Origin of the sequence: Caulobacter sp. DWR1-3-2b1 (assembly GCF_049895765.1) — a bacterium.
Taxonomy (GTDB): domain Bacteria; phylum Pseudomonadota; class Alphaproteobacteria; order Caulobacterales; family Caulobacteraceae; genus Caulobacter.
The window spans coordinates 1-86,813 of record NZ_JAFCSZ010000016.1; the positions used below are offsets into that span (position 1 = coordinate 1).

Here is an 86,813-nt window from a genome sequence, read left to right on the forward strand (position 1 = left end):
CTCGAATGCAGTGTCAAATCGTTTTTCGCAAAACCATCCGACTTTCTCAACTTGGCCAACCCGAAGGCAAACCCGGAAGAGCTGGCAGCTTCTAGAGAAGCTACCAAATCCAGTCAAGCTATTATTTTGAAGAACTCTTCCAAATAACGACCGGCTAGACTTTGGAAATACTTGGAAGTTCTCGCGAACATCTTTTGTATTTCTCAAGGAGGGCGGCTTCTAACGAAACCAAAACTCCCTGTCAACCGACCCTCCCAAACTTCTTCTCCAGTTCGGCAAGGCCGCTTCCGAAGACAAAGACGGAGCCGAAAGCACGCCCGAAGGCGCACTTGTCATTTCCGTGACGGTTCGATTGAAGCCGCGGAAACTATCGACCCGCCGAACAAAAAGCAAGACCCGAAAGCCATGATTTCGTCCCAGCGGCGCTGTTTCCGAAGCGAGGGGCGGCTTCTAGAGACCCCTCCCCGGAGTCGCAAGCGTTGAATCGGTGAAATATCCCCAGACGCGCCATTCCCCTGTGCACGGATGCTTGCGCCTCGCCTTCTCCTCCCCCAGAAGTCGGGATTAGAGGAGTACGACCATCCATGCTGTCCCAGAAGGCGCGCTACGCACTGCGCGCAATGATCGAACTGGCCCGCGAAGACGGGCAGGTCACGGCCGGCGAGCTTTCGGTTCGGGCCGACGCTCCGCGCAAGTTTCTGGAGGCCATCCTTCTCACCCTCGCGCGCGAGGGTCTGGTGGTCAGCCGTCGAGGCAAGTTTGGCGGCTATCTTCTGGGCCGTGTAGCGACCGAGATCAGCTTCGCCGAGATCATTCGCCTGGTTGACGGCCCCCTTGCTCTGGCCCCCTGCGTCAGCCGCACGGCCTTCCGGCGCTGCGAAGATTGCCGCGACCTGGCCACCTGCGCCCTGCGCGAGGCGCTCTTGAGGGCCCGCGACGCCACGGCCCAGGTGCTTGAAGGCTACAGCCTAGCCGACGCCGTCGCCGGCGAAGGCGCCGAACTGCTGGGGGGCTAGCGCCCTCCTATCCTTTATAAGGCTTGCACGGCCTGATGCACGCTCTTGAGCGTCGCCAGCAGACTCGCCGCGCTGTCGAGCGGCAAGCAACTTGGCCCATCGCAGAGCGCCCCGTCGGGATCGGGGTGGAATTCCAGGAACACGCCGTCCGCGCCCGCCGCCACCGCCGCCTTGGCGATGATCGGCACGCCATCTCGCCGGCCGCCGGTCGAGCCGCCGTTGGTGCGAGGGTCGGCTCCCGGCAATTGCACGGCATGGGTGGCGTCAATGGTAACCGGCGCGCCCAGTCGCTGCATCTCGGCTATGCCCAGCATGTCGACAACCAGATTATTGAAGCCGAACGAGCTGCCGCGCTCGCACAATACGATATCGACGCCCGGCGCGGCTTCGCGCGCTTTGTCGATGATGTTCCGGCAGTCCCATGGCGCGAGAAACTGCGCCTTCTTGATGTGCAGACAACCACCGGCGGCCAGGGTGGCTCGCGCCGTGGCGACAACGAGGTCTGTCTGGCGGCACAAGAAGGCGGGGATCTGCACCAGGTCGGCAACGGCGGCGACCGGCCCGGCCTGGTCGATCTCGTGCACATCGGTGGCGATGGGCACATTCAGCTGTCGCTTGACCTCGGCGAGCATTGCCAGGCCGTCCTTCAGGCCCGGCCCGCGATAGCTTCTAATCGACGAACGGTTGGCCTTGTCGAAGCTCGCTTTGAAAACGAACGGCAGGCCAAGGTCGGCGGTGATTGCCTTGAGCTCTCGACCGACCTTGAGCGCCAGTTCGAGATTCTCGAGCACATTGAGGCCGGCGATAACAACAAGAGGCTGACCAGCGCCGATCGACAGCTTCCAGCGTTGAAGATGAACGACGGCCATGGACGTACTCCGGGATCGAGGTCGAGCCGGTGCATCCGCCGACCACGCCTCTTAACTAAACGGCCGCGTCGCGGCGCGCTTAGCCCGCCGCTATATACGCCTTGAGCCCGTCGGCCTCGGCCTGGGCTTCGTTGATCTTGTACTTCACCAGGTCGCCGATGGAGATGATCCCGGCCAGACGTCCGTCGCGCACCACAGGAAGGTGACGGATGCGGCGATCGGTCATCCGCTCCAGCAGGATGTCGATAGACTCTTCGGGATGGGCGAAGATCACCTCGGCGCTCATGCAGGCGGTGATCGGCTTGTTCAGGGCGCTAGCGCCCTCCTTGGCGATCACCCGTACGATGTCGCGTTCCGACAGGATGCCGACGATGGCTTCGTCGCCGTCCACCACAACCATGGCGCCCACCTTGCGGGCATGAAGCAGGGCCGCAGCGGCGCCCACCGTCTCCTGAGGGGAGGCCGTGAACACCAGATCGCCCTTGTCCTTCAGGATCTGTGAAACCAGCACTGCGCATCTCCCTTGTTTCGGTCTTGTTACAACTAGGGTCTCGCAAAGCGGACCGGGGATCAATGGGTCTCGGAACGCGGGGTAAGCCAAGCGGCGGGAGAAATGAGCAACGCGCCGGCGGCGAAGCCGAACAGATGCGCTTCCCAGGCCACCGCTCCGGTCAGGCCGGGGAACCCGCCCAACGCCGCCATAACGAGATTGATGACCAGCCAGCCCAGCGCCAGCGACATGGCGCGGGGCGCGAACAGGCCGCTCAGCTGCCCGGGTCGATCCAGCAGACGCGCCGCGCCGCCCATCAAGCCCGCCACCGCGCCCGAGGCGCCGACGACCAAGCTGGTCGATTGCGGGTGAATGGCGGCGTAGCCCAGCCCCGCCAGCACGCCGCACACCATATAGAAGAGAACGAACAGGCTCCCGCCCCTCGCCCCGAGCCCCAGCAGGCGCGCGACCGGCGCGCCGAAGGCCAGGGCGAAGGCGGCGTTCATCAGGGTGTGGATCCACCCGCTATGGACAAAGAGCGAAGTGACCAGCCCCAGCGCGTCGCCGCTCCAAACCCGCACAGGCTCCAAGGCCAGTCGATAGATCGTCTCGTCACTGGCCCAGCCCAGCACAAGGTTCGAGATCACGATGCTGGCGGCCGCCAGCACGGCGGGCCACGGCGCATTGAACATCGGTTCGGGGCGGTCGTCGCGATGGTCTAGGGGGGGATCGGGGGTCATCACACTCTTACTTAGGTCGTCGGCGCGCGATTCAGAGTCGCACCCTCACCCGCTTAACCATTTTGCGAGACCTTGGCGCTAGACCAGAAACTGTACGAATTTGGCACGAGGGTTGCTTGCACCTTCGCGTCGGCAGTCGCGGAGGCTCTCATGGCCTGGCAGATCAAGAACAGCATCGGGTTCGGCGCGGGCTTCACCGCCGCCGTCGTTGGCCTTGGCGCGCTCGGCGCGGCCGGAGCCCAGACGATGTCCAGCAACTCGGCCGCCTTCAACGCCGGCTATGGCCGTCTCGCCGGCCAGGAAAGCCGCATGGTCGAATATTCGACCCGCGACGCCAACGGCAACCGTGTCGTCGTCGACGGTGTGATGCTGACCGGCGCTGACCAGAGCGTCTATTCGTCGAGCAACTCCTCGGGTTCGCTGGATTCCTATTCGGGTGTCGGCGGTCGCGGCTACAGCAGCTCGACGGCGATCGGCAACAATCTGACGGTCATCACCCAAGGCAACAACAATACGGTGATCGTCAACTCGACCCAGACCAACACCGGCAACATATCGGCGGGCTCGTCGGTCAAGGGCGGGCCCGATGCCAAGTAAGCGTTTCTCACTTATCGTTACGGCCCTGGCCTGCAGCGCCCTGACGGCCTGCGGAACCAGCATACCCAAGGTGTCGATGGAGGGTAACTACGCCAAGCCCATCGGCACGGCGCCGGTCACGGCCAACCCCACCGACTATTCGGCGGCCCTGGTCTGCCTGAACCAGTACGCCAAGCAAAACCGCATCGCCGCGCCGCGCGTCGCGATCGGCCGCATCGCCGACTATACCGGCAAGGAAGAGTCCGACGGCTCGGGCCGGAAGGTCACCCAGGGCGCTTCGCTTCTGGCCATGACGGCCTTCGCCAAGGCCGGCATGCCGATGGTCGAGCGCTTTGACACCTCGGTGTCGGAGTTCGAGCTCAAATATTCCAATAACAAGCTGATCAGTGATCGTCCCGCTGCGGGCGCCGATGTGCCCGCGGACTATCGCCGCATCCTGGCCGGCCAGGTGCCGGGCTCGGACTTCTATGTGGTCGGCGGCATCACCGAGCTTAACTACAACATCCGCTCGGCGGGCATCGACGCCTATGTCGGCGACAAGGACACCGACGGCCTGAAGGGCAACTTCAAGCGCCGGGTGTTCGTGATGAACATCGCCCTGGACCTGCGCCTGGTGAACACCCGCACGCTCGAGGTGGTCGACGTCGTCGCCTACCAGAAGCAGGTCGTTGGCCGCGAGATCAGCCTGGGCGTCTTCGACTTCCTCAATGGCAACCTGTTCGACATCTCGGGTGGCAAGGGCGCGCTTGAGCCGATCCAGCTGGCGGTCCGCGCGCTGATCGAGCGCTCGGTCGTCGAGTTCAGCGCCAATCTCTATGGCATGCCCGGCCCGCAAGGCTGCATGCGCTACGACCCGATGGGCGACTCCACCGTCGGACAGACGGGCGCCTTCGTGCCGGCCTACAACAATCTGGGAACCAACAATGCGCAGACCCGCGAAGACCCGTCTCGCTGGAACGCTCGCAGCGATCCCGATATGCGCGATGCTAAGCGGGGTCGCTACTAGCCAGACCGCGCCCAGCACGGTTCTGAACAACCAGATCAATCTTGGCGACATCTTCGCCGAGCAGACCCTGAACGTCGAGACCGTCACCGACGGTTTCAGCGCCAGCACCATCGCGCCGGCCAACAGCGCCCTGATCTCGGTGCAGAACACCGACGCCTCGATGACCTCGAACCAGGAAAACTCCGGCCAGGTCCTGGCGCACGGGGTGGTCAATGTCGGGACCAATGGCGGCAATAACAGCAACTTCACGACTACGGCGGTCGGCAATGCCGGCACGGCAGCGGCCGACAACGGCACGCTGACAGGCCGGACGACCCAGTTGAACACCGGACCGGTCACGGCCCGTAGCCAGTTGGAAGCTCACGAAGCCGAGTTGAACGACGTGTCGATGAGCACGCTGGCCCAGGGCAACAGCCAGGGCCTGACGATGATCAATGGCGCGATGGGCATGCGCGTCAGCCAGGGCAATACGGCCAATGTCCTGGCCGATGGTGGCTCGATTGCCGGCTCGATCACCGGCACGGCCTCGGTCGCCGGCACGGCGACCGGCAACAACATCAGCCTGTCGGGAACCGAGCAGTCGGCGGCCCGGGTTATCACCGAGCAATCCAATGCCGGCATCACCCAGGCCAGCAAGTTCACGGCCTATGGCTCCAGCTATCTGACCAGCACCGTGGCGTCGGCCAGCGGCAATAATCTGTCGGCGACCAATGAAGGCCCGCTCCTGGACGTGACGTCCAGCCAGTACAACACCGCCTATGTGCGCGGGCAGGCCGAGGCGACCTCATACCAGTTCAGCGCGGCTCAGGTCGGCGCCCACGGCGTCGGCAATTCCGCCCTGGTCGGCACCTATGGCCCAGAGGTCGTGCTCGACAACGTCCAGACCAATTCGGGTGGCGGCGTCGAGGCGTTGGCCAGCTTCGAGGGCAATGACGGCTATGACGCCGTGGTCTCGTCCACGGCCATGGGCAATGCGGTCACTGGATATGCCTGCTCGCAGTGCAGCGGCCAGATGACGATCAAGAACAACCAGGTCAACAGCGCCGAGGTCGGCGCTCGCACCACCACCATCGCCGGCTCAGCCCGCACGGTAAGCGGCATAACCACCGCCACGGGAAACAACGCCAGCTTCTATGTGAGCTCGCCCAGCGGCAACTGACAGGGTTCGTGGCGAGGCGGGCGGTCGGCCAGGGCCTTTGACAGGACCGTCTCCGGCCCTCGGCCGGATTTTGGCGTTCCTTCGCGGCTATCCCTGATATAGGCCGCATCCTTCGCTATATTCCGACGCCCCCAAGTACGAGCATCTTATGGCTTCCCCTGCCCGCGCGCCTATTCTCGCCCTCAAGGACGTCCGCCTGGCCGACGGCGCCAAGCCCTTGTTCGACGGTGTCGACCTGGCGCTGGAGCCGCGCGTCCGCGCCTGTCTGGTCGGTCGCAACGGCGCGGGCAAGAGCACCCTGCTGAAGATCCTGGCCGCCCAAGGCGCCGAGCCCGACAGCGGCGAGCGGGCCGTGCAACCGGGCGCCAAGATCGTGTTCGTCAGCCAGGAGCCTGAGGTCACCGGCGCCACTCTGCTGGACTACTGCACCGCTGGCGGCGCTCAGGACTACGAAGCCCAGGCCACCCTCGCCGATTTCGGCCTGGATCCGGAAAAAGGCACCGAAGGCCTTTCCGGCGGCGAAAAACGTCGCGCGGCCCTGGCCCGCGCCTTTGCCGAGCAGCCCGACGTGCTGCTGCTGGACGAGCCGACCAACCACCTGGACATCTTCGCTATCCAGACGCTGGAAGAGGAACTGGCCGGCTCCAAGTGCGCCGCCCTGATCGTCAGCCACGACCGCGCCTTCCTCAATCGCGTCACCCAGCGCACCTTCTGGCTCGAGCACCGCAAGGTGCGCCGCCTGGACAAGGGCTTTCTTGAGTTTGAAACCTGGAGCGAGGCGGTGATGGCCGCCGACGCAGACGAGGCCCGCCGCCTGAACAAGGCCCTTGAGCGCGAGAACGCCTGGCTGGCGCGCGGCGTCCAGGGACGCCGGGCCCGCAACGAGGGCCGCCGCCGCGCCCTGATGGATCTTCGCGCCGAGAAGAAGGACCGCCAGAGCGACATGCGCGGCAGCATCTATATGGCCGTCGAAGCCGCGGCGACCTCGGGCAAGAAGGTCGCCGAGGCCAAGAACGTCACCAAGAAGTTCGGCGACCGCGTGATCGTGCAGGACTTCTCGACCCGCATCCTGCGCGGCGATCGCGTGGCTTTGGTGGGTCCCAACGGCGCCGGCAAGACCACTTTGGTCAAGCTGCTGCTGGGCGAGTTGGCGGTCGATTCCGGCACGGTCACGCTCGGGACCAACCTGGAAATCTCCTATGTCGATCAGGCCCGCATGGCCCTGTCGGACAAGATCACCGTCTGGGACTTCCTGACCCCCGGCGGCGGCGACTCCATCCTGGTGCGCGGCCTGCCCAAGCACGTGGCCGGTTACGCCAAGGACTTCCTGTTCACGGAGGCCCAGCTGCGCCAACCGGTCACCAGCCTGTCGGGGGGAGAGCGCAATCGCCTGCTGCTGGCCCGGGCTCTCGCCACGCCCACCAATCTGATGGTGCTCGACGAGCCCACCAACGACCTGGACATGGACACGCTGGACCTGCTGGAGGACCTGCTGGCCGACTTCGAGGGCACGCTGATCCTGGTCAGCCACGATCGCGACTTCATCGACCGTCTGGCGACCTCGACCATCGCCATGAATGGCCATGGCCAGGTGATCGAAACCCCTGGCGGCTGGAGCGACCTGATCGACCAAAGCCCCGACTTCTTCAAGGGCGCGCGCGGCGCCGGCGGCGGCGACTTCGCCACGGGGGCGGCCAAGGCCGTTCCCGTCGCGCCAGCCGCGCCCAAGAAAACCGTCAAGCTGTCCTACAAGGATCAGCGGCGTCTTGAGGAGTGCGAAGCCCTGGTCGCGGCCAGCCCCAAGATCATCGGTGACCTGGAGGCCAAGCTGGCCGACCCCAACTTCTATGCGCGCGATCCAGCCGGTTTCGACACGATAATGAAGGCGACCAATAAGGCGCGCATCGACCTCGCCAAGGCCGAAGAGGACTGGATGGCCCTGGAAGAAAAGCGCGAGGGGCTCGCCAACTAAGGAAAAACGCGACGAAATGTCGCAGCTTATGGGCGTCGCGCTCGTCTTAACCTCTTGTCGGTGTTTTCGTCCAGCCTTAGGGAGCGGGTTCGGGCATTGGGATGATAGCAACGCGGGGAGCGACCCGATCGGTGGCGATCGATGATCGAAGACAGACCTGGCTGCTAGCCGGTCTGTGCGCGACCTATGTCGTCAGCTTCCTTTTCAGCGATCTTCTCACCCGCGGCGCCAATGGCATGCCGGCGCTTTGGCCCATGAACGCCATTGTCGCTGCAGGCCTGTTGCACCTGACGCCCGGCCGCCGCGCCGTGCTCTGGGCGGTCTGCCTGGTGACTGGTCTGACTATCCATCGCCTGGCCGGCGATCCCTGGGCGCTGATAGCAATCTACACAGGCTGCGACGCCGTCGAAACGATCATAGCCGCGCGCATTGCGCGCCGCGTGACGCGCGGTCGAGGCCAACTGCGCGGCGTGGGCCAGGCCCTGGTGCTGGTCGCGGCCGTGCTGCCGCTTACGACCTTGACAGCCGCCGTCGGGTCGCTGCTGTCGGCCGTGATCTTGGGGCGGGAGTTCTGGAGCTTCTTCGGCGATTGGTTCTTCTGCACTTCGCTGGGCATGGCCATCGCATTGCCCGCCACCTTGGTCATCCTTGATCCCGAGCGCTCATCGGCTCTTCGCCGGAAATCGGCGCTCGTGCAGACTGGCCTCTATGCGCTTATCGGAGCCCTGACGGCCGTCGCATTTTCCGGCGTGACCAGTCCCATGCCGTTCCTGATCTTTCCGGCGGCGATGCTTGCAGCCTTCCAGCTTGGGCCTAAAGGCGCGGCCTGGAGCGCCGTGATCGTCGCCGCCGTGGCCGCCCCGCTGACTGTGGCAGGCCTTGGCCCCACCACGATCAACCCGACCTGGAGCGAGCCTGATCGCATCCGCATGGTACAAGCCTTTGTAACCACGTTATTTTTTACCTGTCTGGCGGCGGCCTTGTCTCTGTACAAGGAAGACAGGCTCAAGCAATTGATGGCGCGTCGCCACGCCGTAGCCCGCGCAGCCCGCGCCCGGGCCCAGGAAGCCAATCAGGCCAAGACCGATTTTCTGGCCACCATGAGCCACGAGATCCGCACACCCCTCAACAGCATCCTGGGCTTTTCCAGCCTGCTGGCCGACACCGAGGCCCTCTCCGACGCCGGACGGCGCAAGCTGGACCTGATCGCCCAGGCCGGCGACTCACTGGTGACTATCGTCAATGACGTGCTGGACTTCTCGCGTATCGAGGCGGGCCAGATCGCCCTGGACGCCGGCCCCACCTCGCCTGCGACGTTGCTGCGCGACGCTGCGGCGATCATCGCGCCCGACGTCGCCGCCAAAGGCTTGACCTGCACTGTCGTGGTCGACCCACGGGTCGATGGCCCGTTATATGAGCTGGACGCCAGCCGGCTGCGTCAAGTGTTGCTCAACCTGCTCAACAATGCGGTGAAGTTCACGCCGTCGGGCAACATCGCCGCTTGCCTGAATGTCGAGATGCGCGGCGACGACGCCCAGCTCGTCTTCGAGATTTCCGATACCGGCATCGGCATAGCGCCGAACCTGCAGGACCGACTGTTTCAGCGCTTTTCCCAAGCCGACGGCTCGATCAGGCGCAGATTTGGCGGCGCCGGACTTGGTCTGGCGATCTGCAAGGCTTTGGTCTCCCTGATGGGCGGCGAGATCAACCTGCAAAGTGTGGCGGGCGAAGGCTCGACGTTCCGCGTGCGTCTGCCGGCCAAGCTGGCCGAGGCGCCGACCATGGAGCCAGAGACCGAAGTGGTTTCAAACGTCCCCGTCGCCCGAATTCTTCTGGTCGATGACCATCCAATGAACCGCGAACTTGGCAAGGCGCTTCTGGTGTTGGCGGGCTGCGCTGTCGAGACGGCCGAAGACGGCGACGAGGCGGTGCGCATCGCAGCCGACGGGGGCTTCGACCTGATCCTGATGGACATCCACATGCCGCGCATGGACGGCCTCGCCGCCAGTCGGGCCATACTCGCCTTGCCAGGACGCGCGGGATCGACGCCGATCATCGCTCTCAGCGCCGACGTCATGCCCGAGCAGATCGAGCGATGCCGCCGCGCCGGCATGGTCGACCACCTGGCCAAACCAATAGATCGCGAAGCGCTCTATGCCGTCGTCAATCGCTGGCTTGCGCCCGACCCGCTGGCGGCCTGATCGCGACGACGCCGCCAACCGAAAGGCGACACTCAAGAACGCGTCAACGCCCGGGCGGGCTGCATTCGGACGTCACGTTGCTTGAAGCGCCTCTCCATCTCAGGCATTGTCGCGCGCCCGCCACAGTACAGGTGCGACGGACCCAAGTTAGGCATCAGTTGAAAGCGCGCCGCTTCTGCGACAAAGCGCCACAGCAACAAAATTACGCGGCGCCCTCCCTCAGTCACGAGCGTATTGATCCTGGGGGACGAGCTGAAGAATGCGACATCATCTGGCACAGCACGAGCAACGGCGGCAGAACACTCTGCTTCTGAGCTTGGCTGTCGCCATCGTCGCCAGCTTCGCCTTCAGCGATTTCCTGACCCGCACTCCGCTTGGTATCGCCACCTTCTGGCCGGCCAACGCCCTGCTGGCCGTGGGCCTGATGGTCCTGAACCCGCCGCGACGCATCGCCCTGGTCGGGGTGAGCATCGTCTTTCACCTGATGATCGACTTCCTGGTCGGCGACCACGTCGGCAAGGCGCTGCTCTACACCAGTGTCGATATCCTTCAAGCCTTCGCCGTCTGGCTTGTGGCCAAGCGATTCTGGGGCGGAACCCCGCGCGTGCGCACCATGCGGCAGCTGGCGCTGCTGGCGGCTCTGGCCGTGCCGATCACCTTCGCGTCGGCCCTGATCTGCGCCAGTTTCCTGGCCCTCGGCTATGGCATGCCATTCTTGGACTCGCTCTGGGAGTGGTTCATGTGCGGCGCGCTCGGCATGGCCGTGGTGCTGCCTGCGGTTCTGGTGCTGATCGACGCCGAGCATCGCCGGTCCTTCCATCGCTCCCTGATCGAACGCATCACGTTGCTGGCCTCGGTGGCGCTGCTGACCGTCGCCTGTTTTCATCCGGAGGGCATCGGGACGCCGTTCATGATCTATCCGCTGGCCATGCTGGCCTCGTTCCGGCTGGGCGCGCGCGGCGCGGCGCAGGTCTCGTTGATCGTCGCCTGCGTGGCCGTGCCGTTCATGGTTCAGGGAACCCAATCGGCATTTCAGCTGGAGTGGGGCGCCGCAGACGAGACCCGGCTGATCCAGGTCTTCGTGACCCTGCTGTTCGGCACCAGCCTGGCCGCCGGGCTTGCCCTGGCGCAGCAGGAACGCCTGAAACGCCTGCTGTTGCGCCGCGAGCAACTGACTCGCGCCGCCCGGGGCCGCGCCATGGCCGCCACCGAGGCCAAGACCGAGTTCCTGGCCACGATGAGCCACGAGATCCGTACGCCGCTGAACAGCGTGCTGGGCTTTGCTCAACTGCTCGCCGCGCGCAACGATCTGCCGCCCGACGCTCGCCGGCAGGTGAACCTGATCGACTCGGCCGGCGGCGCCCTGCTGACGGTGGTCAACGACATCCTCGACTTCTCACGCGTCGAGGCCGGACAGGTCGAGTTGGCGCTCCAGCCGACCTCGGCGGCGACGTTGCTGCGCGACACAGCCGCCATCATGGCGCCCGAAGCACGGGCCAAGGGGCTAATACTCAATGTCGAGGTCATCGATCCGATCGAAGCCCTGCATGATCTGGATGAGGTCCGCCTGCGTCAGGTGCTGCTCAACCTGCTCAACAACGCCGTCAAATTCACCGAGGCCGGACGGATCGACACGCGGCTGATCGTCGAACCCGGCGACCACGAGGACCGGCTGAGGTTCGAGATCGCCGACACAGGCGCCGGCATCGCCGTAGACAGGCAGACCCTGCTGTTCCAGCGCTTCTCCCAGGTCGACAGCTCGGCCAGTCGCACCTATGGCGGCGCCGGCCTGGGCCTGGCGATCAGCCGTGCGCTGGTCGAATTGATGGGCGGTAAGATCGGCGTCGACAGCGTGCCCGGCCGCGGCTCGTGCTTCTGGATAGAGGTCGCCGCGCCGGTCGCCGAACCCTTGGCCGTCACCGAGCAGCGGGCTCCCGTCGCGCCCAGCGCCGCGCGCATCCTGCTGGTCGACGACCATCCGATGAACCGCGAGATCGGGGTCGCCCTGCTGGTCCTGGCCGGCTGCAAGGTCGATATCGCCGAGAACGGCCAGCAGGCCGTCGATGCGGCCGCAGTCGGCGAATACGACATGATCCTGATGGATATCCACATGCCGCTGATGGACGGCCTGGCCGCCACCCGCGCCATTCGCGCCCTGCCCTCGCCCGCCAGCAAGGTCCCGATCATCGCCATGAGCGCCGACGCCCTGCCCCAGCAGGTCGAGCGCTGCTACGCCGCTGGCATGGTCGATCATATCGCCAAGCCGATCCAGCGTGAGGTGCTCTACGCCAAGGTCGAGCGCTGGCTCACAGCGCCCACACGCATCGACTGAACGAACCCTGTTCGCTCTTGGAAGATACGCCCTCGCCGCCTAACCTAGCGCGACGTGTTCGGAGGGGATTCATGGGTTTCCATCGCTTGGCCGTGCTCGCCCTGTGCGCGCTCGTCGCCGCCTGTTCGCCTGCAGGGAAAGAACCCGCTGACGCCCCCGGCCGCACGGCGATGAAGCTGGCCACGGATTGGCGCGCCCAGGCCGAACTCGGCGGCTACTATCAGGCCCTGGCCACCGGCGAATACGCCAGACGCGGCCTGGACGTGATCTTGATCCAGGGCGGTCCCGGCGTAAACGTGCCGCAACTGCTGGCCACAGGCGCGGTGGATGTGGGGGTCGGCTCCAACAGCTTCATCGTCATGAACCTCGCCAAGGAAAAGGTCCCGGTGAAGGCCGTGGCCGCCTTCATGGACAAGGACCCGCAGGTCCTGATCGCCCACCCGGGCCAGGGGATCAATTCAATTGCCGACATGAAAGGCCGCCCGATCCTGCTGTCGGACGCCTCCATCACCGCCTTCTGGGTGTGGCTGAAGGCCAAGTACGGCTTCACCGACGACCAGGTGCGCAAGTACAATTACAGCGCCGCGCCCTTCCTGGCCGACAAGCGCATCGTCCAGCAGGGCTACGCCACCAGCGAGCCATACCTCATCGAGAAGGAAAGCAAGATAAAGCCGGCGGTCTTCCTGCTAGCCGACAGCGGTTATCCCGCCTACGCCTCCGTGGCCCTGGTTCCAGACAGCCTGATCGCCAGGAACCCGGCGGCCGTTCAGGCCTTCGTGGACGCCACGGCGGCGGGCTGGAAATCCTACCTCTATGGCGACGCCAAGCCGGGCGATGCGGCGATCCTCAAGGACAATCCGGAAATGACCCAGGACGTCCTCGATCAGGCTCGCGAAAAGATGCGCTCCTACAGCATCGTCCCCAAGGACGGCGTCGGCCAGATGACCGGGGCTCGCTGGGCCGAGTTCTTCAAGGTCGCCTCCGATCAGGGCGTCTATCCCAAGGAGATGGATTACAAGAGCGCCTATTCGCTGCAGTTCCTGCCCAAGGGCCAATGACCCCGACCATCGCCGCCCTCTCGGCTGTCGAAGTCGATTATCCCCGACGCGGGCGCGCCTTGGGGCCTGTCGATCTCGATCTGAAAGCCGGCGAGATCGTCGCCCTGGTCGGACCGTCCGGCTGCGGCAAGTCCACTGCCCTGCGCCTGCTGGCCGGGCTTGAACAACCCACCCGGGGAAGCGTGACCCGCGCTGCGGGCAAGGGCGAAACCGCCGTGGTCTTCCAGGCCCCGACCCTGGCCCCATGGCTCACAGCCCAGGCCAATGTCGCCCTGCCGCTGGTGTTGGCGGGCGAGCGCCGGGCCATCGCTCTGGCCAACGCAGCCCATGCCCTGGCCAAGGTGGGCCTTGACGACGCCCTGACCGCGCGGCCCGCCCAGCTATCGGGCGGCATGGCCATGCGCGTCTCGCTGGCCCGCGCGTTGGTCACCCGCCCGCGCCTGCTGCTGCTCGACGAGCCCTTCGCGGCGCTCGACGAGATCACCCGCCGCGCCCTGGCCGATGATGTCCTGACCTTGGCGGCGGAGCTTTCGCCCGCCATGATCTTCGTCACCCACAATGTCGAGGAGGCCGTCTACATGGCCGGCCGCGTCGTCGTCATGACTCCGGGGCCCGGTCGTATCGCGGGAGAGGTCGTTGTAGACGGCCCGTTGATCCGCCCCGCCGGCTTCCGCACCGCAGAGAGCTTCCGCCAGGCGGTCGAGACGGTGTCGGGCCTGCTGGCCCAAGCCGGAGCCCGCGCCGCGTGAGGACGCTTTCGGCATTCCTTTCGCCGCTGGTACTGATCGCCGTGCTGCTGGCCGGCTGGGAGTTCGCCTGCGCGCGCCTGGCCGTGCCGACCTACCTGCTGCCGCCGCCCAGTTCGATCTGGACGGCCCTGATCGAAGGCTGGCCGCTGTTGCTGGCCTCGGCCTGGGGCACGCTGTCGACGGCCTTGCTGGCCCTGGTCATCGCCAGCCTGCTGGCCTGCGCTCTGGCGCTGACCGTCAGCCTCAACACCCTGCTGGAGGATGCCGTTCGGCCCATCGCCGTTACCCTGCAGGTCACGCCCCTGGTCGCCATCGCGCCCCTCGTGACGATCTGGGCCGGCATCGATCATCCCGAGCGCGCCGTGATTGGCCTCGCCGCCCTGGTTGCGTTCTTCCCGATCTTCTCAGGCGCGCTGGCCGGCCTGAAGTCGGTGGACCCGGATCTGGCGCGCCTGTTTGACCTCTATGGCGCGACGCCGGCCCAGCGCCTGTGGCGGCTGCGCCTGCCCTCGGCCGTCCCCGCCCTGCTGGAAGGTCACAAGGTGGCATCGGGCCTGGCCGTGATTGGCGCCGTGGTGGCGGAGTTCGTGGCCGGATCTGGCGGCGCTCAAGGCCTCGCCTGGCGGATTCTCGAGGCCTATAATCGGCTCCAGACGGCTCGAGTATTTGCTGCCCTGCTGACCCTGGCGCTACTGGGTGTGGCGCTGCACGCCCTGATGGAACTGGCCGAACGTCGACTCCTCGCCATTTGGCGCGGGCGTTAGGTCAAGATTAAGCGGCGCGAGCTATGCTTGAAGCTCGGAGTCCTCCGGCAGGCCGCCTATGCGCACCATGGTTCTCATCGCCGCCCTCGTTTGCGTCGCGTCCGCCGCGCGCGCCGAAGAGGCGCGCGAGAACCGCTACGGCCCACGCCCCAGCCGCCAGACCGGAGCCCTGAGCCCCGCTTCGGTCTACGCCGGCCCGATCCTCGGATGGGCCGGCAAGCAGGAACCCGCCGCCGCGCCTCGCACCCAGACGCCTCAGCCGGTCTCTGAGCCGTGGCGTCAGCCTTATGTCGCGCCGCAAGCCCGTCAGCCCATGGCTCCCTCGCAGGCGCAGGCGCCGATGTCCGAACCCTGGCGCAATCTGGGAGCGCGGCCGCAGACCGCGACGCCCGCGCCCGTCGCCCAAGGCCAGCCGCCGATGTCGGAGCCCTGGCGAAACCTCGGCGCGAAACGGCAAGCTTCCGCCCCCATCCCGGCCGCAAGCCAAGAGATCGAGCCTCCGACACAAGTCGTTCGCCAACCGATCCCGCCCGCGCAAGCCCAGACCGCGCTCGCGACCATGGCCTCTTATGCGCCGCCGCCCCAGGCCATGGCCCCGAGCATGGCCCGCACCTACTCGGTGGGCCGCCAGTACGGCCTGCAACCCGACGCCCTGCCTCCGCTTCAGCCCAACGGCATGGTGTTCATCGCCCCCTCCGAGGAAGCTCCCCGCCTGAAGGACGACGAACCGCGCCACGGCTCGGCCGAGTGGCTGGCGGCCGGCGCGCGCGGCGACGAGGACGGCGACCGCGACGACGGCAAGGACAGTTCTCGCTGATGCAGTCCAAGCTTCACGACCTGATAGCCCTGGCCGACGAGCCGTCGAGCAGCAAGCGCCGCGAACTGCTGCGCGGCGTCACCGACATGTTCTTCACCGGCGACAATCACGACCCGGTCGAGATGGGTTTGTTCGACGACATCATGGGTCAGCTGGCCGGTGAGATGGAAGAGGCGGTCAAGGTCGAACTCGCCGAACGCATGAGCCAGGCGCCCACCGCGCCCCGCGGCCTCAGCCGGTCCCTTGCTCTGGACAGTATCACCATCGCCCAGCCGATCCTGCGAGGATCGAGCCTCTCGGACGAAGACCTGCTGGAAGTGGCCCGCACGCGCGGCCAGGATCATCTTCGCGCCATCTCGCAGCGCGCCAGCGTGCCCAGCGCCGTGTCGGACGCCATCATCCAGCGCGGCGACGACGACACCTTGGGTGTCCTGCTCCGCAACGAGGGCGCGGTGCTGTCGCGCGAAGCCCACGAAGCCGTCGTCGACCGGGCAGCCGCCAATCCGGCCCTGCACGAAGCGGTCGTCGACCGCCATAGCCTGCCTGTCGATCTGCTCAACGAAATGTACTTCATGGTCGAGGCCCGGCTTCGCGACCGGATCATGGAAAAAAACGCCAACGTCGATCCCGCCACGCTGGAAGCCGCATTGAACGCAGGCCGCAAGCGCGTGGCAGAGCAGGACGGCGCCCTCCCCGCCGACCTGACCCAGGCCGAGCACGAGTTCCACGCCATCAGGGCCAGGGGCGGCGCCACGCCCCAGGCCCTCGCGAGCATGCTGCGCTCTAAAAGAACCACCCTGTTCCTGGTCGCCTTGGCCGACATGGCCGACATCGACTTCCACACGGCCCGCAAGATCCTGGAGCGCCGCGAGCTGGACGCCCTGGCCTTGGTCTGCAAGGCGGCCGATTTCGATCGCGCCCTGTTCCTGACCTTCGCCCTGCTGATCCTGGATCCGTCTGATGACGTGATGGGCAAGGCCAAGGCCTATAGCGAGCTTTACGTCGCCTTGCCCCGAGACTCGGCGCTGCGGACCATCCGCTTCTGGCGTCTGCGCCGCCAGACCGGCGACGTCGCCGCCGCCTGATCGCGGCATTCGCTAGAGCGTGGCAGCCGAAAGTGTAAGCGGTTTCGGCGCTTGCCACGCTCTAACTGTTTGATTTGGAGCCTTTTAGACGCCTCAAATAAATTAATGTGAGGCTAAAGGCTCTACGCGCTGCCCGCCTTGCTTGCGCCTTCACGGGCGCTCAAGGTGCGGCTTCGAAAAGCTCACCCAACCCCAGGCTTTCTATGATTCGCGCTTCGCGCTTGATGCTCCTGGCCGCCGCGGGCCTGTCCCTCGCCGCCTGCTCGGCCCTGCCCAAGCTGTCCCTGCCGTCTATCCCTGGTAGCGAGTCTATCGCTGCTCCGGCCCAGCCTGCTGGCCCGACCCTGGCGTCGCTGAAGCCCGGCCAATGGGCGCACGAGGTTTCGGACGTCGCGCCAGACCCGCGTGTGCGTTTCGGCGTCCTGCCCAGCGGCATGCGCTACGCCCTGATGAAGAACGCCACGCCGCCCCAACAGGCCGCCCTGCGCCTGTGGTTCGACACCGGCTCGATGATGGAAGCCGACGATCAGCAGGGGTTGGCCCACTTCCTCGAGCACATGGCCTTCAATGGCAGCAAGAACGTGCCCGAAGGCGAGATGATCAAGATCCTGGAGCGCCATGGGCTGGCGTTCGGGGCCGACACCAACGCCTCCACCGGGCTGGACGAGACGATCTACCAGCTCGACCTGCCCAAGACCGACGACGCTACGGTCGACACCTCGCTGATGCTCCTGCGCGAGGCGGCCGGCGAACTGACCATCGCGGCCGAGGCCGTCGATCGGGAGCGCGGCGTGGTGTTGTCGGAGGAACGCACCCGCGACAGCCCCGGCTATCGCGTAGCCATCAAGTCGATGGACTTCCAGATGGAAGGCCAGCTGCCGCCCAAGCGCATTCCCATCGGCAAGACCGAGGTGCTGAAGACCGCGCCAGCCCAGCGCCTGCGTGACTATTACGAGGCCTATTATCGTCCCGAACGGGCGGTGCTGGTGGCAGTCGGCGACTTCGACCTCAACGCCATGGAGGCCAAGATCAAGGCCCGCTTCGGCGACTGGACCGCCAAGGGCGCGGCCGGCGCCAATCCCGATGTCGGCAAGCTGGCCCGGCGCGGCGAAACCGCCAAGGTAATCGTCGAGCCCGGCGCGGCCTTAGCGGTGCAGCTGTCCTGGGCCGGAACGCCCGATGGCCTGATCGAAACCAAGGCCACCGACCTTCGCGATACCCTGAAGAACCTGGGCTTCGCGGTGCTGAACCGGCGCATGCAGGCCCTGAGCCGCGCCGCCGATCCGCCCTTCATCGCCGGCGGCGCCTTCACCGGCGACCAGTATGGCGCGGTGCGCATGACCACGCTCGGCGCAACGGCCCAGCCCGGTCGCTGGCGCGAGGCCCTGGCGGCCCTGGATCAGGAACAACGGCGCGTCGTGCAGTTCGGCGTGCGTCAGGATGAGCTGGATCGCGAGATCGCTAGCATGCGCGCATCCCTGGTCGCGGCCGTCTCGGGCGAGGCCACCCAGCGCACCACCGCCCTGGCCGGCGGCATCGTCGGGACCCTGGGCGACGGCGAAACCGTCACCAGCCCCAGCCAAAACCTCGCGGGCTTCGACGAGATCGTGAAAGGCCTTACCGCCGACCGCGTCAGCGCAACGCTGAAGACGGCCTTCGCCGGCCAGGGTCCGCTGATCCTGATTCCGTCCCCGAGCAATATCGAGGGTGGCGAGAAAACGGTGCTGGCCGCCTATGCCGACGCCCGCAAGGTCGCGGTGCTGGTGCCGGCCGCGCCCGGCGTCACAGCCTGGCCCTATGCCAGCTTTGGACCCATCGGCAAGGTCGCCGAGCAGAAGGACGTCGCCGATCTCGACACGGTTTTCGTGCGCTTCGAGAACGGGGTGCGCCTGACGGTCAAGCCGACCAAGTTCCGCGACGATCAGGTGCTGATCAAAGCGCGCATCGGCCATGGCCTGCTGAACCTGCCCTCGGGCGCCCAGAGCCCCCTGTGGTCTAGCTCGGCCTTCATCGAAGGCGGCCTCAAGCAGATCAGCGCCCAGGACATGGAGCGGGTGCTGAACGGCAAGATCTGGAACGCCGCCCTCGGTGTCGAGGATGACGCCTTTACCCTGAGCGGCCGCACACGCCCGGAGGATGTCGGTACGGAGCTGCAGGTTCTGGCGGGCTTTGCGATGGAGCCCGGCTGGCGGCCGGAGGCCTTCTCGCGGATCAAGACCTATTACGGCACCATCCACGACCAGCTGGAAACCACCACAGGCGGTGTGATCGGACGCGACCTCAGCGGCCTGCTGCACAATGGCGACAAGCGCTGGACCTTCCCGTCCCGCGCGGACATCGCAGCCGCCTCGCTGGACAGCTTGAAGGCCGTGGTCACCGATCCGCTCGGCAAGGGTGAGATCGAGGTGGTCGTGGTCGGCGACATCACCGTCGACAAGGCCGTCGCGGCCGTGGCCGAAACCTTTGGAGCACTGCCGCCCCGCCCGGGTGTCGCCGCCCCGGTCGCCGCGCGTCAGGTTCCCTTCCCCGCGCCCTCCAGGACGCCGGTGGTGCTGACCCACAAGGGCCGCGCCGACCAGGCCCAGCTGTTCATGACCTGGCGAACCGACGACCTGTTCTCCGACCTGCAGCGTTCGCGCGACACCTCGGTCCTGGCCCAAGTGATGCAGTTGCGACTGACAGACGAACTGCGCGAAAAGCAGGGTGCCACCTATTCTCCCTCGGCCGGGGCCACCCACAGCGTGGTCTTCACCGACTGGGGCTATCTGTCGGTCAGCGTCGAGGTGCCGCCCGAGCAGTTGGACGCCGTCGCCGCCTCGATCCGCCAGATCGCCGCCGACCTGCGCGACAAGCCCGTCACGGCCGACGAGCTGGACCGCGCCAAGAAGCCGCGTATCGACCAGATCGAAAAGTCGCGGGTCACCAACGAGTACTGGCTGGGCAATCTGTCAGGCGCCCAGACCGATCCGCGCATCCTGGACTCCACCCGCTCGGTGATCGCCGGTCTGGAGCGGGTCAAGGCCGCCGACGTCCAGAAGGCCGCCCGCACCTTCCTGGGCGACGACAAGTCCTGGAGCGTGCTGGTCAAGCCGGAAGGCGAGTAGATACGAAAGGGCCCTCCCGTCGGCGACGGGAGGGCCCAATTCTTCGCCGAAGGAAACGGGTTTAGTAGACCACGCCGCCGACGCCGCCATCGAGACTGAAGCTCATCGACGATGCGCTGGTCTCGCGGACCTGTTCCTCACGATAGGCCGTGTAGGTCTCGCTGGTCAGGATGGTCAGGATCTTCACGCCGGCGCCGAAGCGACGCAGCAGCGAGCGCTCGTTGCAGTCGCGGGCCGGACGTTGCGGACGGCAGATCAGCGTACCCGCCTGGGCGCCCTGGCCGCCGCGCGGCGAGTGGTAGAGGGCTTCGTTCTTGGCGCAGATATAGGTCTGGGCGCCCTTGTTGCTGATGTCGGTCACGCCCTCATAGTCGCCGATCACGTACTGCATCCGCGAGCCGGCGATGCAGCGATAGAGCTCACCGTCATAGCGATCATCGATGTCGCGGTCGGGCGTGACCTGCGAGGCCGGGTGCGGCACGTCGCGATCGTCCAGGCAGACAGCCCGGATGACAACGCGGCGCAGCTTGGTGCGGGTGGCCTCATACGACGCGCGGCGACGCATCTCGCCGCCCTCGACATTCAGGCCTTGAATATAGCCGGTCGACATCGGGCCGGAATAGTAGCCGCCGTGGCTGCCGCCGCCGTAATAGACATTGGTGGTCGCGCCAGCCCCGGCGCCTGCTCCGGCCCCCGCGCTCGCTCCGGCCACGGCTCCCGCCGAGGCGCTGGCATTGGCATTGACGATCACCGTCGCGCCCACATTGATGTTCACGCCCGGAATATTGACGTTGTGACCCGGCGTGCAGCACGGGGTGCTGGGCGGCTTGGGAGGCTTCGGCGGAGCCGGCGGCGGCTTGCAGCAGACGGGCGGCGGAGGCGGGCAGCTGTTGCCGCACTGCGCATTGGCCGCGCCGCCCAGCATCAGGCTTCCCAGCAGGGCGCCAAAGCCCCACATCAACCTGCGCATCGATCGTTTCGGCGCCTTCATGGCGATCCCCTTCACACGACGTCGTCTAACCGTTCGGCCAGCAAGAATCGGGCCGTCACCCGCCCTCCCGGCAGGCTTGCGCCAAAACGGGACGATCGGGGCTCTGGCCCAAGTCTCCCAGCAAGCCTCGTGCGGCGAAAAACAGCCGTGGAATGGCCCGCCGAGGGGACGACGATGTTCCATCCAAGCACACAACGGTTGATAGACTATTGGCGTGATCGCAAAGGCGACGCGCCGGCGCCGGCGCGCGCCGACATCGATCCGGGCGATTTCACCGACCTTCTGCCGCAGGTTTTCATCGCCGGACGCGAGAAACTGGGCCGGATGCCCTTTCGTTTGACCGGCGGTTTTCTGACCGATCTGCACGCCCGCGACCTCCGGAACGAGGACCTGCTGAGCCTGTGGGCCCTGTCGCACCGGCTGGAGTTGAAATCTTCGCTGGAGATCGCCCGCCGCCGCTGCCAGCCCATAGTCGTCACCGCCGACATCCGGGCCCAAGGCGTGCCCTCCGTCGGCATGGAGGTGATGTTCGCCCCCCTGCGCGGTGTGAACGGCGAAACCGATCGATTCCTGGGCATTTATCAGCCGATCGCGATCATGGCGCGGCTGGAGGGGCGTCCGGCCTATGAGCTGGGTGTGCGCCAGATCCAGTCGCTGGGCCTGGCCGACCAGGAAGGCCCGCAGCTGCGCCTGGCCACCCTGGACGGTCGCCGCATCGCCTAGACTAGAGGGCCGCGTCCAGATCGGCGATCACCTCGGTCGGCAAGGTCAGCCGGGCTGCGCCCATCAGCTCTTCCAGTTGGGCGACGCTGGTGGCGCTGGCGAGCGGAGCGGTGATGGCTGGATGGGCCATGATCCAGGCTAGGGCGATCTGGGCGTGGCTGGCGCCGGTGGCCTCCACCGCCTTGTCCAGCGCCGCCAGCACCCGAAAGCCCTTCTCGTTCATGTATTCGCGCTTGATCGTGTGTCGACGCGCCCGGCCGTCCAGATCCGCCTCGGAACGGTACTTGCCGGTCAGGAAGCCGGCGCCCAGACCGTAAAAGGAAATTACGCCCACTCCTCCGGTCGCCGTCAGGGCGGCCATCTCGCCCTCAACCTGTTCGCGGTCGTAGAGATTGAACTTCGGCTGGACCGTCTCATAGCGTGGCAGGCCGTTCGCCGCCGAAGCCGCCAGGCTCTCCGCCAGCCGGGCGGGCGTAAAGTTGGACGCCCCGATGGCCCGCACCTTGCCGGCCTTCACCAGTCGGCCATAGGCCTCCAGCGTCTCCTCGACCGGGGTCTCGGCGTCGTCTTGGTGCGACTGGTACAGGTCGATATAGTCGGTCTGCAACCGCCGCAGCGAGCCCTCGACCGCGGCCTCGATATTGGCGGCCGACAGGCCCGGGTGCTTGGGCCACATGGCCACCTTGGTCAGGATCAGCACGTCGTCCCGCCTGCCCCGCGCCTTCAGCCAGCGGCCGATGACGGCCTCGGACTCGCCGCCCTCGTGCCCCGGAACCCAGGCCGAATAGACATCGGCCGTATCGACGGCGTTGAAGCCGCCGCCGACGAAGGCGTCGAGCAGGCGATGCGAGGTCGCCTCGTCAGCCGTCCAGCCAAAGACGTTGCCGCCAAACACCAGCGGGGCGGTCGAGAGGCCGGACCGGCCAAGGGGGCGACGTTGCATTCACTCAAACTCCGAAAGAGAGCTCAGGCCGCGACGGCGCGCCCGTCCTCGAACACCGGCACATCTATCGGCGGGAGCGCGGCCTTGCCAAGGATAAGGTCGGCCGCCCGCTCGGCCACCATGATGGTCGGCGCATTGGTGTTACCGCCCACCAGGGTCGGCATGACCGAGGCGTCCACCACCCGTAGTCCCGAGATGCCTTGCACTCGCAATTGGTCATCGACTACGGCCAGCGGATCGCCCGCCGCGCCCATCCGGCATGTGCCGACCGGGTGATAGATGGTCTCGGACTTGGCGCGGATCCAGGCGTCGATGTCGGCGTCGGCGCTCACATCGGCGCCCGGGGCGTACTCGGCGTCGCGATAGGGATCGAGCGCGGCCTGGGCCACCACCTCGCGCGCCATGCGGACGCCTTCGCGCAGGGCCCGGCGATCCTCGTCGGCGGCCAGATAGTTGGCCAGTATGGTCGGGTCGTCGAACGGATCGGCCGAGCGCAACCCAACCTCGCCCCGGCTTTCGGGCCGCAACTGGCAGACATGCAGGGTAAAGCCGTCCTTCTCGACCTGGGTCTTGCCGTGATCCTGCATGATGGCCAGCACGGCATGGATCTGCAGGTCGGGGCGGTCCAGATCCGGCCGCGACTTCAGGAACGCGCCGCTCTCCAGGAATTGCTGCCGGCCCAGGCCCTTGCCCATCAGCATATAGGAGAGGCCGGTGCCCAGTTTCTTGAGACCCTTATTGGCTGAATAGGCGGTCGTTAGGTTCTTGGTCGTCCAAGACAGGCTGACATCGAGGTGGTCCTGCAGGTTGGCGCCGACACCCTTCGATTCCTGGACCACGGCCACGCCGTGCTTCTTCAACAGATCGGGCGCGCCGATGCCCGACAACTGCAGGATCTGTGGCGACTGCGCCGCGCCGGCGCTCAGCAGCACCTCGGCGTCGGCATAGGCCGTGCGCTTCTCGCCGCCCTTGCCGACCACATAGTCGACACCGATGGCGCGGCCTTTCTCGATCAGGATCTTTGTCGTCCGGGCCTCGGTCACGCAGATCAGGTTTGGTCGCGACAAGGCCGCCGACAGATAGGCCGCCGCTGCACTCCAGCGCTTGCCGTCGCGGATCGTCAGATCGTAAGGCCCAAAGCCCTCCTGCTGATAGCCGTTGAAATCGCGAGTGGTCTTGTAGCCCGCCTGACGCCCCGCCTCGATCAGGGCCGGATAGAAGGGGCTGACAGACTCGCCCTTCGACACGTGCAGCGGACCGCTTTCGCCATGGTAGGCGTCGGCGCCGCCATGATGAGTTTCGGAGCGCTTGAAATAGGGCAGCACTTCCGAATAGGACCAGCCCGACAGGCCCATCTGCCGCCACTGGTCGTAGTCGCGCGCATGGCCACGGATATAGATCATGCCGTTGATCGCCGAGGAGCCGCCCAGGCCCCGGCCGCGCGGCCACCAGAGCTTGCGGCCATCCAGGTGTGGTTCGGCCTCGGTCCAGAAGCCCCAGTTCTGCTCGCCCTTAGCCTTGATCAGCTCGCCGACACCGGCCGGCATGCGCACCAGGATCGAGGTGTTCTTGCCGCCGGCTTCCAGCAGCAGGACCTTGATTTTGGGATCTTCCGTCAGCCGAGCGGCCAGCACGCAACCCGCCGAGCCGGCGCCGATGACGATATAATCGAAGCGTTCACTGGCCATGCCCCGACGCCCTCCCTGAATGTTATCGTTGTTAAGACAGAGAGTGACTCGGGTTTTCACCGGGCGCAAGGCTGCCGTAAATTGTCGGTACAGGCTGGAAGTGGCCTGCCGCAGATCAGCACCATCAATAATGCGAGCGGTTGCAACAAGTGGGTCATGGTCGCGCCACCAACCCGGCCAAGCTTGAACCAAATTGATCGCAAGTTTCGGGTCGCCGGAGGGCGGCGGCCGTGGGACGTGGGCCTTCTTTCAGGAGGGATCACCGTGCATCTACTCAAGGACAAGGTCGCCATCGTGACCGGCGCCAGCTCTGGCATCGGTCACGTCACCGCCCGGTTGTTTGCGCGGCTCGGCGCCAAGGTTGTAGTGTCGTCGCGGCGTGAAACCGAACTTGCAGACCTCGTCGCGACGATCAGGGCCGACGGCGGCGAGGCGGTCGCGGTGGCCGGCGATGTTCGCGAGGAAGAGACCGCCATTACCTTGGCGCAAACCGCCACCGATCAGTTCGGCGGACTGGATATCGCATTCAACAACGCCGGCGCCATTCCCGAAATGGGGCCAACCCCGGACATTTCGGCCTCCGATTGGCGCGAGACCAACGACATCGACCTGACCGGCGCCTTTTTTGGCGCCAAGCACCAGATTCCCGCCATGCTCGCACGCGGCGGCGGCTCGATAATCTTCACCTCCACCTTCGTCGGCCACACCGTGGGTTTTCCAGGCATGGCGGCCTATGCTTCGGCAAGGGCAGGGCTGGTCGGCCTGACTCAGGTCATCGCCGCCGAGTTCGGAGCCCAGAACGTGCGCGCCAATGCGCTGCTCTGCGGCGGTATCGACACGCCAATGGGCCGGATGGTGGCCAACACCCCCGAAGCGCTGGCTTTCGTCTCTGGACTGTACGCCCTGAAGCGGATCGCTCAACCCACAGAGATCGCCAACGCTGCTGCTTTTCTGGCGTCGGACGCATCGAGCCTCATGACCGGCACGGCGACCCTGGTGGATGGAGGCGTGTCGATCAACCGGACTTGACCGACCGCATGCCCGCCGGGCGCGTCGCCCTCCTGTCAGGTGAGCAGCTTCGCCCTGAGCAGGGCCAGATCTGCGGACGTCAGGCCCAGATCCTGTTCGACATAGCGTTTCCAGCCGCCCTCGCGCGCCTCGATGGCCGCGAAAGCCGCGTCGAGATATCGCGCGTCCACGCCCATAAGGGCCTGGACCACATCGGGCGGCAGGCGACGGAACATGGCGACGGCGGGATCCTCGGCGCCTGGCTTGGCGGCCGGCTTGTAATAGGTGTTCGACAGCAGATAGTCTTGGGTCACCGTCTCGCGCGGAACGCCGACCAGAGTCAGGATCAGGGCGGCGGCCACGCCGGTGCGGTCCTGGCCGGCCGAACAGTTGAAGACCACAGGCGCGCCGTCGTCCAGAACCTGTCGCACCAAAGTGGCCTACTGCGGCGCGAAGGTGAAGGGCACCTCACTGTAGAAGCCGGTCATCAGCGCCCGGGTTTCTTCGGTGGTCGCCGTTCCCTTGCTGAACAGAGCGATGAACGGGGCCATGTCCATCGGATAGTCGGTCTGATGAACCTTCACACCCATGTCGGCCGGCCACTTGATCGGCTCGGCCTTGCGCTCGTCGGTGGAGCGCAGGTCGATATTGGAGCGAACGCCCAGCGACTTAAGCTGTTCGAAGCCCTCCGGCGTAACGTTGCCGAGTTGGGCCGAGCGATAGACCAGGCCCGACTTGACTGTGCGGCCGTCGGCGGTGAGATAGCCGCCGAGATCGCGGAAGTTCATGCCGCCGTCGATCAGCAGAACATGGCCGTTCTCGGCCCGGACGATGGCCGGCGCGGTCTGGGCCAGGGCGGACGTCGCGGCCGGGAAAATCGCGGCGGCCAGCAGGGTCGAGAACGCGACGCTTTGCAGAAGCTTTTTCACGAATGGTCTCCGGGTCAGAAGTTGAAGCGCAAGGCCGGCCATGAACCGGCGACCGATCTGTTCCACTTCCGAGTGGGTGGTTGGTGTCGCCCTCGTAAGCAATGTAGGTTTCGTCGGTCAGGTTGGAGGCGTCGGCGAACAGGGTCAGGTTCGAGTTCAGCGCATAGCGCAGGGTCAGATTCAGATTGCCGCAGGCCTTGCGGAACTCGTCGCCACCGGAGCCGAGGCCCAGCCCGCCCAAGGTGTCGGCCCAGTCGTCGCGCCATTGGTAGGTGAGGCGGGCTGATACGCCGTATTTCTCGTAGGAGATCGCGGTGTTGACCGCGGTCTTGGACGTGCCCGGGAAAGGCGCGCCTTTGCGGGCGGGCGTATCGAACTGGCCATCCAGCAGGGCGAGGTTGCCGCTGACGCCTAGGCCGTCGAACGGCGCCGGCAGGCTGCGGAAGCTCTGCTGATAGTTCAGCTCGACGCCGTAAAGCTTGCCGTTGCTGCCGTTCAGCGTCGAAACGAAGTCGTAGCCCGTGCGATCGATGCCGCCGGCGTCATAGGTTTCGTCGGTCACCTTGGTGCGTGCGCCGTAGAGCACATTGTCTACGCCCCGATAGAAGCCGCCAATCGAGACCACGCTGTCGCTGGACAGGTAGTATTCGAACGAGACGTCCCCGCCCCAGGTGTATTCCGGTTTCAGGCGGGGATTACCGCCCGATACCGTGCGCGGCGACCTGGTGTCGTTGATCGAGGCTCCGGTGCGGATCGCGCCAAACGACGGCCGGGCGATGCCACGCTGTACGGCGCCGCGCAGCACCATATCGTCGCCGAGGTCGAACCTGGCATTCACGCTGGGGAAGATGTCGGTGTAGTCGTTTTCGACCACCAGCGGCGTCACCGTGGTTCCGGCTTGGGTAAAGCCGGAAATCTTCTGTTTCATGGTCTCGAAGCGGGCGCCGAAAACCACCTGCCCGCCGTCGAAACCCAGCTTGGCCATGCCGTAGCCGCCGTCAGCTTTTCGCTGATGTCATAGAGAGAAGTCGGCCCGCCGCCGATGGCGGCAGCCGGCGCATGGTTTGCCGGAATCATTCCGCCGAATCCGATCAAGGCCGCCGCCGGGACGAGCATGGCGCCGCTGGTGGTCTTCGCTCTGTTCTTCGGCTTCGCAGCGAGCCGGATCGAGGCCGATCTGCGCACGCCTCTGGTCCGGTTTTTCGAGGCCATCGTCGCCACCAGGCTGGTCATCGTGCGCTGGGTGTTGCTGGCGGGTCCCTTCGGGGTGGCGGCGCTTGGCTTTGACGTCGGCGCCGGGATGGGAGTCGGGGCGGCCGGCGCCCTGCTCCATTACGTCTGGATAGTCGTGTCCGCCTGCCTGGCCGCAACCGTCTTTGCGTACCTGCTGGTGGTGATCGTCGGCCGGATCTCTCCCGTAGCGTTCGGCAAGGCCGCCCTGCCTGTGCAGGTCATCGCCCTGGGAACGCAATCGTCGCTAGCCTGCCTGCCGGCCATAATCGGCGCCGCTGCGACCTTGCGCACTGGGCCGGGCGCAGCTGAGGTGGTGTTGCCCCTGTCAGTCTCGGTCTTTCGCGCCGCGAGCGCGGCGGCCAATATTGCCGTAGCGATCTACCTGGCCCACCTGCACGGCGTGGCCATAACGCCGGGCGTGGCGGTTGTGGGGATCATGGTTGCGGCGGCCGTGAGCCTGGCCGCCGTCGGCCTGCCGTCTCAGGTGTCGTTCTTCGCGACCATCGGGCCGGTCTGCCTTGCCATGGGCGTGCCGCTACAGGTCCTGCCCCTGCTGCTTGCCATCGAAACCATTCCCGACATTTTCCGAACGCTTGGCAATGTGGCCTCGAATCTCGCCGTCGCCAGGATCGTCGGCGCCGAGCCCAAGGATCGCCCTGCCCAAACTGCCGCCGCGGCGGCTGATGTCGGTCAGGCCAGAGGTCACAGGGCGGGCTGATCTGCGGACGCCTGCGCGCCTTAGGCGGCCGCAGCGGCGGCAGGCCACAACGATGCGCGATAGGCTTCGAAGCATCGGCGCCCCGCCCCCAGCCGCATCAGGGCGCCCTCGGCGATATATCTGGCGCAGTCGGGACGGTCGCGAACCAGCGGCATAAGCACCTCGGCGTTCCACGCTTCGGAATGGGCGATGTCGAGTGTGGCATGGAGTGCGAAATACTTGCGCTCCTTGCCGACGCCCAGCCGCTTAAGCCCCTGGGCGACCAGATCGGCGCGCCAAGGCGCGGTGAGCTCGACGACGCCCAGCGCGCCGATCGCATGATAGGCGTAGCGGCGGTTGGTGGCGAAGGCGACCAGCAAATTGCCCATGGCCAGGGAGGCTGGAACGGTCCCTTCTATGGTGGGCTCCAGCGCCAGGGCCTTGGCCAGTTGGTCCAGCATCGGACCATGCATGCCAGCTTGGGCGCCGCGCCCCATTTCGTCCCAATAGTTGCGCGCGAGCTCCAACTTTGCCTGGGTGGGCATGTTGACCTGGGTCAAGGCGACGAGGTCGTCGAAGCCCGCCTCGCCGGCCACTTCCTGAAGGAGGAACCAGCGCATCTCCTCGAGCGAGGCGCTGGTGGCGAGTCAGGGGAACAGCGGATCGTTCTGTCCTGGCCCGATCGCCTTCAAGCCTTCGAACCAATCGATGAAGCCAGCCACGTCGGTAGCCGCCTCGAGCGCCCGCGCCGCGACCGCTTCGCGCTGTCCCTCCACGAAGCGCCCTTCAATAAGACGCATCTCCGCGTCGGCGGTCAGTTCAGCTTCCCAAGTCTGGGAAGGAGCCGTTGGATCGAGCCGCTGATGGTTCCAGTGAGACAGCTTCTGCTGGACGGCGACGCCCAGGTCTTCGGAAGCCGTCGAACAGGCGCTGAGAACGTTCGGCGTGTGCATGGCATGCCTCTGCGTGGTTTGGGATTGTTTGAGCGCAAATTGGCCGCCCAGGTTCCCGGGCCGAACGACGCGGCGCATTGCAGAAAAACCCCGACGGCGCAGGGGTTGGCACAGGGGTTTCTGTCGACACCCCCCTTGGGAACCGGGTTGGCGGGGCTTCGTTTGTGCAGCCTTCTCACGCGAGGGCGGCAGTCATGAGCGACGTCTCGAATCCGGTACGCTTCTCAATCCATCCCCAGGCCGAAGGCTGGTGCTGGCAGACCACGGATGCCGACGATCGGCGGCGCGCGGGCGGTATCGTGCGCTCCAAGTCATTGGCCGCGGCGTTGATCATCCGCGATATCTGCGCCGCCCAGGCTCCGGCGCGCGAGCATCATTTGATCAGCGCCGAGGCGGCTTGAATGCGCGTCCTCGAAACATCGACCTATCGCGGGCCGCATCTCTACAGCCGTCGTCCGATGATGAGGGTTCAGCTTGACCTTGGCCCGCTCGAAGCGTGGCCGAGCCAGCGTCTACCCGGCTTCACCGATCGACTTTTGGTCGCCCTGCCCGGACTGGAGAGGCATGGCTGCTGCTTTCGCTCACCCGGCGGCTTTGTCCGGCGGCTTCGGGAAGGAACCTGGCTGGGGCATGTGATCGAGCACGTGGCGCTGGAGCTTCAGCGTCTTGCGGGAGCCGAGGTCAGCCGGGGCAAGACCCGGTCGGTCAAGGGCCAGCCGGGTGTCTACAACATCCTCTATGTCTACGAGACCGAAGGCCTTGGCCGCGTCGCCGGCCGCGTAGCGATCGAGACCGTCAACAGCCTGCTGCCGCGCATCCTGCAGGGCACGGCCAACCTCAACATGGTGGCTGCGCCTTTCGCTGGCGGCGTGGAAGCCCCCTTCGACCTGAACGCTGCGATCACGGCGCTGCGCGTTATTTGCAAGGGCGAGATTTTGGGTCCCACGACCCGATCACTGGTCGCCGAAGCGCGTCGACGCGGCATTCCGGTCGAACGGCTTGACGCCCAAAGCCTCGTGCAGCTTGGTCTCGGCGCGCGCCGAAAGCTCCTTCGCGCCAGCATTACTGGGGAGACTTCGCAGATCGCAGTGCAAACCGCCGGTGACAAAGGCCTTACCAAGGCGGTGCTTTCGGCGGTCGGCGTGCCGACCCCTCGCGGCGCCGTGGTGCGCAGCGCCGATCAGGCCGTCGCCGAAGCCGCCCGCCTTGGCGGATTGGTGGTGGTCAAGCCGCTGGACGGCAACCACGGTCGCGGCGTCAACATTGGATTGCGCACGCCCGAAGCGGTGCGTTGGGCCTTCGAGCAAGCCGCCAGGCACAGCCGCCGCGTAGTGGTCGAGGAGCAGTTCGAGGGCCGCGACCACCGCATCCTGGTGGTCGGAGGCAAGGTGGTGGCGGTCGCCCAGCGTGTCCCGGCCCAGGTTATTGGCGACGGCGCCTCGACGGTCGCCAAATTGATCGACCGAACCAATCAAGATCCTCGCCGAGGCGTTGGTCATGAGCAGGTGATGACCCGCATCGTCGTCGACGATCACCTCCGCGAGATGCTGAGTAGGGTCGATCTTGGCCTCGACGACATCCCCAAGGCGGGCCAACTGGTCGCCTTGCGCGCCACGGCCAACCTGTCGACGGGTGGAACGGCGATCGACCGCACAGATGTGATCCATCCCGACAACGCCGCCATCGCCCGCCGCGCCGCCCTGACCGTGGGCCTGGATATCGCTGGCATCGACTTCATCGCGCCTGACATCGCCCAGTCCGTTCGCGAGACCGGCGGCGGCATTGTCGAGGTCAACGCGGCGCCAGGCTTCCGCATGCATCTGGAGCCCTCCGAAGGGCAGCCTCGCGATGTGGCCCGCGCCGTCCTGGCCCATCTGTACCCGCCAGGCTCCCGCTCGCGAATCCCGATCGTCGCGATCACCGGGACCAACGGCAAATCGACTGTGGGCCGCATGGCGGCCAAGATCTTCCGCGAACAGGGAAAGGTCGTCGGACTGACCAGCACCAGCGGCGTCTATATCGACGACGAATGCCTGCTCACGGCCGACGCCAGCGGCCCGAAAAGCGCGCGGATGGTTCTGCGCGATCCTACGGTCGAGGTCGCCGTGCTGGAAACCGCGCGTGGCGGCATGTTGCGCGAGGGGCTCGGCTTCGACCGCTGCGATGTGGGCGTGGTGCTAAACGTCACCTCCGATCACCTCGGGCTCAAGGGCGTGGACACCTTGGAGGATCTGGCCGCGGTCAAGTCGATCGTCGCCGAAGCGGTCGGCAGGCGCGGCGTCAGCGTCCTGAACGGCGACGATCCCCTCACCCTCGGGATGGCGCGACACGCCGGCGGACGGATCGCCTATTTCTCCCTCAAGGGCGGCGATGATCTGTCGACGGAGATGCGACGTCATGCCGATGATGGCGGTCTCTTGATCGTCCGGGAGCCCTCGCCCCGGGGCGGCGAACTCGTCATTCATCACCGGGGGGAACGGCGCGGCGTCCTGCACACCGATGAGATCCCGGCGACCCTGGGCGGGCTGGCCGAATTCAACGTCGCCAACGCCCTGGCCGCAATTGCCATCGGCTATGCTCAGGGCGTCCCGGTGGACGTAATAGCAAGCGCTTTGCGCGGCTTTAACTCCTCCCGCAGCGACAATCCGGGGCGGTTCAATGTCCATGACGGCCACGGCTTCCGGGTCATCGTCGACTACGCCCACAACGCGGCCGCCATGCGCGCGGTCGGCGACCTGATCAAGCGCCTTCGCCCCTCGGTGGGGCGAGTGATCGGGGTCGTCAGCATCCCGGGCGACCGACGCGACGCGGACATCGTCGAGATGGGGGAGATCGCGGCGGACCTCTTCGACGACCTGATCTTCCGTGAACGGCCCGATGGTCGAGGCCGACCGGCTGGAACGGTGGTGTCGCTGTTGACCGAAGGCGCCCTTGCCGCCGGCTTCCCGTACGAGCACCTGCATCGGATCCTCAACGAGAGCGAGGCCATCGCCACGGCGCTGCGAATGGCGCGTCCCGGCGATCTGGTGCTCGTCTTCCCAACCGGCGTTGACGCGGCCTGGCGGCAGGTCGAGGCGTTCCGCCCCGCCGCCAACACCGATCGACCTACCGAGTGGGATCTTGGAGAGTTTGAAGGCGCCGTTGCCTGATCCCATGATCGAGCCTCAGGCGGAGCGTCCGTCCTGGGCCATCATCGTCCACGGCGGCGCCAAATCCATCGCTCCAGAACTGGAAGACGCCCACCGTAGCGGCTGCCTGCTCGCCCTCGTGGCGGGACAAGCCATACTGGAGGCAGGCGGCAGCGCCGTGGACGCCGTCGAGACCGCCATCCGCGTCTTGGAAGACGATCCCACCTTCAACGCCGGCTACGGCTCGGTCTTGAACGCGCAGGGCCAGGTCGAGTGCAACGCGGCGATCATGGACGGACGCACGCTGGACGTTGGCGCGGTCGCTGCGGTCGGCGGTCTGCGCCACCCGATCTCCGTCGCCGCCTCCATGCTTTCCGAGCGCCAAGTCCTGCTGGTGGGCCATGGGGCCGAATGCTTCGCGCGGGCCCATGACGGCGAGATGTGCGCGCCCGGCGACCTCGCCGTCGAGCGTCCAGACGGAGGGTGCGACACCGTTGGCTGCGTCGCCCTGGACATCCAGGGACACCTGGCGGCCGGAACATCGACGGGTGGGCTCGCGGGTTGTCCTCAGGGTCGCGTGGGGGATTCCCCTCTTCCGGGTTGCGGGCTCTACGCCGACGACGCCATCGGGGCCGTCTCGCTCTCTGGCGACGGCGAAAGCCTGATCCGAACGACCTTGGCGGCGCGCCTGATCCACAGCCTGGAAGCCGTGCCGCCAGGCCCCGCCATCGAGGCCGCCCTGACGCGGCTGGCCGGGGTGGGCGGAGAGGCCGGGCTGATCGTCATCGACGCCGACGGCCGTCTCGACTGGGGCCACAACAGCCCGCAGTTCGCGGTGGCCCATGCGCGAGCCGGCCAGGCGGCGCGTGCTTTCACCGAACGGGCGCAGGATGCCTCAGGAGAGCTTTCTTGACCCAAGCCAACACGACCGAAGGCCCTCTGGTCATCATCGGCGGTCATGAGGACAAGGAAGGCGATATGGCTATCCTCAGGGCGGTAGCAGAGCGGCTGAAGGGCGGACGGCTGGTGATCGCCACGATCGCCTCACACGCGCCGGAGGGCTATTTCGAGACCTATCAAAAGGCGTTCGACGCGTTGGGCGTAACCGATCTGGTCGAGCTGTATGTCAAGGACCGCGGCGAGACTCACTGGGAAGACAAGCTTGCGTTGCTGGAGGGCGCGGCAGGCGTCTTCTTCTCCGGCGGCGACCAATTGCGGATCAGCAGCCAGATCGGCGACACGCCGATCGAGGCCCGCATTCGTCAGATCTGGTGCGAGGGCGGCGTCGTGGCCGGGACGTCGGCCGGAGCTTCGGTCATGAGCGACACAATGATGGTGGGCGGCGCCAGCGCCGAAACTCACAGGATCGGCGACCTGCGCATGGCGCCGGGTCTGGGACTGGTGCGCGACGTGATCATCGATCAACACTTCGCCGAGCGCGGCCGGATCGGTCGCCTGCTCGGCGCCGTCGCCCAGAGCCCGCGCATCCTGGGCGTCGGCATCGACGAGGACACGGCCATCGTCGTCGAGGGGGAGGCCTTCCGGGTGATCGGCCACGGGGCGGTCTATGTCGTCGACGCCGAGGGGGTCACCGCCTCCAACATCGCCGAGGCGCGCACCGAGAACGCGCTGTCGATACATGATGTTCGGCTGCATGTGCTGGCCAGCGGCGACGGCTTGGACCTCAACACCCGGCGGCCTCTGGACCCGCTGGTCGAAGCGGCGTCCAGGGCTAGCTCGGTCGCGTGATCACGGCGGCGACAGCGGCGATACGCTCTGCGGCGGCATAGGCTTCGCCTCGTAGTTCGCGGGAAAAGATGTCTGGGTCCAGTTCGCGATATCCAAGCTGGTAGTCCGTCTTGGCGACGGCTTCTTCCAACGCTTCCCGGAGGGGGTCGCTCCCGCCATCCAGGATCGTACTGCCCGTGTAGAGGATGAACCGGCCACCGGGCGCCAGATGCGCCATGCCGGCTGTCGCCCAATCCAGCGATAGCCGGGCGCCGTGCATGTCGCCGCCATCCTTGTAGGTGCGTCCCGATTGGCCCGCGACATAGGGCGGATTGGCGACGATGAGATCCAGATCCATGAGCGCGCCTTCCAGCCCGCTCGCTTCGCGGACCTCGAAGTCGGCATGGGCGTGGCTGGCATTGACGCGCGCCAGGTCCAGGGCCGCTGGATTGACGTCGCTGAGCAAGACCTTGGCGCCGGGCGCATAACGCTCGGCGACAAGTCCGCCGACGCCCGCTCCTGTACCGATATCGAGGATAGACCGGACGTGCCCCCCTGTTGCCAGTCCAGCCGCGATCAGGTCGGCGAAACGATAGCTGTCAGGACCCAGAAAAATCGCGTCGGCTGTGTTGGCGGGAAAGGCCGAGTGCAGGAACAACCGCTCGTGGACGGTCGATACCCTGAAGCGGGATCGCCAGCCGCTGGCGTCCCAGGTCAGGGCTCCGGCCTGATCGAGCAGCGCCCAGAGCGCCGGGTCCAGATCGCATTGGGCGAAGGCGCGGCTCCAGCCAAAGATATCTCTCAGGTCGGGACGCCCGGTCAGCGCCTTGCCAGCCATCCGCCGACAGGTCGAAGGCGTCGGCGTGATGAAGCGGTAATTCCTGGCGGCGAGCGCTTTCAAGAGCTCCGCGAGCGGCTCGGTCGTCATGGCGTTTCCCCGGTTTGGCCATCGCTAACGGACGCAGATCAAGGGTGTTCCGGTTCCCGCCCGATGGAACGCTCGTACGGGCGACCCATTAGGCAGTCCCTCGCTTCTTCCCGCTATCGGGACCACCGCATGCCCCCGATTATCCTTGCCGGCCTCGTGTTGTCGCTCGCCTCCTGGGGTATGCTAGCCGCCGCGGCCTATCTTCTGTGGTCTTGGTATCAGGGCTCATGGGTCATGGACGCTTATGACGTCTCGCATCACGTCCGCGAACACTGGCGACTATGGACGGCTCTCGCCTTGCTTGCCTGGTCGTGTCTGGGCCGGCTGGTGCTGACGCCGCTCCTGACCAAGGCCGACGAAGACCCCACACGCGCCGAGCGCGGCGAGCATCAAATGATCGCCAGCCCAACGGGTTCGAACCTCTATGTGGAGGTGCATGGACCTGCGGACGCTCCGACGGTCATCCTCACCCACGGTTGGGGCCTGGACAGCACCATCTGGTACTATCTGCGCCGTCACCTCTCGCAACGCTTCCGGGTCATCGTGTGGGACCTGCCGGGGCTGGGGCGATCACGAGCCGCTAGCGGCTCGACCGTGGATCTGTCTCACTTCGCCACAGACCTAAAAGCGCTGCTGTCGCTCACCAACGGCAAGCCAGCCATCTTGGTTGGCCACAGCATCGGCGGCATGACCATCCTGACGCTCGTGCGCGACCACCCGGAGGTCCTGACCGACCAAGTCGCGGGACTGGTGCTGGTCAACACGACCTATATCAATCCGCTCAAGACCATGGTGCTGAGCCCCCTGGCCCTGGCTCTGCGCTGGCCAGTTCTGGAGCCGGTGTTCCGCCTGGCGATCTGGCTGCAGCCCCTCGCCTGGCTGGGCGCCTGGCAGAGCTATCTGAGCGGCTCAGCGCATATGGCCAACCGGATCGGTTTCGCCAGCCAGGTGACTCGCAGCCAACTGGAACAGACTACCTTGCTAGCCACACGCAATCCGCCCGCGGCCTCGGCGCGCGGCAATCTGGCGATGTTCCGCTGGGATGCGCACGACGCCATCGTGAAAGCTTCTGTCCCGTGCCTCATTCTGGCGGGCGACAAGGATATCGTCACCAAGCAGGAGGCCAGCGAGCACATTGCAGGCCAAGCCCCGTTCGCCAGCCTGCGGGTGATCGACGACGCCAATCACATGGGTTTCCTGGAACGGTCCGAAGCCTACAACGAGGAAATCGCTCGTTTCTGCGAGCTCAACCTGGTGACCCGCGCCGGTCGTGGCGTTCAGGAGCCTGTGCCGACCCTAGCCTGACGCAAATCCCGAAGTGTAGGGATTGCGTCTCGCTCAAACCCTGGATCGGCTCCCAGATCTCGCCACACCGCCCGCTTTGAGAGAGGCATGGCCAGTTCCGCAACCCGCCTTTGTCTGGCGTCCAACTTAGGAACGTCAGGCCCCGAGCCCCGTTAACACCTCATACGTGCGCCCTTATCGGCGTTTATATAGGGAGTCACCTGGTGTTTGGTGGTGATCGATTGTCTGGCCTGGGCGCCTTTAGTCCAGAGTTTCCCGATGCAGAAGCACTGCATAGCGGCTTGGCGCATTGGAACCGTCGTCGATTGGCGATGGCGACACCGTCGAGCGCCTGGCAGTCCGAACTTGACGACGACGCGAGAATGAAACGCGTGGAAGGCGCCTTCATCGAGGCGTTTCGCGCTCACATCGCGCCTCTTGTCGCCGACGTGCCCACCGAGGCGAATGCGTTTATTATCTGGTTCGAAAAGCTGAAGGACCACGGGCCCGGCCAGTGGGATCCACTCTTCGACTGGCTGGAAGGCTCGGCAGGCCTCGAGGACCTCAAGTGGTTTCTCGCCCAGGAAGCCGCAGGCGAGGCCGGTTTCGACGATCTCGTCGCTATGACCCAGGTCAAGGTGCCGGATCGCGCCAAGCTGGAGCTCGCCCGCAACTATTGGGACGAAATGGGACGCGGCAATGCCAGCGGTATGCACGGACCCATGCTCACGCGCACGACGGCGCAGCTGGGCCTGACGCCCGAGATTGAAAGAACCCTTTGGCAGTCGCTGTGTCTTGCCAACACCATGACCGCGTTCGCGACCACCCGCCGCTATGTCTACCACTCGATCGGGGCCTTGGGCGTCGTCGAACTTACCGCTCCGACGCGCGTGGCTTGCATCGACGCCGGCCTGAAGCGAGTGGGCGCGTCGCCCGAGGTCCGGAAGTATTTCGGCCTGCATGCGGTGCTGGATGTTGCACACTCCAAAGCCTGGAACGCGGAGGCCCTGCATCCCTTGGTCAGCGATGAGCCGTCCTGCGCCCGGTTCATTGCCGAGGGCGCGATGATGCGGTTGATTTGCGGCGAGCAGTGCTTCGACACCTATCGCGCCCACCTTTGGGCCCATGCCCACCCGCTGGTCTATGCTGCGGAGTAGCGCGCCCGGTCCTAGCGTCTTCGACGTTTCGCCATTCGATGGCGGCTGGAGCTTGAATGTCTTGGCTACCGGCGAGGTGTTGTTCTTCAAGAGCCGGCGCCAGGCGCGGTTGCGCGCTGCGGCCCTGGCTAGGGCGTGGGCGGGTCCGGCGAAGGTCGTCGTTCACGAGAGATCTCGGCCCGAGCATTGGCCTAACGCCTTTCCATATCCCCTTGGCGCGCCGCTGTAGGGCGGCCGACACGATGAACCGGATACCGCCCTTGTCGTTTGGCTTGAGCCCGAAAACACGCCGGATAGGTAGACCATGACATCTTACGACGTGATCATCGTCGGCGCCGGTCCCGCTGGCCTGACAGCGGCGACCTACCTTGGGCGCTTTCGCCGCAAGGTCCTGATCCTTGACGGCGGACTGTCGCGCGCCAGCTGGATCCCCGAGGGCCATAACACGCCCGGCTTTCCCGACGGCGTCGGCGGTGACGCCCTGCTGTCGAGACTGTCGGAGCAAGCGAGCCGCTATGGCGCGGAGCGCGTCACCGCCCGAGCCAAACCCTGGTCCGCGCGACGGACCACTTCGAGCTTTCAACCGAAGGGCCCGGGTCTGAATCCATGACGCTTCGAGGACGATTTGTCGTTCTGGCGACCGGCGTCATCGACCGCAAACCTGACCTTGAGAACATCGATATGGCCATTCGGGCGGCCCGCGTCCGTATATGTCCGATCTGCGACGCCTATGAAGCGATAGACCAGCAAATAGCCGTTCTTGGCGATGGCGACCTTGGCGCGCGCGAGGCCACCTTCCTCACCACCTACTCATCGCGCGTGACCCTGCTGCATCTTGGCCCGGCTTCGAGCCTGAGCGATCCGTGCGCCCTGCGGACGCGAGGCGTCGAGGTGCTGCCGGTCGATCTGTCGGACGTGTCCGTCGGGCTCGGGCCGGTGCAAGTGACGCCTCCGGGCCAGGAGGCGCGCAGCTTTGATTGTCTGTATCTGGCTCTGGGCTGCGAGATGCAAAGCCGGCTGGCCGTGGCGTGGGGCGCAGATCATGCCCCTAGGGCAACCTCGTCGTCGACAGTCACCAGCAAACCTCTATCGACGGACTCTATGCCGCCGGAGACGTCGTCCGAGGCATCAACCAGATCACCGTCGCCACTGCCGAAGCGGCCATCGCCGCGACCGACATTCACAAACGTCTTCGCGCTTCGGAGCATGCGCCCGCTCGGAAACGGAAGATTAGATTATCGACAAAATCGTTGTGCAGGAGTTGGATTCGCGGACACAAAAACGGCGGCGCACCGCGCCGCCGTTGAAGTCTTGGATTGCCGACGCACGAAGGCCGGTCTGCTGCGGACCTAGCGGTCGCGCAGATAGACGGTTCGGCTGCTAGGTCCGCGCAGGACTAGGCCGATGACAAGACCAATCGCCAGGGTGATAGCCAAGGCCGGGCCTGGCTTGTCGCGAACATAGGTTTCCGCCTGGGAGAAACGGTCCTTGGCTTGATCGCGCGCGAGGAGCGCTGCGTCGTGCACACGATGTTGCGCGTCGCCAAAGGCGTCGTTGGCGACGGACTTGAGTTGGCCCACGGCCTGTTTGGCTGCGCCCGCCGCTTCCTTGAGCTTGCCCTTGACCTGGGTCTTAACGTCGCCGGTGAGAGCGCCCTCGGCATTCTCCACGCGACCCACGCCGATATCCAGCGCGCCGTTGAATTGCTCGTCCATGTCCTGATCCCGATTGGGGCGCGCCAAGCGCGCCGGGTTGAGCTCCGCCGCGACTGCCCTGCGACGACCTGATCAGAACCCGCCCTGGCGCAAACCGTTCCAGCCAACCCGCTTATGGGTGCGTCGGGCTGGCCGGAAGCGACGCCGAAGGCTATGTCCGCGGTCATGGACCTGGCTGCGAAAGTTCACCATCTGGCGACCCTCGTTTGGGCGCGCTCGCGCGCGTCCGCCGAGCGGCTCCAGCGCATGACGCAGCCTGTGACGGCAAGGACGCTCCTGGGCGCACGCCGGACAGTCGCCTGGCTCGCCGGCGGTCCGGCGGGAGAGCCGCGACCGGCGCTCTGGAAGCGGCCTTGGCTGCTGATCGTCGCCACCGTCGTGATCGTTGCGACGGCGAGCCTGGTCCCGCTGCTATGGTCCCTACCGCTTGGCCGCGCTCTGGAACCTGTCGAAAGTCCTACCCTGGTGCTGCTGGCCGCCGATGGCGCGCCTATCGCCCGGCGCGGATCTTACAAGGAAAGGCCCATCGTCGCCTCGGCCCTTCCGCCCCACGTTCCCGCCGCCTTCATCGCTATCGAGGACCGCCGCTTCTACCGGCACCTGGGCGTGGACCCCAAGGCCATCGCCCGCGCGTTCGGGGCCAATGTGCAAGCCGGCGGCGTCTCCGAAGGCGGCTCGACCATCACCCAGCAACTGGCCAAGAACGCCTTCCTGACCAACGACCGCACCTTGAGGCGCAAAGTCCAGGAAGCGATGATCGCCCTCTATCTGGAAGCGCGGCTGTCGAAGGACGAGATCCTGTCGCGCTACCTGTCCTCGGTCTATTTCGGGCAGGGCGCCTTCGGATTGCGCGCCGCGGCGCGGCAGTATTTCGACAAGACCCCCGAGGCCCTGTCGATCGGCGAAGCGGCGATGCTTGCGGGTCTGGTGAAGGCCCCTTCCCGTCTGGCGCCCAGCGAAAACCTGGCAGGCGCGCGGAGCCGGATGCGCGCCGTGCTGGCGGCCATGGCCGAAACCGGAGCGATCACCGAGCGCCAGGCAAGGCTGGAAGCCCGACGCCGGATCGTCATCGCCCCGCGCACCAGGATCCCGACGGGCTCCTACTTTGCCGATTGGGTCATGCCGCAGGCCCGCGCCACCGCTCCACGCCGCTACGGCGAAACGGTCATCGCCACCACCCTCGACACGCGCCTGCAAGCCGGCGCCGAAAGAATACTGGCCCGGGTGCTGGCCCGGGAAGGCAAGGCGCTCAACATCTCTCAAGGCGCGCTGGTCGCCATGCGCGCCAACGGCGAGGTCGTGGCCATGGTTGGCGGCCGGGACTATGGCCAAAGTCAGTTCAATCGCAGCGACGCGGGGCGTCAGCCCGGCTCGGCTTTCAAGTTGTTCGTGTATCTCGCCGCCTTACGCGAAGGGGCGACGATCACCACCCCGATCCTGGACACCCCCGTGGAGGTTCAAGGCTGGAGCCCAAGAAATCACGAAGGCAAGTACGCTGGACGCACTGTGCCCCTGATCACCGCCTTCGCCGGCTCTTCCAATGTCGCCGCCGTGCGCCTGGCTCAGCAGGTGGGGCGAGACGACATCGTCCGGATGGTGCGCGCGCTGGGTGTCGACGAACCTGTACCTGAAGACCTGACGCTGGCCCTGGGCACGGGCCCCATGAGCCTGGTTCAACTGACCGGCGCCTATGCGGCGATCGCGGCCGGAAAAGCGCCGATCATCCCGCATGGCCTGGCCGATTGGCGGGCTCCGCGGGCGCCCAGGCCCTTGGGCAAGGCCGAGCTGGCCGGCATGCGCGACATGCTCCGCTCAGCCGTCCATCGCGGCACCGGCTTCGAGGCGGCGCTGCCGGGCGCCTTCGGCAAGACCGGCACGACCCAAGGGTACAGGGACGCCCTGTTCGTCGGTTACATTGGCGACCTCGTGGTGGGGGTATGGCTGGGTAACGACGACAACGCCCCGATGCGCGGCGTCGTTGGCGGTGGTGCGCCAGCCCGCATCTGGCGCGAATATATGAGTTTCGCGATCGGTGCGCCGACACCTGCGGAAAGTACCGAAGTCCTGACCGCACCCGTGATCGAGGCACTCCCCGACGACCTGCTCGCCCCGATCGAGACCGAGACCCTGGAAGAGCCCCCTGTCGAGCCCAGCGAGCCAACCGCGCCAGTACAACCCGCTCCCGCGCCGCCACAAGACTAGAGCCTTTTCCGACCTGATGGCTTCATCAGGGTCGGGCGAAAAGGGCTCTAAATCATAAGTTTAGGGCCTTTTTCGATCCGATAGCCGTTTCACACTTATCGGAAAATGCTCTAGCTTCAGAACGCAGTTGACCGCCCTCAACTATCCCGGCGCAAAGCTCGCTGGGCCGGCTGCGCTACGCGGTTCTGCTGGAGGTCGACGTTCTCGCCCCGTGACTTCAGGCTGGTCACCAGTTGGCGAACCGGGGCGCTCAGGCAGATCGACTCGATCTTGTGGCGCTCGGTCCGGGTGATCGGCCAGAAGCGCTTGCCGATGGGGATCACCGGCGTGGCGGCGCTCAGGACGGCGCCGATCATCGGTGGATGGGGCGTCTCGCCCACGAAATCCTGGGCCAGCGCGTCCTCATAGCCCTCGATCATCGCCTCCGGCATCTGGGCGGTGATCACGCCGGGTAGGTCGGAGCCGCGTGCGGCAGAGGCTAGAGCCCTTTCCGACCTGATGGCTTCATCAGGGTCGGGCGAAAAGGGCTCTAAATCAGAAGTTTAGAGCATTTTTCGATCCGATAACCGTTTCACACTCATCGGAAAATGCTCTAGCGACAAACCCAGACGGATCAGGTCGTGCGCGGGGTTGCCGATCACCGTCTGGTCCAGGTCGCGAATCTGGATGTCGATCCAGCCCTTGGCATTGGCCAAGGGACCCAGATTGCCGCGATGGCAGTCGCCGCAGATCCATATCGGCGGCCCGCTAGGCAAGGCGCCCTGGCGCGCCACCAGCGACTGGTAGAACGTCACGGTGCTGCCGCGCACATAGGCGTGGGCCGACCGCGCCATCTTCAGGTTTCGGGTGCGGGTCAGAACCTGAGCCCGCGCGCTGTGCCGCGGCGCGCTGGCCAATTTGGCTGCGCGCGACGCGGCCTTCACCTAGCCCGCGCTTCCGGTCTTGCCCATCAACCGATCTCCACGGAAGGGCGAACGGGCCAGATTTCGCCCCCGACCTCATCCAACTCCAACGCCGGGCACGACGCCGCCATGCTCTCCGATTGGCCAACAGGGCCAGGGACGAATGGACGCCTTGCGTACTGCCAAGGTCAACGACGCTGCAGCGGACCCGTTCCATCGTGAGCGACGCGCCGTGGAAAGTGGCGTCGGCCGCAGGCAGCGCCTGGCCACGAAAGCGAACGTCCGGCAAATCCCGGCCGGCCCCAAGGGCGAGGCCCTGACCCTCCACCAGCCAGCGCCAAGGCTTCGGAAACGGCGCTGTCGGCATGGGCGGTTGATGTGTCGCGAGCAGCGGCCAGATCGTCGTTGCTACAGCCACCGTTGACGCGCAGACCGCCGCGCCCTGGTCGAGCGAGTGGTGTCTCTTTCCAACTAGAGCCAAGTTTCCGGGTAGTCCGGCGACCGTCGGGGGAGGCGGACACCGGGCCATTCAAACATTCGACGGGCGCAATCGATTCCGTCGCATCAAGACTCAACCCCGCCCGCCGGTGTAAATTCCGGACGATCTTCTCAGCTAATCAAAGTGTATAGATTGAAAGCTGTACTATTCGCGATTCAGGGCGTCAGATCGCCTGCGCGCGACGGGCCGGAATAGTAACGGTGAATACCGTCCCTACCTGATCGACGCTCTCGACCTCGATTTCGCCGCCCATCAAGGCAACAAGGTTTTGACAGATGGCGAGGCCAAGCCCCGAACCATCGTGACGACGAGTCGTCGATCCGTCGCCCTGAACGAAGGATTCGAATATCGCCTCCAGCTTGGCGGCAGGTATCCCAATCCCGGTGTCCTGCACCCGCATGATCAAGCATCCATCCAAATAGTCCAGACGCAGGTCGATCTCGCCCCGCTCTGTAAATTTGACAGCATTGGATAGAAGGGTCCGGAGGACTTGCCGGACCGCGTTCTCATCACCTGTCCACCGCCCCAGTGCAGCTTCAGAGACACTAACGTTCACGACAATATTCTTGCCGTCCAGGAGCTCTCCGCAATAGATTCTAGCGTAGTCGGAGACTGAAATGGCGTCCAGGACACCATCCTCAAGCTGCACGGCGCCCGACTCGAGGCGGGACAACTCCAGCAGGTCGGTAAGCAGCCCCAGAAGTACGCGCCCCGATCTCTGAATGACATCAAGGCTACGCCGCTGCCCGGTCGGAAGCTCCCCTAACGCCATCACCTCCGCCATCCCCAGGACGCCGTTCAACGGTGTGCGCATCTCGTGGCTCATCATGCTCAGGAAGACCGATTTTGCGCGGCTAGCTTTTGCTGCCAAGGCGCGAGCGCCGAGTAGGTGCCCGTTCAATGCCCTCAGGCGCCGTTCAGCCTTTTTGATCTCCTGGACAGAGTGAATGATGACGATGTATCGGGCCGGCCCGTCACCCACCATGCGCGTGAAACTTTGTTTGAACCAATCGTCCTCACCCCGCGTGGGGACGGGATAAGCGCACGAAAATTCGTTGCGGCGGCCCTCGACCACAGCCAGATAACCGCGCTCGATGAGCCGAGCGTAACGACGGGGAACTGTTCCGGTAATCTCGTGGAGGTGGCTGCCGATCGGGTAGTTTCGAGGCATGCCCTGCGCCTGCGCCCGCTCTTTCCAGGCGCGGTTCACGGCGATGAAACAATCGTTTTCGTCCAAAACCCCAATGCGTGCGGCCAGAGAGTCGATGACGTCGGTTGCGAAAGACGCCGGTTGGGCCAACGGGCCGACGTTCGAGAACGAATCTCGCGCGCTGGCCACTGCCAGAACATCTTGGGTAAAGGACATGGCACACCTCTGACGAGGCAAAAGCGCTACAGCGTCTTCCGCCTGCCGGCGACCTCGTGGCCTTGACCAGCACTGTTCGAGGTGTAGCAGCAGGTGCGCTTCGCGTATCAAGCGATCTGCGATGGCGATGCGATCTATGGACACGCTCTCTCGCAGCCTATCGGGCGACGGGCGACCTATTTGCTGAAGCTCCAATCGCCTCGAGATCCTCAATACAGACGCGCGACCGCAAAGACGAGAATGGCGCCCGAGCTTTGCGGATCGAAATTGTCGTCCGCCATCAGCACCAGGCTGCGCCGACCATCCTTCAGAAACGGACCCCGGGCCACGGCTTCCGGATTGCCGACATCGACGCCGGTCAGTCGATCGAAATTGATGGGTAGGCGCTTGCTCAGTGGGCGGACGGTGGCATGCGCGAGAGCCGTCAGGCCTTGGACGTCCCGGGCGCCGTCGACATCCACAAGATACAGTCTGCAATGATAGAAAAAGCGCCCGGGCGCCGTCTCTACGCCCGACCGTTCCAGGACCAGCATCCGCCGCTCGTCGACGGCCAGTACCTCGCTGATCCCGTTGTCGCTACGCCCGGTCGTCGCCCCTTGGACCGGGTCGGGCGGATAGGCGTATTGCGTCGCCACGCCACCTTGGCGATCCAGGCGAGTGATGCGGGCCAGGCCGGTCGCCGACAGCGTGCTGGCGGGGCCATCCTGGATCAGGGGCGCTTCCATCGAAAGCCAAAGAAAGCGGCCCTTGCCAGAGAAGCTCAACCCTTCGACCGTCTTGTTCCGCCGCGCGCCCGATGCGCCCGCAGGCTCAAAGCCAAGCCCTCGCGGCTGCGGAATGCGGCCCCGGGGCGCGCCTTGCCTGTCCGTCCAGCGCAAGGCTGGATCGAAGGCCCGATCGGGATCACCCTCGGTCGCCCAGACGATCTGGCCATCCAGGGGGTCGAGCCGTAACGTCTCTGAGTCGACCCGCTCGCCCTGGCCGGCGCTGGAGGACGGAAAGGCAGAGCCGTCCTAGCGCGCTTCAGCGTGGTGACGGCCTGAAGCCTTAGCTCTCCAACGCGTCGTGCGTCGTAGTCGAGGCGAGCTGTAGAACCGTGCCGGAGCCTTGTCGGACCGATCGTCTGAAATCATCAGCCAGACGTCGGTGGCGGGGTCGTAATCGATCCCCGAAATTCCGCCGAACGGCGCGCCGCCGATGCTCAAGCCCTTGGGAACCTCGACGACGCCGATCAGCCTGAAGGCGTTTTCAGCGGCAGCAGCTCCCGGCGCGCTGGCCAGCAGACCCAGCAGCAGGCCTAGGGCGTGGAGGCGACGCATTCAGTCCAAGCGCCGCACGGAGTCTCGCGCGACCAACTCGACATTGAACATCACACGGCGGCGGGGTTCGGCCTTGTTGGCCATGCGGCGCACCAGGGTCTCGACGGCGGCGGCGGCCATCTCCGCAACGGGCATGTCTATCGTGGTCAGGGCCGGCGTATGCAGTTCGGCCCATGGAATATCGTCAAAGCCGACCACCGAGACGTCGTCGGGCACCGACAAACCCATCGACCGGATATGACGCATGGCTCCGATTGCGATCAGGTCGGCCCCCGCGATCACCGCCGTTGCGGTGCGAGCCTCGAGCGCGGCGGTCACCGAGGGCTCAAGGTCCATCGTGAAGGCGTTATGCACGTGCCAGGTCAGGTTGGCGCGCTCGCGCACCACGGCGATCGCCGCCTCGGCGCGTTGACGGGCGCTGGACGCCGCGTGCGGACCCGAGATCACTCCGATGTTCACATGGCCGGCCTCGATCAGGTGCTCGGCCGCCAGCCGACCGCCCTCGGCGTAGTCGGCCTGGATCACGTCATAGCCCGGCAGGTTGCGGTCGAGGACCACGGTTGGCGTGGAGCCGATCAGTTTGCCCACCGTGTCGGTGTCGGCAACGGGGAACCAGACCACCCCGTCCACGCCATGATCGATCAGCAGGCTGACCGAGCGCTGCTCGGCCTCCGGCGAGCCTTCGGTGTCGGTCAGGAAGACACTGTAACCGTGGGCCCTGGCCGTCTGGATCACGCCTTGGGCCAGACTGGGGAAAAAGGGATTGGTCAGGTCGGGCAGGATCAAGCCGATGGCGCCGGTGCGACCCGTCTTCATCGCCTTGGCGCTCTGGTTAGGCCGGTAACCCAGCTGGGCGGCGACCTTGAGAATGTGCTCGCGGGTCGCCTCGCCCACCGATCCGGTGCCATTGATCGCATAGGAGGCGCTGGCCAGCGACACGCCAGCGGTCTTGGCCACTTCCTTCAGCGTCGCGCGCCGCCCGGCATCGTTGTGCGGCCTATCGCTTTGCGGCGGATCGTTCCTGGCCATGCGTCGGTCCCGTTTGCTGCAAAGCACGTGAAAGGTTTCACGTTCCGCGTCAAGAAAGCGAGGCGGACCTTGTGGCCCGCCCCTACGAAAGCCTCCGACAGGGGTAACGAGGGCCCTCGTGTCTCGCCGTCAGAAGCGGGCCCGCACCGAAACCGTGTAGGTGCGCGGCGCGCCGGCGAAATAGCGATCGAGGTTGCGCCCGTTCGGGTTGGCGGCGCTGTAGCGCCCGCCCGGAAGCTGTGGCCCGGAAACAGGTCGTCGGCCTTCATCTCGCTGGTCACGCCATAGCGCTCGCGGTCGCGGTCGCGGTCGCGGTCGCGGGGAGTGACGCGCATGTCAGCCGGGCCGCCGACCGCGTTGCTATTGCGCTGGGTCGTCAAGGTTGGTCGGACCGCGCTGCCATTGGCGTTGTAGCTGGTGACGACGCGCGGATCGCCGCCGGTCAAGATGCGCTGCCGGTCCTGATAGCGGAAGGATTGCCCCTCAAGGGTCTGGTAGTAGGGATTGATGCTCAGGGTGATCTTCTCGCTCAGCTTGAAGGAGCCGTTGACATAGGCCAGCCAGTCCTTGCGCGTGCCGCCCAGGGCCCCGCCGAAATCGATGTCGCGGGCCGGAATGCCCGTCAGCGCGTCCAGCGCCCGGTCGCTGCGCGGCGTGGCGTGGCGTGGCGTGGCGTGGCGTGGCGCGGCCAGGAACTCGCCCTTGGTGACGATGTTGAAGTCATTGTCGGTCTGGTCGTTGTAGGACACCCGCGCCTGGATCGTGGAGCCGTTGTCGAACGCCTTGACCGCCTTGAACTCGTAATGCTCGCGCCTGGAATGGCGGTTGTCGCGACCGGCCCAGACGTCGTTCTTCTGCGTGGAGTAGGTGAAATAGCTGGTCAGGCCCGGCAGGATCTCTCCGGTGTCGATCCGGCCGTACAGGCGGGTGAAGTTGAACGACCCGGCGCCACCCTCGACCATCATCCCGAAATCCTTGCGCGGCGCGTCGGTGACGAAGTCGATGAAGCCGCCCAAGGCGAAGTGCGATGGCGCGCCGATGTCGCCCGCGCTCTGCGAGACGGTGATCTTGCCGACATTGCTCGACTCGATGAAGCGCGCAGGCGGCGAGCCGCCATTGAAGCGCGAGTCGCCGGTCGGGATTCCGTCCAGGGTCAGGCCGGTCTGCTCGTCGCTGAGGCCGCGCATATAGATTTCGAACGAGAAGCTGCCGCCCCGCGCGTCGCCGGTCGAGACCTACACGCCAGGCACCTTGACCAAGGCCTGGGTAATTTCAGCGCCCGGAGGCCGCTGCTGGATATCCTCGACCCTTAGGGTGAAGGTGGCGCGGGTCAGGCCTGAACCGAAGCGCTTGGCGGTGACCACCAGTTCCTCGATCGTCTCGCTCTGCGCCGGAATGGCCGCCTCTTGGGCGATGGCTGGGCTGGGCTGGACGCCAGGATCGAACACAGCGCGCTCGAAACCAGCCAAGTAGACGTCTTCATGCTCAAGCCCCTTTAAGCGTTCTGTGATCGCGGATGTTCATCACATTTAATGAAACGTTTCATATCCGAGTTCAATGACATTTTCATTAAGGTGATCGCGCCGCACGATGTGCTGGATAGCCGAGCAATCGCCGTATTTCCTGCAACACCGAGGCAGGAAACCCCTTCCCCCACTTGATATTGCACGGGCGGTCGCCGATGAAACAGCCTGACGTTTTTTGCCTCTTTCTTTGAAACGTTTCACTCTACACGGCTAAGATATCGTCGCCGGACCCCTTGCCATGATCGCCAGTGAAATCGCCCGCGGCCTGATGGGCATCGTCGCCTTCATCGGGATTGGCTGGCTGCTCTCGGAGAACAGGCGCGCCTTTCCGGTCAAACCGGTTCTGGTCGGCCTGGCCTGTCAGATCGGCCTGGCTGTCTTGTTAACGCGAGTTCCGGCGATTACCGCCGCCTTCGGAGCCGCCACCCATGGGATGGACGCGCTTCAGGCCGCATCGCGCTCGGGCTCCAGCTTCATGTTCGGCTATCTGGGCGGCGGGCGGGCTCCGTTCGACATTGGCGATCCCAGCGCCACTTTCATCTTCGCCTTCCAGGGAAGATCCTGATCTGGATCGTGCGCGGCGCGGCCTGGGTATTTGGAAAGCTGTTCGGCGTCAGCGGCCCTGTCGGCGTCTCGACCTCGGCCTGCGTCTTTCTGGGGATGGTCGAGGCGCCGCTGCTGATCAAGCCGTTCCTGCCCAAGCTGTCGCGCAGCGAGATGTTCATCATCATGGTCGACGGCCTGTCGGTGATCGGCGGCTCAATGATGATCGTGTTGGGCGCGCTGATCTGGGCCAAGATGCCCAACGCCTTCAGTCACCTGCTGATCGTCTTCGTCGGCCTGATCGGCCTGATCAATATGGGCCTGGCCGTCGTGCCCCATGCGGGCGAGCCCATCACCCTGGGCTTTCTGCTCGGCAAGTTGCTGACGCCCATCGTCTGGCTGACCGGGACACCCCTTGGCGACCTGCAGACCGTCGGCTCGCTGCTGGGCACCAAGGTCGCCGCCAACGAGGTCGTCGCCTATAGCGACATGATGGCTCTGCCGGAAGGCGCGTTGCAGCCAAAGAGCCTGCTCATCCTGACCTACGCCCTGGGAAGCTTCGGCAATGTCGGCAGCGTCGCCATACTGATCGGCAGTCTGTCGGCCATGACGCAGGAAAAGGTCGGCGAGGTCGTCGAACTGGGGTTCAAGGCCCTGGCGGCGGCGTTCCTAACCACCTGCCTTACCGCGACGATCTTGGGCCTGTTGAGCGCCCTGCCCTAGAGCCCTTTCCGACCTGATGGCTTCATCAGGGTGGGCGAAAAGGGCTCTAAATCAGAAGTTTAGAGCATTTTTCGATCCGATAACCGTTTCACACTTATCGGAAAATGCTCTAGCCGGCGCGCAGGGCCAGAAGGGCGGCCGCGGCCTCAACGCCCGCCAGCGCCGCCGATCGCGTCGAGCCGCCGCCTGCCAACACGCCCAGGACGGCGCCAGCAAAGGTGTCACCCGCGCCGGTGGCGTCGCTGACGCGCATATGAGTCACTGCTTGCTCAAAGCATTCCGATCCGGTTTCGACGAGAACGCCATCGGCGCCGCGAGTCTCGAACAGGACCTGAGCGTTCGGGCGCGGCGAGGACCTTCGCCCTTCCAGCCAGGCCCGCTCGCCGCCATTGCCGAAAACGACGTCGGCTCGCCCCGCAAGTCGCGCCGCCAGACTGGCCGGAAAGCAAGCAGGGTCGTCCTTGCCGATCCAGGCCACACGAGCGCCGGGCGACACGGCGTCCAGCAACTTTTCAGCGATTTCCGGCGGCCCGGCGCTTGGGGCGTCCTGATCGACCCCGATCAAAAGGAGAAGGTACTTTTCCCCGACGCCGCGCGACCATCCGCCGGCGCCACTCCGGTGCATTTTCTCTACCCGCCGACCCGCCAGCTTTCGCCGCGTCTGCGCGTTGTTATCGACTGGATGGTCGAGCAGTTCCGGGAGCGCACGAAAGCGAGCGACGGGACGACCACATAGGCTCACTCCACGCTGGGCCAACGCTCATAGCCCCTCTACGATACGCAGAAGCTTGGCTGGTCCAGCCCCGTCCTTTGGCTAGGGTCGATATTCCCTGGACGACTGCGGATCCTCCTTGGTTTCGCGACGGGATACCGGCGCGAGAGCCCTGAGCGTTGCTCGTCGTGCAGAGCGCGGCACTCGCGCCTATACTCCGAATATCCAGCCCGGGCTGAGCGCGGACATCTGCACACCTTGCAGCACCATCTGGCCGCCGCCAACAATGTCGATCACCACGTCCGCACCAGATTGGCTGACGGAATAGACTGATCCCGGCAGCAGGTTGACGCGGTCGCCCTCCGATATGTTGAAGTCGGTAACCCGGTCCAGGCCGGCTTCGCCGAACGTGTGGAAAATATCCGCTCCCGACCCTCCTGACAGGGTGTCGTCGCCGCGATCGCCCGAGAGCCAATCGGCGCCGCTCCAGCCGAACAGAAGATCGTTTCCTTGTCCGCCGCGAACAAGGTCGGCGCCAGCCCCGCCGTCGCAAGTGTCGTTGCCCAGGTTGCCATAGACGATGTCGTCGCCGTCCTCGCCAAAAAGTTGGTCATCACCTTGGCCGCCGACCACCCAGTCGCCGCCCGCGTTCCCTGCAAGTCTGTCGGAGCCTTGGTTGCCGTGCATGTCATCGGAGCCGTCGCCGCCGGACATCACGTCATTGCCCTCGCCGCCGCGCATGAAGTCGTTACCGGCGCCGCCGCCCATGCTGTCATTGGCCGATCCGCCGATCAGGGCGTCGGCGAACGCCGTGCCGTTCAAGGTGAGCCCTCCGCTCGAAGGCGGGGGGTCAGACGGCGCGACCCCGCGCCAGGCTTCGAAGAGCCGAAAGAAATTGCCCCCGATCATGTCATAGCCGGAAGCCGAATAGTGGATGCCATCGCTCTGCAGCGGGAAGCCCAGGGTGTCGAAGCTGTCGGTGTTTGAATCGCGCTGATCGGTAGACAGCTGTGCAGTGCGCACCTGACCAGCATGGGGCGTCGTGGCGCCAATCTGGAACAGGCCGACCTTGCCGTTGGCGTCGCCCATCCACTCCAGGCGCACAGCCGTCAGAAAGGCAGGAAGGTTCGCGCCGTAGGCCCCGGCGGATTGGGCGTTGCCCGCGTCCTCCTCACCTTGGCCAAAGAACACGGCGGTCGGCCGCTGGCCGTTCAGGGCTGCACTGGCTTTGGAGATCGTCGCAGCAGTGCGGTCGAACAGTTCGTTCTGGCTCTCGGGAGACCAGTCGTAGTGCCACGCCGCCGGGTCGTTCGCCAAGCCGGTTCCGCCATCGGCCGTCTTGACGATCCGGAGCTCTTCAGTCGGGAACCTGGCGCGGAAATCGAGGGCGAACTGCACTTCAGGGCCCCAGGCCGCCGGCTGTCCGCCGTATCCGGTGTTCACACCCGGCTGCATCTGGGCCCATCCATTGGCGGCGGTGTCCCAGACGAAGGCGAGGCTGTCGGGCGTCCACGGCCGGGTGAGGGTCGAGCTGTTCATGAAAGCGCCGCCGGTATTCGACTGGCCGGCAAAGACTACAAAGGCCATTTCAGAGTGCTTTCAATATAGCCCAAAAGGAATTCGCAGTGTCGACAGATCATTGGGCCGGGTCGGGTGAAGACGATTGGCTTTGCAAAAGTGAAGCTTCACCACGAGATTGAGGTCCAGGCATCCGGCGTGCGGGTCTTGTCCGCAAACGCGCCAAATCAGCACCCTTCCCCCTCCCCACTGCTCTCCGCGCAACCGCGCGGCGAGGCCGATCTTGTTGACGCGACTCTTGCGCGCCGATCGCGTTCCCGCTGCTGATGAAGATTGCTGACCGTCGGGTAGCCCGGTCGTCGAATGGCTTGTTGGGCGGAAAAGTACCTCGGCCATCAACGCCTGCACGCCAGGGCATTGACGCAGCTCAAGGCCGCTCTTGCCGGGGGTCACTTCGGTCGTGACGATGTTGTAGCCATGCTCGACCGCAGAGCCGGCAATCGCGCGCCGCGGTTGGATCGCTGACCCTGCCACGCCGGGCCCCGGCGACGTTCGATCTCGCCTAGACGAGCAGCGCTTGCTCGACGCGCAGCGCGACGGCCAGAGCGTCGACATTGGCGCCAGTGCTGAAGAGCCCTGGCGTAACGCGAATCACCGGCCCCTTGGCGATACCTGTCCGCCAGACGGTGTGGATGCGATAGCGCTCGAAGAGCACGCGCTGCACACGCTTGGCGTCCTCCTCCGTCACCATGCCCTTCAGCCGGAAACTGGTGATGGCGCAATAGCGCGCCGGATCGTCTGGCACGCAGATCTCGACATTGGGGAGGTCGCGCACGGCGTTAACCCAGCGATCGCGCAAGCCCCGCATGTGCTTTTCTTTGGCCGCGGCGCCAACGGCGAAGTGGAAGTCGACAGCCGTCGGGATCGTCTGCACCGCCGGAAAATTTATCGTGCCTGCCGGGACTCGCGCGTTGATATCAGTGTCGGGCAGGGTGTTGCCGAAGGCGACGTCGACGTCGGCCAGGCGGCTATGGCGAATATAGAGCGCGCCCGTGCTGAGTGGCGCGGAGGTCCACTTATGGACCGACCAGCCGACAAAATCCGCGCCAAGATCATCCAGATGGAAGTGGAGCAAGGCGACGCCGTGGGCGGCGTCGACGATGGTGTCGACACCCCTGGCCCGCGCCATGGCCACGATCTCGCGAACGGGCGTGACCAGACCAGTCCGGTTCGAGACCTGGGTGACCAGCAACAGCTTGGCCTCCGGCGTGCGCTACAGCACCTCCTCATAGGTGGCGAGGATGTTGGCGGTCGTCGCCGGTTCGGGCATGGCGAATTTGACGACGCGAGCGCCCCGGTGCGTGCCCCGCCAGCCCATGGCCGCGATCATCACGTCGTAGTCGAGGTCGCAGTGGATCACCGCGTCGCCGGGCTTGAGCGGCTTGTAGTTGGTGATCAGCATCTGCAGGGCGTCGGCGCCGCTGCGGGTGACCGCGATCTCTTTTGGCGAGCAGCCCATCTGACGCGCGATCGCCGCCTGCGGCCTTGTAGGTCGCTGTCCAGCCGACACCTCCCGGCAGCACGTTGCGCGCCTAAATGGCGTTGGCGGTGTTCACCGCTGCAGTGTGCCGGGCGTATTCCTCGGCGACGACCCGAGGCATCATGCTCCATTAGCCGGCCTCAAGATTGTGGAAGCCGGGCTCGACATCGAAGTTGCGCGAAAGATTCTCCACGGCGATCGACCCCGGGCGCAGGTCGGTCGCGACCATCGACGCCGCCGCCGACACGCCGGCGGCAAGCGCCGCGCCTGCCGCCGCGACGGTTTGAAAAAGAGAGCGGCGGCTTGTCGTCAGGGCCATAGATATCGACCTGTAGAGCTGCACTATAACAGACACTGTTACGGGGGCGCGCCACTTGGCAAGGGCAATTCAGGGGTTCGAATAGTCGGGCGCTCACCGGCTCACTCTTTGGGCAGCAGAGCTTCTCCCGGGCCGGGGAACCCAAGCGTCGCTAAGGTTGTTGCCCTCGGCAAAGACCTCGACCTTGTCGAGGCGGCCGGTGCGGGTGACGCGCGCCGAGAAGCCGTACTTTTCATTCGTCAGCGCGGCGTCAGCGCCGCCGGGCTAGGCCCGTGCACATCGAAGATGCGACTACAGGGGGACAACCATGATCCATCGCCGCCAACACCTCGCCGCCGCCAGCGCTCTGACGCTCGCCTTCGTCGCCGGCCAGACCTTGGCCCAGACCCACGCTGCGCCCACCGCCCCCTTGGCCATCAGCGTCGCCCCGCTCGGCGCGACCGTGCCGACGGCGCAAGGCGGCGCTAACGCGGCCGCCCTGCTCTACAACAGCGCCGACCCGAGCGAGAGCGTCATCGCCGCGACCGGCGAACTGGGCGGACTGGAGTTCTACGGCCTGGACGGCGCCCGCAAGGCCGCCCTGCCCGGCGGCGAAACCTATGGCGTCGATGTCCGTGAAGACCTTATCGCGGTCCTTGACCGCAAGGATGGTCGCATCCGCCTGTCGCGCTACGATTTCGGGACCGGCCAGGCTCGAGACGTCGAGGCTCGCCCGCTGATGCTGGGCTATGCCGGCGAGGGCCTGTGCCTGCACAAGAGCTCGCGCGACGGCTCGATGTACGCCTTCGCCCTCGGCGGCGACGGCCAGCTGGACCAGTGGCTGCTGTATCCCACCGCCGACGGAAAGCTGGACGGCCGCCTGGTGCGCCGCCTGCACCTGTCGTCGGAGGCCAAGTATTGCGTCGCTGACGACGCCAGCGGCGCCCTCTATGTCGCCCAGCAAGCGATCGGCATCTGGCGCTACGACGCCGATCCGGAAGCCGAGGCCGTGGCGACCGTGGTCGACATCAACCGCCTGGGCCGCATCAAGGGCGAGGTCGGCGGCCTGGCTATCCTGAACGGCGGCGCCCAGGGCGACTACCTTGTGGCCGCCAACGCCGACGCGGGCGACTACAACGTCTATGACCGCAATGCCGACGACCGGTTCCTGGGCGCCTTCCGCATCCAGGCCAACGGCGCTGACGCCATTGAGGGACCGGCCGGACTGTTTGGCCTGCGAGCGCCCATCGGCCAAGGCCTGCCGGCCGGCGCCCTGCTGATCACCGACGACCGCAAGGTTGGGGCCAACACCCGATTGCTGTCGTGGCGGGACGTAGCCGCCGCCCTGAAGGTCTCGCCCGGCCAGGCCGCGCCCCAGGCGGCGCCCGGCGCGCTGGCCCTGGTCCGGGCGACCATGGAGACCCGGCCGGTCGAGCATGGCGGCGACGCGGCAGACGATCCGGCGATCTTCGTCCACCCGACCGACCCGACGAAACACGCCATCATCGCCACCGACAAGAAGGGCGGACTTCTGGTCTATGACCTCTCGGGCAAGCCGCTGCAGTACCTGCCCGACGGCAAGATGAACAATGTCGACCTGCGCGGCGGTTTCAAGCTGGGCGGCAAGAGCGTGACCCTGATCGCCGCCAGCGACCGCACCAGAAAGGCCATCGCCCTCTACACCATCGATCCGGACACCCGGATGCTGACCAGCGTCGCCGACGGCCTGCAGGCGACCGGCCTTTCCGACCCCTACGGCCTCTGCATGTATCGCAACCGCAAGGGCGCGACCTTTGTCTTCATCAGCGATCCGGACGGTGGCGTGCGCCAGTGGAAGCTGGTCGCCACCCCGGCCGGCAAGGTCCGCGCTGAACAGGTTCGTGACCTGAAGTTCGCCACCCAGACCGAAGGCTGCGTCGCCGACGACCAGACGGGCGCGCTCTATATCGCCGAGGAAGACACCGCCCTATGGAAGCTGGGGGCGGAGCCCTCGACGGGTGCTGCCCGCAAGGCCATTGCCCGGGTGATCGACAACCCGGCCCTGAAGGACGACCTCGAGGGCGTAGGCCTCTACGCCCAGCCCGGCGGCAAGGGCTATCTGGTCCTCTCCAGCCAGGGCAATAACAGCTACGCCCTGTTCGAGCGCGAGGGCGACAACGCCTATGTCGGCAGCTTTGCTGTGATCGCCGACGGAGCGACCGGCATCGACGGCGTCTCGGAAACCGATGGCCTGGACGTGACCAGCGCCTCGCTCGGCGCGGGCCTCGAAGCCGGCGTCTTCATCGCCCAGGACGGCCGCAACGTCTCGCCGCCCGAGAACCAGAACTTCAAGCTCGTGCCGTGGTCGGCGATCGCCGCGAAGCTGGAACTACGTTGAGCCGGGGGAAACCGCGAGGCTCGCAGGGAGCTGAAGGGCGAGTTTCTGACAGGACCTGATCCCGCCCGGGCGAAATTTCCGACTCGCCCATGAAAAATCGCCGATGCGACAAAATGAGCTGCCCTCATTTTTCAGCCACGTCGGAAGGACTTCGCACACTGAGAATTAAGCTTAGCCCGCAACATACCCAAGAATATTTCTCAGAAATTCGATTAATATCGGAATCTTATCGATCTATAATAGATAAGGGTATTACTACCGTAATATCACATATATTAATTTCTGTTATATCAAAATATAATCCTTGATAAGCAAACATGTCGATGTTTGTCTAATAAGTATTCAGCTATATATAAAGGATATGAGCCGCAACCCTACCTGCCCATCCTCCCGACTTACCTATTGTTTATAAAGGCAGCCCGGATGGAGGGAGACACCCCGAAGAACGCGGGTGTGGGGAAAACAGAATGTCCAAAAATCGAAAATCAGGCGCTCCGGCGCTTTGCGCCCTGGCGCTCGCCGCCGCGCCGCTGAGCGCCCATGCCGACGCCGCCAAGGACCTGCAGGTCGCGGGCCGCGCACTGACCTTCCTTGAAAACGGCCCGACCGGAAAAGCCACGCTCGGCGTCGTCTTCGATCCGTCCAAGCCGGCCTCCGTCGCCGAGAAGAACGCCGTCATGGCCGCCATCGGCGGCGGCATGAGCGCCGGTTCGCTGACCATCGTCGGCAAGGCCGTGGAAGCTGGCGATGTCGCCGGCGTCTCGGGCGTGGCCGCCCTCTACATCACCACCGGCGTCAATGCCGGCCCGGTCGGCGCCGCCGCCAAGGGCAAGAAGATCGTAACCATCGGATCCGACGTCTCCTGCGCCACCAGCGGCGCCTGCGTGATGAGCGTCTCGGCTGATCCCAAGGTGGAAATCGTGGTCAGCCGCTCGGCGGCCGCTGCGGTCGGCGCGGTCTTCAAGGCCGCCTTCCGCATGATGATCCGCGAAGTCTGACCCCAGCGTTCGAAAGAGACAAACCCATGAAAACAACTCTCTTCGCCGGCGCTTCGGTCGGCTTCCTCATCCTCGCCTCGGCCACCGCCGCTTCCGCCCAGTCGATCGACTATGGCGCGATGCAGCAGCTGTTCAACGAGCCCGTCACCACCAGCGCCACCGGCTCGCCGCAACGCTCGACCGAGGTTCCGGTCGCGATGGAGATCATCTCCGCCGACGACATCAAGCGCTCGGGCGAGACCAGCATCCCAGGCATCCTGCAGCGCGTCGCCGGTGTCGATGTGCTGAATTTCTCGGCCGGCCAGTCGGACGTCAATGTTCGAGGCTAAAACCAGTCCAGCTCGCCGCGCCTGCTGGTGCTGGTCAATGGTCGTCAGGTCTATCTCGACCACTACGGCATGACGGTCTGATCGACCATCCCTGTGCAGCTTGACGAAATTCGCCAGATGGAAGTGGTCAAGGGCCCGGGCAGCGCCCTCTTCGGCTTCAACGCCGTGTCCGGCGTGGTCAACATCATCACCTTCAACCCGAAATATGACGCTCGCAACGTGGCGACCGTCCGCCTTGGCGACCATGGCCAGAAAATCGGCTCGCTGGTCGCAACCCACAAGTTCGGCTCGGCGATCTCCGCCCGCCTGTCGGTCGGCGCCGAGGAACGCGACGAGTGGGCTCGCACCGGCGCCCTGCCGCTGGCCTCGCCCCTGCATGATCCGCACCGCGTGACCACCGCCCTTGACGTCGTCGCCCAACTGACGCCGAAGACCGAGCTGCGGGTCGAGGGCTCTTGGGCCAATGTCCAGGAAAGCCTGGTCACCGGCTCCAGCTATGCCAACATCAAGATGGCGACCGCCTCCGCCAAGACGACCCTGACCTCGGACACCGGGATCGGCCAGATCCAGGCCCAAGCCCATCAGAACCAGCTGCGCTCAAAGTACAATCTCGGCGGCCGGCGGGTCCTCTGGAACAACACCATCACGGTGGTCAGCCTTCAGGATCTGTTCAAGATCTGCGCGGCCCACACGATCCGGCTCAGCGGCGAATATCGCCACAACACGCTCAACACCGCGCCGCTCGTCCGCGGCGACGTCAGCTATGATGTCTGGTCAGGATCGGCCATGTGGAACTGGGCGATCAGCGACACGCTGACGACCACGGCCGCCATTCGCGTCGACAAGCTGCTACTGGAACGCTCGGGGGTCTTCCCGGCCCGCATCCCGCTGGCCAACAACGCCTTCTGGGATCGCTCGTCCACCGAGCCCAGCGTCAACCTCACCGCCGCCTGGCGCCCCACCGCCAAGGACACGGTTCGGCTTTCCTATGCCCGGGGTGTTCAGGCGCCCAGCCTGATCCAGTTCGGCGGGCTGCAACTCGACTTTGGTCCGGTCTACATCATCGGCAATCCGAACCTGAAGCCGGCGACTGTCGACAATTATGAAGTGGCCTACGACCGCGATCCGGCGGGCGCCAAGCTCGGCGGCCGACTGTTCGCGCAGCCAGTGGTCGAGCATCAACGGCGGCACCAACCAGACGGCCCTGACCTATCTGCCGACGGCGACGACCAACCCCGCCTTGAACAACAACGTCGCCAGCGATTCCAAAATGAAGGGAGTCGAGCTGATCGGTTCCGGCAAGATCGCCGGCGGCTTTGGCTGGCGGGCCGACTACACCTATACCGACGTCAAGGACTCGCCGCTCCCGGGCGTGAACACCACGGCTGCCGCCGTAGCCTACCAATCGACCACTCCCGAAGGCCGCGGCAATGTCGGCGCGGACTGGGTCAAGGGTCCCTGGGAAGCCGACGTCAACCTGCACTATGTCAGCGATTTCCAGTGGTACGACATCACCAATGGCGCGCTGCAGCCGGTCAAGGCCTACGCCACCTTGTCCAGCCGCGCCGGCTAGAAGCTGGAAAGCGGCATCACCGTCGCGGTGAGCGGTCAGAACCTGCTCAAGGAACGTGAAAAGCAAACCCGCGGCCTCGAAGCCGAGCGTCAGGTGCTGATCACGGTCTCCAAGGCCTGGTGATCGGCGCGGCCTCGCCCCCTCGGCGAGGCCGGTTCGGATGACAACGGCGGGCGCGCGCTCCTCTGGGGCGCGCGCCCGATCCCGTTGAGCGGCGAGAACCCTCTCACGGTGCGTTAGAGCCGGGGGATCAGTTGCACCGCATACAAGAATGGCGACCGCGCACAAGGAAAGCGCCCATATCGCCCGCCAGAGCCTTTCCGCTAAAGGCGAGCGTACGAGGCGGCGCAACCAAATCCTTGCCGACGCTTTAGGCCAATGCGGACTTGGTTCCCCCATCAAGTTCGCCCCCCGGCCTCCGCCGCGGCAATCTTAACGCCCGCGTCGACGCCAGCCCTGCGCGTGACAGATCCGTGCAGGATCGGGAGCGCCGCTTCTGATCCCCCCCGATAGGAAGCGGCGCTCCCGCCAGCGGGCTCAGGCGGCGACGAGGTCGCGGTCGTAGCGCTTCCAGTTCTCGACGTAGTGCAGGGCCGAGGCCTGCAGGATCAGGGCGTGCTGCTCGCCGATCTCGCGCACCACCTTGCCCGGGGCGCCCATGACCATCGAGTTGTCCGGGATCTCCTTGCCCTCGGTAATCAGGGCGCCCGCGCCGATCAGACAGTTCCTGCCGATCTTCGCGCCATTGAGCACAATGGCCCCGATTCCGATCAGCGAGCCGTCGCCGATGGTGCATCCATGCAACATAACCATGTGACCGATAGTCACATTGGCCCCGATGGTCAGCGGCGCGCCATGGTCGGTATGAAGTACTGATCCGTCTTGCACATTGGTATTCTCGCCGATCGTGATGGGATCGTTGTCACCCCGAACAATCGCGCCCCACCAGATACTGGCGTTTGTCTTGAGTATTACATTGCCCATCACCGATGCGGTCGGCGCGATCCAGTATTCGCCTGGTGCGGGAAGGGTCGGGCTGACGGCGCCCAAGGAATAGACAGTCATCCGTACACCCCGTTTTCTTGAAATCGTTGCTTGATTAACTTCTGCGAAACCACGTTAGCATCATCTTAGTCGGGCGATTCGAGGGGAGAAATCCCATCGATTCCCACCGGGGCCGATGTTCGGTTCCGGCTCCTGACGACGGAGATCAGGGTGTCGCTCTTGGCGTTCAGGCGTTCCTCGGAACCACCGCCTTCTCGGTCCAGCGCCGAGCCGCCTCGTCGCGCACGCGTCTTCGTCTCATCTCCTCCCCGCTGCCCCAAGGACGACGCCATACGGCTTCGTCCTTTTTTCATGCCTGAATGGAGGCTTCCATGACCAAGCGAGCCCTGAAGCGTATGGCGCGCGAAGGCGCGACCGAGACCGGCCACTATGGTGACGACGCCAAGGTGCGTCGCCTGCCGGTCGATATTCGGGAGCGTGGCAACAGTTGGTCGCCGCTTGGGCCGGACGGCGCGGCGAAAGGCCCGGAGCGAGATCAAAGTTACCTCAAAACCATAAAACCCAAATCGCCGGGCCAAGCCGAGTTGATGGAAGCCATCGACAAGAAGAACCTGGTGATGGCCCTGGGTCCGGCAGGCACCGGCAAGACCTACATCGCCATCGCCAAGGCCGTCGAAGCCCTGGAAGCCGGAACCGTGGCGCGCATCGTGCTATCGCGTCCCGCAGTCGAGGCCGGCGAGTCGCTGGGCTATCTGCCCGGTGACATGGAAGAGAAGCTGGCTCCCTATCTGCGCCCCCTCTACGACGCACTGACCGACCGCCTCTCGACCCGGCGCATGCGCGCGCTGATGGCCGAGGGGGCCATCGAGATCGCCCCGGTCGGCTTCATGCGCGGGCGCACGCTGAACAACGCCTTCGTGGTCATCGACGAAGCGCAGAACTGCACCTACATGCAGCTGAAAATGCTGCTGACGCGCCTGGGCTGGAACTCGACGATGGTGGTTACCGGCGACCCCAACCAGTCAGACCTGCTGCCCGGCATCTCGGGCCTGGCCGACGTGGCCGCCAAGTTCGACGCGCTTGAGAACATCGGCGTGGTCCGACTGGCCGACCGCGACATCGTCCGCCACCCGCTAGTCGCGGAGATGCTGAGCGTTCTGTGAGGAACGGCGACAGCTGTAGGGGCGGGTCCGGCCTAACCGGACCCGCCCTTTTTACGTTACCGCCCCTGCCTCATGGCAAGAAGCTTGCGTGGAAGCTCTGAAGGGTTCAGTCTTCCAAAGGTTGAGGCCGCGCCCTTCGCACTCGGCGTCGAGCGGCGGCCCATCGGATGGTCTTGAACCTGAGGGGACCCTCATGTCGCTTGTCAGAACCACCATAATCGCCGTCGCTTTACTCGCCGCCGCCTCGCCTGCCCTCGCGGAGCAATTTGTCGTGCCACAGCCCAACGCGGGCCCAATGAGCCCGCTTCACATGTGGGGCCAACAGTTGACCGCCGTAGCAGGCGCGCGCGCCACCAGGGCGCAATGGAAACGCGCGGTGAAAGCCGCCGCGCTGATCAATTCCAACCGGTGCAAGGACGCCTATCTGCTGGCCGCCGGGGATCAGGACGAAAGACTCGCCAGGCGCGTCTATGAGGTATGCACCGCGCCCCGGTCCTAGACGGTCAGCAAACGCGCGGAATGCGGAACAAGGCTTGAGTTTGGGGCGGTCGGACGTGCAAGGTCCGGCCGCCTTTACTGTTTCAGGACCACTTCATGGCCGACGCCGCCGCCGTTCCACGTTCGGAATTTACCATCCGGGGCGTCCTGCTGGGGATCGCCATCACCCTGGTCTTCACGGCGGCCCAGGTCTATCTGGGCCTGAAGGTGGGCCTGACCTTCGCGACCTCGATCCCGGCGGCGGTGATCTCGATGGCGCTGCTGCGGGCCTTCAAGACCTCGACCATCCAGGAAAACAACATCGTCCAAACCATCGCCTCGGCGGCGGGCACCCTGGCCTCGGTGATCTTCGTGCTGCCTGGCCTGCTGATGATCGGCTGGTGGGCGCATGTGCCGTTCTTCACCACCTTCATGGCCTGCGCGGTCGGGGGCATCCTAGGCGTCATGTACACCATCCCCCTGCGCCGGGCCCTGGTGACCAATTCCAACCTGCCCTATCCCGAAGGTGTCGCCGCCGCCGAGGTCCTGAAGGTGGGCACCGGCTCGCGTGAAGGCGCCGCCGAGGGCAAGGCCGGCCTGATCGCCGTGGCCGCCGGCACCCTGGCCTCGGCCCTGTTCGCCGCCCTCGCCGCCGCCAAGATCTTTGCCGGAGAAGTGGCGGGCTACTTCAAGGCCGGAGCCGGCGCGACCGGCTTGGGCGCGTCCAGCTCGCTGGCCCTGATGGGCGCCGGCCACCTGATGGGCATCACCGTCGGCATCGCCATGTTCACCGGCCTGGCCATCGCCTGGGCCGTACTGGTGCCGATCATGACGCAGGTCTTCCCGATGCCAAGCGCCAGCGCCGCCGATCACGCCCTGACGGTATGGAGCACGAAGGTCCGCTTCCTGGGGGCCGGCGTCATCGGCGCCGCCGCCATCTGGACGCTGGGCAAGCTGATCGTGCCGATCTGGCAAGGCCTGGTCTCGGCCCTCGAAGCCGGCAAGACCCGCCGCGTGGATGGCGCGGTGATCCCCCGGGTCGAGCAGGACATCCCGATCCTGATCGTCGGCATCGTCGCCACCGCCTTGCTGGCCCCGGCCGGCTGGGTGATGGCTCACTTCCTGAGCGGCGGGCCCCTGTCGGCCATCGCCACGCCCCTGATCGTCGCCGCTGTCGCCTTTCTGGTATTTGCCGGCCTGCTGGCCGCCGCCGTCTGCGGCTACATGGCCGGCCTGATCGGATCGTCCAATAGCCCCGTCTCCGGCATCGCCATCCTCACCGTACTGGGCGCCTCGCTGATGGTCGGCGCGATCGGTCGCACGACGATCGGGCCGGACGTGACCACCGCCCTGGTTGCCTTCGCCCTGTTCGTCACCGCCATAGTCCTGGCCGTGGCCGTGGTCGCCAACGACAACCTGCAGGACCTGAAGACCGGTCAGCTGGTCGACGCCACCCCTTGGAAGCAGCAGGTCGCCCTGGTGATCGGCGTGCTGGCCGGCTCGCTGGTCATTCCGGTGATGCTGGAACTGCTCAACCGCTCCAACGGCTTCACCGGCGCGCCCAATCTCAGCACCGTCGTCGGGGCCGAGAACCTCGGCGCCCCGCAGGCCACCTTGATCTCGACCCTGGCCAAGGGCGTGATGGGCGGCGTCCTGCCCTGGAACCTGCTGGGCATCGGCGCAGCCATCGGCCTTGGCCTGGTGCTGGTCGACATCCTGGTGCGCCGCTTCAGCGCCCAACGCTTCAGCTTGCCGCCTCTGGGCGTAGGTCTGGCCATCTATCTGCCCAGCGCGGTAACCGCACCGGTGGTGGTCGGCGCCGTCATCGGATGGTTCTACGAGCGGATCGTCAGCAAGGATCGCACGGCCGCGCCGGCCAAACGGATGGGCGTGCTGGTGGCGTCCGGCTTCATCGTCGGGGAGAGCCTGTTCAACGTGGCCTTGGCCGGCCTGATCGTCGGGACCAACAAGCCGACGCCACTGGCCGTACCCTTCGCGCCGTCCGAGCATGTCGGCATGATCCTGGCCCTGATCGCCGCGGCCATCGTGGTGTTCAGCCTCTACAGCTGGGCGCGCAAGGCGGCGGCGAGGACGGAGCAGGCCTAGGAGACGACGCCGGCATGCGAATCTGGGGGCGGCGCCCCTTGTTTAACGTGCAGAAGGTGATGTGGCTGGTGCGCGAGCTTGGCCTCGACCACCAGCATGTCCAAGCCGGCGGCGATTTCGGCGGTCTCGACGATCCGGCGTTTCTGAACCTGAACCCGCATGGCCGCGTGCCGGTCGTCGAGGACGCGGAGGCGGTCGTCTGGGAATCCCATGCCATCCTGCGTTACCTGGCAGCTCGCCATGGCGGTGCTGACTGGTGGCCGGAAAATCCCGCCGCCCGCGCCGAGGCCGATGGCTGGATGGACTGGTCTCAGACCGCCCTGCAACGCACTTTCTGACCGGCGTGTTCTGGGGGTTCTACCGGACGCCCGACGATCAGCGGGACTGGCCCGCGATCCACGACGCGATGGCGGCCTGCGCCCAACACTTTCACCTGCTCGACAAGGTTCTTGCGGACCGCCCCTTCCTGGGTGGTCAGGCCCCGAGCCCCGCGGACATTCCAACCGGTACGTGCCTCTATCGCTACTTCGAACTCGACATCGACCGGCCTGATATTCCTCACGTCGAGGCCTGGTATCGGCGGCTGCAGGCGCGGCCGTCCTACCAGCAGCACGTCATGATTCCATTTTCGGAAATGCGCGGCCGGTTGGCCTACTGAACGGGCTTCAGCACCGTGAAGATCATTTCCCGCCGCAGCCTGAAGCCCAGCGACTCATAGAGCCGATTGGCCCCGACATTGTCGGCGTAGCTGTGCAGGAACGGCGCCTCGCCCCGATCGGCGATCCGCCTGGCGACATGGGCCATCAGGCCAGCGGCATAGCCCTCGCCGCGGTGGTCGGGGTGGGTGCAAACGCCGCTGACTTCGGTGAAACCCTCGGGCCTCAGGCGCTCGCCCGCCATGGCGGCGAGACGGTCGTCGATCTTCACGCCGACGAACGATCCCAGCTCGTGGGTTCGGGAGAAGAAGGGACCAGGCTTGGTGAGCGTCGCCAAGGCGAGCATTGCCGGCGCATCGGCGTCGGTCAGGGCCTCGATAGCGAAGGCGACAGCCCGTGCCGGCGGAAGGGTCTCGGCGACCATCTGCCAGCACACGGCCGCCGAAACACGCTCGGTCCCCGGCGGCGTCGGAACGGGCGCAAGCTCGACCAGCCCCGTCACGCCATGCTCTCGCACCAGATCGCCCAGGGCCAAGTTATCCACAGCCTCTCCCCGCACAGCCGCGAACAGGCCGAAGGCCGGGTCCATACGCAAGGCGCCGCCCTTGCAGAGCGCCAGATGGGATTGATGTCCGGTCAGCGCGGACCACACGGGTCGGTCAAGAAGGTGCTCGCTCATATAAACCTCAATCCGGGCAATAGGCCGCGATCAGCGCCTTCACTGCCCCGACCACGGCCCGAGCTGGCTTGTCGTCGCCGTCGAACATCTGGCTGGAGGTGAAGACGCCCTCGATCAGCAGCATCAGGGCGTCGCCCAGGGTGGCGGGGTCGGACGCGCCCATCTCTGCGGCCTTGGCGCGCAACCGGGCTCGCAACAGCGTCTTGTGCTCGTGCGAGACTTGGCGGCCGGGATTGTCGCGATCTGGATATTCTACCGCCGCGTTGCTGAGCGCGTAGCCGCGATAATCGGCGCCGCCCGACCGCGCCGACAGCCCCTCGAAATAGGCGGTGATCTGCACCTTGGGGGTCATCCGGGTGCAGAGCATCGGCCGCATCGAACCGGCCCCAGAACCCGACCTCGACGTCGCGCAGCACGGCGGCGACCAGGTCGTCCTTGGATTTGAAGCTGCGATACAGGCTGGGCTTGGTGACGCCCGCCCGATTGACGATCTCGTCCACGCCCACGGCGCGGATACCCTCGCGATAGAAGAGCTCGCGCGCGGTCTCGAAGATGCGCTCGGCCGCGCGCACTGTAGGGCTGTAGGGCTGGTCTACAGCAGAGGTTTTTTCGTCGCTTTTCGTCATGGCGCTCGACGATGTCACTTACCGGTACGTATCAGGCGAAACAAGCCCCGTACCGATCGACTACCTCATGATCAGACCCGCTCGTCCCTTCGCCCAGAACTACGCCTTCGTGGTGGCCGGCGCGATCTTCCTGGCCCTGATGGCCGCCGCCGGCCTGCGGGCCGCGCCCGGTGTCTTGATCCTGCCGCTGGAGAAAGCCTTCGGCTGGGACCGGGCCTCGATCTCGGCTGCGGCGGCGGTCGGCATCTTCCTTTACGGCCTGACCGGACCGTTCGCGGCCGCGCTGATGACGTCGTTCGGCGTGCGGCGGACGGTGACCCTGTCCCTGCTGCTGATGGCGGTCTCGACCGGCCTGTCGTCGCTGATGACCGCGCCCTGGCAATACATGGCCACCTGGGGCGTGCTTGCCGGATTCAGCAGCGGCGCAGTGGCGATGGTCCTGGGCGCGACAATCGTGAACCGCTGGTTCGTGGCGCGCCGCAGCCTGATGCTGGGCCTGCTGACCGCCAGCACCGCCACCGGATCGCTGATCTTCCTGCCGGGAATGGCCCTGATTGCCGAGCACTACAGCTGGAAGGGCGTGGTGCTCACGGTCGCCGCCGTCTGCGCCGTCCTGGCGCCTGTCGTCTGGCTGCTGGTGCCCGAGCGCCCCGCCGATATCGGCCACAAGCCTATGGCGCGCCCGACGACTACCAGCCACCCGCCCCGGGCTCGGCTGGCAACGCCCTGACCTACGCTTTCAGCGCGCTGGGTCGAGCCGCCAAGACCCGCACCTTCTGGCTGCTGTTCCTTGGGTTCTTCTTCTGCGGTCTGACCACCCACGGCCTGATCGGCGTGCACATGATCGCCTTCTGCGGCGACCGGGGCATGCCAGAAGTGCGCGCCGCCGGCCTCCTGGCGGTGATGGGACTGTTCGACCTGGTCGGCACCACCCCCTCGGGCTGACGTCCCGACCGCTACGACTCGCGCAAGCTGCTCTTCGTCTACTACGTGTTGCGCGGGCTCTCGCTGATCTACCTGCCCTTCTCGGACTTCTCGATCGTCAGCCTGTCGGCGTTCGCTGTGTTCTATGGACTGGACTGGATCGCCACGGTGCCGCCGACCGTGCGGCTGACCACCGAGGCCTTTGGCGAGCGTGACGGCCCCATCGTGTTTGACTGGATCGCCGCCGGCCACCCGCTGGGCGCGGCCACCGCCGCCATCGGCGCCGGCGTCATCCGCGCCAGCCAGGGCGAGTACATGCAGGCCTTCATCATCGCCGGCTTCGCCTCGCTGATGATCCGCCGCACCGTGGTGGCGGCGTCGACGCCGGCGGCCGCCTAGAAGCGGCCGCGCGGCGGAAGGGTTTAGTCCAGGTCTTCGGCCAAGATCGCCATTTCGAACATGAACGAGCCGTCCTCGTCTTCGTCCTGAAAGACGACGCCGATGAATTCGCCGGCCACTTCAACCTCGGCGGAGTCCTTCTGCTTCGGTCGGGCCTTCACGACGATGAGCGGGTTGCCGAAGGTGCGCTTCAGGTGCTTTTCGATCTTTTCGATGGATGTAGCGTCCACGGGGAGCTCCTGTTTTTCTGATTGAGCGCCGTGGCGCCCGTCGAGCCGAAACTAGCGCCCTACGGCGGAGTCGCAAGCTGCTTCCGGCGGAGTCGGTGTCGAACGCCCTTCGGCGACCAGCCAGTCGCGGAACAGCAGGGCGTGCTCGGTAGCGTCGGCCAGCGGCGTCAGGGCTACAATACTGGCCTCACCAACCACAAAACCCAGCGGCGCCGTGAGCCGTCCGCTGATCAGGTCGCGCTGCACGAAGGCCCACGGGCACATGGCCACGCCCAGACCCGCAACGGCGGCTTCGATCATGTAGAAGTAGTGGTCGAACTCTTGGTGGCTGGCCGGTTCCGGCAGTTCGACCGGGATCTTGCGCGCCCAGTCGGACCAGCTTTCCGGGAAGGTCCGGGTATGCAGCCGCGGCAAGGCGCAGATCGCCTCCAGCGTCGGCTTCACACTAGCCGCGACTTCAGGCGACATCACCGGGCCATGGAAATGCTCCATAAAAGGGGTGACGTTGGAATCCTGCGGATAGATCGCGCCCAGGGCCCGCATGCGGATGGCAAGGTCGATCCCATCGGCGCGATAGTCGAACGCGCCATTGGACTCCGCGACCCGCACAGGAACCTCCGGATGGGCTGCCTGGAAGCGCGGCAGGCGCGGGATCAGCCATTTCATCGCGAAGGTCGGCAGGCACGACACGACCAGAGGTCGCGGACCCACCTGCGGTGGACGCGGCACCGCCGCCTCGATCTGGTCGAAGGCTGGCGACAGGGCTTGAGCCAGCTTCAGGCCCTCCGGCGTCATTCGTAGCCGTGAGCGCGGCCCCTCGGTCAGGGCGACCCCGAGTTGCTCCTCCAACTGCCGGATCTGCCGGCTGATCGCGCCATGGGTGACGCACAGCTCATCTGCGGCCAGGGTCATCCGGCCATGCCGCGCGAAGGCCTCGAAGGCGCGCAAGGCGTTGATCGACGGCAGGGCGCGACGAGCCATGTGACGAAACCTCACAGAAGCCCGACGGATAAGTCGTTATCCCGACGGATTCAACCGCGCGATAAGGTGAGCATGCCTGCTCCTGACCGCATCACCCCCGCACAAGTCCTGGCTCTGATCGTGATCTGGAGCGCCGTGGCCTATGGGATCTCGACCAATGGCCATCCGCCCGCGCGATCCTTCTCCTTCAAGGGCGGCGATCAGGGCTGCGGCGTCAGCTTGATCTCGAACAGCTTGGGCCAAAGCTTTCCGGTAACGAACAGCCGATCCGTGGCGCCGTCATAGGCGATACCGTTGAGCACATCGACCTGACCGCTCGCTCGGTCGACCGAGCCAAGCAAACCCGACAGATCGATCCAGCCCGTCACGTGGCCGGTTTTGGGATCGATGCGGGCGATGCGGTCGGTCTGCCAGATATTGGCCAGCACCTCGCCCTTCACCCATTCCAGCTCGTTCAAGTTATCCACAGGCTTGCCGTTGTCGGTAACCTGCACGCGACCGGTTTCTTTCAGGGTCTCGGGATCGAGAAAGCGCAGGAACGCTGTGCCATCGCTCATGATGATCCGCGTTTCGTCGCGCGTCAGGGCCCAGCCTTCGCCCGGATAGGAGAACTCGCCGACCTTCTCGAAGGTGGCCAGATCAAAGATGAAGCCCACCTGGTCCCGCCAGGTCAGGGCGATCAGCCGGCCCTTCCAATCGACGACGCCCTCGCCGAAATAGCGGCTGTCGATCAGGCGCTCCTGTTCGGGCACGCCGGTTTCCAACGCCACCTTTCGGACAGACGAGCGGCCGTGCAGGCCCGTGCTCTCATACAGAAAACCGTCGCGCCACAGCAGGCCCTGGGTGAACGCCCCCGGATCGTGCGGATAGGCCTTTACCACCGTGTAGCCGTACGACCGCGGCCCTCCGGCCCAGGCAGGCGCGGCGAAGCTCGCAGCCAGCAAAACCGCGAGGATCAGACCTTTCAGGACGCCGGGCCGCATTCAGATCACGTAGTCGTACACAGCCTCGGACAGGGTCTGGTCCATCGACTTGGCCGGCTCTTCGCAGGTCGGACAATTGACGATGCGGGCAGGAACACCGGCGGCCGTGCAATGCGGGGGCACGGGCTTTAGCACCACCGAGCCCGAGGCGATCTTGGCGTAGTCGCCGACGGTTATGTTGCCCAACACCTTGGCGCCGGCGCCCAGCAGTACGCCCCGGCCGATCTTGGGGTGACGGTCGCCGCGATCCGCGCCGGTGCCGCCCAGGGTCACCCCGTGAAGCATCGATACGTCATCGCCGACCACCGCCGTCTCACCGATGACGATGCCAGTGCCGTGGTCGATGAACACGCCCTGGCCGATGCGGGCGGCGGGATTGATATCGACCTGAAAGACCTCACTAGACCGGCTCTGCAGATAGAAGGCCAAGGTCTCTCGGCCTTCGCTCCACAGCCAATGCGACACGCGATGGGTTTGCAGGGCCAGGAAGCCCTTGAAGAACAGGAATGGCTGGACGTAGCCCTTGCAGGCAGGGTCGCGCTCGTAGACGGCCATCAGATCGGCTTCGGCGGCGGCGATCAGGGCTGGATCTGAGGCGAAGGCCTCTGCCGCGAACTCGCGCGCCGTCATCGCCCGCATTTCCTGGTCGCCCAGCTTGCGGGCCAACTGGAAGGTCAGGGCGTCAGCGATATTGTCATGGCTGAGGATCACTGCATTTAGCAGCGAGGCCAGGGCCGGCTCGGCCTTGGCGGCGTGTTCGGCCTGATTGCGCAGCGCCGCCCAGACGGGGGGCGTCGATTGCTCGGTAACGACTTCCAGATGCTTGGCCACCGGGGCTCTCCCTCATGCCTGCCGGTAATAGAGCATCTTTTTTGAAGACGCACTAGTCCTGTTGGGAAAGGCTCTGCCTTCGCCCGCTCGCGCCTATTGTAGCACGAGACGGGCGAGATCGCTCGGAAGCTCTCCCTTCATCGCCATATGGTGCACCCGAAGCAGTAACGCCACCGTCAACGAGTCGGGCATGTGTCCGGCCACCGCCGCGTCCAGCGCCTCGGGGAACGGCACACGGGCGACAGCCAGGTCTTCGGTCTCATCAGGGGCGGTCTGCGTGGGCGACAGATCCATGGCCAGAAAGCCTTGACAGATCTCGTCAGTGACTGAATTCGACATCTCCATCCGCAGGATCGGACGCCAGTCGGCGGCCTGTAGCCCGACCTCCTCGGCCAGCTCGCGCTTGGCTCCGTTCAGCGGGTCCTCGCCCAGAGGGGCGCCGCCTTCCGGCAGCTCCCAGCTGTAATTGGCCAGCGAGAAGCGGTTTTGGCCGACCAGCGTCACCGTGCCGTCCTCGTGCAGGGGCACCACGCCGATCGCCTGGTTCTTGAAACCGACCTTGCCGTAAAGCGCCGGCCGCCCCGTTGGTGCGATGGCCTGATACTCCGTCAGGCTGATCCAGGGATTGTCGTAGACCAGCTTGCTGCTGCTGACGCCCCAAGGCTTTCCGTGCGGCTTCAACCAAGAGGGTTTGTCGGACATGGGAGCTCGCGACTTGTGGCGGCCGGCATGCGGCCATAGGTGTGCGGCATACAATGCTTCGTGGAGATCGTCTTGACCGGTTCCGTTCCCCCCGCGCCGGCGTTTGGCGAGATGCTGCCGATCGAGACTTCGCCCGAGGTACTGAGCTTTCTGGCGCGGCGCCGGTCCGCCTCCGCCATGACCCTGACAGCACCAGGCCCAGACGATGGCCAGTTGGCCGACCTGCTACGGCTGGCAGCCCGCGTGCCCGATCACGGAAAGCTTTCGCCCTGGCGGTTCGTGATCCTGCGCGGCCCGGTCAAGGACGTCTTCGCTCAGAAGATCACAGCCCTCGCGGCCGATCAGGTGAACCCGGTGAAGGCCAACGCCGCCCTGCGCAAGCTGACCCGTCCTCCGGTCGCCGTGGCGGTGATCTCCCGCTATGTCCCGGGCGAGATCCCTGAGTGGGAGCAGCGCCAGAGCGGTTCGGCGGTGTGCATGCAGATGCTGCTGGCCGCCTCGGCGATGGGCTGGGGCGCCAACTGGATCACGGACTGGTATTCCTACGATCCCCGCGCTCTCGAGATCCTGGGTCTGACGGTCGGCGAGCAGGTCGCTGGCTTCATCTATCTCGGCGCGTCGAGCGAGCAGCCGCAGGAGCGGGTTCGTCCGGACGTGGCGGCGATCACCAGCGAATGGACGCCCGGCTAGCGCCAAAGCCGCTTGCCGCGCGTTCTCCTGAAAGGCAGCGGACGGAGACGAAAATGGCGCGACGCAACGAGCCCTGGACCGGCATGGTCTGGGACGCCTGGGCCATGAGCCTGGAGGCTTCGACCGTGATCGGTTTGCGCACCATGAAGATCGCTGAAGGTGGAGCCGCCGCCCACACCGAGATCGATCTTATGATCAGCGAGAAAATGACGGCGGCCATGACCCTGCCGATGCTGGCCATGACCGGCCAGTTGGGGATCAACGGTCCGGCGGTTGCGGCTCGGTCGATCAGTCACCTGCGAAAAAAGGTCCGCGCCAACCGCCGCCGGCTCTCGAAGGCTTAGGTCAGCCCCGCCCGCGATACGGCGCGACGCCCTGATCTGGCACCCAGAGGCCTTCTGGCGCGGGACCGGTCTGCCAGAACACGTCGATGGGGATGCCGCCACGCGGGTACCAGTATCCGCCGATGCGCAGCCAGCGCGGGTCGGCGATCTCAACGATTTTGCGAGCCACCTTGACGGTACAGTCTTCGTGGAACGAACCGTGGTTGCGGAAGCTGGTCAAATAGAGCTTCAGCGACTTGCTCTCGATCAGCCATTCGCCTGGTGCGTAGTCAATCACGAGGTGGGCGAAGTCGGGCTGGCCAGTGACCGGGCACAGCGATGTGAATTCCGGGGCCACGAAGCGTGCCAGATAGAGCACGTCGGACTGCGGATTGGGCACGCGCTCCAGAACAGCCGCTTCGGGGCTGTCGGGCGCGTCGACCATGCGGCCGAGCTGGGTGACGTTGAGGTCTGTCATCGGCGGGATTTAGGCCCGTCCAGCGCCAGAGACAAGCCGGGCTCCTGTCGCTACAAACTTCAAACACGTGTTCGAGAGCAGGAGCAAGGCCATGATGGGACGGGATTTCGAAGGTTTCACAGTGGTGGTCACTGGCGCCTCCACGGGCCTTGGCCGGGCCATAGCGGTGGAAACCGCCCGGCGCGGCGCCGGCCTGATCGTCGTCAACTTCGCCAGTAATGCGCAGGACGCCGAGGAAACCGCCCGCCTGATCCAGGCCGAGGGCTCCAAGGCGGTGCTGGCCCAGGGCGACGTCTCCCATGACGCCGACTGCCGCAAGATCGTCGAGGCCGCCGCCCTGACCGGCCGAATCGATGCGCTGTTCAACAATGCCGGCATGACCAAGTTCGCGCCCAACCACGCCGATCTCGATGCTGTCGACGCTGAAGACTTCCTGCGGCTCTACAGCGTCAATGTGGTCGGCGCCTTCCAGATGGTCCGCGCCGCGCGCTCGCTGCTGGAGGCCGGGCCACAGCCCGGCGCCGTGGTCAATACATCATCCATCGCGGGCGTGGTCGGCAACGGCTCTTCGGTGCCATATGCTGCCTCGAAGGGCGCGATGACCACCATGACGCTGTCCCTGGCCAGGGCCTTGGCGCCCAGCATCCGCGTCAACGCCATCTGCCCCGGATTCATCGACACCCCCTGGTTTGGCAAGGCGATGGACGCTGATCGGGTGGATCGCCTGCGGGCCGGCGCGGCGGCCGCGACGCCGCTGAAGGTCGCCTCGACGGCCGAGGATGTGGCCGGCGCCGCCGTGTTCCTCGCCTCGCCAGCGTCGCGTCACGTCACGGGCGAGACCCTGCTGGTGGACGCCGGCCTGCATCTGGGCGGCGCGAGTCTGTCGATGCGCTGAAGACATGGGCGATGCGCCGGAAACACGGGTAAAGGTTAATCAAGCATTAACCCTGCACTGTGGCTTTGGTCGCCCATTCTGAAGCAAATCCGTCACACTCCGCCCAAACTTTAGTCAGATAACGCCGTTCATGCTGGCGCTTTACCCACTCAGATTGCAACTACAAGGCAGTCAGCGACTAATCGGTCGTCGACACAGTGCGCTTGCAGGCGCCGTCGAACTCGGGGCGACCCTCCGGGAGGCGACACAAAGAAGGGGATAGACCACAATGAACATCTTTAAGATCGCGCTGGCTTCGGCCGCCGCCACGGTTGCTCTGAGCGGCGCCGCAATGGCCCAGGACACCCTGAAGCTTTCCTACAACGTTGGCATCGCCAGCGACTACGTTTTCCGCGGTGTGAGCAACACCAGCGAAGACCCGCAAATTTTCGGTGGCATCGATGCGACCTACGGCATCGGCTATGCCGGCGTTTGGGCCTCGAACGTCGACTTCGGCACCGATGACCCGTCGGCAGAAATCGACATCTATGCCGGCGTGAAGCCGACCGTGGGCGACACAGCCCTGGACTTCGGCATCGTTTACTACGGCTATGTCGACGACAAGGGCGCCACGCCCGGCCAGTACGGCTACGTCGAACTGAAGGCCGCTGCTTCGCGCGCGGTCGGCCCGGCGACCGTTGGCGTCGCGCTGTTCTACTCGCCGGAGTTCCCGTTCGATACGGGCAAGGCCTTCTATTATGAAGTCAACGCCGCCGTGCCGCTGATGGACAAGCTGACCCTGAGCGGCGCTCTGGGCCAACAGGAAATCAAGTATGCCGGCGACTATACGACCTGGAACGTCGGCCTCGGTTACGCGATCAGCGACAACCTGACCGCTGACCTGCGCTACTCGGATACCAGCGAACACGGCTATGGCCCGAACTACGGCGACCGCGTCGTCGTCAGCCTGAAGGCCGCTTTCTAAGAACGTTCAACGTCACTGAAGATGGACAGAGCCGCTCCGGGCAACCGGGGCGGCTTTTTCTTGGCCTAGGGTCTGGCGGTCCAACTGGCGATCACCGCCTCTGCATCGATCAGAATGGCAAAGTTCAGGCCCATGGCCTTCAGGGCCGCCTCATGCACCTCGGTCTCGTAGGCCGCGCACGCATCGGCCGGCACGAAGACATGGAAGTCCTGATGAAAGGCGTCGCGCGCCGTGCAGTCGACGCAGCACTCGGTGGTCAATCCGCACAGGACCAGGGTGTCTATCCCCCGCCCCCGCAGCGTCTCGCCGAGGCCCGTTCCGACAAAGGCGCTGTAGCGGGTCTTCTCGACGACCAACTCGCCCAAGGCGGGCTTGGGGCCATAGAAATCCGAACCCGCCTGACCGGCTCGGCACAGGTCGCTCTCGACATCGGGATCGCCGCCCCGCCGCGCCATCCGCTCGCGCCACATTGACGAGTCGGTGTCGGGCGAAGTGAACAGGCCCACGAAGATCACCGGAACCGCCGCCGCCCGCGCTGCTTTGGCCAGACGCTCGGCCGCGGCCAAGGCAGAGACCACGCTTGAAAGATCGACACCCATGCAGCCGATCACGCCCTCGGGCGCGGCGAAGTCGACCTGCATGTCGATGATCAGCAGGGCCGTGCGGCCCGCCGCGATCCATTCTGGCTCCAGCGGGGCGCAGGTCATGTGAAACGCCGACACGGATCGGGCAGGAAGACGCCGAATTCCTTGCGGCTGGGAGATGGCGAACGCATGGCTTTTCGTAGCACGCGAACGGTTCGCCGAACCGCCGATCTTCAGCTCAATCGGGGACGTCGATCATGTCGGCCGGCGGAATCGGCGGCTTCATGAACAGCGCGGCGACGAAAACCACCGCGATCGTCGCCGCGAACAACTGGAAGGTCGGCGAGAAACTGCCCAGCCGGTCGCGCATGGCCCCGGCGATGAAAGGTCCTGCAGCCGACACCGCGCCCACCAGGCAGGTCAGGGAAAAGAGCTCCAGATTGCTGCGCCGACCATAATAGTTGAGCAGCAACACCGTCACGGCCAGCACCGTCAGGCCAAAGCCGACGCCTGTGCCCACGGCGTAGAGCAGCATCAGCGGCACGGTGGTCGCCGAGGCGAGGGCCAGCAGGCCGGCCACCAGCATGGCCTGGGCCCCGACCAGCAGCCACTTGGGGTCGATCCGGTCGCCAATGAACCCGCCGCCCAGCCGGGCCAGGGTCTGCATCAGCGATTCCAGGCTCAGCATCTTGGCCCCGACGGCAGCAGCAGCAGCAGCGGCCATGCCGGCGGCGACGCCGATCTCACCGATATGACTGACGGAGACGCTGGCCACCGTTACGCCCGTCAGCAGGTGGGTGAAATAGGCCGCGACCAGCATATAGAACTGCGGGGTGCGCAGCGCCGCCTTCACAGTCCATTCGTGGGAAGTGCGATAGACCCGGGCGTCGTCCGGGGCCTTGCGGGCCTCCTGCTCGACCGCGACATCGACCTCCTGAGCGGCCTCCGCCAACCACCTGGAGCCACCGACCATGGCAGCGCAGATCACGCCGACCACGCAGGCCAGCACGGCCTGGACCAGCCAGTACGTTCGCCAGTCGTTGTCGGCGCCGCCCATGATCGCCAGAGCCATCCACGGACCGGCCACGCCGCCTAGCGAGCCGGAGGTGAAATAGATCCCGAACGGCAGGGCCCGCTTGCGATAGAGCGCCGACAGAACATGCGTGCCGGGGATCAGGGCCGCCATCTGGAAGCCGATCCCGCACAGGGCCGCGCCGACATAGTAGCGCACTATGCTCTCGGAACCCGCGAAGCCCAGCAGACCCGCGCCCAGCACCGCCGAACCCAGCAGCAAGGTCCCGCGCACGCCGATCCTGCGGATCAGGATGGCCGGCAGCCACGAGGAGGCGCCCGTGAAGACGCCCAGCACCGAAAAGCCCAGAAACGCCTTTTCGAAGCTCCAGCCCAGCTCGCCGATCATCGCCGGCAGCACCACCCCCAGCGACCCATAGGTCGAGGCGGTGATCAGAAACAGCAGCAGGCTGAAGCCAGCCAGCAGCGAGATGCGACGCAGGTCTGTTGCTGCCAAGGTCAGAACGTCCGCTTGAGGGTCACGCGCAATTCGCGGCCCTTGCCGGGCAGCGCGCCCAGATTGGCATAGGTGTCGGCGTCAGGGGTGAAATAGAACTTGTCGAACAGATTATCGACATTGAGCTCGGCCGTGTAAGGCCCGCGCGCCACATAGGCCGAGCCGTTGACCACCGAATAGGCGGGGTAGCGGACGGCATTTTGCACTGTGCCCGCTGTTTGACTCACATGGCTGACGCCGATGGTCGCGCCGGCCTGGCCCCAGTCATGGTCCTTGCTGGTATAGGCGCCATACAGGCTGACCACCGACCGGGGGATCAGGGTATAGGCATAGTCCCCGCCGCGCCCGGGAAGACCTGCGAAGCTCCACACCACATAGGAGCCGCCATAGGCGTTCGGTCCCGCCACGCCAGCCGTATAGGCCGGGATATACTGAAACGAAGCGTCCGGCCCCTTGATCGTCGTGCGCTGGCTGTTGCCCGCGAAGGTGAAGCTCAGCTGCTCCGAGGCCAGCCAGCGGACTTCCAGCTCGACGCCCTTGGCGCGCGTGCCCTGCACGGTTGGCGGCGAGGTATTGGTCAACTGGGTGCGGTTCTGGCGATAGGCGGCCAGCGAGCCGACCAGCGTACCGTTCAGCAGCTGGAACTTCACGCCGGTCTCGGCCAGATCCGAATTGGATAGCCACGAGCCGTCGGCCACCAGCGACGGCGCGACATCGCCGGCCTGGCTCATCTCCAGCGCCGAGGCCTTGGCGTAGGAGATGTAGGGCATCAGGCCGGACGGAGTCTTGTAGGTCAGGCTGGCATTCCAGGTCGCCTTGTTGCGGTCATCGGCCTGCTTGCCGGGAACCGTGTAGCTGAGGAAGCCGGTGTCCTGGCTCTCGACCCCATAGTGGTCGTAGCGGCCGCCGACGATCAGGTTCCAGCGCCCCGCCTCGATGTCGGAGGTGAAGAAGACGCCCGACTGGTTCCAGTCGGAGCGATTGTCGTTTTCCCAGCGCAGGCCGATCCCGCCCGGCTCGTCGGTGAACGGGCTGTCGATGGTGTCGGTGGCAGTGAAGCCAAAGGCGATGTCGCGGCGGTCCAGGGCGATCAGGCCGCTATTATAGCTCTCGCGGCGACGGCCCTCGAACCGACGATGCGAGGCGCCGACCAGGGTCCGGGCGCTGACCGCGCCGATGGTCGTCGGCAGGGCCAGGGTGGCGCGCGCCTCGGAAACCTTGGCGTCCACGGCCGACGGATAGCCGTAGGAGACGAAGCGCTCGTTGTCCTGACGGTCGTGGAACAGCTGCAGCTTCAGCGTCCGGTCGCCGCCCAGGTCCTTGGCCAGGTCGAAATAGAGCGTGCCCGTGGTCGTCTTCGAGAAGTCGGCTGGGCTGATATAGACCGTGCGGCGGTTCAGCTTGGCCGTTCCGACGCCGGTGTCGAGCGTGTGGGCCGAGTCGCTGCTGGGGAAGCCGTAATACGGAATGTAGAGCGCGCTGGCATAGGGGTAGAAGCCCACCTCGTTGGGTGTAAGCCGGCCATTGCCGTCGGCGTCTGAAAGGCTGGTGTCGCGCCCGGTGATATAGGTGCGATTGTCAATCAGGTCCTGGGTCAAGCGGTTCCAGCCGGGCGTCTGGACGTCGCCGTCGGAATGGAAGCCCATGCCGCCGAAGGCCGTGCTCCAGCCATTGCCGAGGTCGAAATCGGCCGACAGTTCGATCAGCTGGCGGCGCGGATAGATGCCCCGGTAGTAGCTGTGGCTATCCTCGACCTCGCCATAGACATAGACCCCGCCCTCGGCCGCGCCCAGGCTGACCGGCGCGCCGAACTGGCCGGTGACCAGCTTCTTGTTGTAGCTGCCGAAGGTGGCTCTCACTTGCCCTTCCGGCTCGGCCAGGAACCGGCCCTCGTCGCGGGCCGATTTAGGGATGAAGTTCACCAGCCCGCCGACCTTGCCCGCGCCATAGACCGGGGTGGGCGGGCCGCGCAGGATCTCGATCCGGGCCGCCCCGCCGATGGGCGTCGAATAGGTGCCGCGGTTCTCGATCCGCTTGAAGCCGCGGAAATAGTTCTCGGCCAGGGTGCCGCGAATGTTCAGGGCGCCGGGCACGCCATAGAAGCTTGCGGTATGGGTCCCGGGGGAGACGGCGGTGACGCCGTCCAGGGTCTCGATGCCGAAGCGCTCGAGCGTCAGGTCGCTGACCAGGCTGGCCGAGCGCGGCGTCTCGATCAGCGGCTTGTTGATGCCGAACACAGTGTCGGATGGCAGTTTCTCGATCAGCCCCGCCCTATCCCGCGCCACGACCAGCACGGCGTCGACCTGGTCTACGACCTGGATCTCGGCGCGGGCGGCGGCCGACATCAGCGCAAGCGCACCGGCGGACAGAAGAAGGTGGCGAAGAGACATCACGAGCAGACCCCGACGTCGCCTGGAACAGGGAGGAGCCGAGCGGCGACACCCCACCATTTGGGGATGACGCAGCGTTCGTCAAAATGTCTTCTGACATTTCAGTTGATATTTTGAATGAACTGTGGCGCGGAAGCCTCACCATATTGAGATCGGCCCTGGCCTGAGAACTTCAGCCTTGGACGGCCGGGCGCTGCACGGCCTCGGGCGTGACGTTCAGCACCCGCATCATCGCCGTCCGGGCGCCTTCGACATCGCCGCTGGCGATCACCCGGGCCACGTCGCGATGCTGTTCGATATCGGCCAGCAGTTCGGCCTCGGTCGCGCCGTTGAACGAGAACACCCAGAACCGCGCGGCCTTGTGCTGCAGCGGAATGAGGATGCGGGCCAGGGAGAGGTTCTGGCCGGCGCGCGCCACGGCGGCGTGAAAGCGCTGGTCCATGGCCACCAGCAGCGGCAGGTCGCGATTGCGCGCGGCCTCATCCCCACCCTCGAAGGCGTCGAAGATCGCCTGGGCTTCGGCCTTGGACGCGTGCCGGGCGGCGAGACCCGCGCAGTGCGGCTCGATCAGGGCTCGGGCCTCGTAGCCCTGGCGCAGCTCCACCAGATCCAGCGGCGCGACCAGAGTGCCCGAACGGGCGCGGCGGATGACCAGACCCTCAAGGGCCAGACGACCCAGGGCGTCGCGAACTCCGGCCAGTCCCGCCTCGTAACGCGCCGCCAGGGACTGCTCGTCCAGCCGCGCGCCCGGCGCCAGTTCGCCCAGGATCAGGTCCAGCAGGATCCGCTCATAGACCTTGGCCTTCTGCAGAACTGGCGACCAGTCCTCCAGGCCCGACGAGGAGCAGACGTCGAGCACCAGCATCCGCGACAGGGTGACTTGGGCTGGTGGGGATGACACGGCGAGCTCCGTCAAAGTTGAGCTCTGATAGGTAAGGTGAAATGTCAGAAAGGGCTAGAGCCCGCTAGAACGCCGGCACCACCGCGCCCTCGTACTTCCGGGCCATGAAGGCCGCCACTTCCGGCGTGGTCAGGGCCGCCGCCAGCTTGGCCACCCGGGGGTCGTCCTTGTTGTCCGGACGACCGACCAGATAGTTCACATAGGGGCTCTTGCTGTCCTCGATCAGCAGGGCGTCCTTGCTGGGGTTCAGCTTGGCGTCGAGAGCGTAGTTGGTGTTGATGATCGCCAGGTCCACCTGATTCAGCACGCGCGGCAAAGTCGCGCCCTCCAGTCCCTTGAACTTCAAGCCCTTGGGATTGGCGGCGATGTCCTTCAGGCTCGCCAACGGATTGGTCGGGTCCTTCAGGGTGATGACGTTATTGCGCGACAGCAGCAGCAAGGCGCGCCCCTCGGTGCTGGCATCGTTGGGGATTGCCACCGTCGCGCCCTGGGGCAGGTCGGCGATCGACTTGTACCTGGCCGAATAGGCCCCGATCGGCTCGATGTGCACGCCCTTGATCGCGATCAGATTGGCGCCCTTGTCGCGGTTATAGGTCTCCAGATAGGGCAGCGTTTCGAAGTAGCTGACGTCGATACGCTTCTCGCTCACCTGGGTGTTGGGCTGGACGTAGTCGTTGAAGACCTTGATCTCGATCTTCAGGCCCTGCTCGGCGAGCTTGGGCTTGATAAACTCCAGCACCTCGGCGTGCGGAATGGCTGTGGCCGCGACGGTCAGTGTGTCGCTGGCGCTCGCGGCGGGCTTCTGCCCGCAGGCGGACAGGGCCAGAGCGGCCAGGCTGAGGGCGACGAAAGCGCGGCGGGCGACCATGAATGGCTCCATAAGACGATAAACCGAGTAGGGTTTTGCCCGGTTTCCACGCCTTGGCGAAATCAGATTTCCTGATCGGGCTAGAGGGATCGCTTGACCCGCCTGCCGAACAGGCGGCCTGAGAGCGTATGGCCAAGGAAACCGTCTACATCGTGCAAGCCTATATCGCCGGCCGCGGCAAGGGCTTGAAGGCCGAGCAGCAGATCGGCTGCAAGGACGCCGCCGAGGCCCGCCGCAAGGCCGAACGCCTCGCGCCCCTCCGTGAGGGCGTGGTCGCCTTCGCCGCCTCGGCGGATGTCGAGCTGGGCGACTATGACGAAAACCCCGACATCCTGTTCAAGGCCGGCCGGCTGCCGTTTCCGTTCGACCAGGCCTAGTCTTCGTCGTTGGCCGGCTCGTCGGGTGCGCCGTGGATCGTCCAGTTGACGACGAAGTCCGGCGCCTCGCCCGCCAGTGTGGTCACGCCCGGCAGCGCGGCGGTGATCGCCGAGGTCTGTGGCGGCAGGGTGTAGATGTCGCCGTCCTGCTCGCCCAGCAGATCCAGCACGATGCCCGTCAGGTCGTTGGCCTCGATGACCGCGCCGAAGAACTGCTGGCGCTCAAGCAACTCGCCATCGTCGTCCAGGAAGGTCAGGCCCAGCATCAGGGTCTTGCCGATCAAGGCCTGAGCGAAGTCCGCGTCCCAGTGTTCGGGAGGCGGAGCGATAAAGATCAGCGTTTCGTCGGTCATGGTGCCTTCTAGCGATGAGAGACCCGGCGCACCACCGTGTCGCCGATCATCTGGAGCGCCTGCACCAGGATCAGCAGCAGCACGACGGTGACCACCATCACGTCGGTCTGGAAGCGCTGATAGCCAAAGCGGATCGCCAGATCGCCCAGCCCCCCTGCCCCGACCACGCCGGCCATGGCGGTGTAGGACACCAAAGCGATGGCCGTCACGGTCGCGGCGGCGATGATCCCTGGCATGGCCTCAGGCAGCAGCGCGCCCAGCACCACCTGCCGACGCCTGGCGCCCATGGCGAAACTGGCCTCGATCACCCCCTTGTCGACCTCGCGCAGGGCTGTCTCGACCAGCCGGGCGAAGAACGGAGCAGCACCGGCGACCAGCGGCGGGATCGCGCCCTGCACGCCCAGCGAGGTGCCGACCAGGGCTACGGTCAGCGGGATCATCACGACCAGCAAAATGACAAACGGCACTGAGCGCAGGATGTTGACCAGCAGGGACAGCAGGCCATTGGCGACGCGGTTCTCCAGCATCTGGCCCTTGCCAGTCAGGAACAGGATCACGCCCAGCGGCAAACCAAGGGCTATGGTGAGAACCATCGAGCCGCCAAGCATGGTCAGAGTGTCGAGGGTGGCCTGGCCGATCTCGGACCAATCGATGTTCGAGACATTCATTGGCTTGCCTCCCCGGCCAGCACGGGATCGACCCGCACGCCCTCGGCCTGGAACCGGGCAATCGCAGCGTCGACATCGCCGCCGGTCAGGACCAGGGTCAGCTGGCCATAGGGTGTTTCGCGCAGGCGATGGATGCGACCGCCCAGGATCGAATAGTCGACCCCCGTGGCGCGGGCCACCTCGCCCAGCACCGGCTTGTAGGTCGCCTCGCCCTTGAAGGTCAGCCGCACCACGCGGCCGGCCAGCACGGCGCCGGCGGCCGGTTCGCCGTCAGCCTCGCGCACGAAGCGGCGGGCGGTGGCGCTGGCCGGATGCAGGAAGACGTCCTCGACCGGGCCGGTCTCGACCACGCGACCGGCCTCCAGCACCGCGACCCGGTCGCAGACGCGGCGGACTACGTCCATCTCGTGAGTGATCAGCACGATGGTCAGGCCCAGCTCGCGATTGAGGTTGGAGACCAGGTCGAGAATCTGCTCGGTGGTTTCGGGATCCAGGGCGCTGGTCGCCTCGTCGCACAGCAGGATCTTGGGGCCGGTCGCCAGGGCCCGGGCGATGCCGACGCGCTGCTTTTGGCCGCCCGACAACTGGGCCGGATATTTGGTCGCGTGATCGGAAAGCCCGACGCGTTCCAATAGCTCGGCCGTGCGGGTCCTGACCTCGGCCGGTGCCCGGCCGGCCAGCCTCAGCGGAAAGGCGACATTTTCGGCCACAGTCTTGGACGACAGCAGGTTGAAGTGCTGGAAGATCATCCCCACCCGGCGGCGAAGGGCGCGCAGGCCCTCGACACCCAGCGCCGCGACGTCGTCGCCATCCACGATGACACGCCCGCCGGTCGGCTTTTCCAGGCCGTTGATCAGCCGGATCAGGGTCGACTTGCCAGCGCCTGACGCGCCGATCACGCCGAACACCTCGCCGGCCGGCGCCGACAGTGACACCTCGCTCAAGGCGGCTTGGCCACCTCGAGCATAGGTCTTGGAAACGGCCTCGAAGGCGATCACGGCGTCAGGCATCCCGGGCTGGCGACCCCGTCGTGGAGCCTTGGTCCGTAACTAGCGATCCTGAGGCCAATTTCCCAGAGGGAGTGTCAGCGGGTGTGTCAGGGCTGGCGAACCACGGCCCCGCCCTTCATCACGAAGACCGGCTTTTCCAGTGTCGTCACATCGGCCAGGGGATCGCCGCTGACCGCGATGATATCGCCATAGCGACCGACCGCGATCTGACCGACGTCCTTCTCCTGACCGAGGGCCTGAGCCGCGTTGACGGTGGCGGACTGGATCGCCTGCAGCGGCGTCGAGCCGTAGCGGACCATCACGGCGAACTGCTTGGCGTTCTGTCCGTGCGGATAGATGCCGGCGTCGGTGCCCAGCACCATCTTCACGCCCGCCTTGACGGCCTTGCGGAAGTTCTCGCGCTGCACGTCGCCGATCTCGCGATCCTTGCGCAGGTTGTCTTCCAGGACACCGTTCTTCTTGCCTTCGGCCTGGGTGTAGTCGGTGTTGTAGATGTCCATCGAGAACCACGCGCCCTTCTGGACGGCCAGCTTGATGCCCTCGTCGTCGACCAGGCTGACATGCTCGATGGTGTCGACGCCCGCGCGGATGGCGTCCTTGATGCCCGCCGCGCCGTGAGCGTGGGCGGCAACCTTCAGGCCCCACATGTGGGCCTCTTCGACGATAGCGGTCATCTCGGCCAAAGACAGCTGCTGCTGGCCCGGCTCGGTGTTGCGCGAGAAGACGCCGCCGGTCGCGCAGATCTTGATCACCTGGGCGCCGTACTTGCGCACCTCGCGCACTTTCTGGCGCCCTTGCTCAGGACCGTCGGCCAAATAGGGGCTCTTTTGGGCCATCGAGGGCGGGAAATAGGTCGAGTCACAATGGCCGCCCGTGGCGCCGATCGCATAGCCAGCCGTGACGATACGAGGCCCCGGCACATAACCGCCGGCGATCGCCTCGCGCAGGCCCACATCGTTGAAGCGGTCGGCGCCGAGATTGCGGATGGTGGTGAAACCGGCCTCGACCGTGGCCTTGGCGTTGGCCGTCTGCACCACGCTCCAGAAGGCGTCGCTATATTGCAGGCCGTTATAGCCGCCCACCTCGGCCAGGCTGTCGATATGGACGTGCATGTCGATCAGGCCCGGCAACAGGGTCGCGCCCGGCAGGTCGATCAGCCTGGCGCCGGCCGGCACGGCGACCTCGCCCTTCTTGCCCACGGCGGTGATGCGGCCATCCGTGACGATCACCATCGGATTGTCGACATACTTGCCCGAGGCTACGTCGAGCAGCCGCGCCGCGCTGACCGCCTCGACCTGCGCAGCCTGGGCCGAGCCCGCCGCACAAAACGCCGCCACGACCGCCAGAGCCTTGATCCCAACCCGCATATTCCGTCCCCGTCCTGAATCAGAGCGGTAACGCTAGCATGGGATCGCGGGCCGTCGAGCCCGGATCAGCTCTTACGGGGTCGGGTCTGGATGCTTTCCAGATAGACGATCAGATCCCGCACCTGTCCTGACTCCAGAACGATCTGGGGCATCTTGGGATGGCCCGTCGAAATGCCTTCGGCGAAAGCTTCCTGCAGATTGGCGACGGGATACCGCTGACTCAGAACGCGGAACGGCGGCGCCGTCGCCACGGGACTATCGCCGGCGGCCTCGACGGCGTGGCAGGCCGCGCAGCGCGCCTGGACCAGCACCCGTCCGCGAGCCACCGGATCGGCCGAAACGGCCGGCGCCGCGACGGCTGCCGGCCGTTGGCTGGGCGGACCGGACGCAGCGCAACCCGCGACGAGCAGGAGGCTGAGGATAGATATGTGGCGCACGGCGGTCTCCGGGACAGGACGGGCCGGACACTCTGCGGCATGGCAATTTGCGGGTTTTGATCCTGGTCGCCGCCAGGCTAGCACGTCCGTGCCCGGCCTGTGCCGCCATTCGCCGCCCGGCTTTCGATCCTCGGCCAGCCCTGCGCGCTCTCGACGTTCCACAACCAGCCGATTATAGCTCGGCTCGGTTTAGGCGGGCGTGGCGGAATTGGTAGACGCAACGGACTTGAACCAGACGATTGAGTGCGCCCGGGGAAATCCGGGACGTAGAACTGCTCAAATTCGGGGAACCCTGTCAGATGGCGATCCCGAGCCAAGCCCTCTCCGAGGGAAGGTGTAGAGACTAGACGGGCAGCACCTAACCTCCGGCTCGCCGGAGCAGGGTGAAGGGATAGTCCAGACCACGAACGACCTTTGGGGCGGCGGCGAAAGCCGAAGTGGTAAGAAAATCCGTCAGCCGAAAGGCTATGCCGGTTCGATTCCGGCCGCCCGCACCACCTTCGGCATTCGCCGATCAACCTTCGACGACCAGACCTACCGGGCGCCGCGGTCATCGCCGGCCAGACGGAACCGGCGGGGTCGCATGCCGTATTGGTCGCGAAAGGCGCGACTTAAATGCGCCGAGCCGTTGAAGCGCCAGCGGAAGCAGATCTCGGAGATCGACAGCCTGGCGTGCTGCGGACTGGCCAGGTCCGTGCGGCAGCGCTCCAGCCGCCGGGTGCGCAGGTAGTGGCTGAAGGTCTCGTCCACCGAGGCGAACAACTTCTGGGCGTGGCGTGAAGAGACCCCCCTCGTCGGCGACGCGCCGCAGCGAGAGGCCAGGATCCGGGAGCAGGGTCTCAGTCGTCTGGCAAAGGCGCTGCAAATGGGCGCTGGACGCCCCACCCAGCTCACCGCTGGCCGCGCCCCGCTCGACCAGGCAAATGGCCAGGAACTCGGTCAAGGACAGCTCGACCGGCCGCAGCTGATCGACCGTCAGGTCCTCCAGATTGTCGGCCGTGGCGCGCAGAAGGGCCGACAGGATGTGGGCCCCGCCCTTGGCGCCGTCCAGCCAATCGACCCTGATATTGACCGGGGCGATCAGGCGATGATCGAGCGCCACCCGGGGCGCGCGCACGAACATCAGGCGGCAGCGGGTCTCCAGCCGCAGGGAGGCGGCCTCGCCGGTCGGGCCATAGGCGATGTCACCGGGCGACAGCGCCTCGACCAGGTACTCGGTGACCAGCTGCGCCTCGCCGCCAAGCAGCACGGCCAGCCAGATCGCCGCGGGCTGACCGGTGAGGCGTCCCGAAATGGCTTGAGCGCCGGCCTCGACCAGAGCGAATTCGATACCCAGCGGCGAGGTCAGGCAGACCACCGATGCGCTGGCTGGCTCGGCGTCCGGCAGGCCTTCGATCGGCAACCCCAGCCGGCTCATGGCGTCACGCCACGCATCCGCGCGCTCGGCGCGGGGATGACTGTCGGTGCTGAACGACCAGGCCTTCACGATGAAGCTAGCCGGTCTTCTTGGGGAAGATGTCGCGCGGGATACGCACATGGCCGCCCTGCTTGCCGTCGACCACCTGGGTGACGCCAAAGTCGGCGGCCACGCTCATCAGCGAATAGGCGTCGTTCTTCGTCAGGCCGACATGGTCGCTCAGCGGGGTCAGCATGTTGAGGGAAGCGTCCCGCATGGCGACATTGAGGTCCTCGTTGAAGCCATGGACGATCCACCACTTGGGGGTCTCCAGCAACGGGCCGGGCGTCTCGACATCCTTGCGCAGCACGATCTGCATCAAAACGTTCAACGAGGACTCGATGGCGGTGCCCGAAAGCTCGCCATCGCCCTGGCTGACATGGGGATCGCCGATCGAGAACAGCCCGCCTTCGACCTGGACGGGATAGTACATTGTCGCCCCCGCTCCGATCCGCCAGTTGTCGATATTGCCACCATGGGCGCCGGGCGATGGTGCTCGTCCGGCCGTTGATGGCAGGGGCCACGCCGGCGGTGCCCAGGTTAGGACGAGCCGGAATGCGGATGCCCGTCAAGGCCGACTGGCGGTCACATTCCGGGCAGTTGGTGATCGTGCCCAGGATCAGGTATTTGCCTGGAAAATCATAGACGTAGAGCGCGCTGGCGGTGTTGGCGTTGGGGTTCAACTCGTAGATGGTGACCCGATCTTTCTCGCCGAACTCCTTGTAGAGGTAGCTCCAGTTGGCGGCGAGGTTGGAGCCGTAGTTGTTGCGCGGCGTCATGCGCAAATAGCGCACCTCCAGCACGTCGCCCGGCTTGGCGTCTTCGACATAGATCGGCCCGGTCATGATGTGGACGCCGGGATTGCGGTCTTCCTCGGGGATCTCCCGGAAGATGCGGGTGACCGCCTCGTCCATCATCAGTTCGGGCGCGTCGCCGGCATGGTGGGTGATGGCCTCGGCCGAGACCAGGTCGCCGCTCTTGATCCGCAGGGTCGGAGCAGTCGCCGGGTCGAAATAGCCCCAATGCACGGTCTCGGGCGTGGCCGGCAGGGTGTGCAGGGCGCCGGGGATTACATCCGGACGGGTCTTGCCGGGTTCGCAGATGAAGGGCATCGGTCTCTCCGGTCTAGGTGTTTGGTCCCGGGCTTTGATGGTGCAATCTTTTCCGCCGAGTGGAAGGAAGCACTATGGGCCAGATACTGCACGGAAGCGCCCGCACGACTGAGGCGGTCCGTCGAGCGATAC

General features: G+C 65.7%; 80 protein-coding genes and 8 pseudogenes. 43 read left to right on the forward strand and 45 right to left on the reverse strand.

All coding sequences use genetic code 11. The annotated features are described in order from the left end of the window. Positions 1-584 precede the first annotated feature (584 nt). Positions 585-1,016, forward strand: coding sequence for an RrF2 family transcriptional regulator (locus tag ACP69S_RS14215; protein WP_425998254.1), 432 nt, complete (start codon positions 585-587; stop codon positions 1,014-1,016). Positions 1,017-1,030: 14 nt separating this feature from the next. On the opposite strand, the gene kdsA is transcribed toward ACP69S_RS14215, so the two are convergent. From kdsA to ACP69S_RS14230, 3 genes are all read right to left on the reverse strand, one after another. Continuing rightward, positions 1,031-1,885, reverse strand: coding sequence for a 3-deoxy-8-phosphooctulonate synthase (gene kdsA / locus ACP69S_RS14220; RefSeq protein WP_425998256.1), 855 nt, complete (start codon positions 1,883-1,885; stop codon positions 1,031-1,033). Between the two features lie 79 nt (positions 1,886-1,964). Continuing rightward, on the reverse strand, positions 1,965-2,396 hold the full coding sequence (locus ACP69S_RS14225; protein WP_425998258.1) for a CBS domain-containing protein: 432 nt from the start codon (positions 2,394-2,396) through the stop codon (positions 1,965-1,967). Between the two features lie 59 nt (positions 2,397-2,455). Beyond that, complete coding sequence (locus ACP69S_RS14230; protein ID WP_425998260.1) at positions 2,456-3,115, reverse strand: rhomboid family intramembrane serine protease; 660 nt, start codon at positions 3,113-3,115, stop codon at positions 2,456-2,458. A gap of 150 nt (positions 3,116-3,265) precedes the next feature. On the opposite strand from ACP69S_RS14230, the gene hfaA reads away from it, so the two are divergent. The 12 genes from hfaA (at position 3,266) to ACP69S_RS14290 (ending at position 19,959) form a co-directional block, all read left to right on the forward strand. After that, positions 3,266-3,712, forward strand: coding sequence for a holdfast anchoring protein HfaA (hfaA, locus tag ACP69S_RS14235; RefSeq protein WP_425998262.1), 447 nt, complete (start codon positions 3,266-3,268; stop codon positions 3,710-3,712). Next, a complete protein-coding gene (gene hfaB, locus ACP69S_RS14240; RefSeq protein ID WP_425998264.1) occupies positions 3,702-4,718 on the forward strand; it encodes a holdfast anchoring protein HfaB in 1,017 nt (338 codons plus the stop codon). Before hfaA ends, hfaB begins: the two co-directional genes overlap by 11 nt. Then, on the forward strand, positions 4,696-5,877 hold the full coding sequence (gene hfaD / locus ACP69S_RS14245) for a holdfast anchor protein HfaD (protein WP_425998265.1): 1,182 nt from the start codon (positions 4,696-4,698) through the stop codon (positions 5,875-5,877). Before hfaB ends, hfaD begins: the two co-directional genes overlap by 23 nt. Positions 5,878-6,025: 148 nt before the next feature. Then, positions 6,026-7,849, forward strand: a complete 1,824-nt coding sequence (locus ACP69S_RS14250) for an ABC-F family ATP-binding cassette domain-containing protein (RefSeq protein ID WP_425998267.1) — start codon at positions 6,026-6,028, stop codon at positions 7,847-7,849. Positions 7,850-7,980: 131 nt separating this feature from the next. Further along, positions 7,981-10,050, forward strand: coding sequence for an ATP-binding protein (locus ACP69S_RS14255; RefSeq protein ID WP_425998269.1), 2,070 nt, complete (start codon positions 7,981-7,983; stop codon positions 10,048-10,050). Positions 10,051-10,309: 259 nt separating this feature from the next. Continuing rightward, complete coding sequence (locus tag ACP69S_RS14260; protein ID WP_425998271.1) at positions 10,310-12,382, forward strand: MASE1 domain-containing protein; 2,073 nt, start codon at positions 10,310-10,312, stop codon at positions 12,380-12,382. Positions 12,383-12,453: 71 nt separating this feature from the next. Next, the gene (locus tag ACP69S_RS14265) at positions 12,454-13,440 is read left to right on the forward strand and encodes an ABC transporter substrate-binding protein (protein WP_425998273.1); all 987 of its coding nucleotides are present in this window, start codon (positions 12,454-12,456) and stop codon (positions 13,438-13,440) included. After that, positions 13,437-14,189 (forward strand): ABC transporter ATP-binding protein, encoded by a 753-nt coding sequence (locus tag ACP69S_RS14270; protein ID WP_425998275.1) that lies wholly within the window; start codon positions 13,437-13,439, stop codon positions 14,187-14,189. Before ACP69S_RS14265 ends, ACP69S_RS14270 begins: the two co-directional genes overlap by 4 nt. After that, entirely contained in the window at positions 14,186-14,953 is a 768-nt protein-coding gene (locus ACP69S_RS14275) for an ABC transporter permease (RefSeq protein ID WP_425998277.1), read from the forward strand. The genes ACP69S_RS14270 and ACP69S_RS14275 overlap by 4 nt, the downstream gene beginning before the upstream one ends. 58 nt (positions 14,954-15,011) lie before the next feature. After that, entirely contained in the window at positions 15,012-15,770 is a 759-nt protein-coding gene (locus ACP69S_RS14280; protein WP_425998279.1) for a hypothetical protein, read from the forward strand. After that, positions 15,770-16,855, forward strand: a complete 1,086-nt coding sequence (locus ACP69S_RS14285; RefSeq protein WP_425998281.1) for a DUF2336 domain-containing protein — start codon at positions 15,770-15,772, stop codon at positions 16,853-16,855. Before ACP69S_RS14280 ends, ACP69S_RS14285 begins: the two co-directional genes overlap by 1 nt. Positions 16,856-17,058: 203 nt before the next feature. Continuing rightward, complete coding sequence (locus tag ACP69S_RS14290; protein ID WP_425998283.1) at positions 17,059-19,959, forward strand: M16 family metallopeptidase; 2,901 nt, start codon at positions 17,059-17,061, stop codon at positions 19,957-19,959. A gap of 61 nt (positions 19,960-20,020) precedes the next feature. Here ACP69S_RS14290 and ACP69S_RS14295 read toward each other — a convergent pair whose 3' ends face one another. Next, positions 20,021-20,950 carry a hypothetical protein gene (locus tag ACP69S_RS14295; RefSeq protein ID WP_425998285.1) on the reverse strand — a complete coding sequence of 310 codons (930 nt, stop codon included), beginning with the start codon at positions 20,948-20,950 and terminating at the stop codon, positions 20,021-20,023. 174 nt (positions 20,951-21,124) lie between these two features. Here ACP69S_RS14295 and ACP69S_RS14300 point away from each other — a divergent pair, with 174 nt between their 5' ends. Further along, the gene (locus ACP69S_RS14300) at positions 21,125-21,673 is read left to right on the forward strand and encodes a PAS domain-containing protein (RefSeq protein ID WP_425998287.1); all 549 of its coding nucleotides are present in this window, start codon (positions 21,125-21,127) and stop codon (positions 21,671-21,673) included. A gap of 1 nt (position 21,674) precedes the next feature. Here the strand turns inward: ACP69S_RS14300 and ACP69S_RS14305 are convergent, their stop codons facing one another. After that, positions 21,675-22,616 carry an aldo/keto reductase gene (locus ACP69S_RS14305; protein ID WP_425998289.1) on the reverse strand — a complete coding sequence of 314 codons (942 nt, stop codon included), beginning with the start codon at positions 22,614-22,616 and terminating at the stop codon, positions 21,675-21,677. Positions 22,617-22,639: 23 nt separating this feature from the next. Continuing rightward, positions 22,640-24,304 carry a choline dehydrogenase gene (locus ACP69S_RS14310; RefSeq protein ID WP_425998291.1) on the reverse strand — a complete coding sequence of 555 codons (1,665 nt, stop codon included), beginning with the start codon at positions 24,302-24,304 and terminating at the stop codon, positions 22,640-22,642. A 264-nt stretch (positions 24,305-24,568) separates the two neighbouring features. On the opposite strand from ACP69S_RS14310, the gene ACP69S_RS14315 reads away from it, so the two are divergent. After that, positions 24,569-25,333 carry an SDR family oxidoreductase gene (locus tag ACP69S_RS14315; protein WP_425998293.1) on the forward strand — a complete coding sequence of 255 codons (765 nt, stop codon included), beginning with the start codon at positions 24,569-24,571 and terminating at the stop codon, positions 25,331-25,333. A 35-nt stretch (positions 25,334-25,368) separates the two neighbouring features. Here the strand turns inward: ACP69S_RS14315 and ACP69S_RS14320 are convergent. Both ACP69S_RS14320 and ACP69S_RS14325 read right to left on the reverse strand, forming a co-directional pair. Continuing rightward, positions 25,369-26,100, reverse strand: a pseudogene (locus ACP69S_RS14320) (tyrosine-protein phosphatase). Beyond that, positions 25,982-27,229 (reverse strand): annotated as a pseudogene (locus ACP69S_RS14325) (TonB-dependent receptor domain-containing protein); the annotation flags it as partial. The pseudogenes ACP69S_RS14320 and ACP69S_RS14325, both read right to left, overlap by 119 nt. Positions 27,230-27,283: 54 nt before the next feature. On the opposite strand from ACP69S_RS14325, the gene ACP69S_RS14330 reads away from it, so the two are divergent. Next, positions 27,284-28,192, forward strand: coding sequence for a dicarboxylate/amino acid:cation symporter (locus ACP69S_RS14330; protein ID WP_425998295.1), 909 nt, complete (start codon positions 27,284-27,286; stop codon positions 28,190-28,192). Positions 28,193-28,212: 20 nt separating this feature from the next. On the opposite strand, the gene ACP69S_RS14335 is transcribed toward ACP69S_RS14330, so the two are convergent. Both ACP69S_RS14335 and ACP69S_RS14340 read right to left on the reverse strand, forming a co-directional pair. Continuing rightward, positions 28,213-28,791, reverse strand: coding sequence for an iron-containing redox enzyme family protein (locus ACP69S_RS14335; protein ID WP_425998297.1), 579 nt, complete (start codon positions 28,789-28,791; stop codon positions 28,213-28,215). Positions 28,792-28,818: 27 nt separating this feature from the next. Beyond that, entirely contained in the window at positions 28,819-29,202 is a 384-nt protein-coding gene (locus ACP69S_RS14340; protein ID WP_425998299.1) for a hypothetical protein, read from the reverse strand. A gap of 116 nt (positions 29,203-29,318) precedes the next feature. Between ACP69S_RS14340 and ACP69S_RS14345 the strand changes: the two genes are divergently transcribed. From ACP69S_RS14345 to ACP69S_RS14360, 4 genes are read left to right on the forward strand one after another with little or no spacing between them, the layout of a single operon-like run. Continuing rightward, entirely contained in the window at positions 29,319-29,525 is a 207-nt protein-coding gene (locus ACP69S_RS14345; RefSeq protein WP_425998301.1) for a hypothetical protein, read from the forward strand. Beyond that, positions 29,526-32,273, forward strand: coding sequence for a cyanophycin synthetase (gene cphA, locus ACP69S_RS14350; protein WP_425998303.1), 2,748 nt, complete (start codon positions 29,526-29,528; stop codon positions 32,271-32,273). After that, positions 32,266-33,165 (forward strand): isoaspartyl peptidase/L-asparaginase family protein, encoded by a 900-nt coding sequence (locus ACP69S_RS14355; protein ID WP_425998305.1) that lies wholly within the window; start codon positions 32,266-32,268, stop codon positions 33,163-33,165. Before cphA ends, ACP69S_RS14355 begins: the two co-directional genes overlap by 8 nt. Further along, entirely contained in the window at positions 33,162-34,001 is an 840-nt protein-coding gene (locus ACP69S_RS14360; protein WP_425998307.1) for a cyanophycinase, read from the forward strand. Before ACP69S_RS14355 ends, ACP69S_RS14360 begins: the two co-directional genes overlap by 4 nt. Here ACP69S_RS14360 and ACP69S_RS14365 read toward each other — a convergent pair. After that, positions 33,985-34,908: a methyltransferase gene (locus ACP69S_RS14365; RefSeq protein WP_425998309.1), complete on the reverse strand. Its 924-nt coding sequence runs from the start codon at positions 34,906-34,908 to the stop codon at positions 33,985-33,987. The genes ACP69S_RS14360 and ACP69S_RS14365 overlap by 17 nt on opposite strands. 129 nt (positions 34,909-35,037) lie before the next feature. On the opposite strand from ACP69S_RS14365, the gene ACP69S_RS14370 reads away from it, so the two are divergent. The 4 genes from ACP69S_RS14370 to ACP69S_RS14385 all read left to right on the forward strand — a co-directional run bounded on the left by ACP69S_RS14370 (position 35,038) and on the right by ACP69S_RS14385 (position 38,702). Further along, a complete protein-coding gene (locus ACP69S_RS14370) occupies positions 35,038-36,213 on the forward strand; it encodes an alpha/beta fold hydrolase (protein ID WP_425998311.1) in 1,176 nt (391 codons plus the stop codon). Between the two features lie 221 nt (positions 36,214-36,434). Beyond that, on the forward strand, positions 36,435-37,349 hold the full coding sequence (locus tag ACP69S_RS14375; protein WP_425998313.1) for an iron-containing redox enzyme family protein: 915 nt from the start codon (positions 36,435-36,437) through the stop codon (positions 37,347-37,349). A 304-nt stretch (positions 37,350-37,653) separates the two neighbouring features. Next, positions 37,654-37,959, forward strand: a complete 306-nt coding sequence (locus ACP69S_RS14380; RefSeq protein ID WP_425998315.1) for an NAD(P)/FAD-dependent oxidoreductase — start codon at positions 37,654-37,656, stop codon at positions 37,957-37,959. Continuing rightward, entirely contained in the window at positions 37,956-38,702 is a 747-nt protein-coding gene (locus tag ACP69S_RS14385; protein ID WP_425998317.1) for a hypothetical protein, read from the forward strand. The genes ACP69S_RS14380 and ACP69S_RS14385 overlap by 4 nt, the downstream gene beginning before the upstream one ends. Here the strand turns inward: ACP69S_RS14385 and ACP69S_RS14390 are convergent. Then, complete coding sequence (locus tag ACP69S_RS14390) at positions 38,699-39,064, reverse strand: DUF883 family protein (protein ID WP_425998319.1); 366 nt, start codon at positions 39,062-39,064, stop codon at positions 38,699-38,701. The genes ACP69S_RS14385 and ACP69S_RS14390 overlap by 4 nt on opposite strands. Positions 39,065-39,310: 246 nt before the next feature. Between ACP69S_RS14390 and ACP69S_RS14395 the strand changes: the two genes are divergently transcribed. Beyond that, positions 39,311-41,266 (forward strand): transglycosylase domain-containing protein, encoded by a 1,956-nt coding sequence (locus ACP69S_RS14395; protein WP_425998321.1) that lies wholly within the window; start codon positions 39,311-39,313, stop codon positions 41,264-41,266. A gap of 137 nt (positions 41,267-41,403) precedes the next feature. Here ACP69S_RS14395 and ACP69S_RS14400 read toward each other — a convergent pair whose 3' ends face one another. The 7 genes and pseudogenes from ACP69S_RS14400 to ACP69S_RS14430 all read right to left on the reverse strand — a co-directional run bounded on the left by ACP69S_RS14400 (position 41,404) and on the right by ACP69S_RS14430 (position 47,850). Then, positions 41,404-41,712, reverse strand: a complete 309-nt coding sequence (locus ACP69S_RS14400) for a hypothetical protein (protein ID WP_425998322.1) — start codon at positions 41,710-41,712, stop codon at positions 41,404-41,406. Positions 41,713-41,808: 96 nt separating this feature from the next. Beyond that, entirely contained in the window at positions 41,809-42,189 is a 381-nt protein-coding gene (locus ACP69S_RS14405) for a DUF2252 family protein (protein ID WP_425998324.1), read from the reverse strand. A 641-nt stretch (positions 42,190-42,830) separates the two neighbouring features. Continuing rightward, positions 42,831-44,033 carry a sensor histidine kinase gene (locus tag ACP69S_RS14410; RefSeq protein ID WP_425998326.1) on the reverse strand — a complete coding sequence of 401 codons (1,203 nt, stop codon included), beginning with the start codon at positions 44,031-44,033 and terminating at the stop codon, positions 42,831-42,833. 209 nt (positions 44,034-44,242) lie between these two features. Further along, a pseudogene (locus tag ACP69S_RS14415) lies at positions 44,243-45,352 on the reverse strand (esterase-like activity of phytase family protein). Then, entirely contained in the window at positions 45,353-46,381 is a 1,029-nt protein-coding gene (locus ACP69S_RS14420) for a LacI family DNA-binding transcriptional regulator (protein WP_425998328.1), read from the reverse strand. Then, a complete protein-coding gene (locus ACP69S_RS14425) occupies positions 46,315-47,568 on the reverse strand; it encodes a hypothetical protein (RefSeq protein ID WP_425998330.1) in 1,254 nt (417 codons plus the stop codon). Before ACP69S_RS14425 ends, ACP69S_RS14420 begins: the two co-directional genes overlap by 67 nt. 48 nt (positions 47,569-47,616) lie before the next feature. After that, positions 47,617-47,850 carry a hypothetical protein gene (locus ACP69S_RS14430; protein ID WP_425998331.1) on the reverse strand — a complete coding sequence of 78 codons (234 nt, stop codon included), beginning with the start codon at positions 47,848-47,850 and terminating at the stop codon, positions 47,617-47,619. A 295-nt stretch (positions 47,851-48,145) separates the two neighbouring features. On the opposite strand from ACP69S_RS14430, the gene ACP69S_RS14435 reads away from it, so the two are divergent. After that, positions 48,146-48,472, forward strand: a complete 327-nt coding sequence (locus ACP69S_RS14435; RefSeq protein ID WP_425998333.1) for a Na+ dependent nucleoside transporter N-terminal domain-containing protein — start codon at positions 48,146-48,148, stop codon at positions 48,470-48,472. Between the two features lie 8 nt (positions 48,473-48,480). Continuing rightward, positions 48,481-49,173 carry a nucleoside transporter C-terminal domain-containing protein gene (locus ACP69S_RS14440; RefSeq protein WP_425998335.1) on the forward strand — a complete coding sequence of 231 codons (693 nt, stop codon included), beginning with the start codon at positions 48,481-48,483 and terminating at the stop codon, positions 49,171-49,173. 109 nt (positions 49,174-49,282) lie between these two features. Here ACP69S_RS14440 and ACP69S_RS14445 read toward each other — a convergent pair whose 3' ends face one another. The 4 genes and pseudogenes from ACP69S_RS14445 to ACP69S_RS14460 all read right to left on the reverse strand — a co-directional run. Then, positions 49,283-49,798 (reverse strand): PfkB family carbohydrate kinase, encoded by a 516-nt coding sequence (locus ACP69S_RS14445; RefSeq protein ID WP_425998337.1) that lies wholly within the window; start codon positions 49,796-49,798, stop codon positions 49,283-49,285. A gap of 297 nt (positions 49,799-50,095) precedes the next feature. Continuing rightward, positions 50,096-51,472, reverse strand: a complete 1,377-nt coding sequence (locus ACP69S_RS14450; protein WP_425998339.1) for a sialate O-acetylesterase — start codon at positions 51,470-51,472, stop codon at positions 50,096-50,098. A gap of 12 nt (positions 51,473-51,484) precedes the next feature. After that, positions 51,485-51,937, reverse strand: coding sequence for a hypothetical protein (locus ACP69S_RS14455; protein ID WP_425998341.1), 453 nt, complete (start codon positions 51,935-51,937; stop codon positions 51,485-51,487). Positions 51,938-51,965: 28 nt separating this feature from the next. After that, positions 51,966-53,262, reverse strand: a pseudogene (locus ACP69S_RS14460) (aminotransferase class V-fold PLP-dependent enzyme); the annotation flags it as partial. A 307-nt stretch (positions 53,263-53,569) separates the two neighbouring features. On the opposite strand from ACP69S_RS14460, the gene ACP69S_RS14465 reads away from it, so the two are divergent. From ACP69S_RS14465 to ACP69S_RS14480, 4 genes are all read left to right on the forward strand, one after another. Beyond that, a complete protein-coding gene (locus ACP69S_RS14465) occupies positions 53,570-55,618 on the forward strand; it encodes a phytase (RefSeq protein ID WP_425998343.1) in 2,049 nt (682 codons plus the stop codon). Positions 55,619-56,085: 467 nt separating this feature from the next. Beyond that, entirely contained in the window at positions 56,086-56,616 is a 531-nt protein-coding gene (locus ACP69S_RS14470) for a hypothetical protein (RefSeq protein WP_425998345.1), read from the forward strand. A gap of 26 nt (positions 56,617-56,642) precedes the next feature. After that, positions 56,643-56,945: a TonB-dependent receptor plug domain-containing protein gene (locus ACP69S_RS14475; RefSeq protein ID WP_425998347.1), complete on the forward strand. Its 303-nt coding sequence runs from the start codon at positions 56,643-56,645 to the stop codon at positions 56,943-56,945. A 93-nt stretch (positions 56,946-57,038) separates the two neighbouring features. Next, positions 57,039-58,577: a TonB-dependent receptor plug domain-containing protein gene (locus tag ACP69S_RS14480; RefSeq protein WP_425998349.1), complete on the forward strand. Its 1,539-nt coding sequence runs from the start codon at positions 57,039-57,041 to the stop codon at positions 58,575-58,577. Between the two features lie 478 nt (positions 58,578-59,055). Here ACP69S_RS14480 and ACP69S_RS14485 read toward each other — a convergent pair whose 3' ends face one another. Then, a complete protein-coding gene (locus ACP69S_RS14485) occupies positions 59,056-59,583 on the reverse strand; it encodes a gamma carbonic anhydrase family protein (RefSeq protein ID WP_425998351.1) in 528 nt (175 codons plus the stop codon). Positions 59,584-59,882: 299 nt separating this feature from the next. Here ACP69S_RS14485 and ACP69S_RS14490 point away from each other — a divergent pair, with 299 nt between their 5' ends. From ACP69S_RS14490 to ACP69S_RS14510, 5 genes are all read left to right on the forward strand, one after another. After that, a complete protein-coding gene (locus tag ACP69S_RS14490; protein WP_425998353.1) occupies positions 59,883-60,686 on the forward strand; it encodes a PhoH family protein in 804 nt (267 codons plus the stop codon). Positions 60,687-60,879: 193 nt separating this feature from the next. Beyond that, positions 60,880-61,185, forward strand: coding sequence for a hypothetical protein (locus tag ACP69S_RS14495; protein ID WP_425998355.1), 306 nt, complete (start codon positions 60,880-60,882; stop codon positions 61,183-61,185). 95 nt (positions 61,186-61,280) lie between these two features. After that, the gene (locus ACP69S_RS14500) at positions 61,281-63,269 is read left to right on the forward strand and encodes an OPT family oligopeptide transporter (protein WP_425998357.1); all 1,989 of its coding nucleotides are present in this window, start codon (positions 61,281-61,283) and stop codon (positions 63,267-63,269) included. A gap of 47 nt (positions 63,270-63,316) precedes the next feature. After that, positions 63,317-63,607: a glutathione S-transferase N-terminal domain-containing protein gene (locus tag ACP69S_RS14505; protein ID WP_425998396.1), complete on the forward strand. Its 291-nt coding sequence runs from the start codon at positions 63,317-63,319 to the stop codon at positions 63,605-63,607. Between the two features lie 5 nt (positions 63,608-63,612). Then, the gene (locus tag ACP69S_RS14510; protein WP_425998359.1) at positions 63,613-63,927 is read left to right on the forward strand and encodes a glutathione binding-like protein; all 315 of its coding nucleotides are present in this window, start codon (positions 63,613-63,615) and stop codon (positions 63,925-63,927) included. On the opposite strand, the gene ACP69S_RS14515 is transcribed toward ACP69S_RS14510, so the two are convergent. The 3 genes and pseudogenes from ACP69S_RS14515 to ACP69S_RS14525 form a co-directional block, all read right to left on the reverse strand. Next, the gene (locus tag ACP69S_RS14515) at positions 63,921-64,604 is read right to left on the reverse strand and encodes a GNAT family N-acetyltransferase (RefSeq protein WP_425998361.1); all 684 of its coding nucleotides are present in this window, start codon (positions 64,602-64,604) and stop codon (positions 63,921-63,923) included. The two genes, ACP69S_RS14510 and ACP69S_RS14515, sit on opposite strands and share 7 nt — an antisense overlap. A 7-nt stretch (positions 64,605-64,611) precedes the next feature. Beyond that, positions 64,612-64,980: a hypothetical protein gene (locus ACP69S_RS14520; RefSeq protein ID WP_425998402.1), complete on the reverse strand. Its 369-nt coding sequence runs from the start codon at positions 64,978-64,980 to the stop codon at positions 64,612-64,614. Positions 64,981-65,077: 97 nt separating this feature from the next. Beyond that, positions 65,078-65,230 (reverse strand): annotated as a pseudogene (locus ACP69S_RS14525) (TetR family transcriptional regulator); the annotation flags it as partial. A 67-nt stretch (positions 65,231-65,297) separates the two neighbouring features. Here ACP69S_RS14525 and ACP69S_RS14530 point away from each other — a divergent pair. Then, positions 65,298-65,960, forward strand: coding sequence for an MFS transporter (locus ACP69S_RS14530; protein ID WP_425998363.1), 663 nt, complete (start codon positions 65,298-65,300; stop codon positions 65,958-65,960). Positions 65,961-66,220: 260 nt separating this feature from the next. Further along, complete coding sequence (locus tag ACP69S_RS14535) at positions 66,221-66,553, forward strand: hypothetical protein (RefSeq protein WP_425998365.1); 333 nt, start codon at positions 66,221-66,223, stop codon at positions 66,551-66,553. Between the two features lie 23 nt (positions 66,554-66,576). Here the strand turns inward: ACP69S_RS14535 and ACP69S_RS14540 are convergent, their stop codons facing one another. The 5 genes and pseudogenes from ACP69S_RS14540 to ACP69S_RS14560 form a co-directional block, all read right to left on the reverse strand. Continuing rightward, entirely contained in the window at positions 66,577-66,783 is a 207-nt protein-coding gene (locus ACP69S_RS14540) for a DUF3126 family protein (protein WP_425998367.1), read from the reverse strand. Between the two features lie 51 nt (positions 66,784-66,834). Further along, positions 66,835-67,764, reverse strand: coding sequence for a LysR substrate-binding domain-containing protein (locus tag ACP69S_RS14545; RefSeq protein ID WP_425998369.1), 930 nt, complete (start codon positions 67,762-67,764; stop codon positions 66,835-66,837). Between the two features lie 200 nt (positions 67,765-67,964). Continuing rightward, on the reverse strand, positions 67,965-68,747 hold the full coding sequence (locus ACP69S_RS14550; protein WP_425998370.1) for a glutaminyl-peptide cyclotransferase: 783 nt from the start codon (positions 68,745-68,747) through the stop codon (positions 67,965-67,967). Further along, complete coding sequence (gene cysE / locus ACP69S_RS14555) at positions 68,748-69,578, reverse strand: serine O-acetyltransferase (protein ID WP_425998372.1); 831 nt, start codon at positions 69,576-69,578, stop codon at positions 68,748-68,750. It lies immediately after the preceding gene. 93 nt (positions 69,579-69,671) lie between these two features. Next, positions 69,672-70,348, reverse strand: a pseudogene (locus ACP69S_RS14560) (NUDIX domain-containing protein). A 4-nt stretch (positions 70,349-70,352) separates the two neighbouring features. Between ACP69S_RS14560 and ACP69S_RS14565 the strand changes: the two are divergent. After that, positions 70,353-70,970: a nitroreductase family protein gene (locus ACP69S_RS14565; protein WP_425998374.1), complete on the forward strand. Its 618-nt coding sequence runs from the start codon at positions 70,353-70,355 to the stop codon at positions 70,968-70,970. Positions 70,971-71,023: 53 nt separating this feature from the next. Beyond that, complete coding sequence (locus ACP69S_RS14570) at positions 71,024-71,314, forward strand: hypothetical protein (protein ID WP_425998376.1); 291 nt, start codon at positions 71,024-71,026, stop codon at positions 71,312-71,314. A gap of 1 nt (position 71,315) precedes the next feature. Here the strand turns inward: ACP69S_RS14570 and queF are convergent, their stop codons facing one another. Beyond that, complete coding sequence (queF, locus tag ACP69S_RS14575) at positions 71,316-71,771, reverse strand: preQ(1) synthase (protein WP_425998377.1); 456 nt, start codon at positions 71,769-71,771, stop codon at positions 71,316-71,318. 91 nt (positions 71,772-71,862) lie between these two features. Here queF and ACP69S_RS14580 point away from each other — a divergent pair, with 91 nt between their 5' ends. Both ACP69S_RS14580 and ACP69S_RS14585 read left to right on the forward strand, forming a co-directional pair. Beyond that, the gene (locus ACP69S_RS14580) at positions 71,863-72,666 is read left to right on the forward strand and encodes an SDR family NAD(P)-dependent oxidoreductase (RefSeq protein WP_425998379.1); all 804 of its coding nucleotides are present in this window, start codon (positions 71,863-71,865) and stop codon (positions 72,664-72,666) included. 268 nt (positions 72,667-72,934) lie between these two features. Further along, positions 72,935-73,630, forward strand: coding sequence for a TorF family putative porin (locus ACP69S_RS14585; protein ID WP_425998381.1), 696 nt, complete (start codon positions 72,935-72,937; stop codon positions 73,628-73,630). A gap of 65 nt (positions 73,631-73,695) precedes the next feature. Here ACP69S_RS14585 and ACP69S_RS14590 read toward each other — a convergent pair whose 3' ends face one another. From ACP69S_RS14590 to ACP69S_RS14610, 5 genes are all read right to left on the reverse strand, one after another. After that, positions 73,696-74,337, reverse strand: coding sequence for a cysteine hydrolase family protein (locus ACP69S_RS14590; RefSeq protein WP_425998382.1), 642 nt, complete (start codon positions 74,335-74,337; stop codon positions 73,696-73,698). Positions 74,338-74,452: 115 nt separating this feature from the next. After that, positions 74,453-75,742 carry a CynX/NimT family MFS transporter gene (locus ACP69S_RS14595; protein WP_425998384.1) on the reverse strand — a complete coding sequence of 430 codons (1,290 nt, stop codon included), beginning with the start codon at positions 75,740-75,742 and terminating at the stop codon, positions 74,453-74,455. A 2-nt stretch (positions 75,743-75,744) separates the two neighbouring features. Next, the gene (locus tag ACP69S_RS14600; protein ID WP_425998386.1) at positions 75,745-78,132 is read right to left on the reverse strand and encodes a TonB-dependent siderophore receptor; all 2,388 of its coding nucleotides are present in this window, start codon (positions 78,130-78,132) and stop codon (positions 75,745-75,747) included. A 172-nt stretch (positions 78,133-78,304) separates the two neighbouring features. Further along, positions 78,305-78,997, reverse strand: a complete 693-nt coding sequence (locus ACP69S_RS14605; RefSeq protein WP_425998398.1) for a GntR family transcriptional regulator — start codon at positions 78,995-78,997, stop codon at positions 78,305-78,307. Between the two features lie 100 nt (positions 78,998-79,097). After that, positions 79,098-79,913: a MetQ/NlpA family ABC transporter substrate-binding protein gene (locus ACP69S_RS14610; RefSeq protein WP_425998388.1), complete on the reverse strand. Its 816-nt coding sequence runs from the start codon at positions 79,911-79,913 to the stop codon at positions 79,098-79,100. 116 nt (positions 79,914-80,029) lie between these two features. On the opposite strand from ACP69S_RS14610, the gene ACP69S_RS14615 reads away from it, so the two are divergent. After that, the gene (locus ACP69S_RS14615) at positions 80,030-80,278 is read left to right on the forward strand and encodes a hypothetical protein (RefSeq protein ID WP_156111248.1); all 249 of its coding nucleotides are present in this window, start codon (positions 80,030-80,032) and stop codon (positions 80,276-80,278) included. On the opposite strand, the gene ACP69S_RS14620 is transcribed toward ACP69S_RS14615, so the two are convergent. From ACP69S_RS14620 to ACP69S_RS14650, 7 genes and pseudogenes are all read right to left on the reverse strand, one after another. Beyond that, positions 80,275-80,631, reverse strand: a complete 357-nt coding sequence (locus tag ACP69S_RS14620; protein ID WP_425998390.1) for a hypothetical protein — start codon at positions 80,629-80,631, stop codon at positions 80,275-80,277. The two genes, ACP69S_RS14615 and ACP69S_RS14620, sit on opposite strands and share 4 nt — an antisense overlap. An 8-nt stretch (positions 80,632-80,639) precedes the next feature. Next, positions 80,640-81,299 carry a methionine ABC transporter permease gene (locus ACP69S_RS14625; RefSeq protein WP_425998392.1) on the reverse strand — a complete coding sequence of 220 codons (660 nt, stop codon included), beginning with the start codon at positions 81,297-81,299 and terminating at the stop codon, positions 80,640-80,642. Further along, positions 81,296-82,297, reverse strand: a complete 1,002-nt coding sequence (locus tag ACP69S_RS14630; RefSeq protein ID WP_425998400.1) for a methionine ABC transporter ATP-binding protein — start codon at positions 82,295-82,297, stop codon at positions 81,296-81,298. The genes ACP69S_RS14625 and ACP69S_RS14630 overlap by 4 nt, the downstream gene beginning before the upstream one ends. Before the next feature lie 98 nt (positions 82,298-82,395). Further along, entirely contained in the window at positions 82,396-83,676 is a 1,281-nt protein-coding gene (locus tag ACP69S_RS14635; RefSeq protein ID WP_425998393.1) for an amidohydrolase family protein, read from the reverse strand. A gap of 65 nt (positions 83,677-83,741) precedes the next feature. Then, on the reverse strand, positions 83,742-84,113 hold the full coding sequence (locus ACP69S_RS14640) for a c-type cytochrome (RefSeq protein ID WP_425998394.1): 372 nt from the start codon (positions 84,111-84,113) through the stop codon (positions 83,742-83,744). Between the two features lie 534 nt (positions 84,114-84,647). Further along, positions 84,648-85,599: pseudogene (locus ACP69S_RS14645) on the reverse strand (helix-turn-helix domain-containing protein). A 7-nt stretch (positions 85,600-85,606) separates the two neighbouring features. Continuing rightward, positions 85,607-86,681 (reverse strand): annotated as a pseudogene (locus ACP69S_RS14650) (acetamidase/formamidase family protein). Positions 86,682-86,813: the final 132 nt, after the last annotated feature.

Excerpts from the sequence above, each read along its gene's own strand:
- hfaD (WP_425998265.1), top strand. The coding sequence starts at position 4,696 with ATGCTAAGCGGGGTCGCTACTAGCCAGACCGCGCCCAGCACGGTTCTG.
- ACP69S_RS14365 (WP_425998309.1), bottom strand. The coding sequence starts at position 34,908 with ATGACGACCGAGCCGCTCGCGGAGCTCTTGAAAGCGCTCGCCGCCAGG.
- ACP69S_RS14305 (WP_425998289.1), bottom strand. The coding sequence starts at position 22,616 with ATGCAACGTCGCCCCCTTGGCCGGTCCGGCCTCTCGACCGCCCCGCTG.
- ACP69S_RS14260 (WP_425998271.1), top strand. The coding sequence starts at position 10,310 with ATGCGACATCATCTGGCACAGCACGAGCAACGGCGGCAGAACACTCTG.
- ACP69S_RS14605 (WP_425998398.1), bottom strand. The coding sequence starts at position 78,997 with ATGCTGGTGCTCGACGTCTGCTCCTCGTCGGGCCTGGAGGACTGGTCG.
- ACP69S_RS14485 (WP_425998351.1), bottom strand. The coding sequence starts at position 59,583 with ATGACTGTCTATTCCTTGGGCGCCGTCAGCCCGACCCTTCCCGCACCA.
- hfaA (WP_425998262.1), top strand. The coding sequence starts at position 3,266 with ATGGCCTGGCAGATCAAGAACAGCATCGGGTTCGGCGCGGGCTTCACC.
- ACP69S_RS14265 (WP_425998273.1), top strand. The coding sequence starts at position 12,454 with ATGGGTTTCCATCGCTTGGCCGTGCTCGCCCTGTGCGCGCTCGTCGCC.
- ACP69S_RS14285 (WP_425998281.1), top strand. The coding sequence starts at position 15,770 with ATGCAGTCCAAGCTTCACGACCTGATAGCCCTGGCCGACGAGCCGTCG.
- ACP69S_RS14545 (WP_425998369.1), bottom strand. The coding sequence starts at position 67,764 with ATGGCTCGTCGCGCCCTGCCGTCGATCAACGCCTTGCGCGCCTTCGAG.
- ACP69S_RS14230 (WP_425998260.1), bottom strand. The coding sequence starts at position 3,115 with ATGACCCCCGATCCCCCCCTAGACCATCGCGACGACCGCCCCGAACCG.
- ACP69S_RS14395 (WP_425998321.1), top strand. The coding sequence starts at position 39,311 with ATGACGCAGCCTGTGACGGCAAGGACGCTCCTGGGCGCACGCCGGACA.
- ACP69S_RS14570 (WP_425998376.1), top strand. The coding sequence starts at position 71,024 with ATGGCGCGACGCAACGAGCCCTGGACCGGCATGGTCTGGGACGCCTGG.
- ACP69S_RS14270 (WP_425998275.1), top strand. The coding sequence starts at position 13,437 with ATGACCCCGACCATCGCCGCCCTCTCGGCTGTCGAAGTCGATTATCCC.
- queF (WP_425998377.1), bottom strand. The coding sequence starts at position 71,771 with ATGACAGACCTCAACGTCACCCAGCTCGGCCGCATGGTCGACGCGCCC.
- ACP69S_RS14625 (WP_425998392.1), bottom strand. The coding sequence starts at position 81,299 with ATGAATGTCTCGAACATCGATTGGTCCGAGATCGGCCAGGCCACCCTC.
- cphA (WP_425998303.1), top strand. The coding sequence starts at position 29,526 with ATGCGCGTCCTCGAAACATCGACCTATCGCGGGCCGCATCTCTACAGC.
- ACP69S_RS14385 (WP_425998317.1), top strand. The coding sequence starts at position 37,956 with ATGACGCTTCGAGGACGATTTGTCGTTCTGGCGACCGGCGTCATCGAC.
- ACP69S_RS14465 (WP_425998343.1), top strand. The coding sequence starts at position 53,570 with ATGATCCATCGCCGCCAACACCTCGCCGCCGCCAGCGCTCTGACGCTC.
- ACP69S_RS14390 (WP_425998319.1), bottom strand. The coding sequence starts at position 39,064 with ATGGACGAGCAATTCAACGGCGCGCTGGATATCGGCGTGGGTCGCGTG.
- ACP69S_RS14295 (WP_425998285.1), bottom strand. The coding sequence starts at position 20,950 with ATGAAGGCGCCGAAACGATCGATGCGCAGGTTGATGTGGGGCTTTGGC.
- ACP69S_RS14620 (WP_425998390.1), bottom strand. The coding sequence starts at position 80,631 with ATGACCGACGAAACGCTGATCTTTATCGCTCCGCCTCCCGAACACTGG.
- ACP69S_RS14550 (WP_425998370.1), bottom strand. The coding sequence starts at position 68,747 with ATGCGGCCCGGCGTCCTGAAAGGTCTGATCCTCGCGGTTTTGCTGGCT.
- ACP69S_RS14580 (WP_425998379.1), top strand. The coding sequence starts at position 71,863 with ATGATGGGACGGGATTTCGAAGGTTTCACAGTGGTGGTCACTGGCGCC.
- hfaB (WP_425998264.1), top strand. The coding sequence starts at position 3,702 with ATGCCAAGTAAGCGTTTCTCACTTATCGTTACGGCCCTGGCCTGCAGC.
- ACP69S_RS14380 (WP_425998315.1), top strand. The coding sequence starts at position 37,654 with ATGACATCTTACGACGTGATCATCGTCGGCGCCGGTCCCGCTGGCCTG.
- ACP69S_RS14340 (WP_425998299.1), bottom strand. The coding sequence starts at position 29,202 with ATGCGCCGCGTCGTTCGGCCCGGGAACCTGGGCGGCCAATTTGCGCTC.
- ACP69S_RS14425 (WP_425998330.1), bottom strand. The coding sequence starts at position 47,568 with ATGCGCGGCCTCAGCGACGAGCAGACCGGCCTGACCCTGGACGGAATC.
- ACP69S_RS14600 (WP_425998386.1), bottom strand. The coding sequence starts at position 78,132 with ATGTCTCTTCGCCACCTTCTTCTGTCCGCCGGTGCGCTTGCGCTGATG.
- ACP69S_RS14280 (WP_425998279.1), top strand. The coding sequence starts at position 15,012 with ATGCGCACCATGGTTCTCATCGCCGCCCTCGTTTGCGTCGCGTCCGCC.
- ACP69S_RS14300 (WP_425998287.1), top strand. The coding sequence starts at position 21,125 with ATGTTCCATCCAAGCACACAACGGTTGATAGACTATTGGCGTGATCGC.
- ACP69S_RS14345 (WP_425998301.1), top strand. The coding sequence starts at position 29,319 with ATGAGCGACGTCTCGAATCCGGTACGCTTCTCAATCCATCCCCAGGCC.
- ACP69S_RS14435 (WP_425998333.1), top strand. The coding sequence starts at position 48,146 with ATGATCGCCAGTGAAATCGCCCGCGGCCTGATGGGCATCGTCGCCTTC.
- ACP69S_RS14500 (WP_425998357.1), top strand. The coding sequence starts at position 61,281 with ATGGCCGACGCCGCCGCCGTTCCACGTTCGGAATTTACCATCCGGGGC.
- ACP69S_RS14615 (WP_156111248.1), top strand. The coding sequence starts at position 80,030 with ATGGCCAAGGAAACCGTCTACATCGTGCAAGCCTATATCGCCGGCCGC.
- ACP69S_RS14470 (WP_425998345.1), top strand. The coding sequence starts at position 56,086 with ATGTCCAAAAATCGAAAATCAGGCGCTCCGGCGCTTTGCGCCCTGGCG.
- ACP69S_RS14475 (WP_425998347.1), top strand. The coding sequence starts at position 56,643 with ATGAAAACAACTCTCTTCGCCGGCGCTTCGGTCGGCTTCCTCATCCTC.
- ACP69S_RS14410 (WP_425998326.1), bottom strand. The coding sequence starts at position 44,033 with ATGTCCTTTACCCAAGATGTTCTGGCAGTGGCCAGCGCGCGAGATTCG.
- ACP69S_RS14290 (WP_425998283.1), top strand. The coding sequence starts at position 17,059 with ATGATTCGCGCTTCGCGCTTGATGCTCCTGGCCGCCGCGGGCCTGTCC.
- ACP69S_RS14310 (WP_425998291.1), bottom strand. The coding sequence starts at position 24,304 with ATGGCCAGTGAACGCTTCGATTATATCGTCATCGGCGCCGGCTCGGCG.
- ACP69S_RS14215 (WP_425998254.1), top strand. The coding sequence starts at position 585 with ATGCTGTCCCAGAAGGCGCGCTACGCACTGCGCGCAATGATCGAACTG.
- ACP69S_RS14520 (WP_425998402.1), bottom strand. The coding sequence starts at position 64,980 with ATGCGGCCGATGCTCTGCACCCGGATGACCCCCAAGGTGCAGATCACC.
- ACP69S_RS14450 (WP_425998339.1), bottom strand. The coding sequence starts at position 51,472 with ATGGCCTTTGTAGTCTTTGCCGGCCAGTCGAATACCGGCGGCGCTTTC.
- ACP69S_RS14585 (WP_425998381.1), top strand. The coding sequence starts at position 72,935 with ATGAACATCTTTAAGATCGCGCTGGCTTCGGCCGCCGCCACGGTTGCT.
- ACP69S_RS14495 (WP_425998355.1), top strand. The coding sequence starts at position 60,880 with ATGTCGCTTGTCAGAACCACCATAATCGCCGTCGCTTTACTCGCCGCC.
- ACP69S_RS14610 (WP_425998388.1), bottom strand. The coding sequence starts at position 79,913 with ATGGAGCCATTCATGGTCGCCCGCCGCGCTTTCGTCGCCCTCAGCCTG.
- ACP69S_RS14370 (WP_425998311.1), top strand. The coding sequence starts at position 35,038 with ATGCCCCCGATTATCCTTGCCGGCCTCGTGTTGTCGCTCGCCTCCTGG.
- ACP69S_RS14335 (WP_425998297.1), bottom strand. The coding sequence starts at position 28,791 with ATGCGCTGGTTCCTCCTTCAGGAAGTGGCCGGCGAGGCGGGCTTCGAC.
- ACP69S_RS14590 (WP_425998382.1), bottom strand. The coding sequence starts at position 74,337 with ATGACCTGCGCCCCGCTGGAGCCAGAATGGATCGCGGCGGGCCGCACG.
- ACP69S_RS14330 (WP_425998295.1), top strand. The coding sequence starts at position 27,284 with ATGGCGGCAGCCGGCGCATGGTTTGCCGGAATCATTCCGCCGAATCCG.
- ACP69S_RS14445 (WP_425998337.1), bottom strand. The coding sequence starts at position 49,798 with ATGCACCGGAGTGGCGCCGGCGGATGGTCGCGCGGCGTCGGGGAAAAG.
- ACP69S_RS14420 (WP_425998328.1), bottom strand. The coding sequence starts at position 46,381 with ATGGCCAGGAACGATCCGCCGCAAAGCGATAGGCCGCACAACGATGCC.
- ACP69S_RS14635 (WP_425998393.1), bottom strand. The coding sequence starts at position 83,676 with ATGCGGGTTGGGATCAAGGCTCTGGCGGTCGTGGCGGCGTTTTGTGCG.
- ACP69S_RS14530 (WP_425998363.1), top strand. The coding sequence starts at position 65,298 with ATGATCAGACCCGCTCGTCCCTTCGCCCAGAACTACGCCTTCGTGGTG.
- ACP69S_RS14515 (WP_425998361.1), bottom strand. The coding sequence starts at position 64,604 with ATGAGCGAGCACCTTCTTGACCGACCCGTGTGGTCCGCGCTGACCGGA.
- ACP69S_RS14490 (WP_425998353.1), top strand. The coding sequence starts at position 59,883 with ATGGAGGCTTCCATGACCAAGCGAGCCCTGAAGCGTATGGCGCGCGAA.
- kdsA (WP_425998256.1), bottom strand. The coding sequence starts at position 1,885 with ATGGCCGTCGTTCATCTTCAACGCTGGAAGCTGTCGATCGGCGCTGGT.
- ACP69S_RS14250 (WP_425998267.1), top strand. The coding sequence starts at position 6,026 with ATGGCTTCCCCTGCCCGCGCGCCTATTCTCGCCCTCAAGGACGTCCGC.